Here is a 115343-nt window from a genome sequence, read left to right as displayed (position 1 = left end):
GGCCAGACAGCGCCGCTCCATGATGGACCGCATCGAACAACGCTGGCAGCGGCGCCGCGACGAGCAGGGCCAGTAGCAGGAGCAGCGGCGGCCGCCGTGGCAGCGACGGGCCGGCCGCAGCCACAGGACATCGTGAGGGGGTGTCCACCCGGACCGGGTGGACACCCCCTCACGCGTTGCCACCAGCACCCGCCTTCGGCCGAGCCCACCCACGCAGCCCGACCGGGCCCAGTCCGATCGGGCCCAGTTCGGGCAGGGCCGGAACCGACCGGGGCACGGTTGGACCGGGGCCGGAACCGACCGGGGCACGGTTGGACCGCGGCCGGAACCGACCGGAGGATGGTCCGACCGGTGGCGCGGCCCGACCGGTGGCGCGGCCCGACCGGTCGCGCGGGTCGCCCTGGCGTGCTGTGGGTGCTGCGCGCCTCGTCGTGGGCCCGGCTCGCGAAACCCGTGTGGCCCGCCCCCCCCGGCCGGGAGGTGCGGGCCACACGTGGTGTCCGGCGTGGTGACCGACGTCAGCCGTTCTGCCCCGAGGGGCGTCGCAGCAGAGTCTCCTTGCGGGCCGCCATCCGAGCCGTCACGGTCGCCCGGCGGGCCGACGCGGCCCAGGCCACCCTGATGGCTGAGCGTGGTGCGACAAGCGCGCGCAACCGGGCGATCCGGCTCGCCGGAGTGCGCAGGGCATCCGCGACCCGGCGGGCGTCCTCGGCGAGCCCCGCCGTCAGCATGGGACGCGGAGCGTAGAGAACCTGCTCCACCGCCGCCGCCACCCGGTGCACCGCCTCCGCGGCCTCACCGTCGAGATGCCCGAGCCTCACGATCCTCGCCGCCGCGTTGCGCGGCGTCCGGGACTCGTCCGGCACGATGCCGTAGTCCCACGCCGTATCGGTCACCTCCAGCCAGGCCGCCAGCGCGTACGCCGCCGCGTCCTCCTCACCACGGCCGTGCGCACCGAGCCGCAGGGACCGGACCCGCAGCCGCCACAGCATCGGCAGCAACGGCAACGCCAGCACCAGGAGCCCCAACAGGGTCAGCCCCAGGATCTGCAACCACGGTGTGCCGTCGTCCGTGGAGCCCACCGCGGCCGGCGCGGACTGGCTCGCGCACGCCTCCCGCCTCTCCTGCCGGGCCGAGCAGTTGTTGCCGGCCGACGGCGCGGTGGACGGCGCCGCGGACGTCGAGGTCGTCGGCTTCGGCAGCGCCGGATTGTCCAGGCCAGGGGTGGCCGTCTGGGTGTAGTCCGGCACCGAACCCCGGTTCGGGGTCGGCTCGAAGCGGGTCCAGCCCACCCCCTCGAAGTACAGCTCGGGCCAGGCGTGCGCGTCCCGCAGCCCCACCGACATCGAACCGTCGGCCTGCGGGCTGCCGGGCGTGAAACCCACCGCGACCCTGGCCGGTATCCCCAGCGTGCGGGCCATCGAGGCCATCGCGAAGGAGAAGTGGACGCAGAAACCCTGCTTGTCCCTCAGGAAGCGCGCGATCGCGGCCGAACCACTGCCGACCTGTACCTGGGTGTCGTAGGTGAATCCGCCGTTCACCGCGAAGTAGTCCTGGAGCTTGACCGCCTGCTCGTAGTGGTTCGCCGAGCCCGCGGTGACGTCGCGCGCGGTCCGGGCCACCACCGCGGGCAGCGACTCGGGCACCTTGGTGAACTCGCGCTTCAGGGCCTTCGGCGGCTCCGGCGCGTCCGCGAGCTGTGCCGCGGTCGGCTGGACGACCAGGCTGGTGACGTCGTACTGAACACCGCGCGTGTTCTGGCCGTGGTCGCCGACGAGCGTGCGGCCCACCGGTTCGTAGCGCCAACTGCCCTTGATGCTCACCCGGCTCGCGGGGTACGGCATCGGAAGCCAGTCCTGCGCGTACCAGTCGGCCGCCGCGATGCGGGTGCGGATCTCGCTGCGGCGGACGTCCGCCCCGAGGCCGATCGGTGTCGGGAACGTGTCGGGCACGTCCTGGATGTGCCGCTGGGCCGGCTTCCACGCCGTGCCGTCGAAGTCGTCCAGGGACACGATCCGCAGATACATGTCCTGGGTGTCTTCGGTGTTGGTGCGGTAGGACATGACCTGGCGGTCCTCGTCCACGTTCAGGCTGTCGCGGAGGGAGACCAGCGGGTTCACCGCGGAGATCGTGCCTCCGCCGCCGGAGCCCGGACCGACGCCCGCACCGGCGGCGTCCAGCAGACCACCGTCGAGCGCGGGCAGGCCGAGCGGCACCACCAGGGCGACACCCAGCGCGACCGCGCCGATGCGCCGCCCCGTGCGGACCGGTGCGGTCGCGCCCGACGAGACGTCCGGTCCCTGGGAGCGGGGCGCGCCGCCGAAGACGCGGCCCCACTGCGAGAGCCGGTCACGGCCCTCCGCCAGAAGCAGCATCAGATAGCCCCCGGCCGCGAGCAGGAACCACAGCCAGGTGGCCCCGCCGCCCGACAGCCCCGCGGCGACCGAGTACAGCGCGAGCAGCGGGAGCCCGGCGGGGGCCGCGCTGCGGAACGTCACCGCGAGCGCGTCCACCGCGAGCCCGATCACCAGGACACCGCCGACCAGCATCAGCCGGATGCCGTCGGACAGCGGTGCGGGTATCGCGTACCGCCCGACGTCGTCCGTGCCGGTCTGGAGCAGGTCGCCGAGGTGCTGGAACGCCTCCGGTCCGGGAACGAACCCGAGGAGTGCCTGCTGCCGGGCGAAGACCAGGGTCAGCAGCATCAGCGTCACCAGCGCCTGCGCCGCCACGGTCAGCGGCCGGGCCAGCGGCGCACGCCGGGTCAGCGCGCCCACCCCGGTCTGCAGCGCCAGCAGGAACGCCGCCTGGAACAGCCAGGTCACCGGATCGACCAGCGGCAGCAGGGCGCACGCCGCCATCAGCGTGGCCGCCGCCGAGCACAGTGTCAGTCGCGCCCGCCCGCTCATCGGACTCCACCCCCTGCCGTACTCCCCGTTGACGCGGCGTCCGTGCGCTGTCGGTCCGCCAGCCGCCACAGGCCCGCGAGGTCCGCGCCGCGCGGCACCGTCACGGCGGTCCAGCCCGCCTCGCGCAGCATGCGCAGTCGATCCTCGCTTCTGCCCAACGGGCCGGGGACGTCGGTGGGTTCCCGGACCCAGGCGTCGCTGTCCAGCAGGAAGGCGACGGCTCCACCGCTGCGCTGGCGCATCTTGGCGAGCACCGTCGCCTGCTCCTCGTCAAGGTCGCCGAGGAAGGCGATCAGCAGCCCTTCGTTCCCGCTGCGCAGCACGTCGTAGGCGCGGGACAGACCGGTGCCGTCCGAGTGGTCGATGACGGCGAGTGTGTCCATCATCAGCCCGGCGGCGTCCGCCGACTGCTGGCTCGCGCCCGCGAACCCGTCCGAGCCCTCACCGGGGACCGAACTGCCGTCGTCCGTCAGCAGCCTGACCGAGAAGCCCCGCTCCAGCATGTGCACCAGTGACGACGCCGTGCCCGAAACCGCCCACTCGAAGGCCGAGTCGGGGCCCGCACCCTGGTAGGCGATGCCCCGGGTGTCGAGCAGCACCGTGCAGCGGGAGCGCTGTGGCTGTTCCTCGCGACGGACCATCAGTTCGCCGTAGCGCGCAGTCAGGCGCCAGTGCACCCGGCGCAGGTCGTCGCCGTAGCGGTAGCCGCGCGGGATGATGTCGTCCTCGCCGGCCAGGGCCAGCGAGCGCTGCCGTCCCTCGCCGTACCCCTTGGCCTCGCCGGTCAGCCGCACCGGCGGCAGCGGCTCCACGCGCGGGATGACGGTCAGGGTGTCGTACGTGGAGAAGGAGCGCGTCAGCTCGCACATGCCGAAGGGGTCCGTGAGCCGCAGTTGCAGCGGTCCCAGCGGATAGCGGCCACGCAGGTCGGAGCGCACCCGGTAGGACACCTCGCGGCGACCGCCCGCCTCCACCCGGTCCAGGACGAATCGGGGCCGCGGCCCGAGGACGTACGGCACCCGGTCCTGGAGCATCAGCAGTCCGGTGGGCAGCCGGGAGACGTTGTCCATCCGCAGATGGACCCGGGCCTCGGAGCCGGCGGGTACGCGCCCGGGGGAGAGCCTGCGGCTACCCGCGACGCGGTACCGGGTGCGGTACAGCACGCTCGCGCAGACCAGGGGAAGCGCGGCGAGCAGCAGGCCGACCCGGAGCAGATCGCTCTGCCCCAGGACGTAGGCGCAGATCACGGCGGCGATTCCGGCGGCGAGGAAGGAGCGTCCGCGTGTGGTGAGACCGGCGAGCGCGGTGCGCAGTCCGCCCTTCTCGTCCTCGGCGTCGCCCGGCCCCCCGGACATCACAGCCTCCGGGGCGGCTGCTGGCCGAACGCGGGCGCGCCGCGGCCCATGGTGAAGCCCGAGCCGGCCTGCTGCTGGGGTGCTGCCGGAACGGGGGTGTGCTGAAGGATCTCCTGGACGACCTGCTCGGCCGTACGACGGTTCAGCTGCGCCTGGGCGGTGGGGAGCAGACGGTGTGCCAGGACCGCCACGGCGAGTGCCTGGATGTCGTCCGGCAGCGCGTACTCCCGGCCGCTCAGGGCGGCGGACGCCTTCGCCGCGCGCAGCAGGTGCAGCGTGGCACGCGGTGAGGCGCCGAGTCTCAGATCGGGGTGGGCGCGCGTGGCGGCGACCAGGTCGACCGCGTACCGCCGGACGCTGTCCGCGACGTGGACCGTGCGGACGGCGTCGATCAGCTTCACGATCTCGTGCGCGTGCGCCACGGGCTGGAGGTCGTCCAGCGGGTTCACGCCGCCGTGGATGTCCAGCATCTGCAGTTCGGCCTCCGCGCTGGGGTAGCCGATGGAGACACGGGCCATGAAACGGTCGCGCTGGGCCTCCGGCAGCGGGTAGGTGCCCTCCATCTCGACGGGGTTCTGCGTGGCGACCACCATGAAGGGGCTGGGCAGTTCGTAGGTCGTCCCGTCGATGGTGACCTGGCGCTCCTCCATGGACTCCAGGAGCGCGGACTGCGTCTTGGGCGAGGCGCGGTTGATCTCGTCGCCGATCACGATCTGCGCGAAGATCGCGCCCGGCTTGAACTCGAAGTCCCGGCGCTGCTGGTCCCAGATGGACACACCGGTGATGTCCGAGGGCAGCAGGTCGGGCGTGAACTGGATACGCCGCACCGAGCAGTCGATGGACCGGGCCAGCGCCTTGGCGAGCATGGTCTTGCCGACGCCCGGGACATCCTCGATCAGAAGATGCCCCTCGGCGAGCAGCACGGTCAGCGAAAGCCGTACGACCTCTGGCTTGCCCTCGATCACTCCTTCCACCGAACTGCGGACTCGCTCCACAGTGGCGGTCAGATCCGTGAGGCTCGCTCGATCGTCATAGGTCGTCACCCGGCCCTCCTCGGCCCTTTCTCGGGCCGACGCCCTGTGCGGACCGGCCCACCCCGAAAAACGGACACCACGCGCGAAGTTCCGCGTGACGCCACACCCGCATTCTTGTTGCCGTTACCGGTTCGTGTCACTCGCCTGTGGATAACTGGCTGCGATATGTCGGGTCTTACGGGCTTTTGGGCGCCGGAAGGTCGGGGTTGTTTCGTGAAGCGAGGGTCCCACGAAGGCCCCCTGCGGTTGTACGAGGGGGCCGGTGGGAGTGTTCAGGCGGGATCGATCTCGCGCAGCAGACCCGTCGTCACGTCGAAGACGAAGCCGCGCACGTCATCCGTGTGGAGCAGGAACGGAGAGGTGCGCACCCGTTGCATCGACTGTCGTACGTCCTGTTCGACGTCCCGGAAGGCCTCGACCGCCCAGGCGGGACGCTGGCCGACCTCCATCTCCAGGTCGTGCCGGAACTCCTCGGTGAGGGACTCCAGGCCGCAGCCGGTGTGGTGGATGAGCACGACGCTACGGGTGCCGAGCGCCCGCTGGCTGATCGTGAGGGAGCGGATCACGTCGTCGGTGACCACACCGCCCGCGTTGCGGATGGTGTGGCAGTCGCCGAGCTCCAGGCCGAGTGCCGCGTGCAGGTCGAGCCGGGCATCCATGCAGGCCACCACGGCCACGTGCAGCACGGGCCGGGCGTCCATCCCCGGGTCGGCGAACGCGGCGGCGTACAGCCGGTTCGCGTCGACGAGACGATCGGTCACGGTGCCGTCGGGAGAGGCGCCGCGGGCCGATATGGCGTCTTCGGGCTCTGTGGGTACGGATGCAGAAGTCGTCATAGCTATGACGTTACTGGTCACGTATGAAGTAGTCCTGCTGTGAGGGTGGACAAAGAACGTCATCGTCTCTTGTTGTGAGGTAACCCACATGGGCTCCCGGTACCGTCTGTACGGGTGATCTTTGCCGATTCATGGCGTCGCCCGGGGCTTGATCGAGGAGCGGTCCGCGACGCGCAGGCCGGTTGATTGACCGCGAGACGGCGTGGACTAAAGTGACGCGAAGCGGGAGTCGAGACTCCCTGCTGGACTGTTTTCCCCCGGAGACCCGGCGATTTTCCGGCGTCTTCCCCGCGTGCGCGGCGCGTACGTACGGCTCGGCCTCCTCCCGCTCCCGGTCGGCTGACGCCGCTCACCCGGCGGCAGCGGGCCTCCCCTTCCCGAGCGGGCGGGGACCCGGCGGTGCGTGCGACCGTGCCGGATCTGAGAGGGCCCCTTGAGCCAGAGTCGACACGTCCCGGTGATGCTCCAGCGGTGCCTGGACATGCTGGCCCCGGCCCTCGCCGAGCCGGGAGCCGTCGTCGTCGACTGCACGCTCGGACTCGGCGGCCACAGCGAGGCGCTGCTCACCCGCTTCCCCGAGGCCCGTCTGGTGGCCCTGGACCGTGACAAGGAAGCGCTGCGCCTCTCCGCGGAACGGCTCGCGCCCTTCGGTGAACGCGCCACCCTCGTGCACGCCGTCTACGACGAACTGCCGGACGTGCTCGCCCGCCTGGACGTCCCGCGTGTCCAGGGCGTCCTGTTCGACCTCGGCGTCTCCTCCATGCAACTCGACGAGGCCGACCGCGGGTTCGCGTACGCCCAGGACGCCCCGCTCGACATGCGCATGGACCAGACGACCGGGATCAGCGCGGCCGAGGTGCTCAACACCTACGCGCCGGGCGAACTGGTACGGATCCTGCGCGCCTACGGCGAGGAGAAGCAGGCCAAGCGGATCGTCTCCGCCGTGGTGCGCGAACGCGAGAAGGAGCCGTTCGGCAACAGCGCGCGGCTCGTCGAGCTGATCCGCGACTCCCTGCCGCAGGCCGCCAAGCGCACCGGCGGCAACCCGGCCAAGCGGACCTTCCAGGCGCTGCGCATCGAGGTCAACGGCGAACTGAGCGTCCTGGAGAGGGCGATCCCCGCCGCCGTGAAGGCGCTGGCTCTCGGCGGCCGGATCGCCGTGCTGTCGTACCACTCGCTGGAGGACCGGCTGGTCAAGCAGGTCTTCGCGGCCGGCGCGGCCACCACCGCGCCGCCCGGCCTGCCCGTGGTGCCCGAGCGCTACCAGCCCCGGCTCAAGCTGCTCACCCGTGGTGCCGAACTTCCCACCGAGGAAGAGGTCGCCGAGAACCGGCGAGCGGCTCCCGCGCGGCTGCGCGGGGCACAGCGCATCCGTGAGGACGCCGAGTGAGGCGCCGGGAGGGGGAGAGCGAGTGAGTGGGAAACCTGAACGCACGGCGCGGCCGAGGGCCGGCGACGCACCCCCGCGACGCGACCGCGGGTCGGGAAAGCGAACCCGCCGGGAGGGCCTGTGAGCCGGAAACCCGAACTCAAGGGCCGAGCCGCCCGGCTCGCCCGGCTTCTCCCGGCCGGCGCGGCCCACGCCGCCCGCACCCCCTTCGTCCTGCTCGTCGTGCTCCTGCTCGGCGGTGGGCTGATCGGCCTGCTCGTGCTGAACTCCGCGCTGAGCGAGGGTTCCTTCCACCTCGACGACCTCCAGAAGGGCACCAAGACCCTCACCGACGAGGAGCAGGCGCTGCAGCGGGACGTGGACGCCTACTCGGCGCCCGACGCCCTCCAGCGCCGCGCCCGTGAGCTGGGCATGATCCCGGGCGGCGACCCCGCCTTCCTCAACCCGGACGGCACCGTCAAGGGCGTCCCCGAAGCGGCCGCCCGGGATTCCTCCCTGCAGAACCCGGCGACGCGCCCGCCCGAGGTCCTCGCCTCCTCGGCTACCGCGAGCCGGACCCCGCGCACCGGCACCCCGGCCACCGGCACCTCGGCCACCCCCGCCGCCACGCCCGTCACCCCGGCCACCGGCACCCCGGCCGTCACCACCCCGGCCGCCACCCCCCGGGCCGCCGGTACCCCCAGCACCCCCGTCACCTCCCGCGCACGGTCCCTCGCTTCCGTTCCCACCCCCACCCCCACCACCCCCACGCTCACCCCGTCCACGCAGCGCTCCTCGACCCCCGGCAGGTGACGGAAGTGTCCGACAGGGAACCGCCGCGCCGCCGTGTGCCCGGCCCCGCCCGGCCCGCACGCCCCGGCGGCCAGCGCCGTCCGGGCCCCGGCGCCCGCCCCGCACGCCGCCCCGGCGCACCCAGGCCCGGCGGCTCGCCCCCCCTGCGGCTCGGCAGTCCCCGGCCCCGGCTCCGCATGGTCAGCCTCGCCCTGACGCTGGTGATGGCCGCCTTCGTCGTCCGGCTGCTCCAGGTGCAGGCCGTGGACGCGAGCGCGTACGCCGCGAAGGCCGAACAGAACCGCTACGTCGGCCGCACGCTGGCCGCCACCCGCGGTGGGATCACGGACCGCAACGGCGTCGAGCTGGCCACGAGCGTGGACGCGTACGACATCACGGCCGACCCCACGATGTTCACCCGGGCGGCGACGAAGGTGTCGGACGCGCCCGAGCAGGCCGCGGCGCTGCTCGGGCCGATCCTCGACCAGAGCACGGACACCGTCGCGAGGAAGCTGCGGACGAAGAACACCCGCTACACGCTGCTCGCCCACCGCCGGACCCCGCAGGTCTGGAAGCAGATCAAGGACCTGAAGACCACGCTCGCGGCCAAGGCGGAGACCGACAAGAGCGCGGTCAACTTCCTCGCCGGCGTCCTCGCGGTCCCGGCGAGCAAGCGCGTGTACCCGAACGGCGATCTCGCCGCCGGGATACTGGGCTGGGTCAACGCCGACGGCAAGGGCGGCGGCGGTGTCGAGCAGCAGCTGAACAAGGAGCTCTCCGGCAAGGACGGCAAGCTCCGCTACGCGCAGTCCGGCGGCCGTCAGGTGCCGACCGTGGGCTCCACCGAGACGCCCGCCGTGGCCGGCTCCGATGTCGAACTGACCATCGACCGTGACATCCAGTGGGCCGCGCAGAACGCCATCGCCGAGCAGGTGAAGAAGTCCAAGGCGGACCGCGGGTATGTGATCGTGCAGGACACCCGCACCGGCGAGGTGCTGGCGATGGCCGACTCGCCCGGCTTCGACCCGAACGACCTCTCCCAGGCCAGTGCGGCGGCCCTGGGCAACGCGGCCCTCCAGGACGCGTACGAGCCCGGCTCCACCGCCAAGGTCATGTCGATGGCCGCCGTGCTGGAGGAGAACGTCGCCACACCCGGGACGCACGTGGTCGTGCCGAACCGGCTGCACCGCGGCGACCGGCTCTTCCAGGACGACATCGACCACGCGACCTGGAACCTGACGCTCAACGGCGTGCTCGCCAAGTCCAGCAACATCGGCACCATCCTGGCCGCCGGCCAGCTCGGCAAGACGCAGAAGGAGGCCAACAAGGTCCTCTACTCGTATCTGCGCAAGTTCGGCATCGGCGGTTACACCGGGCTCGACTTCCCCGGCGAGACGAGGGGCATCCTCGCGCCCGCGGACAAGTGGTCGACGTCGCAGCAGTACACGATTCCTTTCGGCCAGGGTGTCTCCATCAACGCGATGCAGGCGGCGTCCGTCTACTCGACGATCGCCAACGGCGGTGTGCGCGTGGAACCGACGCTGGTGCGCGGCACGAAGGGGCCCGACGGCCGCTTCGCCCCGGTCGTCCAGCCGAAGAAGACCAGGGTCGTGAGCGCGAAGACGGCGAAGACCCTCGCCCAGATGCTGGAGTCCGTCGTGGACGACGAGGAGGGCACCGGCGCCAAGGCGCGCATCCCCGGCTACCGGGTCGCGGGCAAGACGGGTACGGCCAACCGCGTGGATCCGGCCACCGGCAAGTACCACGGATACACCTCGTCGTTCGCCGGATTCGCCCCCGCGGACAAGCCCAGGATCACCGTCTACTGCGCGATCCAGAACGCCACCACGGGCAGCTACTTCGGCGGCCAGATCTGCGGCCCCATCTACAAGCAGGTCATGGAGTTCGCGCTGAAGACCCTCCAGATCCCGCCCACCGGAGCCGGGGCCGCCAACCTCCCCGTCTCCTTCACCCCGTGATCCGCCCCGAGCCCGCCCCCGACCGCACGCCCTGATCAGCCCGTACGTACAACGGACCAGGAACCACCTCGTGACAACGATCACCCCGGATCCCCGCAACCAGGGCTCCCCGCGCCCCTCGCTTCGCTCCGGCGGGGGTGAGCCCGGTACGCTCACCGCCGTGCCACACGCTGATCAGTCCCAAATCACCCAGAAGGGCGTTCCTGTGACATATCCGGGGCCGCCGCGACCGGTCCAGAACTCCGCAACACCCCTCGCGGAGCTCGCCGATCAGCTGGGTGCCCACGCCCCGGCGTCGACCGCGGAGGTCACGGGCATCACCCACGACTCCCGCGCCGTGCGCCCCGGCGACCTCTACGCCGCGCTGCCCGGCGCCCGCCTGCACGGTGCCGACTACGTGACCCAGGCGGCCGGTCTCGGCGCGGTCGCCGTGCTGACCGACCCGACCGGTGCCGAGCGGGCCGAGGCCACCGGCCTGCCGGTCCTCGTGGTCGACGACCCGCGCGGACGCATGGGCGAGCTCGCGGCCACGATCTACGGCCACCCCGGGCGCGACCTGCTCCAGATCGGCATCACCGGAACCTCTGGCAAGACCACCACGGCGTACCTCGTCGAGGGCGGTCTGAAGACGGTCCGCAACACCGGCCTGATCGGCACGGTGGAGATGCGCATCGGCGACGAGCGCATCAAGTCGGAGCGCACCACCCCCGAAGCAACCGATCTCCAGGCGCTGTTCGCGGTCATGCGCGAACGCGGTGTCGACGCGGTCGCGATGGAGGTTTCCAGCCACGCGCTGGTGCTCGGCCGGGTCGACGGCTGCGTCTTCGACATCGCCGTCTTCAACAACCTCAGCCCGGAACACATGGAGTTCCACTCCGACATGGAGGACTACTTCCGGGCCAAGGCGCAGCTGTTCACTCCGGAACGCAGCAAACTCGGCGTGATCAACCTCGACGACGCCTACGGGCGCCGACTGGCCGAGGAGACCACTGTCCCCGTCGTCACCTTCTCCGCGGAGGGCCACCCGGACGCCGACTGGCGGGCCGAGGAGGTCGAGGTCGGTCCGATGGACTCGGTCTTCGTCGCGGTCGGACCCAAGGGCGAGCGGATCACCGCCAGGTCGCCGCTCGCGGGCCCCTTCAACGTGGCGAACACCCTCGCCGCGATCGTCGCCCTCGCCGCCGCCGGACTCGACCCGCAGACCGCGGCCGACGGCATCGCCGCCGTCCCGGGCGTCCCGGGCCGGCTGGAGCGCGTGGACGCGGGCCAGCCCTACCTCGCGGTGGTCGACTACGCCCACAAGACGGACGCCGTCGAGTCGGTGCTGCGCGCGCTGCGCAAGGTCACCGAGGGCCGGCTGCACGTCGTGCTCGGCTGCGGCGGTGACCGCGACATGACCAAGCGGATGCCGATGGGCGCCGCCGTGGCGCGGCTCGCCGACACCGCCGTACTGACATCGGACAACCCCCGCTCCGAGGACCCCCTGGCGATCCTCGCCACGATGCTCGCCGGCGCCGCCGAGGTACCGGCCCACGAGCGCGGCGAGGTCCAGGTCTTCGAGGACCGGGCCGCCGCCATCGCCGCAGCCGTCGCCCGGGCCCGGCCCGGCGACACCGTGCTGGTCGCGGGCAAGGGCCACGAGCAGGGCCAGGACATCGCCGGGGTGGTGCGTCCCTTCGACGACCGCCAGGTGCTTCGCGAAGCTATCCAGAAGACCCAGGGATGAACTTGTGATCGCCCTCTCTCTCGCCGAGATCGCAGCAGTCGTCGGCGGGCAGACGCACGACATACCGGATCCGGCGCTACAGGTCACCGGACCGGTCGTCAGAGACTCCCGTGAAGTGGAGCCAGGCAGCCTCTTCGTCGCCTTCGCCGGCGAGCGCGTGGACGGCCACGACTTCGCCCGCGCGGTCGTCGACGCGGGCGCGGTCGCCGTACTGGCCTCCCGGCCCGTCGGCGTGCCCGCGATCGTCGTCGAGGACGTGCAGACGGCCCTCGGCGCCCTCGCCCGCCATGTCGTCGAACGGCTCGGCACGACGCTCGTGGCCCTCACCGGCTCCGCGGGCAAGACCAGCACCAAGGACCTGATCGCCCAGGTCCTGCGGAGCAAGGCGCCGACCGTCTTCACGCCCGGTTCGCTCAACAACGAGATCGGACTGCCGCTGACCGCCCTGACCGCCACCGAGGAGACGAAGTACCTCGTGCTGGAGATGGGCGCCCGCGGCATCGGCCACATCCGTTACCTCGCGGATCTCACCCCGCCGAAAATCGGTCTCGTCCTCAACGTCGGCACCGCCCACATCGGCGAGTTCGGCGGCCGCGAACAGATTGCACAGGCGAAGGGCGAGCTCGTCGAGGGCCTCCCCGAGGACGGCGCCGCGGTCCTCAACGCCGACGACCCCCTCGTCCGCGCCATGGCGTCCCGGACGAAGGCGCGGGTGGTGCTTTTCGGAGAGTCCGGCGAAGCGGACGTACGCGCCGAGAACGTCCGTCTCACGGACCTCGGACAGCCGGCGTTCAGGCTTCACACACCCTCCGGGTGCAGTGATGTGACCATGCGCCTGTACGGTGAGCACCACGTGTCGAACGCGCTCGCCGCGGCCGCCGTCGCCCATGAGCTGGGCATGTCCGCAGACGAGATCGCCCGCGCGCTCTCCGAGGCGGGCTCCCTCTCCCGCTGGCGGATGGAGGTCACCGAGCGCCCGGACGGCGTGACGGTCGTCAACGACGCCTACAACGCGAATCCCGAGTCCATGCGAGCCGCCCTGCGCGCGCTCGTGGCGATGGGGCGGGGACGTCGTACGTGGGCGGTGCTCGGTCAGATGGCCGAGCTCGGGGACGAGGCTCTCGCCGAGCACGACGCGATCGGGCGGCTCGCCGTCCGACTCAACGTCAGCAAGCTCGTCGCGGTCGGGGGCAGGGAAGCGTCCTGGCTCCAACTGGGCGCATATAACGAGGGTTCGTGGGGTGAGGAGTCGGTGCACGTGTCCGACGCACAGGCGGCTGTCGACCTGCTGCGCAGCGAGTTGCGCCCGGGGGACGTCGTGCTCGTGAAGGCGTCCCGGTCGGTCGGTCTCGAACGGGTGGCGCAGGCGCTGCTCGCAGGCGGTGCCGAGGGTGAGGTTGCTGCCCGATGATGAAGCAGATCCTGTTCGCAGGAGTCATTGGTCTGTTCCTCACCCTGGTCGGCACGCCGCTGCTGATCAAGCTGCTGGCCCGCAAGGGCTACGGGCAGTACATCCGTGACGACGGGCCGAAGGAGCACCACAGCAAGCGCGGTACGCCGACCATGGGTGGTATCGCCTTCATCCTGGCGACGATCGCCGCGTACTTCCTGTCCAAGATCATCACGGGTTACCCGCCCACCTTCTCGGGTCTCCTGGTGCTCGGCCTCATGGCGGGCATGGGCCTGGTCGGCTTCCTGGACGACTACATCAAGATCGTCAAGCGGCGTTCGCTCGGTCTGCGGGCCAAGGCGAAGATGGCCGGACAGCTGATCGTCGGCATCTCCTTCGCGGTGCTCGCGCTCCAGTTCTCCGACAACCGCGGCAACACCCCGGCCTCCACCAAGCTCTCCTTCGTCCAGGACTTCGGCTGGACCATCGGCCCGGTGCTGTTCGTGGTCTGGGCGCTGTTCATGATCCTGGCGATGTCGAACGGCGTGAACCTGACGGACGGTCTGGACGGCCTCGCCACCGGCGCCTCCGTGCTGGTCTTCGGCGCCTACACGTTCATCGGTGTCTGGCAGTTCCAGGAGTCCTGCGCCAACACGCAGACCCTGACCAACCCGGCCGCCTGCTACGAGGTACGAGATCCACTGGACCTCGCGATCGTCGCCTCCGCGCTGATGGGCGCCTGCCTCGGCTTCCTGTGGTGGAACACCTCGCCCGCCAAGATCTTCATGGGTGACACCGGTTCGCTGGCCCTGGGCGGCGCGCTGGCCGGTCTGGCGATCTGCTCCCGCACCGAGCTGCTGCTCGCGCTGCTCGGCGGCCTCTTCGTCCTGATCACCATGTCCGTGGTCATCCAGGTCGGCTCATTCCGGCTCACCGGCAAACGTGTCTTCCGCATGGCACCGCTCCAGCACCACTTCGAACTCAAGGGCTGGTCCGAAGTCCTGGTCGTGGTCCGGTTCTGGATCATCCAGGGCATCTGCGTGATCGTCGGTCTCGGCATCTTCTACGCGGGATGGGCGGCCGAGAAGTGACCTCCCCGGAGTTCCAGGGCAAGCGCGTCACCGTCGCCGGGCTCGGGGTCTCCGGCATCCCGGCGGCGCGGGTCCTGCACGGGCTCGGCGCGGTCGTCACGGTCGTCAACGACGGCGACGACGAGCGCTCCCGCGCGCAGGCCGCGGAGCTGGAGGCGCTCGGTGTCACCGTGCGCCTCGGCGACGGCGACACCCTGCCCGGGGGCACCGAACTCATCGTCACCGCGCCCGGCTGGAAGCCGGACAAGCCGCTGTTCGCCGCGGCCGCCGAGGCGGGCGTCCCGGTCTGGGGCGACGTCGAGCTGGCCTGGCGCCTGCGGGAGCTGGACGGCAGGAAGGCCGCCCCCTGGCTCGCCGTCACGGGCACCAACGGCAAGACCACGACCGTGCAGATGCTCGCCTCGATCCTGAAGGCGGCGGGACTGCGCACGGCCGCCGTCGGCAACATCGGGGTCTCGCTGCTGGACGCGGTGCTGGGCGAGGAGACGTACGACGTCCTGGCGGTGGAGCTGTCCAGCTACCAACTGCACTGGGCGCCTTCGCTGCGCGCCGACTCCGCGGTCGTACTGAACCTGGCACCCGACCATCTCGACTGGCACGGCTCCATGGAGGCGTACGCCGCCGACAAGGGCCGTGCCTACGAGGGCAATCGGGTCGCCTGCGTCTACAACGTCGCCGACAAGGCCACCGAGGACCTGGTGCGCGAGGCGGACGTCGAGGAGGGCTGCCGGGCCGTCGGCTTCACCCTCGGCACCCCCGGACCGTCCCAACTCGGCGTGGTGGACGGCATCCTGGTCGACCGCGCCTTCGTCGAGAACCGGCAGAAGAACGCCCAGGAACTCGCCGAGGTCTCCGACGTGCGCCCGTCGGCCCCGCACAACATCGCCAACGCCCTTGCGGCGGCGGCCCTCGCACGCGCCTTCGGCGTCCCCGCCGGCGCCGTACGGGACGGCCTGCGGGCCTTCACCCCGGACGCCCACCGCATCGCGCACGTCGCCGATGTGGACGGGGTCGCGTACGTCGACGACTCCAAGGCGACCAACACCCACGCGGCGGAAGCCTCCTTGGCGGCCTACGAGTCGATCGTGTGGATCGCCGGCGGCCTCGCCAAGGGCGCGGCCTTCGACGAACTGGTCGCCAAGTCGGCCCAGCGGCTTCGGGGGGTCGTGCTGATCGGTGCCGATCGCGCGCTGATCCGCGAAGCCCTCGCGCGACACGCCCCGGAAGTACCCGTCGTCGACCTCGCCCGCACCGACACTGGGGCGATGCTCGCGGCGGTCCAGGAGGCCGCCCGGCTCTCCGGACCAGGAGACACCGTCCTGCTGGCGCCGGCCTGTGCGTCCATGGACATGTTCGCCAACTACAACAAGCGCGGTGACGCTTTCGCGGAGGCGGTTCGCGAACTCGGCACCGCGAGCGCCTGACGGCGGGACCCAGGCGCCCCGGGACCCTTGGGAGGGACGCGTGACGCCAGTGCGGTCGGGGCTTCGCAGGCGGCTTTCGGCAGGCGGAACGGGGCTGCACCGGCCCCTCCAGGCCGCTGTGCCCGTAGGGCCCGGGGGAACCGCCCCGGGAGCGCCCTTCCGCGCCCCGGCGGAGGGAGCCGGCGATGACCGGTAGCCGTACGGGCCGTCCCCCGTCCAGCGCGCCCCCGGCGCCCCGCCTCCGCGCGCCCCGCCCGCGACAACCCCGTGGGCCGCCTCGTCACGCGCGCGCGCAAGGCCTGGGACCGGCCGCTGACCGCCTACTACCTGATCCTCGGCAGCAGCCTGCTGATCACCGTGCTGGGCCTCGTGATGGTCTACTCGGCGTCGATGATCACGGCACTGCAGCTGTCGCTGCCCGGATCGTTCTTCTTCCGCAAACAGTTCCTCGCCGCCTCGATCGGCGCCGTGCTGCTCCTGGTGGCCATGCGGGTGCCGGTGAAGATGCATCGGGCGCTGGCCTATCCGATCCTGGCCGGCGCGGTCTTCATGATGGTTCTCGTGCAGGTGCCGGGGATAGGGATGTCGGTCAACGGCAACCAGAACTGGATCTCCCTGGGCGGCTCGTTCCAGATCCAGCCCAGCGAGTTCGGCAAGCTCGCGCTCGTGCTGTGGGGCGCCGACCTGCTCGCGCGCAAACAGGACAAGGCGATGCTGGCGCAGTGGAAGCACATGCTGGTGCCGCTGGTCCCGGTCGCCTTCATGCTGCTCGGGCTGATCATGCTCGGCGGCGACATGGGAACGGCGATCATCCTCACCGCCATCCTCTTCGGGCTGCTGTGGCTGGCCGGAGCGCCCACCCGGCTGTTCGCGGGCGTCCTGGCCGTCGCGCTGACGATCGGCTTCGTCCTCATCAAGACCAGCCCCAACCGCATGTCCAGGCTCGCCTGCATCGGCGCCACCGAGCCCGGCCCGAACGACACCTGCTGGCAGGCCGTGCACGGCATCTACGCCCTCGCCTCCGGCGGCCTGTTCGGATCCGGCCTCGGCGCCAGCGTGGAAAAATGGGGCCAACTGCCCGAAGCGCACACGGACTTCATCTTCGCCATCACCGGGGAGGAACTCGGCCTCGCGGGGACACTGTCGGTACTCGCCCTCTTCGCGGCTCTAGGCTATGCGGGTATCCGCGTGGCCGGACGCACGGAGGACCCCTTCGTGAGGTATGCCGCGGGAGGCGTGACCACCTGGATCACGGCCCAGGCCGTGATCAACATCGGTGCGGTGCTCGGTCTGCTGCCGATCGCCGGAGTCCCGCTCCCGCTGTTCTCCTACGGGGGTTCCGCGCTGCTGCCGACCATGTTCGCCGTCGGACTGCTGATCGCCTTCGCACGCGACGAGCCCGCCGCGCGGGCGGCGCTGGCCATGCGGCAACCCCGCTTTGGCAGAAAGCGTGCTGCGGTGAGAGGCTCCGCGGGGGCCGCGGGGCCTCGGAGATGGAACACGATGCGACGGCGCGCCGCGGCGCGTTCGTCCGGAGAGCGGTGAATTTCGGTGCATGTCGTACTCGCCGGCGGGGGGACCGCCGGCCACATCGAGCCCGCGCTCGCCCTCGCGGACGCCCTGCGCAGGCAGGACCCGACCGTGGGGATCACGGCCCTGGGCACGGAACGCGGACTCGAGACCCGGCTCGTACCGGAGCGGGGATACGAACTCGCGCTGATCCCCGCCGTCCCGCTGCCGCGCAAGCCCACCCCCGAGCTGATCACCGTCCCCGGACGGCTGCGCGGCACGATCAAGGCCGCCGAGCAGATCCTGGAGCGCACCAAGGCGGACGCGGTCGTCGGGTTCGGCGGCTACGTCGCGCTGCCCGCCTACCTCGCGGCCAAGCGCCTCGGCGTGCCGATCGTCATCCACGAGGCGAACGCCCGGCCGGGCCTCGCCAACAAGATCGGCTCGCGGTACGCGGCGCAGGTCGCCGTCTCCACCCCCGACAACAAGCTGCGCGGCGCCCGCTACATCGGCATCCCGCTGCGCCGCTCCATCGCCACCCTCGACCGGGCCGCCGTACGCCCCGAGGCCCGCGCCGCGTTCGGGCTCGACCCCAACCTGCCGACACTGCTGGTCTCCGGCGGCTCGCAGGGTGCCCGGCGGCTCAACGAGGTCGTCCAGCAGGCCGCGCCGTACCTCCAGCAGGCCGGCATCCAGATCCTGCACGCGGTCGGGCCGAAGAACGAACTGCCGCAGGTGCACCAGATGCCGGGGATGCCCCCGTACATCCCGGTACCGTACGTGGACCGGATGGACCTCGCGTACGCCGCGGCCGACATGATGCTCTGCCGCGCGGGCGCGATGACCGTCGCCGAACTCTCCGCCGTCGGGCTCCCGGCCGCCTATGTCCCGCTGCCCATCGGCAACGGCGAACAGCGGCTCAACGCCCAGCCGGTGGTCAAGGCCGGCGGCGGACTGCTCGTCGACGACGCGGAGCTGACGCCCCAGTGGGTGCAGCAGAACGTGCTGCCCGTGCTCGCCGACCCGCACCGGCTGTACGAGATGTCCCGCGCCGCCAGCGAGTTCGGGCGCCGGGACGCCGACGACCTGCTCGTCGGCATGGTGTACGAGGCGATCGCCTCACGCCACCGCTAGGCACATGTGAGGGAAGGCAGGGAGCGTGGCCGGACCGACGACCGCCGAGCGCGGTGAACGGCAGAAGCTGAAGTCCGGCCCGCCCCGGCCGCCCCGTCCGGTCCGGCTTCGCCGCCTTCGTGTGCTCATCGTCCTTTTGGTCACGACGGTGTTGGCCGGTGGCGGCGTGGTCTGGCTCCTGTACGGCTCGCAATGGCTGCGGGTCGAGAGGCTGTCGGTCTCCGGGACCCGGGTGCTGACGGCGCGGCAGGTGCGCGAAGCGGCCGAGGTGCCGGACGGAACGCCGCTCATCTCCGTCGACACCGACGCCGTGGAAGCGCGGCTGTTGCGGAGACTGCCCCGGATCGACTCGGTCGACGTCGTTCGTTCCTGGCCGCACGGAATCGGGCTGAAAGTGACCGAACGCACCCCTGTCCTGGTGGTGAAGCAGCCGGGAAAGGGGGGCAAGTACGTCGAAGTGGATGCCAAGGGCGTGCGTTTCGCGACGGTTTCGCGGGCCCCGAAGAAGGTGGCCCTGCTCGAATTGACGCCGTCCCGCTCGGCCGTCCTGCGCCGCTTCCCCGCCGACCGGCTGGTGCGCGAGGCGGTTCGGGTCGCCCGGGACATTCCGGCCTCCGTGGCCCGTGAAACCCGGACCGTCAAGGTCCGCTCGTACGACTCCATCTCGCTGGAACTGAGCGACGGCCGTGACGTCGAGTGGGGGAGCGGCGAGAAGGGCAGCGCGAAGGCGCGGACACTCACCGCTCTCATGAAAGCAGCTCCGAAGGCCCGGCACTTCGACGTGAGCGTCCCCACCGCCCCTTCGTCAGCCGGTAGTTGACGCGCATCCGCGCAGGCCAGCACCCTGGTTGGGCAGCGCTACGGCTGATCACATAGGGTGAAAAGAAAAACGGGAGGTTCGGCGTGTTCGTTGAACGTGCGCCACTTGTCGACTTAGTGTCCTGTTCGGAAGAGTCCAAGGAACAGACACACTGGTAACCCTAAACTTCAGCGTTAGGGTTCGGGTCGGCGTTCGGACCGTCCCATTCGGCATCAGTCGTCGGATCGCGAGCGTGCGAGGCGACGACACGTAACTCGAGGCGAGAGGCCTTCGACGTGGCAGCACCGCAGAACTACCTCGCAGTCATCAAAGTCATCGGTGTCGGCGGCGGTGGTGTCAATGCCATCAACCGGATGATCGAGGTCGGTCTCAAGGGCGTCGAGTTCATCGCCATCAACACGGACGCGCAAGCTCTGTTGATGAGCGACGCCGACGTCAAACTCGACGTCGGCCGCGAACTCACCCGCGGACTCGGCGCCGGAGCCAACCCGGCCGTCGGCCGGAAGGCGGCCGAGGATCACCGCGAGGAGATCGAGGAGGTCCTCAAGGGGGCCGACATGGTCTTCGTGACGGCCGGCGAAGGCGGCGGCACCGGCACCGGCGGCGCACCCGTCGTGGCCAACATCGCCCGTTCGCTGGGCGCCCTGACCATCGGCGTGGTCACCCGCCCGTTCACCTTCGAGGGACGGCGCCGGGCCAACCAGGCGGAGGACGGCATCGCCGAACTCCGCGAAGAGGTCGACACCCTCATCGTCATCCCGAACGACCGGCTGCTGTCCATCTCGGACCGCCAGGTCTCGGTCCTCGACGCGTTCAAGTCGGCGGACCAGGTCCTGCTCTCCGGTGTCCAGGGCATCACCGACCTCATCACCACGCCCGGTCTGATCAACCTCGACTTCGCCGACGTCAAGTCCGTGATGTCCGAGGCGGGTTCCGCGCTCATGGGCATCGGCTCGGCCCGCGGCGACGACCGTGCGGTGGCGGCCGCGGAGATGGCGATCTCCTCGCCGCTCCTGGAGGCCTCCATCGACGGCGCCCGCGGCGTCCTGCTCTCCATCTCCGGTGGCTCCGACCTCGGCCTGTTCGAGATCAACGAAGCCGCCCAGCTGGTCAGCGAGGCCGCGCACCCCGAGGCCAACATCATCTTCGGCGCGGTCATCGACGACGCCCTCGGCGACGAGGTGCGGGTCACCGTCATCGCCGCCGGCTTCGACGGCGGCCAGCCGCCGGCCAAGCGGGACAACGTCCTCGGCTCCACCGCGGCCAAGCAGCGCGAGGAGCCCGCGCCGGTGCGGGCCCCCGAGAGCCGTCCGTCCTTCGGCTCGCTCGGCAGCGTCACGCCGAAGGAGGCACCGGAGCCCGCTCCGGAGCCGGTCAGTGAGATCCAGGTGGCCCCGCCGGTCCCGCCGTCCCGCACCTACTCGGACAGCGCGGCCGAAGAGCTGGACGTGCCGGACTTCCTCAAGTGATAGGACAGCGCTCCGAGACGAGCACCGTGAGCGGCGCGCACTTCGCCTTCACCGACCGGTGGGGCGGGGTGAGCGCCGTTCCGTACGAGGAGCTCAACCTCGGCGGAGCGGTCGGCGACGACCCCGACGACGTACGGACCAATCGTGAACTGGCAGCCCGGTCCCTCGGGCTGGACCCGGCCCTGGTCGTCTGGATGAACCAGGTGCACGGGCCGGACGTGGCGGTCGTCGACGCACCGTGGGGCTCCTCGGAGATCCCGTCCGTCGACGCGATCGTCACCGCGCGGCGTGGGCTCGCTCTCGCCGTCCTCACCGCCGACTGCACACCGGTCCTGCTCGCCGATCCCGTCGCCGGGATCGCGGCGGCCGCCCACGCGGGGCGGCCCGGCATGGTCGCGGGGGTCGTCCCCGCCGCCGTACGGGCCATGGTGGAACTCGGCGCCGAGCCCGCGAGGATCGTCGCCCGCACCGGACCCGCGGTCTGCGGCCGGTGCTACGAAGTGCCGGACGAGATGCGCGCCGAAGTCGCCGCCGTCGAGCCGGCGGCGTACGCCGAGACCAGTTGGGGCACTCCCGCGGTCGACGTGACCGCCGGAGTGCACGCGCAACTGGAACGGCTCGGGGTGCGCGACCGGCAGCAGTCGCCGGCGTGCACGCTTGAGTCGAAGGACCATTTCTCGTACCGACGGGACCGCACCACCGGGCGGCTCGCGGGCTATGTCTGGCTGGACTGATGGGGCATGACGGACCGTAAGGCTCAACTCGCCGCGAACCTGGCGAAAGTGGAAGAGCGTATCGCGGCGGCGTGCACGGCCGCCGGGCGCAAGCGCGAAGAGGTGACCTTGATCGTGGTCACCAAGACCTACCCCGCGAGCGATGTGCGGATCCTGTCGGAGCTCGGCGTGCGCCATGTCGCCGAGAACCGGGACCAGGACGCGGCCCCCAAGGCCGCCGCCTGCTCCGATCTGCCTCTCTCCTGGCACTTCGTCGGTCAGTTGCAGACCAACAAGGTGCGTTCGGTGGTCGGTTACGCCGATGTGGTGCAGTCCGTCGACCGTTCCCGGCTCGTCACGGCCTTGTCGAAGGACGCGGTGCGGGTGGAGCGCGAGGTCGGGTGTCTCATCCAGGTCGCGCTGGACGCGGAGGAGAGCGGCCGGGGCGAGCGGGGCGGCGTGGGAGTGGGCGGGGTCGAGGAGTTGGCCGGCCTCGTCGAGCGGGCTCCGGGGCTCCGGCTCGACGGTCTGATGACCGTCGCGCCGCTCACCGGGCCGTACGCGGGGCGTCCGAGGGACGCGTTCGCGCGACTGATGGATTTGTCGACTGCTATGCGCCGCACGCATCCGGCTGCGAACATGGTGTCCGCAGGGATGAGTGCGGACCTCGAGCAGGCCGTGACGGCCGGAGCGACACATGTGCGCGTCGGTACGGCGGTACTCGGAGTCCGACCCGGGCTCGGGTAACGTCGCCAAGAAGTCGGACCACAGCAGAAAATATGGTCATTACCGCCACAGGCGGGCATAACGACCTCGTGGATCGCGGGCACTTGGCTATTCGTCAGCCGATCCACCACAGAGCGGAGGACTCAGAGCATGGCCGGCGCGATGCGCAAGATGGCGGTCTACCTCGGCCTCGTGGAGGACGATGGGTACGACGGCAGGGGATTCGACCCCGACGACGAGTTCGAGCCCGAGCTTGATCCGGAGCCCGAGCGGGACCGCCGGCGGCATGAGCCGCCGCACCAGTCACATCAGGCGCACCAGTCCCAACGGGACGAATCGGTACGAGTGGTGCAGCCTCCCGCGCAGCGCGACCCGGTGCCGCATTCCGCTTCGCTGTCTGCGGAATCAGGCCGTCCGGCGCGCATCGCGCCCGTGGCATCCATCACACAAGAACGCGCGAGCCTGGAGAAGAACGCACCGGTGATCATGCCCAAGGTCGTGTCGGAACGAGAGCCGTACCGGATCACCACACTCCACCCGCGGACGTACAACGAGGCCCGTACCATCGGGGAACACTTCCGTGAGGGCACCCCGGTGATCATGAATCTGACCGAGATGGATGACACGGACGCGAAGCGACTTGTCGACTTTGCGGCCGGTTTGGTGTTTGGTCTCCACGGCAGCATCGAGCGGGTGACGCAGAAGGTGTTCCTGTTGTCGCCTGCTAACGTCGATGTCACGGCGGAGGACAAGGCCCGCATCGCAGAGGGCGGGTTCTTCAACCAGAGCTGAGACGCTGGACCGGACAACGCAGGGAAACAGGGGAGAGGGAAGCACGGATCATGAGCGTGGTTGGGCAGGTTCTCTACATCGCGCTGATGTGTTTCCTCATCGTGCTGATCTTCCGGTTGGTCATGGACTACGTCTTCCAGTTCGCCCGCTCATGGCAGCCCGGCAAGGCGATGGTGGTCGTTCTCGAGGCCACTTACACTGTCACCGATCCACCGCTCAAGCTTCTGCGGCGGTTCATTCCGCCGCTGCGTCTCGGGGGCGTGGCGCTCGACCTGTCCTTCTTCGTACTGATGATCATCGTCTACATCCTGATCTCCGTCGTGAGCCGGCTGTGAACGATACGGTCTTGCCGAATGCCGACGACTACGTTGAGGTGAAGAGATGCCGTTGACCCCCGAGGACGTGCGGAACAAGCAGTTCACGACCGTCCGCCTCCGAGAAGGCTATGACGAGGACGAGGTCGATGCCTTCCTCGACGAGGTCGAAGCCGAACTGACGCGACTGCTCCGCGAGAACGAGGACTTGCGCGCCAAGCTGGCCGCTGCCACGCGCGCGGCCGCGCAGAACCAGCAGCAGGGCATGCGCAAGCCGCCCGAGCAGCAGGACCAGCAGCAGGGGCCGCCGCAGGGCATGCGCGGTCCGGGCGCTCCCGTACCCGCCGGCATATCGGGTCCGCCGCAGCAGCAGATGGGTGGCCCCATGGGCGGTCCGCCCCAGCTGCCGAGCGGTGCGCCGCAGCTGCCCGCGGGCCCCAGCGCCCAGGGCGGCCAGCAGGGCCAGGGCCCCATGGGTCAGGGTCCGATGGGCCAGGGCCCCATGGGTCAGGGCCAGATGGGCCAGGGCCCCATGGGTCAGGGGCCGATGGGTCAGGGTCCGATGGGCCAGGGCCCCATGGGTCAGGGTCCGATGGGTCAGGGTCCCGGTCAGCAGATGCAGCAGCAGATGCCCGGCCAGATGCAGCAGCAGATGGGTGGCCCGATGGGCGGACCCATGGGTGGCCCCATGGGCGGTCACGGCCCGCAGATGGGACAGCCCGGTCAGGGTCCCGGTGGCGACAGCGCCGCCCGGGTGCTCTCGCTGGCCCAGCAGACCGCCGACCAGGCGATCGCCGAGGCCCGTTCCGAGGCCAACAAGATCGTCGGCGAGGCCCGCAGCCGCGCCGAGGGTCTGGAGCGCGACGCCCGTGCCAAGGCCGACGCTCTGGAGCGGGACGCGCAGGAGAAGCACCGCGTCGCGATGGGCTCCCTGGAGTCCGCCCGCGCCACGCTGGAGCGCAAGGTCGAGGACCTGCGCGGCTTCGAGCGCGAGTACCGCACGCGTCTGAAGTCCTACCTGGAGTCGCAGCTGCGCCAGCTGGAGACGCAGGCGGACGACTCGCTCGCCCCGCCGCGTTCCCCGGCCGCTCCCTCCCTGCCTTCGCCCTCGGCGCCCTCGATGGCTCCGGCCGGCGCGAGCGCGCCGTCGTACGGCGGTGGCCAGGGCATGGGCGGTGCTCCGGCACCGGCGGCGCCCTCCTACGGCGGGCAGCAGCAGATGTCCCCGGCGATGACCCAGCCGATGGCTCCGGTGCGGCCCCAGGGCCCGTCGCCGATGCAGCAGGCGCCCTCGCCGATGCGCGGCTTCCTGATCGACGAGGACGACAACTGACGGCCTCCTGTACGCCTTAGGCGTCGGCCGGCGTTCAGGGCGGGGCCCCCGGATCTTCCGGGGGCCCCGCCCTTTTGCCGTGCTGTTTCGGGAGGGCGTGCGGTTTCCCTGGGGCATCTGTACGGGATACGCAACGCCGAAAGCCGGGGCCCGCCAAGATCTTTGGCGGGCCCCGGCTCTCGGTCGTTCTCGGGTTGCCGGGTGCGGGGGCCGACCGCGCGGTTCCTCGCGCCCCGGGGGGCGCTGCGCTAGGGCGTGTTGCGAAAGTCCCGTCGTCCGCCCGGAGGGCGTGCCAGGCGTCGCGAGGCAGGCGGGACTTTCGCAACACGCCCTAGTCCTCCAGCCCGTCCGGCGTTCGGGGGCGGGGCCGTTCAGGTCGACGGCCCCGCCGCCCGGTGCTACACCTTGTGCAGACGGAAGGTCAGCGACAGGGACTCGTCGGTGAACGGGGCGCCGTAGGCGTCCTCGGCCTGACCCTGCGCGAAGTCCGTGGCGAGGACCTCGTCGGCGATGAGGTCGGAGTGCTCGGACAGGGCCGCGATGACGGCCGGGTCGGTGGACGTCCAACGCAGCGCGATCCGGTCGGCCACGTCGAGGCCGCTGTTCTTGCGGGCCTCCTGGATGAGGCGGATCGCATCACGGGCGAGGCCCGCCTGGCGCAGTTCCTCGGTGATCTCCAGGTCGAGGGCGACCGTGGCGCCGGAGTCGGACGCCACCGACCAGCCCTCGCGCGGGGTTTCCGTGATGATGACCTCGTCCGGAGCCAGGGTGACCGTCTCGCCGTCGACCGGCACCGCGGCCGTGCCCTCGCGCAGGGCGAGGGACAGGGCCGCCGCGTCCGTCTCGGCGATCGCCTTCGCGACGGCCTGGACGCCCTTGCCGAAGCGCTTGCCGAGCGCGCGGAAGTTGGCCTTGGCCGTGGTGTCGACCAGCGAGCCGCCCACCTCGGAGAGCGAGGCGAGACCGCTGACGTTCAGCTCCTCCGTGATCTGCGCGTGCAGTTCGGGGTCGAGCGAGTCGAAACCGGTCGCCGCGATCAGCGCGCGGGACAGCGGCTGGCGGGTCTTGACGCCCGACTCCGCGCGGGTGGCACGGCCGAGCTCGACGAGACGGCGGACCAGCACCATCTGCCGCGACAGCCCGGGGTCGATGGCGGACAGGTCCGGCTCCGGCCACGACGACAGGTGTACGGACTCGGGGGCGTCCGGCGTGACCGGCGCGATCAGGTCCTGCCAGACCCGCTCGGTGATGAACGGGGTCAGCGGGGCCATCAGGCGCGTCACGGTCTCGACGACCTCGTGCAGGGTGCGCAGCGCGGCCTTGTCGCCCTGCCAGAAGCGGCGGCGCGAGCGGCGCACGTACCAGTTGGACAGGTCGTCGACGAACGCCGAGAGGAGCTTTCCGGCGCGCTGGGTGTCGTAGGTCTCCAGTGCCTGGGTCACCTGGTCGGTGAGGGCGTGCAGCTCGGAGAGGAGCCAGCGGTCGAGGACCGGGCGGTCGGCCGGCGCCGGGTCCGCCTCGCTGGGCGCCCAGCCGGAGGTGCGGGCGTACAGGGCCTGGAAGGCGACCGTGTTCCAGTAGGTCAGGAGGGTCTTGCGGACGACCTCCTGGATGGTGCCGTGGCCGACGCGGCGGGCCGCCCAGGGGGAGCCGCCGGCGGCCATGAACCAGCGCACCGCGTCCGCGCCGTGCTGGTCCATGAGCGGGATCGGCTGCAGGATGTTGCCCAGGTGCTTGGACATCTTGCGGCCGTCCTCGGCGAGGATGTGGCCCAGGCACACCACGTTCTCGTAGGACGACTGGTCGAAGACGAGGGTGCCGACCGCCATCATCGTGTAGAACCAGCCGCGCGTCTGGTCGATGGCCTCCGAGATGAACTGCGCCGGGTAGCGGCTCTCGAAGATCTCCTTGTTCTTGTACGGGTAGCCCCACTGCGCGAACGGCATCGAGCCCGAGTCGTACCAGGCGTCGATGACCTCGGGGACGCGGGTCGCCGTCGCCTCGCACTGCGGGCAGGTGAAGGTGACGGCGTCGATGTACGGGCGGTGCGGGTCCAGTTCCGACTGGTCGGAGCCGGTCAGCTCGGTCAGTTCCGCGCGGGAGCCGACGCAGGTGAGGTGGTCGTTCTCGCAGCGCCACAGCGGGAGCGGGGTGCCCCAGTAGCGGCTGCGGGACAGCGCCCAGTCGATGTTGTTGTTCAGCCAGTCGCCGAAGCGGCCGTGCTTGACCGACTCCGGGAACCAGTTGGTCTTCTCGTTCTCCTCGAGGAGACGGTCCTTGACGGCGGTGGTGCGGATGTACCAGGACGGCTGCGCGTAGTAGAGGAGCGCGGTGTGGCAGCGCCAGCAGTGCGGGTAGCTGTGCTCGTACGGGACGTGCTTGAAGAGCAGCCCGCGGGCCTGGAGGTCCTCGGTGAGCTTTTCGTCCGCCTTCTTGAAGAAGACGCCGCCGACGAGCGGGACGTCCTCCTCGAAGGTGCCGTTCGGGCGGACGGGGTTCACCACCGGCAGTCCGTACGCGCGGCAGACCTTGAGGTCGTCCTCGCCGAAGGCGGGGGACTGGTGGACCAGGCCCGTACCGTCCTCGGTCGTCACGTACTCCGCGTTCACCACGTAGTGGGCGGGCTCGGGGAACTCCACCAGCTCGAACGGACGCTGATACGTCCAGCGCTCCATCTCGGCGCCGGTGAAGGTCTCACCGGTGGTCTCCCAGCCCTCACCGAGCGCCTTCCCGAGGAGCGGCTCGGCGACGACGAGCTTCTCCTCGCCGTTCGTCGCGACCACGTAGGTGACGGTGGGGTGCGCGGCGACCGCGGTGTTGGAGACCAACGTCCACGGGGTCGTCGTCCACACCAGGAGCGCCGCCTCGCCGGCCAGCGGACCGGAGGTGAGCGGGAAACGGACGTACACGGACGGGTCGACGATCGTCTCGTAGCCCTGCGCCAGCTCGTGGTCCGACAGGCCCGTCTCGTCGCGGGGGCACCACGGGGCGACGCGGTAGTCCTGGACCAGCAGACCCTTGTTGAAGATCTCCTTCAGCGACCACCACACGGACTCCACGTACTCGGGGTCCATCGTGCGGTACGCGTCGTCCAGGTCGACCCAGTAGCCCATGCGGTTCGTGAGGTCGGTGAAGGCGTCGGTGTGACGGGTCACGGACTCGCGGCACCTGGCGTTGAACTCGGCGATGCCGTACGCCTCGATGTCCTGCTTGCCCGTGAAACCGAGCTCCTTCTCCACGGCGAGCTCCACCGGCAGGCCGTGGCAGTCCCAGCCGGCCTTGCGGGCCACGTGATACCCGCGCATGGTGCGGAAGCGCGGGAAGACGTCCTTGAAGACGCGCGCCTCGATGTGGTGCGCTCCCGGCATGCCGTTCGCGGTGGGCGGGCCTTCGTAGAACACCCATTCGGGGCGTCCCTCGGACCGCTCGAGGCTCTTGGCGAAGATCTTCTGCTCGCGCCAGAAATCGAGCACGGCGTGCTCGAGGGCGGGCAGGTCGACCTGGGCGGGCACCTGGCGGTACGTCGGCGTTGTCATCAGCGAGCTTCCTCCGGCGGACTTTCTGCCTTCCGTCCGGAGGGACGAGAGCCCGTGCCGCTGCCCAGTAGCTGCTGCGGACGCCGTGTGCGGCGTGCTCCCGCGGTACCACCCTCCTTGGCTCCCCGGCACGTGCTGTGCGCCGGTGAACCCCCTCATTGGGGTCGCGATGCCGGGTCTACCGGCCGCCGCCTGTCGGCCACGGCTTTCTTCCGGCGGCTCCGGGGTGATCTTCGCGTCGCGCTCGCCCCCGGGCTTCCACCGTCCCCGGGTCGCTCCTGGCCGCGTACGCCGCTACTCGTCCCCATCCACGCTTCTCGCTGCGCCCAGTGTACGGCGCCGCGCGCACGGTGGCCGACCGGTTTTCCCGACGCCTCGGCCGGTGCGGGCCGGGGTGCCTCGGCGGCTCGCGAGCTGACCCGAATGGGCAGGCGCCGAGGTCCGTGTTCCGGGACGCCGGGCCTGGCGGATTACCCGGCGGGGAGCTGGGCACAACGCATGCAGGCTCGTCAGGCGGAACCTGCGGGGCGGCCGGAAGGTGGGCGTGCCCCGTTGCCGCGGGCCGGAAGTCGATTTATCGTCCCAGAGCGATTTGCGCGCAAGATCACAATATGTGAAGGGGCCGCGGCCATGGTGGCGAAAAAGACCGCCGTACAGCAGTCGGCGTCCGGAAGATCCACGGGTCCGGCGGCCAAGGACGTGGGTGGAAAGAAGAGCGCACAGGGCGAACCGGCGGAGCACGGGAGCGGGCACGGGAGCGGCAGCGCGCCGGTGAGCACGGCCGCCGGAAAAACGGGTACCAAGAAGACCGTCGCCGAGAAGACGGCCACCAAGAGGGCGGTGGCCGAGAAGTCCGTCCTGGAGGAACCGGGACCGGCGGGCGCCACCGCGAAGGGCGGCGCCGCGAAGCGGGCCGTCCGGAGCGCGGCCGGGAAGAGCGCCGGGACGGCCAAGAAGGCCACCGGTACGGCGAAGAAGAGCACGGGCACGGCGAGGAAGAACGCGAGCAGGGCGAAGAAGACGGCCGCTTCCGCGGCCGAGGACGCGGCCCTGGCCGCGAAGACGACGGGAGCCCCGACGGTGGTTGCGAAGAAGACCCCTGGCACGGCCACGGCGGCCGGGAAGCCCACCGCGCTCCCCAAGGCGCGGATCTCCGCGGTGGAGCCCGGCGAGCTCGCGGTGCGCCCGGGTGAGGACCCCTGGACCCCCGCGGAGGTCGCGGACGCGCGCGCGGAGCTGCAGTCCGAGGCGCTGCGGCTGAGCACGGAGATCACGTCGTCGGAGGAGTCGCTCGCGGGCCTGATGCGCGACTCCGGGGACGGCGCGGGCGACGACCAGGCGGACACCGGCACGAAGAACATCACCCGCGAGTCGGAGATGGCGCTGGCGGCCAACGCGCGCGAGATGCTCGTCCAGACCGAGCGCGCCCTGGAGAAGCTCGACGCGGGCACGTACGGGCTCTGCGAGAACTGTGGCGACCCCATCGGCAAGGCCCGGATGCAGGCCTTCCCGCGCGCCACCCTGTGCGTCGAATGCAAGCAGAAGCAGGAACGCCGGTACTGAACGGCGTGGGAGGGCTCCTGCGCACGTGAATGGCGGGGGGTGTGACGTACCCTCGTCCTCAGTCAGGCACCTAGGTCGAGGGACTCACTCACGTGGCAGAGGCGGAGCGCATCATCGGTACGCCGGATTCCCCAGGAGCGGCGGGATCCGAGCCGGAGCAGTCCGACGGGAACACGACGCCGGGCGACCGCTCCGGCTCCGGCCTGTCGTCCCCGGCCGAGCGGTCCGGGACGGACGACGGCGCGGCGGCCCCGGCCCAGCCGCCGAAGGGCAAGCGCAGGATCGCCGTCCTGTTCACGGTCGCCGTGCTGGCGTACGCCCTCGACCTCGGCAGCAAGCTGCTCGTGGTCGCCAGGCTGGAGCACCACGCGCCGATCGAGATCGTCGGGGACTGGCTGAAGTTCGAGGCCATCCGCAACGCGGGCGCCGCCTTCGGATTCGGCGAGGCGTTCACGATCATCTTCACGATGATCGCCGCAGCGGTGATCATCGTGATCGCCCGGCTCGCGCGCAAGCTCTACAGCGTGCCCTGGGCGATCGCGCTCGGCCTGCTGCTGGGCGGTGCGCTGGGCAACCTCACCGACCGGATCTTCCGCTCGCCGGGCATCTTCGAGGGCGCGGTCGTCGACTTCATCGCGCCCAAGCACTTCGCCGTCTTCAACCTGGCCGACTCCGCGATCGTGTGCGGCGGCATCCTCATCGTGCTGCTGTCCTTCCGCGGGCTGGACCCGGACGGGACCGTCCACAAGGACTGACGAGGACTGACGAGCCCCGGCAAGCACCTTCAAGTACCGGCAAGCACCGGCAAGCACCGACGAGGGCTGACGAGCACCGCGAGAACCGGTGCGGACCGCCGCCGGGGCCCTCTCGGGGGCACTGGCGTTCGGCCTCTGGTCAGGGGGTGTCCGGCCCGTCCGGCATACTCGACGGGTGAGCACCGTTCCCGAGATCCGTACCCTGCCCGTGCCCGACGGCCTGGAGGGCGAGCGCGTCGACGCCGTCATCTCCCGGATGTTCGGCTTCTCCCGCACGAAGGCCGCCGAGCTCGCCGCGGCGGGGAAGGTCACGGTCGACGGTTCGGTGGTCGGCAAGTCCGAGCGGCTGCACGGCGGCGCCTGGCTGGAAGTCGAGATGCCGCAGGCTCCGGCCCCCGTGCAGATCGTCGCCGAGCCCGTCGAGGGCATGGAGATCGTGCACGACGACGACGACGTGGTCGTGATCGTCAAGCCGGTCGGCGTCGCCGCGCACCCCAGCCCCGGCTGGTCGGGACCGACCGTGATCGGCGGTCTCGCGGCCGCCGGCTACCGCATCTCCACCTCGGGCGCCTCCGAGCGCCAGGGCATCGTGCACCGTCTCGACGTGGGTACGTCAGGCCTGATGGTCGTCGCCAAGTCCGAGTACGCGTACACGTCGCTCAAGCGCCAGTTCAAGGAGCGCACGGTCGACAAGCGCTACCACGCGCTCGTGCAGGGCCACCCGGACCCGACGAGCGGCACCATCGACGCCCCCATCGGCCGGCATCCGAACCACGACTACAAGTGGGCCGTCACGGCCGAGGGCAAGCCGTCGGTCACGCACTACGACTTGATGGAGGCGTTCCGCGCGGCCTCCCTGCTCGACATCAAGCTGGAGACCGGGCGCACCCACCAGATCCGCGTCCACATGTCGGCCCACCGCCACCCCTGCGTCGGTGACCTGACCTACGGCGCCGACCCCACGCTCGCCAAGCGCCTCGGCCTCACCCGGCAGTGGCTGCACGCGGTCCGGCTCGGCTTCGAACACCCGGGGGACGGCCAGTGGGTCGAGTTCGGGTGCGACTACCCCGAGGACCTGCAGGATGCTCTCGACAAGGTGCGTGAGGAGAGCAACGCATGACCGTCCCGTACACGCTGCGGGTGGCCGAGGACACCGCCGACCGTGAGGCGTGCTTCGCGGTGCGCAAGGAGGTCTTCGTCGGCGAGCAGGGCGTCAGCGAGGACATCGAGTACGACGCCTACGACGCCGGGGCGCTGCATGTGCTGGCCGTCCGTGACGACGGCGCGCCGCTGGGTACCGGGCGGCTCCTGTCCGGCGAGGACGCCGCCGCGAAGACCGGCGGCGACCCGCGCGTCGGTTCACTGGGACGGCTCGCCGTGACCAAGGAGGCGCGCGGGCTCGGCGTGGGGGTCGCCCTCGTCGGTGCCATCGAGGACGCGGCACGCGCGCGTGGACTCACGGCGGTGGATCTGCACGCGCAGACGCATGCGCTGGGCTTCTACGAGCGGCTCGGATACGTGGCGTACGGCGAGGAGTTCCTCGACGCGGGGATCGACCACCGGGCGATGCGCAAGACCTTGTGAGAGGTGCGCCCGGCGGGGCCTGCCGGGAGGGCATTGTCGTGGCGGCGTGACAGGCTGGGGGTCCGGCCCCTCCTTGATCGCCTAGACCTCGCGGGAGCGCTGACCGTGGATCAGTTGGCCCTGTTGTTCGTGCTGTTGCTCGGGGCCGTGGTGAGCGTCCCGGTGGGGGACCGCTGGGGGCTGCCGGCGCCGGTGCTGATGACGCTTCTCGGGATCGTGCTGGCCGTACTGGACTTCGTGCCCAACGTGGACATCAGGCCGGACCTGATCCTGCCGCTCCTGTTGCCGCCGCTGCTGTACGCGTCGGTGCGGCGGACCTCGTGGAGACAGTTCACCGCCAACAAACGGCCGATCTTCCTGCTGGCCGTGGCGCTGGTGTTCCTCACCACCGCGGCGGTGGCGGTCGTCGCCAACACCATCGTGCCGGGGCTGCCGCTCGCCGCCGCCGTGGCGCTGGGCGCGCTCGTGGCGCCGCCCGACCCGGTCGCCGCGACCGCCGTCGCGGGGCAGCTCGGACTGCCCCGCCGACTGGTGTCGATCCTGGAGGGCGAGGGGCTCTTCAACGACGTGACGGCCATCGTGCTCTACCACGTCGCGATCGCCGCCGCCGTGAGCGGGTCCTTCTCGCCGTGGCGGGCCGGGCTCGACCTGGTGCTGTCCGCGGTCGTCGCGGTCGCCGCCGGGGTGGGCCTCGGGTGGGCCGCGAACAAACTGATGGACATGCTCGGCGACGCCACGCTGCAGATCGGGCTGACACTGCTGGTGCCCTACGCCGCGTACGTACTGGCGGAGGAGCTGCACGGCTCCGGGGTGCTCGCCGTGCTCACCACCGCGCTGTTCCTGGCGGAGTACGCCACCGACGCCGACGACGTCATGACACGGCTCGCCGGACACACGTTCTGGGACGTGGTGGACACGCTCGTCACCGGCGTCGCGTTCGGACTGATCGGGCTGGAGCTGCACAACGCGATCCGGACGGCGGCCGGACGGTGGGGCGAGATGCTCGGGTGGGCGGCCGCGATCGTCGCCGTCGTCGTACTCGTACGGCTGGCATGGCTGCTGCCGGCGACCTGGCTGACGAAACGGCTGCACGCGAAACGGGACTACGACGAGGAGATCCCCACGTCGTGGCGGGAGACCGTGGTGATGTGGTGGTCCGGGATGCGAGGGGTCGCCTCCGTGGCCCTCGCGCTGGCGATTCCGCTGAAGATGGACGACGGGTCGCCGTTCCCCGACCGGGACGAGATCGTGTTCATCGCCTTCGGTGTGATCATGGCGACGCTCGTGCTGCAGGGGCTCACGCTGCCGTGGCTCGTCAGACGGCTCGGGGTGCGGGCCGACGAGGATGTCGAGAAGGCCTTCGAGAAGGAGCTGGCGATCCGGGCGGCCAAGGCCGCGAAGCGGAGGCTGAAGGAGATCGAGGAGGTCGAGGAGCTGTCGGAGGAGGTGTCCGAGCAGTTGCTGCGGCGGGCCTTCGACATCGGGACGCGGATCAGTCCGGACCTGGGGGACGAGGAACGGCGCGAGGCGTACGAGCAGCGGGCGCGGCGGATCAAGCGGATCCGGCGCATCCAGGGGGAGATGATGAGCGCGGCCCGGCACGAGGTGCTGTCCGCGCGCAGTGAGCCGGGAGCCGATCCGGAGATCGTGGACCGGGTGCTGCGGCATCTGGACGTGCGCAGCCTGCGCTGACGGTGCGCCGGCCCTGGGAGTGTGTTCTCCGGCCCGCGCACCGTCGCGCGCCGTCCGCCTCCGGTCCGCCGAGTGGTGCGGGTCGCCCGCGCGGTTTCCCGCGCCCGCGGGATCTCGTGGTCGGCGGCGGCGGCGGCGGTCGGTCGGTGGGGTCAGCCGCGGCCCGGACCCGTGCGTGGCGGGCCGGAGGTGTGGGCGTGGTTGTGGCGGGTGGTCGCCGCGCCGTCGGGCTCGGTGCGGGTCGGGCCGGGGAGCTGCCCCGGTGGCGGCACCGCCTCCGCCGTGTTGACGCGCGGGAGGGCGTAGGGATGCTTCTCGGTCAGCCAGCGGATCATCTGCTCGCGCACCGTGACCCGTACCGTCCAGATGTCGTCCGCGTCCTTGGCCGTGACCAGGGCGCGCACCTGGATGGTGTTGGGCGTCGAGTCGGTGACCGCCAGACCGTAGTCACGGCCGTCCCAGGCCGGGCACTCGCGCAGGATGTCCCGCAGCTTCTCCCGCATGGCCTCCACCGGCGCGCTGTGGTCGAGGTGGAAGAAGACGATGCCGGTCATCTGCGGGGTGCCGCGCGACCAGTTCTCGAAGGGCTTCGAGGTGAAGTACGAGACCGGCATGGTGATCCGGCGCTCGTCCCAGGTCCGGACCGTCAGGAACGTCAGAGTGATCTCCTCGACCGTGCCCCACTCACCGTCCACCACGACCGTGTCACCGAGACGCACCATGTCGCCGAAGGCGATCTGCAGCCCGGCGAAGAGGTTCGCCAGCGTGGACTGGGCGGCGACACCGGCGACGATGCCGAGGATGCCGGCCGAGGCGAGCAGTGAGGCGCCGGCCGCGCGCATCGCCGGGAAGGTGAGCAGCATCGCGGCGATCGCGACGACGCCGACGACGGCGGTGACCACCCGCTGGATCAGCGCGACCTGGGTGCGCACCCGGCGCACCCGCGCCGGATCGCGGTGCGCGTTCGCGTAACGGGAGTACGAGGTGTCGACGATCGCCGTCGCGATGCTCACCACCAGCCACGCGGCGGCACCGATCAGGATCAGGGTCAGGGTCCTGCCGATACCGATCCGGTGCTCCACCAGCAGCTTCGCCTCGTCGTACGAGCCTCTGAGCAGAGCCGCGAACAGGACCAGCTGGAAGGGGATACGGCCCCGGCGGAGCAGGCCCCACAGGGAGGTCTCGCTGTGACGGTCGTCCACCCGGCGCAACAGGCGGTCCACGGACCACCCGATGAGCAGCGCGAGCACGACCGAGCCGCCGACGACGGTCATCGGGCGCAGTACGTTCTCCATGACGGAGAACGTAACCGGCCACGGGCGGTCATGAACATGTGTTCTCGCGAGGGAACGGGGTACGCCCTGCGCCCGTCACTGTCGGTGCCGGCTGGCACCATGGACTCATGAACATCATGCTCTTTCACTCGACGTACGGTTCCCGGCCCGCGGTGCGCGCGGCGGCGGACCGGCTGCGGGCCGCGGGACACGAGGTGTGGACGCCCGACCTCTTCGAGGGGCGCACCTTCGAGACCGTGGAGGAGGGCATGGCCTTCAACGAAGGCATCGGCAAGGTCGAGCTGCTCAAGCGCGCGGTCCTGGCCGCCGCGCCCTATTCGGACCGCGGTCTGGTCTACGCCGGGTTCTCCCTCGGCGCCTCCCTCGCGCAGACCCTGGCGCTCGGCGACGAGAAGGCCCGCGGACTGCTCCTGCTGCACGGCACGTCGGACATCGCGGAGAACGCGTCGGTGGACGAACTGCCGGTCCAGCTCCATGTCGCCGAGCCCGACCAGTTCGAGACGGACGACTGGCTGGGCGCCTGGTACCTGCAGATGCGCAGAGCGGGGGCCGATGTGGAGATCTACCGGTACGCGGGCGCCGGCCACCTCTACACCGACCCCGACCTGCCCGACTACGACGCCGAGGCGGCCGAGGCCACCTGGAAGGTGGCGCTCGGCTTCCTCGACGGTCTCCAGTCGTAGCCGTAGCCGTAGGCGTAGGCCGTTGCGGTAGCCGTGGTCGGGCGCCCGCGACCGGTGTCTACACCGGGTCGTAGGTCCGCTCCACCTTCTGCGATCCGTTCGGCGTGCGGTACGAACGGGTCCAGGACGAGGTGGCGTTCGGGTTCGTGCGGTCGGAGATCACGTAGTAGTCCATCTGCGCCCGGGTGGCGGTGATGTCCAGGACGCCGTATCCGTGGCGGTCGGTGTCGACCCAGTGGACGTGCCGGTTCGCCGCGCGGATGACGGGGGAGGCGATCGCCGAGACGACGCCCTCGGGGACCTTGACGATGTCGTCGAGGTTGTCGGAGGTCATGGAGGTGACCACGAACTCCGTGGCGGCGGAGGGGGACAGCGGGTAGGTGCCTGCGTCCACCGGCACGTCGTTGGCCCACGCCATGTGGATGTCACCGGTCAGGAAGACCGTGTTGCGGATGGCGTTGGAGCGCAGGTGCGCGAGGAGTTCGCGGCGGTCGTCGGTGTAGCCGTCCCACTGGTCGGTGTTGAGGGCGATGCCCTCCCCGGGCAGGCCGAGCAGCTTGGCGAGCGGCTTGAGCAGGTCGGCTGAGAGGGATCCCACCGCGAACGGCGAGATCATCACCGAGTTGCCGACCAGCCGCCAGGTGGTGTCCGAGGCCTTGAGCCCGGACTTCAGCCAGTCGAGCTGGGCGCGGCCGGTGATCGTACGGTCCGGGTCGTCGACCGAGCCGCTGGCCGTGGACGCCTGCTGGGACCGGAAGGAACGCAGGTCGAGCAGGGAGAGGTCGGCGAGCTTGCCGAAGCGCAGCCGGCGGTAGGTGGTGCCCTCGATCGCGGGGCGGACCGGCATCCACTCGAAGTAGGCCTGCTTCGCGGCGGCCTGACGGGCGGTCCAGGTGCCCTCGGCGCCCTCGGTGTGGTTGACCGCGCCGCCCGACCAGGCGTTGTCGGCGAACTCGTGGTCGTCCCAGATCGCCACGACCGGCGCCTTGTGGTGCAGGCCCTGGAGGTCCGGGTCGGTCTTGTAACGGCCGTGCCGGGTGCGGTAGTCGGCGAGGGTGAGGATCTCGCCCGCGGGGGAGTGCGGCCGTACGACCGTGCCACGGGTCCCGTACTCGCCGGACTTGTACTCGTAGATGTAGTCGCCGAGGTGCAGCCAGGCGTCCAGGTCGCCCCGGGCCGCGAGGTGGCGGTAGGCCGAGAAGTAGCCGGCCTCCCAGTTGGCGCAGGAGACCACGCCGAAGCGCAGGCCGGCCACGGAGGCGTCGGCGGCCGGTGTGGTGCGGGTGTGGGCGACGGGGGAGTCGGTGCCGCCCGCGGAGAAGCGGAACCAGTAGTCGGTGGCCGGTTCCAGGCCGCGGATGTCGGCCTTGACGGTGTGGTCGGAGGCGGCCGTCGCGGTGAGGGAGCCCTTGGCGACGATCGTGGTGAACGCCTTGTCCCTGGCGACGGTCCAGCCGACCTCGGTGTCCGGGCCGATGCCGGAGCCGGGTATCGCCGCGGAGGTGGGGGTCACCCGGGTCCACAGCAGGACACCGTCCGGGAGCGGGTCGCCGGAGGCGACGCCGTGCAGGAAAGCGGGAGCCTCGGCGGCGCGGGCCGGCAGGGCTGCCGCGAGCGGGGCGGCGAGTACGGCGCCGGCGGCCGCGGCCTTGACGACCGTACGGCGGCGCGGGGCGCGGGAGTTGACGGCGCCCGAGGGGTCGGATGAGCTCAAACGACTGGTCACGAGCGGTCAGGTTACCGACCGGTACAGACAAAGGGCGGGCGAACCGGGAAAGTTCGCCCGCTCTTCGGCTGTTGGACAATTTCGGCCCGGCTCCACCGCCGCGGGCGGTGCTCCGGAACGGCCCGAGAGGTCAGGCGGCGAGGGCCTTGCCGATCGCCGTCGTGAAGTCGGCGACGGTCATCGGCGCGTTCTTGCCGTCGGAGCCCGTCAGCGTCTTGCCGTCCATCTTCAGGGTCGGAGTGCCCTGCACGCCGCTCTTGTTGAACTTCGCGGACATGTCGAGCGCCCACTTGTCGTAGGTGCCGTCCTTCACGGCCTTCTCGAAGGCCGCGTTGCCCTTGAGGGCGGAGACCGTGTCCGCGACCTTGATCAGGTAGTCGTCGCTCTTGAACTTGTCGTCCGTCTCCTCCGGGTGGTACTTCGCCGAGTACAGCGCGGTCTTGTACTCGAGGAAGGCCTCGGGGCTCACGTTCAGTGCGGCGCCCATGGCGCTGAGGGCGTTCTTCGAGCCCTCGCCGGGGCTGCCGTTGTCGATGAACGTGGCGCCGACGTACTCGATCTTGAACTTGCCGTCGTCGTAGTCCTTCTTGACGGTGCTGCCGACGGTCTGCTCGAACTGGGCGCAGATCGGGCAGCGCGGGTCCTCGTACATCACCAGGGTCTTCTTGGCGGTGCTCTTGCCGAGCACGACGGTGGTGCCGTCGGCGCCGGTGGTGTTGGCCGGCTTGACGAGCTTGTCGTCCTTGGCGGCCTCCCAGTACCCGGGCTTGTTGTTCTGCACGACCGCGTAGCCGACGCCGCCCGCTATCGCGAGGACGGCGACGATGCCGCCGGCCACGATGACCTGGCGCTTGATCCTGTCCCGCTTGGCCTGGCGCTCGCGCTCGATACGCAGCTTCTCGCGCGCCGCCGACTTGGCCGACTGGCTGTTCCGCTTGCTCATGTTGGTGATCTCCATGGGGGCGCGTACTCGTCGTACGCGGGATACGTAAGGGGGACCGCTGGTGCTCAGGCGCTGTCGCTCAGGCGAGAGCGGCCGAGCGGGGCGGGCCACGCCGTCCCAGTGAGTGCACGAACAGGCGCGTACGGGCAGGGGCGCTCCGGCGCGCGGGGCGCGGGAGCCGGCGTACCGGGGTCAGTCGTACGGTCACCGCGGCGACCGCGATCAGCAGCGGCCGGAAGGTGGACGCGGCGACGGCGCGCAGCAGCTGGTCCAGGGCCCGTTCGCCGCGGCGCAGCCAGGCGGCGGCGAGGAGCCCGACGCCGACGTGCGCGGCGAGCAGCAGCCAGGCGGCGGCCGGGTCGGTGTGCACGAGCAGGGTGGCGGCGCGGTCGCCGCCGCCGGTCACACGGGCCAGTGGGGCGCCCACGCTGCCGCCGCACAGCACGTCGAGGCCGATGGCGCGCAGCGGGCCCGCGACCGGGCCGCCGGACCTGCCGTAACAGACGTGCTGGCCCGTGGTGAACACCGTGTCGGCGGCCAGCTCCAGCGGGATGAGCAGGGCCGCGATGCGCCCGAAGCCGCGCTCGCGGCCCGCCAGCGCGTACGCGATGACGAAGACGGCGGCGGTGATCGCGGCCACGGTGCCCAGCGGCAGCGCGACCCGGGACAGCAGCACGTGCGACGCGGCGGAGAGCGTCACGACGACAGCCGTGAACAGTGCCGCGCGCACGGCTCTGAGCTGGGTCCCGGATATGTGCATAGCGGAGCCGAGTGTCGCACGCGCTCCCGTAAGAGCCCCCTAAAGGGTTCCTATGTGTTACGGGAGCGTTGTGAGTCCGTCGTCCGGCGTGCCTACAGGCCGGGGATCCGGCCGTTGCGGAACAGGTCCACGAAGATCTGGTGGTCGCCGCGCGCGCGGGCGCCGTAGCTGTGCGCGAAGTCGACCAGCAGGGCGGGGAAGCCCTCCTCGTCGGCCGCGATCGCCGCGTCGATGGCCCGCTCGGTGGAGAACGGCACCAGCTCCGAGTGGCCGCTCTCGTCGTCGGCCGCCGCGTGCATCGCGGCCGTGGCCCGGCCGAGGTCCGCGACGACCGAGGCGATCTCCTCCGGGTCGTCGATGTCGCTCCAGTCCAGGTCCACCGCGTAGGGCGAGACCTCGGCGACGAGCTGGCCCGCGCCGTCCAGCTCGGTCCAGCCCAGCCACGGGTCGGCGTGTGCCTGCAGCGCGCGCTGGGAGATCACCGTGCGGTGGCCCTCGTGCTGGAAGTAGTCGCGGATCGAGGAGTCCGTGATGTGCCGGGAGACGGCCGGGGTCTGGGCCTGCTTGATGTAGATCACGACGTCGTTCTCCAGCGCGTCGCTGTTGCCCTCCAGCAGGATGTTGTACGAGGGCAGACCGGCCGAGCCGATGCCGATGCCGCGGCGGCCGACGACGTCCTTCACGCGGTACGAGTCCGGGCGGGCGAGCGAGGACTCGGGGAGCGTCTCCAGGTAGCCGTCGAAGGCGGCGAGCACCTTGTAGCGGGTGGCCGCGTCCAGCTCGATGGAGCCGCCGCCGGGGGCGAAGCGGCGCTCGAAGTCACGGATCTCGGTCATCGAGTCGAGCAGCCCGAAGCGGGTCAGCGAGCGGGCGTCGCGCAGCGCGTCCAGCAGCGGTCCCTCGGCGGTGTCCAGCGTGAAGGGCGGCACCTCGTCGCTCTTGGCGCCGGTGGCGAGGGAGTGGATGCGCTCGCGGTAGGCGGTCGCGTACACCGTGACCAGCTCGGTGATCTGGTCGTCACTGAGCGCCTTGGCGTAGCCGATGAGGGCCACGGAGGCGGCGAAGCGCTTGAGGTCCCAGGTGAAGGGGCCGACGTACGCCTCGTCGAAGTCGTTCACGTTGAAGATCAGGCGGCCCTGGGCGTCCATGTACGTGCCGAAGTTCTCCGCGTGCAGGTCGCCGTGGATCCACACCCGGGAGGTCCGCTCGTCCAGGTACGGGCCGCCCCGCCGGTCGGCCTCGAGGTCGTGGTAGAAGAGCCCCGCCGTGCCCCGGTAGAACGCGAAGGCGGAGGCCGCCATCTTGCGGAACTTCACGCGGAACGCGGCCGGGTCGGCGGCCAGGAGCTCGCCGAAGGCGGTGTCGAAGACGGCGAGGATCTGCTCGCCGCGTTGCTCGGCGCTGAGCTGCGGGACCGACATCGCTGGGTGCCTCCTGGTGCAGGTGGTGCGTGACATGAGGGAAGGACGACAGGGCCGTCCACCCGGGACGGACGTCTTCGTCCTCCCAACGGACGAAGGTACGCGGGAGTGCCCGCGTTCCCCGCACGAAGGTACGGCCGATCCGGCCGCGCGTCACCCGGCCACCACCGCCTCGCGGCGCCTCGCGTCGCAGTGTTCATCTCAGCTGTCGGTCGCGCGTCATAGACTTCGACGCTGTCCCCCCAGACTGTCGCCGATCGTTCTTCTTGGAGGCCGAAACCGTGTCGAAGCCGCCGTTCACGCACCTGCACGTCCACACCCAGTACTCGCTGCTGGACGGTGCCGCGCGGCTCAAGGACATGTTCGATGCCTGCAATGAGATGGGCATGACACACATCGCCATGAGCGACCACGGCAACCTGCACGGGGCGTACGACTTCTTCCACACGGCCAAGAAGGCGGGCGTCACGCCGATCATCGGCATCGAGGCGTACGTCGCCCCGGAGTCCCGGCGCAACAAGCGCAAGATCCAGTGGGGCCAGCCGCACCAGAAGCGCGACGACGTGTCCGGTTCGGGTGGTTACACCCACAAGACGATCTGGGCGGCGAACCGGACGGGACTGCACAACCTCTTCAAGCTCTCCTCGGACGCGTACGCCGAGGGCTGGCTCCAGAAGTGGCCCCGGATGGACAAGGAGACCATCTCCCAGTGGTCCGAGGGGCTCATCGCCTCCACCGGCTGCCCCTCGGGCGAGCTCCAGACCCGGCTGCGCCTCGGCCAGTTCGACGAGGCACTGAAAGCGGCCGCCGAGTACCAGGACATCTTCGGCAAGGAGCGCTACTTCCTGGAGCTGATGGACCACGGCATCGAGATCGAGCGCCGGGTCCGTGACGGCCTCCTGGAGATCGGCAAGAAGCTCGGCATCCCGCCCCTGGTGACGAACGACTCGCACTACACGTACGCGCACGAGGCGACCGCGCACGACGCCCTGCTCTGCATCCAGACCGGCAAGAACCTCTCCGACCCGGACCGCTTCCGCTTCGACGGCACCGGCTACTACCTGAAGTCGACGGACGAGATGTACGCGGTCGACTCCTCGGACGCCTGGCAGGAGGGCTGCGCCAACACCCTCCTGGTGGCCGAGCAGATCGACACCACCGGCATGTTCGTCGAGAAGAACCTCATGCCGAAGTTCGACATCCCGGACGGCTTCACCGAGGTCACCTGGTTCCAGGAGGAGGTGCGCCTCGGCATGGAGCGCCGCTTCCCCGGCGGCGTCCCCGAGGACCGCCAGAAGCAGGCCGAGTACGAGATGGACGTCATCATCCAGATGGGGTTCCCGGGGTACTTCCTCGTCGTCGCCGACTTCATCATGTGGGCCAAGAAGCAGGGCATCGCGGTGGGCCCCGGCCGTGGCTCCGCCGCCGGCTCGATCGTCGCGTACGCCATGGGCATCACCGACCTCGACCCGATCCCGCACGGTCTGATCTTCGAGCGGTTCCTCAACCCCGAGCGCGTCTCCATGCCCGACGTCGACATCGACTTCGACGAGCGTCGGCGCGTCGAGGTGATCAGGTATGTGACCGAGAAGTACGGCTCGGACAAGGTCGCCATGATCGGCACGTACGGCAAGATCAAGGCGAAGAACGCCATCAAGGACTCCGCGCGCGTGCTGGGCTACCCGTACGCCATGGGGGACCGGCTCACCAAGGCGATGCCCGCCGACGTCCTCGGCAAGGGCATCGACCTGAACGGCATCACCGACCCCTCGCACCCCCGCTACAGCGAGGCGGGCGAGATCCGGGCGATGTACGAGAACGAGCCGGACGTGAAGAAGGTCATCGACACCGCCAAGGGCGTCGAGGGCCTGGTCCGGCAGATGGGCGTGCACGCCGCCGGCGTCATCATGTCCAGCGAGCCCATCGTCGATCACGCCCCGGTCTGGGTACGGCACACGGACGGCGTGACCATCACGCAGTGGGACTACCCGCAGTGCGAGTCGCTCGGCCTGCTGAAGATGGACTTCCTCGGCCTGCGCAACCTGACGATCATGGACGACGCCGTCAAGATGGTGAAGTCCAACAAGGGCATCGACCTCGACCTGCTGGCCCTCCCGCTCGACGATCCGACGACCTTCGAACTGCTCCAGCGCGGCGACACCCTCGGCGTCTTCCAGTTCGACGGCGGCCCCATGCGCTCCCTGCTGCGCCTGATGAAGCCCGACAACTTCGAGGACATCTCCGCCGTCTCGGCGCTCTACCGTCCCGGCCCGATGGGCATGGACTCGCACACGAACTACGCGCTCCGCAAGAACAATCTCCAGGAGATCACCCCGATCCACAAGGAGCTGGAGGAGCCCCTCGAAGAGGTCCTGGCCGTCACCTACGGCCTGATCGTCTACCAGGAGCAGGTGCAGAAGGCCGCCCAGATCATCGCCGGGTACTCGCTCGGCGAAGCCGACATCCTGCGCCGCGTGATGGGCAAGAAGAAGCCCGACGAACTGGCGAAGAACTTCGTCCTCTTCCAGAAGGGCGCCCGGGACAAGGGCTTCAGCGACGAGGCGATCCAGGCCCTGTGGGACGTGCTGGTCCCCTTCGCCGGCTACGCGTTCAACAAGGCGCACTCGGCCGCGTACGGCCTGGTCTCGTACTGGACCGCCTACCTGAAGGCGAACTTCCCGGCCGAGTACATGGCCGGTCTGCTCACCTCGGTCAAGGACGACAAGGACAAGTCCGCGATCTACCTCAACGAGTGCCGGCGCATGGGCATCAAGGTGCTCCCGCCCAACGTCAACGAGTCGGAGCAGAACTTCGCCGCCCAGGGCGACGACGTGATCCTCTTCGGCCTCTCCGCCGTCCGCAACGTCGGCACGAACGTCGTCGAGTCGATCATCAAGAGCCGCAAGGCCAAGGGGAAGTACGCCTCCTTCCCCGACTACCTCGACAAGGTCGAGGCCGTCGCCTGCAACAAGCGCACCACGGAATCGCTGATCAAGGCCGGCGCGTTCGACACCATGGGGCACACCCGCAAGGGCCTCACCGCGCAGTTCGAGCCGATGATCGACAACGTGGTGCAGGTCAAGCGCAAGGAGGCCGAGGGCCAGTTCGACCTCTTCGGCGGCATGGGCGAGGAGGACACCAGCGAGCCCGGCTTCGGACTCGACGTCGAGTTCACGACCGACGAGTGGGACAAGGCCTATCTCCTCGCCCAGGAGCGGGAGATGCTCGGTCTCTACGTCTCCGACCACCCGCTGTTCGGCCTGGAGCACGTGCTGTCCGACAAGGCCGACGCGGGCATCTCCCAGCTCACCGGCGGTGAGCACGCGGACGGCGCCGTCGTCACCATCGGCGGCATCATCTCCGGCCTGCAGCGCAAGATGACCAAGCAGGGCAACGCCTGGGCGATCGCCACCGTGGAGGACCTCGCGGGCTCCATCGAGTGCATGTTCTTCCCCGCGACGTACCAGCTGGTGTCCACCCAACTCGTCGAGGACGCGGTCGTCTTCGTCAAGGGACGCCTCGACAAGCGCGAGGACGTGCCGCGCCTCGTCGCGATGGAACTGCAGGTCCCGGACCTGTCCAACGCGGGGACCAACGCGCCCGTGATCCTCACCATCCCGGCGCTGAAGGTCACTCCGCCGATGGTCAGCAGGCTCGGTGAGATCCTCAGCCACCACAAGGGCGAGAGCGAGGTGCGCATCAGGCTCCAGGGCCCGCGCAAGACCACCGTCCTGCGGCTCGACCGGCACCGGGTGAAGCCCGATCCGGCCCTCTTCGGCGACCTGAAGGTCCTGTTGGGCCCGGCCTGCCTGGCGGGCTGACACCGGCGGGGACAGAGGTACGCGAGGGGCGCATCCAAGACCGGATGCGCCCCTCGGTGTGTGTCTGGGCTTCAACAGCCCTTACGCGTGGCCTCAGTTGTGGCCGAAACGCTTCTGGTGCTTGCGGGCTACGTCCGAGGGGCTGCCCTGGGCCTGTGACATCGGCGTGTGCGCCTCCGTCGAGGACCGCTGCGCCTGCTCCTGCGCGCGTTCGGCCTGCGAGGAGCGGTCCTGCTGGCTGCCCTGCTTGCGGTTCTTGTTCTTGGCCATGGTGATTGCCTCCTGTGGGGCCCGAGGGGTCAGGGCCGGATCCAGATTCACATAGCCTGACAAGCAGTGCATTTCGGAGAATTACCGTGCGTAATAAGCCCTGTCGGAGCGTTATCCCCGGATACGCCACGCCGAAGATCGAGTTCGGGCCGTTAACCTCCGCGGCGTCGGGCAGACTCGAAGGAAGCCCGAAGCAAACCTCCCGGAAACCGGAAAGAGGGTGGACCCCGTGGACCGCTGCATCGTCCTGGTGGACGCCGGGTATCTGCTCGGTGCTGCCGCCAGCCTCCTGGCCGGAGAGCCCTCGAGATCCCGGATCACCGTCGACCACGGCGCCCTCATCCAGGGGCTGCGCGACCGTGCCGAATCCGACACGGAGCGGCCCCTGCTGCGTATCTACTGGTTCGACGGCGCCCCCGACCGCGTACCGCAGCCGGAGCACCGCAGGCTCCGGGTGATGCCGCGGGTGACGGTCCGCCTGGGCGCGCTGACCCGCAGTGACGGGCGGTGGGCGCAGAAGGGCGTCGACGCCGCCATGCACGCCGAGCTCACCGAACTCGCCCGCAACCGCGCCTGCTCGGACGTGGTCCTGGTGACCGGCGACGGTGATCTGCTGCCGGGCATGATGGCCGCCAAGGAGCACGGTGTCGCCGTACACCTGTGGGCCGTGCAGGCCGCCGACGGGGACTACAACCAGTCCGAGGACCTGGTCGCCGAGGCCGACGAGCGGCGGGTGCTGGACCGGGCCTGGATCACCAAGGCCGTACGGGCCAAGGAGATCGGCGGGATCTGCGCCCCACCTCCGGCGCCGCGTCCCGAGATCGCCGCGATCCTCTCCGCGCCGCTGCCCGACTCCTCACTCGCCGGCTCCGCCGAGCGCCCCGCCCAGGATGTGGAGCACGGCCCGGCCACCGAGTCGCAGAACGGCGCCGAGGAGCGTGTTCCCGCCCCCAAGGGCGTCCCCACCCCAAGGACCTCGCCGCACTGCGCGCGCCCGGCGTCCAGGCCGTCCAGCCCCCACCAGCGCCACCCTGCGCTGGTCCTCCGACAAGGGGTGGGTCGAGCGCCCGGGGGGCACCACGGAGTCCGCCGAGGCCGCCGCGCTGCCCACGCTCGCCCAGCTCACCTCCGCCGAGCAGCGCTGGGCCGACCGGGAGGAGGACATCACCACGGTCGGCGGCGACCCGTACGAGGTCGGACAGGTCTTCGCGCGCCGCTGGATGGGGCGGCTGACGGACCAGAGCCATCTGCAGAAGCTGTCCGCGATGTACCCGCGCGTCCCGCACCGCGTCGACGGCGAGCTGCTGCGCTACGCCGCGCGCTTCGGACTGCTCGCGCACAAGGACGACCAGATCGACGAGCACGACCGCTATGCCATCAGGGCGGGCTTCTGGCGCGAGATCGACGTGCGTACGGCCGCGGAGCACGCCCCTGCCGGGGAGTGAACCGGGGAGCCGTCGAACCCCCGCAGAGGCCGGTCGGGCCGCCGTCCGCTCCTCTTCCGCTTCCTCCGCCGCGGGTGGGCGGGAGCTGGTCACAGGGCCGCCCGAGCCCGTGAAGGAGCCTGCCGGGTCCGGCTCCGTGGAGGAGCCGGCCGAGCGCATGCCGGGCTCGAGACCCGGTCCAGCGCGGCTCGGGACCGGGCTGAGGCGAGGGCCCCGGGCGCATAACGGGGCATCGGACCCCGTAGGCTCGTCCTTCGTGAGTACGCGCACGGCACAGGCAGTCCGGAACGGACACGGGGGCGGTCTCGTGTGCGCGGTGCGCGCGCTGACCAAGACCTATCCGGCCGTCCGCGGACGCCGGGGCGCCCCCGGCACGCCCGAGGTGCGGGCCACCGACGGGGTACGGCTGGACATCCGGCGCGGCGAGATCTTCGGACTGCTCGGGCCGAACGGCGCCGGCAAGTCGACCCTCGTCCGCCAGCTCACCGGACTCATGCGGCCCGACAGCGGCAGTGTCGAGATCCTCGGGCACGACATCGTGCGCCACCCCGAGCGGGCGGCGCGGATCCTCGCCTACCTCGGACAGGAGTCCACCGCCCTCGACGAGCTGACCGTGTCGCTGGCGGCGGAGACGACCGGGCGACTGCGCGGACTGGAGCTCCGCGAGGCACGGGCCGAGCGGGACGCCGTCCTCGACGAGCTGGGTCTGACGCCGCTGGCCTCCCGCCCCCTGAAGAAGCTGTCGGGCGGACAGCGGCGGCTCGCCTGCGTCGCCGCCGCACTCGTCGGGGAGCGGCCGCTGCTGGTCCTCGACGAGCCGACCACCGGAATGGACCCCGTCGCCCGGCGGGCCGTCTGGGCCGCTGTCGACCGGCGCCGGGCCGAGCGCGGTACGACCGTGCTGCTGGTCACCCACAACGTCATCGAGGCCGAGACCGTCCTCGACCGGGTCGCCGTCCTCGACCGCGGCCGCGTCATCGCCTGCGACACCCCGGCCGGTCTGAAGGAGCGGGTCGCGGGCGAGGTCCGGGTCGAACTCGTCTGGCGCGAGAACGCCCCGCTGGACGTGCCCGAGGTCGCCGCGCTGCGCTCCCGGGCCGTCGAGTCGGGCCGCCGCTGGACCCTCCGGCTCGCGCCCGAGGAGGCCCGCGCGGCGGTCGCCACGGTCACAGGCGGCGCGGCCTTCGCCGCGCTCGACGACTTCACCCTGGCTACGCCGAGCCTGGAGGACGTGTACCTGGCGCTCGGCGGCGACACGCAGGGGCTGGTGAAGGCGTGAGCGGGAGGGGCCTGGAATCCGTAGGGGAGTCTGTACGGACGGGGAGGGGCGTCATGGGCGTGCGCAACAGGGACAGGACGGCTGCCGGAGCGAAGAGGAGCAGCTCGACGTGAGTGTCGTACCCGCCGGTGTCGTCACCGCAGAGGTGCTGCCGGGCAGCGCGCCGTCCGTGGCCGAGGAGATCGGCGACGCCGTGGAACTCGGGCCGAGGGCACGGCTGTGGCCCTCCCTCGCCGCCGTGTACCGGGCGCAGCTCTCCCGGGCACGCGTGGCGCGGATCCCGCTGCTGTTCGTGGCCACCTTCCAGTCCGTCGGGATCATGATCCTGATGCGGGGCGTGGTGGACGGCGGGGGCGAGGCACGGGCCGTGGTGGCCGGGGCGTCGGTCCTGGTGGTCGCCTTCGTCGCGCTCAACCTCCTCGCGCAGTACTTCGGGCACCTGCGGTCCAGCGGCGGCCTCGACCACTACGCGACACTGCCCGTGCCGCCGGCGGCCGTCGTGCTCGGTGCCGCGGGCGCGTACGCGTCCTTCACCGTGCCCGGGACCGTCGCCACCGCCGTCTTCGGCTGTGTGCTCTTCGGGCTGCCGATGGCCCATCTGTGGGTGCTCGTGGCGGTGATCCCGCTCGCGGGCGCGGCGCTCGCCGGACTGGGAGCGGCGCTCGGGCTGCTCGCGCCGCGGCCCGAGCTCGCGACGCTGCTGGGGCAGCTGGGCATGTCCGCGGCGCTGCTGCTGGGGGTGCTGCCGGCCGACCGGCTGCCGACGGTCGTGCAGTACGGGCGTGATCTGCTGCCTTCGACGTACGGCGTCGAGGCCTTCGCACGGACTTTCGGGGCGCATCCGGACTGGACCTTCGTCCTCGGTGACCTCGCCGTCTGCGCGGGCGTCGGGGTCGCCTCGCTGGCCGTGGCGACCTGGGCGTACCGCCGGGCGGCCGTCCGGTGACGCGGCCGACAGCCGGGCCTGGCACGATGTCAGGGTGACCGCACCGCTGACTCCGCCTCCGCCGCCGCATCATCAGCCCTCGGACAACGCCCACGGGTGGCAGGCTCCGCCCGCCGGTGGCGCCGCCGGGTACGCCGGGTACGAGAAGGATGGGCCCGGGATGAAGACGGAAGTGCGGGACGCCGCCGTCATCACGGTGGCGGTGGCGTTGGCGGGGGTGCTGCTCGGCGTGCTGTGGTGGTGGCTGGCGCCGCATGTGCCGCTGGTCGCGGACGACACGGCCGTGTATCTGAAGGACACCGAGGGGGAGCAGGCCATCGGGGTGGACGGAACGTTCACGCTGCTGGCGCTCGGGTTCGGGGTGGTCAGCGCAGCCGTGGTGTTCCTGGTGCGGCGGCGCGGGGGTGTGCCGCTGGTCGTGGGGCTCGCCGTGGGCGGTCTGCTCGGGTCGCTGCTCGCGTGGCGGCTCGGCGTCTATCTGGGGCCCACGCAGAACGTGGTCGCCCATGCCAAGGCCGTGGGCAAGGGGGTGACCTTCTCCGCGCCGTTGAAGCTGGGGGCGAAGGGGGCGTTGCTGGCCTGGTCGCTGGGGGCGTTGGTGGTGCATCTGGGGTTGACCGCGTTGTTCGGGCCGCGGGATCCGGATCCCTACGAGAGTCCGTACCCGGAGTTTCCGCCGGGGCCTCCGGCGGGCTGAGGAGTCCACCGGCCTCGGGGTGTTTCGCTCCCGCCGCCCCTGCCCGACCCGTCCTGGGGGCTGCGCCCCCTGGACCCCCGCCATCGCCCGAAGGGCTCGTCCTCAAACGCCGGACGGGCTGGAGATGCGGGCGCGGGCCGACGGTTCCGGCCGGGGTGTGTCTTTCAGGCCGAAGTGGGGGGCGGCAGCACCCAGGTACGGGCGGGCCCCCGGTTCAGTCCCGTGCGACAGGCGCGTGTACGGCCTCCGTGAGGGCCGCCAGGTCGTCGGGGGCGAGCTCCACCTCCAGGCCGCGGCGCCCCGCCGAGACACAGATCGTCTCGTGCAGCCGGGCGGACGCGTCCAGCACCGTACGGAGTTTCCTGCGCTGGCCGAGGGGTGAGATGCCGCCGCGGACGTAGCCCGTCGTGCGTTCGGCGGCCGCCGGGTCCGCCATCGCCGCCCGTTTGCCGCCCACCGCCGTGGCCAGGGCCTTCAGGTCCAGGGAGCCGGCGACCGGGACCACGGCCACGACGAGGGCGCCGTCCACGTCCGCGACCAGGGTCTTGAAGACCCGGTCGGGGGAGACGCCCATCGCCTCGGCCGCCTCCTCGCCGTAGGAGGGGTGTGCGGGGTCGTGCTCGTAGGCGTGCACCGTGTACGCGACGCCCGCCGCCGTCAGGGCGACGGTCGCGGGGGTGCCCCCGGACTGCTGCTGTTTCTTCGGCTTCTTCGCCATCGGCCTTCCCGGATGTGCGAGGGGTGTCAGTTCAGGCTCGTCGGACCGCGGGTCAGGTCCGATGCCGGCAACGACGGCAGATTACGGATGATCGCGGTCTCGGCGCGCAGGAGTTTCAGCTCCTCGCGGAGGCGGGAGGCCGTGTCGGAGGCCTGGAGCAGCTTCTGCTTCGCCGGGATGTCCAGCATCGCGGCGGCCGCCACCAGGTAGGAGACCACGGCCGGTTCGTCCGGGAGGTCGGCGCCGGTGGACAGGGAGCGCTCGCGGGCGCCGGCGAGCCGCTTCTGGTACTGGCGGAAGGCGCGCAGGACGCCTTCGGCGAGCGCGCCCGCCTCCTCGCCCGGTTCCTCCGGCAGTTCCTCCAGCTCGGCGGTGAGGAACGCGCCGGAGGCCTCCACGGACAGCAGCCGTACCCGTGTGGTTCCGGTGGCCAGCACCTCGAAGCTGCCGTCGGCACGTTCCCGGATGGTCGCCGCGTCCGCGATGCAGCCCACCTCGTGGAAGGCGAGGAAGGGGTTGTCGCCGAAGCCGGCGGCGGCCCCGCGGTCGGGCACCGCGGTCTGGTCCGGCATGCCGGGGCCGCTCGCCGCGACCTCGTGGCCGTCGCGGATGGCGACGACGGCGAACCGGCGCGGTTCATCCTCGGGGGTCTTCAGCAGGTCGCGCATCATGGCGCGATAGCGCTCCTCGAAGATGTTCAGAGGCAGCACGAGCCCGGGGAACAGTACCGAGTTCAGCGGGAAGAGGGGGAGCCGGACGGTGGTCACGACGGGCAAGCCTAATGGTCGCCGGAGGGAGCGCGTCCGCCGTGCTCACTCCGTGGATGTACGGGCATGCGGGACGCGACCTCCAGACGTACCCCGTCGCGCAGTTCCAGGAACTGGCCCAGGGGGTCGTCGGAGACCCGGTCCCAGGGGAACGACGTGGCGTAGGGACCGATCAGACGGAGCTGTTCCAGGGCGTCCGTCCAGCGCTCCAGCCTGATCAGGACGTAGGTGAGCAGGTTGCGGACCTCGGCGGGCCACGGATCGGCGGGACCGTAGGCCGCCGAGACCGCGATGGCGAGGTCGGCCGCCGCGTCGAGCCGCTCGCGCGGCACCACGGCCCCGCCGCCCTCGGTCAGGAACGCGAAGGCCGCGCGTACCGGGAGGGCCTGCACCAGGGAGCCGGGCAGCGCGTCCTGGGCGGCCCGCTCGGCGAAGTCGAAGCACTCACGGTGCGAGCCGTACCAGGCGGCCGAGAGGTACTTCAGGGCGGCGACGTGGCATCCGTAGTGGTGCGGGGAGCGGCGTACGGCCTCGCCCCACAGCTTCTCGAACTCGGTGTGCCCGGCGTTGGTCCCCCTGGCGTGGTCGAGCGCGATCCGCCAGGGCACCGGGTCGTGCGGGTCCCCCTCGGCGGCGGCCGTGATCAGCGGGCCGACCTGGCGCAGCAGTTCGGCGCGGGCGGGCGAGTCCCACCAGCGGCGCACCGCGAGTTCGGCCTTGACCAGCAGCGCGTCCGGGTCGTGCGGGGAGTCGCTCTGCCAGGTGTCGAGCCATTCGCCGCGGCTGCGCGCGAAGCCGGCGAGACGCATCGTGTAGCGGTCGCGGTTCTCCCACTCGGCGGCCTCACGGGTGGTGGCGAGCAGCTTGGCCGTGATGCCGTACTCGCCGCGGCCCGCGCCGACCAGGGCCGGCCCGAGCCGGTCGTCGGGGGCGTCCAGCAGCACCTCGTCGTCGGCGGGCAGCCCGGCGGCGAGACCTGAGGAGTTCCGGGCCATCCGGGCCGTGCGGATGAGCGCGCGCAGCAGTGCCATGGTGTCGACCATTGAAAGCCGCAGGTCGGAGCCGTGCCAGAGGGAGGCGGTGACGCTTTCGTAACCGTCGATTGGTTGTACGCCGAACAGTCAAGAAAAGGCAAAAAATGACTGTTTCTCAGCTATTGAACCCTGGTCAACAATAGCGGCCGCGCCCCCGGCCCCACCGTCGTCAGCTGCGTCGCAGCAGCCGTGTCGCTCCCGCCGCCACCGTCGTCGCCAGGATCCAGCCGAGCAGGATCACCACGGCGGCCAGCCACTGCCAGCCGCCGCGCAGCTGCCAGACGCCCACCTGTCCGAGGTCGACCACGGGCAGCAGCAGGTCCAGGGCGAACAGCGCCGCGTTCCACGGCGGATGTCCGCCGTCGTCGACCGGCGGATGGCTCGCGTGCGAGAAGGCGATCGACGTCGCCGCCCAGAGCAGCGCCATCCACAGGGCCGCACGGCCGGGCCGGTACCCGTAGCCGACCGTCCAGTCCTGCGCGTACCCCCACAGCTTGGCCGCGAGCGGCAGCGTCTCGCGGCGGCGGCGCTGCTTGGCGAGCAGCACCTCGCGCGCGTCCTCGTCCTCGCCGGAGTCGCGCAGCACGGTGGCCAGCCGCTCGTACGGCTCCGGGCTGTACTCGGCGGTCGCCGCCGCCACCCACTCCAGGCGCCGCGTCAGCGGGAACGCGCCCTGGGGCACGAGGTTCTCGTAGCTGAAGCCGCCCATGTGCAGATTGCCCGGCGGGGGCCAGCTGTCCGCGCGGTCGACCAGGTTGACGATCCGCGCCCCGGACAGCACGACCTTGCCCCGCTCGGGCCGTTCCCCGAGAAAGCGCAGTTCCGGCGTCTGCACCCGCAGCAGTGACAGCTCCTGGTCGTCGTCGAAGATGAAGCGGGCCCGCTCGAAGTCGACCGCGTCCCCGAACCGTCCGTCGTCCAGCCGTATCCCGCCCCGGCACTCGAACCGCTGCACCAGGGTGCCGCGCGCCGGGGTGGTGCCGCTCGTCAGCCAGGGCGCGCCGACGGCCGCGGGTGTCATGTAGAGCGTGCGGTTGACGGTGAGCTGGGGGGCGTTCAGGGCGAGCCGGGTGTACGGATTGCTCAGGCTGCTGCCGCGCAGGCTGAGCGAGACGCCGACGGTCGCGCCGCGCAGGCTCAGCTCGCCGTGCGACTCCAGCATCTCCGCCTGCAGGTCCTGCCCCACGGTCATGCCGTCGCCGGTGATCGAGCGGCCGCGCCGGTCCCGGTAGACCACGGCCTGGTTGAGCATCAGGTCGGTGCCGATGTGCGCGTCGGTCAGCCGTACGCCGTTGTGGAAGCGGCAGCGCGGCAGATGCAGGTCGCCCTCCGTGTGCACCCGGGCCGCCTCCAGGCGCGGCACCGAGCAGTCGACGAGGCGTACGGTCGTGAAGCGGGCCTCCGGCAGCAGGATCTCCTTCTCGAACCGGCACCCCTTCAGCTCGACGTACGGCACCACGGTGCCGCCCGCGAGGTCCAGGACGTCGGAGATCTGCACGCCGGTCAGCTTCAGGGAGGCGACCCGGCCCTGCAGGGCGGGCGGCCCGTCGAGCAGCAGCCACGCCACGATCCGCGCCCGCACACTGCGCTCGGGCCCCCAGGGGTGGCCGCCGTGCGGATCGTCCACGGCGATGTCCCCGTCGCGCAGGTCGTACACGCTGCCGTTGCGGAAGGCCTGCCACATCCCGGCCTCGGCGGCGGTCAGTTCGTCCGGCAGGTCCCCGCCGCGGATGCCGGCACCCTCGGTCACGGTGCTTCCCTTCCTCCCCAGCTACTCGCGGGTTCGTACAACCGTTCATGCCCGCTGTGTGACAGGCCGAACGCTACTGGTGACGGCGATGTGCCGGGGGAGGGGCGGGTGGCTTGTATCAGCCATTGATACAGGCGACCGGCGCCTTATCTCGGTCTGAGAGAATTGCCTACGTGATCTCCCGAATCGATCTGCGCGGCGACGCCCTCCCCGAAGGCACCGCCCTGCGCGACCTGCTGCCCCGAGCCGACTTCGACGTATCGGCCGCCCTGGAGAAGGTGCGTCCGATCTGCGAGGCCGTGCATCATCGGGGGGACGCGGCACTGATCGACTACGCGGAGAAGTTCGACGGCGTTCGGCTGGAAGCCGTGCGGGTCCCGGCCGAGGCCCTCACGGACGCCCTGGAGCGGCTCGACCCGGCCGTCCGCGCGGCCCTGGAGGAGTCCATCCGCCGGGCCCGTATGGTCCACCGCGCGCAGCGCCGCACCTCGCACACCACCCAGGTCGTGCAGGGCGGCTCGGTCACCGAGAAGTGGGTGCCGGTCGACCGCGTCGGGCTGTACGCCCCCGGTGGCCGCTCCGTGTACCCGTCGTCCGTGATCATGAACGTGGTCCCGGCGCAGGAAGCCGGCGTCGGGTCCATCGCGCTCGCCTCCCCGGCCCAGTCCGCGTTCGGCGGCCTGCCGCACCCGACGATTCTCGCGGCCTGCGCCCTCCTCGGTGTCGACGAGGTGTACGCGGCCGGCGGCGCCACGGCCGTCGCGATGTTCGCGTACGGCACCGAGTCCTGCCCGTCCGTCGACATGGTGACCGGCCCCGGCAACATCTGGGTCGCCGCCGCCAAGCGCTACTTCACCGGCCGGATCGGCATCGACGCGGAGGCCGGACCGACCGAGATCGCCGTCCTCGCCGACGAGACCGCCGACCCGGCGCACGTCGCCGCCGACCTGATCAGCCAGGCCGAGCACGACCCCCTGGCCGCGGCCGTCCTGGTCACCGACTCGCCGGCCCTCGCGGACGCCGTGGAGAAGGAACTCGAACCGCAGGTCGCGGCCAGCAAGCACATCGAGGACCGGATCGTCCCGGCCCTGAACGGCCGGCAGTCCGCGATCGTCCTCGTCGACGGCGTCGACGAAGGCCTGCGGGTCGTCGACGCCTACGGCGCCGAGCACCTGGAGATCCAGACGGCCGACGCGGCGGCGGTCGCCGACCGGGTCAGGAACGCCGGAGCGATCTTCGTCGGCCCCTGGGCCCCCGTCTCGCTCGGCGACTACGCGGCGGGCTCCAACCACGTGCTGCCCACCGGCGGCTGCGCCTGCCACTCCTCGGGCCTGTCCGTCCAGTCCTTCCTGCGCGGCATCCACATCGTCGACTACACGCGGGACGCGCTCGCCGACGTGGCGCACCACGTGGTGACGCTCGCGGAGGCGGAGGACCTGCCCGCGCACGGCGCGGCGATCAAGGCCAGGTTCGGATGGAAGGTACCCGAGGGCAAGTGACCGGCATCGACGATCTCCCCGTACGGGACGAGCTGCGCGGCAAGTCCCCCTACGGCGCGCCCCAGCTCGACGTCGCCGTACGGCTGAACACCAACGAGAACCCCTACCCGCTGCCCGAACCCCTCGTCGAGCGGATCGCCGAGCGGGTGCGTGAGGCCGCCCGCGACCTCAACCGCTACCCCGACCGGGACGCCGTGCAGCTGCGCACCGAGCTGGCCAGGTACCTGACGAGGACCGGCGGACACCGGGTCGGCGTCGAGAACGTCTGGGCGGCCAACGGCTCGAACGAGGTCATCCAGCAGCTGCTGCAGACCTTCGGCGGACCCGGCCGTACGGCGATCGGCTTCGAGCCCTCGTACTCGATGCACGCGCTGATCGCGCGCGGCACCGGCACCGGCTGGATCGCCGGCCCGCGCGACGAGGACTTCACCATCGACCCCGCCGCCGCCGAGCGGGCCGTCGCAGAGCACCGCCCCGACGTCGTCTTCCTCACCACCCCCAACAACCCCACCGGCAACGCGCTGCCGCGCGAGACGGTCGTCGCGCTGTACGAGGCCGCACAGGCGGCCAGGCCGTCGATGGTGATCGTGGACGAGGCCTACGTCGAGTTCAGCCACGGCGACTCGCTGCTGCCGCTGCTCGAAGGACGGCCGAATCTCGTCGTCTCCCGCACGATGTCGAAGGCGTTCGGCGCGGCCGGGCTGCGCCTGGGCTATCTCGCCGCGCACCCGGCGGTCGTCGACGCCGTGCAGCTCGTACGGCTGCCGTACCACCTGTCGGCCGTCACCCAGGCCACGGCCCTGGCCGCCCTGGAGCACACCGACACCCTGCTGGCCTACGTGGAGCGCCTGAAGGGCGAGCGGGACCGGCTGGTCACCGAACTGCGCGCGATCGGGTACGAGGTGACCGAGTCGGACGCCAACTTCGTGCAGTTCGGGCGATTCACGGACTCCCACGAAGCGTGGCAGAAGATCCTCGACCGGGGCGTCCTGGTCCGGGACAACGGCGTACCGGGCCGGCTGCGGGTCTCCGCGGGCACCCCGGCCGAAAACGACGCGTTCCTGGACGCGGTCCGTGAGTTGAAGAAGGAGCAGAGCGCATGAGCCGCGTCGGAAGAGTGGAGCGGACGACCAAGGAGACGTCGGTCCTCGTCGAGATCGACCTCGACGGGTCCGGCCAGGTAGAGGTGTCGACGGGCGTCGGCTTCTACGACCACATGCTCGACCAGCTCGGGCGGCACGGTCTGTTCGACCTGACCGTGAAGACCGAGGGCGACCTGCACATCGACTCGCACCACACCATCGAGGACACCGCGCTCGCCCTGGGCGCCGCCTTCAAGCAGGCGCTCGGCGACAAGGTGGGCATCTACCGCTTCGGCAACTGCACGGTCCCGCTGGACGAGTCGCTCGCCCAGGTGACCGTCGACCTCTCCGGCCGCCCCTACCTCGTGCACACCGAGCCCGAGAACATGGCGCCGATGATCGGTGAGTACGACACGACGATGACCCGGCACATCCTGGAGTCCTTCGTCGCCCAGGCCCAGATCGCGCTGCACGTGCACGTGCCCTACGGGCGCAACGCGCACCACATCGTGGAGTGCCAGTTCAAGGCCCTGGCCCGGGCGCTGCGCTACGCCTCCGAGCGCGACCCGCGCGCCGCGGGCATCCTCCCCTCCACGAAGGGCGCGCTGTGAGCGCGGCCCGAGCGGCCACCGCGCCGCACACGACGACGCCCGCCGCGCCCTGCCACGCGGGCGCAGAAGCGAACGGAAAGACACTGTGACCGGCCTGTCGAGCATCCTGATCGTCGTCGGACTCTTCCTCCTCGGCGGCATCTACTCCTTCGTCAAGCAGGAGATGCCCAGGAGCCTCATCGTGCTGCTCTCCATCGGCGCCGCGATGTGCCTGGTCGCGGGGGTCATGAGGCTGGCGGTGTGGAATTGAGCGGCTCCAGGAAGGTCGTCGTCTTCGACTACGGCTTCGGGAACGTGCGCTCCGCCGAGCGCGCCCTCGCCCGCGCCGGCGCCGACGTCGAGATCACCCGTGACTACGACACGGCCATGAACGCGGACGGGCTGCTGGTGCCGGGCGTCGGCGCCTTCGCCGCCTGCATGAAGGGCCTCAGGGACGCCCGCGGTGACTGGATCATCGGCCGCCGTCTGGCAGGCGGGCGCCCGGTGATGGGCATCTGCGTCGGCATGCAGATCCTCTTCGCCCGGGGCATCGAGCACGGCGTGGAGACCGAGGGCCTGGACGAGTGGCCGGGCTCGGTCGAGCCGCTGCAGGCCGACATCGTGCCCCACATGGGCTGGAACACGGTCGAGGCACCGGCGGACTCGCGGCTCTTCGCGGGGCTCGGCGCCGACGCGCGCTTCTACTTCGTCCACTCGTACGCCGTCCACGACTGGTCCCTGGACGTCACGAACCCGGCGATCCGCGCGCCCCTGGTCACCTGGGCGACACACGGCGAGCCCTTCGTGGCGGCCGTCGAGAACGGCGCGCTGTGGGCCACCCAGTTCCACCCCGAGAAGTCCGGCGACGCCGGAGCCCAGCTCCTCACCAACTGGATCGGAACACTGTGAGCAAGCTCGAACTCCTCCCCGCCGTCGACGTCCGCGACGGCCAGGCCGTCCGGCTCGTGCACGGCGAGTCGGGGACGGAAACTTCTTACGGCTCCCCCCTGGAGGCCGCCCTCGCCTGGCAGCGTTCGGGCGCCGAGTGGCTGCACCTGGTCGACCTGGACGCCGCCTTCGGGACCGGTGACAACCGCAAGCTGATCGCCGAGGTCGCCGGCGCCATGGACATCAAGGTCGAGCTGTCCGGCGGCATCCGCGACGACGACACGCTCGCCGCCGCCCTCGCCACCGGCTGCACCCGCGTCAACCTCGGCACCGCCGCCCTGGAGACCCCCGAATGGGTCGCCAAGGTCATCACCGAGCACGGCGACAGGATCGCGGTCGGCCTCGACGTACGCGGCACGACACTGCGCGGACGGGGCTGGACCCGCGACGGCGGCGACCTCTACGAGACGCTGGAGCGCCTCGACTCCGAGGGCTGCGCGCGCTACGTAGTCACGGACATCGCCAAGGACGGCACGCTGCAGGGCCCGAACCTGGAACTGCTCAGGAACGTCTGCGCCGCGACGGACCGCCCCGTGGTCGCCTCCGGCGGGGTCTCCTCCCTGGACGACCTGCGCGCCATCGCCGCGCTCGTGCCCCTCGGCGTCGAGGGCTCGATCGTCGGGAAGGCCCTGTACGCGGAGGCGTTCACGCTGGAAGAGGCCCTGGAGGCGGTGGCCCGGTGAGCGGCGTCCGACGCGTCACGGGCGGCGCGCCCTGGGAGGACACCTTCGGGTACTCCCGCGCCGTGGAACTTCCCAACGGTCTGGTGCTGGTCTCCGGCTGCACCTCCGTGATCGACGGCTCGATCGTCGACGGCGGCCCCTACGAGCAGGCGATCACCTCCTTCGGTGTCGCGCTCGCCGCGCTGAAAGAGCTCGGACTCGGCCGCGACGACGTCGTACGGACCCGTATGCACCTCACCCATGCCCGGGACGTGGAAGAGGTCGGACGCGCCCACAAGGAGCTCTTCGACTCCGTCCGCCCCGCCGCATCCATGATCATCGTCTCCGGCCTCGTGGACCCGCGGCTGGTCGTCGAGGTCGAGGTGGAGGCGTACCGGGAGGCGACGCAGTCATGACCCTGGCCGTACGAGTGATCCCCTGCCTGGACGTGGACAACGGCCGGGTCGTCAAGGGCGTCAACTTCCAGAACCTGCGCGACGCGGGCGACCCGGTCGAGATGGCCAAGGTGTACGACGCCGAGGGCGCCGACGAACTGACGTTCCTGGACATCACCGCGTCCTCCGGCAACCGCGAGACCACGTACGACGTGGTGCGGCGCACGGCCGAGCAGGTCTTCATCCCGCTGACCGTGGGCGGCGGGGTGCGCACCGCCGAGGACGTGGACAAGCTGCTGCGGGCGGGCGCGGACAAGGTCGGGGTCAACACGGCCGCGATCGCCCGGCCCGACCTCATCCGTGAGATCGCCGAGCGTTTCGGCCGTCAGGTCCTCGTGCTGTCGGTGGACGCCCGGCGCACGGAGAGCGGTTCCTTCGAGGTCACCACCCACGGGGGCCGCAAGGGCACCGGCATCGACGCCGTCGAGTGGGCCCACCGGGCCGCCGAGCTGGGCGCGGGCGAGATCCTGCTCAACTCGATGGACGCGGACGGCACGAAGGACGGCTACGACATCGAGATGATCGAGGCCGTCCGCAAGCACATCACCGTGCCGCTGATCGCCAGCGGTGGCGCGGGCCGGCTCGCCGACTTCCCGCCCGCCGTCGGCGCGGGCGCCGACGCGGTGCTCGCCGCGTCCGTCTTCCACTTCGGGGATCTGCGGATCGGCGAGGTGAAGGAGACGCTGCGAGGGGCGGGGCATCCCGTCCGCTGAACCCGCCGACCCCACTGAATCCGCCGACCCCGCCGACCCCGCCGAACCCGATGCCGCGATCAGCCGCCGCCGGGCCTCGGCGGCCGGGCGGTGGGGGCCGGGCGGTGACAGGGCGGGAGGGGGCCGCCCGGGGCCTGACGCCCCGGAGCCTGCCCCGCGGTCAGATCCCGAGCTGCTTCGTGTCGTGCAGCTTCGCGATCGCGTCCTCGTCGCCGGCCAGCTCCACGTCCGCCGCCTTCTGCCGCCCGAACGCGAACATCAGCAGCTCCGAGGGTTCACCGGTCACGGTCACGACCGGCGTGCCCTTGTGCGCGACCGCCGTCTGCCCGTCCGGGCGGCGCAGCACCAGTCCGGTCGGGGCGCCCCGGCCGGCCAGCCGCGCCGTGCGCTCCAGCCGGGACCACAGGGCGTCCTGGAAGACCGGGTCCAGCTCGCGCGGCGTCCAGTCGGGCCGCGCCCGCCGTACGTCCTCGGTGTGGACGTAGAACTCCACCGTGTTCGACGCCTCGTCGATCTGCTTCAGTGAGAAGGGCGAGAGCCGCGGCGGCCCCGTACGGATCAGCTGGATCAGCTCCTCGTACGGCTTCTCCGCGAACTCCGCCTGCACCCGCTCCAGGCGCGGCGCGAGCTGCTTGATCAGCAGCCCGCCCGCGGCGTCGGCACGGCGCTCGCGCACCACCACGTGCGCGGCGAGGTCACGGGTGTTCCAGCCCTCGCACAGGGTGGGGGCGTTCGGACCCGCGGTCTCCAACAGGTCGGCGAGCAGAAGTCGTTCACGCTTGGCATGGGTCGACATGCCGGTAAGCCTACGACCGCCCCGGCACTCCGCCCAGTGGAGGGAGGCGTCCTGGGGACACCGGGGGGACACGAGGTCCGGCCTGTGGACAACCGCCGGACGCGTCCCACCGGCGCGGCACAATGGTCTCCATGACCAGCACGCCCCCGCCCAGCGGGCCCAGCAGCCTCGACCCCGAGATCGCCGCGCGCCTCAAGCGCGGCGCCGACGGACTCGTCCCCGCCATCGCCCAGCAGTACGACACCGGTGAGGTGCTGATGCTCGGCTGGATGGATGACGAGGCACTGCACCGCACGCTCACCACGGGCCGCTGCACGTACTGGTCGCGCAGCCGCGGGGAGTACTGGGTGAAGGGCGACACCTCCGGCCACTTCCAGTGGGTGAAGTCCGTGGCGCTCGACTGCGACGCCGACACCCTCCTCGTCCGGGTCGACCAGGTCGGCGCCGCCTGCCACACCGGGGAGCGCACCTGCTTCGACGCCGACGTACTGCTCAAGGACGCCGTCACCGACGCGACGTCACCAGGTCAGTAAGGTCATCCGCCATGGACCTCGAGACCTTCCGCAAGCTGGCCACCGACCGCCGTGTCATCCCCGTCAGCCGCAAGCTCCTCGCGGACGGCGACACGCCGGTCGCGCTGTACCGCAAGCTGGCCGCGGAGCGTCCCGGCACCTTCCTCCTGGAGTCCGCGGAGAACGGCCGCGCCTCCTTCGCCTGGTCCCGCTACTCCTTCGTGGGCGTCCGCAGCCACGCCACCCTCACGGAGCGCGACGGGCAGGCCCACTGGCAGGGCACCCCGCCCGTCGGTGTCCCCGTCGAGGGCGATCCGCTCGCCGCCCTGCGCGCCACCATCGAGGCGCTCCACACCCCGCGCGGCGAGGGCCTGCCCCCGTTCACCGGCGGCATGGTCGGCTATCTGGGCTACGACATCGTCCGCCGCCTGGAGAAGATCGGCCCCGGCGAGCGCGACGACCTGAAGCTCCCCGAGCTGACCATGCTGCTCACCAGCGACCTCGCGGTCATGGACCACTGGGACGGCTCGGTCCAGCTGATCGCCAACGCGATCAACCACAACGACCTCGACACCGGTGTCGACGAGGCCTACGCCGACGCGATCGCGCGCCTCGACGCCATGGAGGCCGACCTCTCGCGCGCCGTCTCGCAGCCCCCCGCCGCGCTGCCGCCCTCCGAGCTGCCCGAGTACACCGCGCTGTGGGGCGGCCCCGACTTCCAGCGTGCCGTCGAGGACGTCAAGGAACGCATCAGGGCGGGCGAGGCCTTCCAGGTCGTGCCGTCCCAGCGCTTCGAGACACCGTGCACGGCCAGCGCGCTGGACGTGTACCGGGTGCTGCGGGCGACGAATCCGTCCCCGTACATGTACCTCTTCCGCTTCGACGGGTTCGACGTCGTCGGGTCGTCCCCGGAGGCCCTCGTGAAGGTCGAGGACGGGCAGGCGATGGTGCACCCCATCGCGGGCACCCGGCCGCGCGGCGCCACCGTCCAGGAGGACCAGGCCCTCGCCGACGAGCTGATCGCCGACCCCAAGGAGCGCGCCGAGCACCTGATGCTCGTCGACCTCGGACGCAACGACCTCGGACGGGTCTGCGAGCCCGGCTCGGTTGAGGTCGTCGACTTCATGTCCATCGAGCGGTACTCGCACGTCATGCACATCGTCTCCACCGTCACCGGCCGGGTCGCGGCGGGCCGCACGGCCTTCGACGTCCTCACCGCCTGCTTCCCCGCGGGCACCCTCTCCGGCGCCCCCAAGCCACGCGCGATGCAGATCATCGACGAACTGGAGCCCTCCCGGCGCGGGGTGTACGGCGGTTGCGTCGGCTACCTCGACTTCGCGGGCGACTCCGACACGGCCATCGCCATCCGTACGGCCCTGCTGCGCGACGGCACCGCGTACGTGCAGGCGGGCGCCGGAATCGTCGCGGACTCGGACCCCGTCGCCGAGGACGACGAGTGCCGCAACAAGGCGGCCGCCGTCCTGCGCGCGGTGCACACGGCCAACCGGCTCGGCCAGTAGGACAAGGCTCACGTGAACCCCGGGTGACGGTTCGCCCGGGGTTCAGGCGATAGTGGGGTACGTGACTGCCGTACCTCCCCCCCGATCCGAAGCCGCCGGCCCCGCCCGGGCCGGCCGCCGCAGCCTTGGCATCGCCCTGCTCTGCGGCGCCCTCGGCGCGGCAGTGGCCCTGCTCGCCACCCGGCAGACCTGGTCGCAGGGCACGGCGACGGTCGCCGGCGGCGCCTTCCCGCTGACCGCCAGGGGCAGCGACGTCACGGGAGTGCCCGCGGCGCTCGCCGTGGTGGGCCTCGCCGCGCTCGTCGCCGTCTTCGCCGTCCGCCGCTCCGGACGCCTGCTGGTCTCGGCGCTGCTCGCGCTCTCCGGAGCGGGCGCGGTCGTCGCGGCCGTGCTCGGCGCCGGCGACGACTCCGCGCTCGACGAGAAGGCCGCGGCCGCGTCCGGCGACACCGCCGCCACCGCGGACGCCCTCAGCCACACCGCCTGGCCTTACGTCGCCGCGGCGGGCGGTGCCCTCATCCTCATCGCCGGGCTGCTCGCCCTGCGCTACGGACGGCTGTGGCCCGCGATGTCGGGGCGCTACGAGCGGGACGGGACACCCCGGCCGCGCAAGGCCAGACCTGTCGAACCCGACCGGCCCGAGGACCTCTGGAAGGCCCTCGACCGCGGCGAGGACCCCACGGGGCCGGATCCGGCCGGGACCTAGGCCCCAGGCCCTTCGGGCTCTCCCCCAGGGCCTTCAGCGGGCCCTGGGCCCCGGACTCGGTCACGACGTGACGCATCAGACGTGTGACGAGCGACCCCCGCGCTCACGATGGACGTCCGAGTACGGGACAATGGACTGTGAGCGTCCGACTCACACACGCACACAGCAACGAGGAGCAAGACATGGCGGGCAGCAGCCACGGTCACACCCCGGCCGCCTGGACCGGTGTCATCATCGCCTTCATCGGTTTCTGCGTCTCCGGTGCCTTCATGGTGATGGCCGACCCGCTGGGCTTCTGGGCCGGCATGGTCATCGTTCTGCTCGGCGGTGTCGTCGGCATGGCGATGCGGGCGGCGGGTCTGGGCCAGCCGAAGGCCAGCACCGCGTCCGCTTCCACCCCGCCCGTCCGTGAGGCCGTCGGCGCCGAGAGCTGACCCGAGCAACTTCTCCAGAGGCGGTCCCGGTGCCGGGACCGCCTCTCGCGTGTCCGTGACGCGCGCCCCGCACGCGAGAGGGGCAGAATGCGTGACGTGAACGCCGAAACCCAGAGGGCACCGCGCACGCGCGTCCCGCTCGTACTGCGGCGCCTCGGCGTCCCGGTCGGCGTGCTCGGGGCCGTCGTGGCCGCCTTCGCGTACGTCGGGGCCGTGGACCCCAACCAGCCGGGGCACTACCCCGTCTGCCCGCTGCTGCGCTTCACGGGCGTGTACTGCCCCGGCTGCGGCGGTCTGCGCAGTGCGCACGCCTTCGTGCACGGGGACCTCGCCACGGCGCTCACGGACAACGCGCTCGCCGTCGTGGGCTATATGGCCTTCGCGGCGGTGTGGACCGTCTGGGTGGTCCGTTCGGCACGCGGCCTGCCACCGCGGACCGACCTGGGACCCGTGCAGCTGTGGAGCGTCGGCGCCTTGGCGCTGATTTTCACGGTTGTCCGGAACCTGCCCTTCGGTGGCTGGCTGCACCCTTGATCAAATGACAAATGTCCAGGTAGTGGGACCGGCGTCAACCGGATGTGAGGCATGGCTCCTCCTCCGGATACCATCGGAGTGACCCATAGGGACCGCCGGGACGGCGGTGCCGGGTCGACAGGCTCAACCGCTTCAACCGTTCACCGTCAGGGAAGGGGGCCGCTCGCGTGAGTGTGCTCGACGAGATCATCGACGGAGTCCGTGCCGACCTCGCGGAGCGGCAGGCGCGCGTCAGCCTCGACGAGCTCAAGGAGCGCGCGGCGAAGGCTCCTGCGGCCAAGGACGGCGTGGCAGCCCTGCGGGGTGACGGCGTCAAGGTCATCTGCGAAGTCAAGCGCTCCAGCCCGTCCAAGGGCGCCCTCGCCGCGATCGCCGACCCGGCCGGACTGGCCGGGGACTACGAGGCGGGCGGCGCGTCCGTCATCTCGGTCCTGACCGAGCAGCGCCGCTTCGGCGGCTCGCTGGCCGACCTGGAGGCCGTCCGCGCCAAGGTCGACATCCCCGTGCTGCGCAAGGACTTCATCGTCACGTCGTACCAGCTCTGGGAGGCCCGTGCGTACGGCGCCGACCTCGCTCTGCTGATCGTGGCCGCCCTCGACCAGTCGGCCCTGGAGTCCCTCATCGAGCGTGCCGAGTCCATCGGGCTCACGCCGCTCGTCGAGGTGCACGACGAGGACGAGGCCGAGCGGGCGGTGGACGCCGGCGCGAAGGTCATCGGCGTCAACGCGCGCAATCTGAAGACCCTCAAGGTGGACCGCTCCACCTTCGAGCGGGTCGCCCCCGAGATCCCGGCCGGCGTCGTCAAGGTCGCCGAGTCCGGCGTCCGCGGGCCGCACGACCTCATCGCGTACGCCAACGCGGGCGCCGACGCGGTCCTGGTGGGCGAGTCCCTCGTCACCGGGCGCGACCCGAGGACGGCGGTCTCCGACCTCGTCGCCGCCGGGGCCCACCCCGCGCTGCGGCACGGACGGAACTGACGGACCGATGGCCACCCCGACCCACGCCCTCGCCGTTCCCCGTCCGGGCCCGCGCCCGGACGGCGGTCCGGCGCGCGTGCGGTCGGCCGCTCCCGGCCCGGCCCACGACGTGAACGCGGACCGGCTCTGCGCGCGGTCCGCCGTGACGCTCCCGCCCGCCTCGGCGGCCCGGGACCCGTACGCCCGACTCGCCCGTGGCTGCCGTCCGCGCGGCTGCCGGGCGCCGGCCCGCCGTGTCCACGGACGCCGGGTCCGCTATGTCATCGGCGACGAACCGGGCCAGGTCAACGGCATGCGATGGCGCCTCGGCGCACGCGCACTCGCGTCGTCCCCGACCGGCTCCGTCCCGCAGACGGGCTGAGCGGGTCCAGGCCGCCGGTCCGTCCGGCGGCGGTCGACCGCCCTCGGGTGGTGACGGCTCCGGCCCGCCCGTTCCCGTAGGCGGCCGTGACCGTCCCGGCACCCGTGAGGACCGCTCAGGGAGCGTCCTGGCACCCGTGAGTCACCCCGGGGTACACCACCTCGGGGTTTCCACCGGGTTCCCCCCAGGGCCCTTCGTGGCCGAAGCGGGGAGATCCGCCGGCCGGTCCCGACGGTTCGCCGACCGTGCCGGTCCCAGGTCCGGCGGGCCTGGCGGTGACACGGTGTGTGTGCGTGCGTACATGGCTGATGTGATCCCATGTCCGACCTTCAACCGGGGCTTTCGCCCCTGCGAGGTAACCGCATGCCCAGCGAGTTCTTCATTCCCGACCCCGAGGGTCAGGTTCCCAGCGCCGAGGGGTACTTCGGCGCGTTCGGCGGCAAGTTCATCCCGGAGGCGCTGGTCGCCGCCGTGGACGAGGTCGCCGTCGAGTACGACAAGGCGAAGGCGGATCCCGAGTTCGCGCGTGAACTCGACGATCTCCTCGTCCACTACACGGGGCGCCCGAGCGCACTGACCGAGGTGTCACGGTTCGCCGAACACGCCGGTGGCGCCCGGGTGTTCCTCAAGCGCGAGGACCTCAACCACACCGGCTCCCACAAGATCAACAACGTTCTCGGCCAGGCCCTTCTCACCAGGCGGATGGGCAAGACGCGGGTCATCGCCGAGACCGGGGCGGGGCAGCACGGGGTGGCCACGGCCACCGCCTGTGCCCTGTTCGGCCTCGAGTGCACCATCTACATGGGTGAGATCGACACCCGGCGGCAGGCCCTCAACGTCGCCCGTATGCGGATGCTCGGCGCCGAGGTCATCGCCGTGAAGTCGGGCAGCCGCACCCTCAAGGACGCCATCAACGAGGCGTTCCGGGACTGGGTCGCCAACGTCGACCACACCCACTACCTCTTCGGCACCGTCGCGGGTCCGCACCCCTTCCCGGCCATGGTCCGCGACTTCCACCGGGTGATCGGGGTCGAGGCCCGGCGGCAGATCCTGGAGCGCGCCGGCCGACTTCCGGACGCCGCCATCGCGTGCGTCGGCGGCGGCTCCAACGCCATCGGGCTCTTCCACGCCTTCATCCCGGACGCCGGTGTGCGTCTCATCGGCTGCGAGCCCGCGGGCCACGGCATCGAGACCGGTGAGCACGCCGCGACCCTGACCGCCGGCGAGCCCGGCATCCTGCACGGCTCGCGGTCCTACGTCCTCCAGGACGAGGAGGGACAGATCACCGAGCCCTACTCCATCTCGGCCGGTCTGGACTACCCGGGCATCGGCCCCGAGCACGCCTACCTCAAGGACAGCGGCCGCGGCGAGTACCGCGCGGTCACCGACGACGCGGCCATGCAGGCACTGCGCCTGCTCTCCCGCACCGAGGGCATCATCCCGGCGATCGAGAGCGCCCACGCGCTCGCCGGGGCCCTGGAGGTCGGAAGGGAACTGGGCGAGGGCGGGCTGATCATCATCAACCTGTCCGGCCGCGGCGACAAGGACATGGACACGGCAGCCCGCTACTTCGGCCTGTACGACGAGGGCGCCGACGCGGCCGTCCCCGCGGACGCGGACAACGAGAACGCCGAGATCGAGGGGGACGCGAAGTGAGCGGCAACATCCGGCTGTTGAGCGACACCCTCGCCGGCGCCAGGGCCGAGGGGCGGTCCGCCCTCATCGCGTACCTGCCGGCCGGCTTCCCGACCGTCGACGGCGGCATCGCGGCGGTCAAGGCCGTCTTCGAGGGCGGTGCCGACGTCGTCGAGGTCGGTCTGCCGCACAGCGACCCGGTCCTCGACGGTCCCGTCATCCAGACCGCCGACGACATCGCCCTGCGCGGCGGAGTCAAGATCGCCGACGTCATGCGGACCGTCCGGGAGGCCTTTGAGGCCACCGGCAAGCCCGTGCTCGTGATGACGTACTGGAATCCGATCGACCGCTACGGCGTCGAGCGCTTCACCGCCGAACTGGCGGAGGCGGGCGGCGCGGGCTGCATCCTGCCCGACCTGCCCGTGCAGGAGTCGGCGCTGTGGCGGGAGCACGCCGAGAAGCACGGGCTCGCGACCGTCTTCGTCGTCGCGCCCAGCAGCAAGGACGCCCGGCTCGCCGAGATCACCGCGGCGGGCTCCGGTTTCGTCTACGCGGCCTCGCTGATGGGCGTCACCGGTACCCGGGAGTCGGTGGGGGCCCAGGCCCAGGACCTGGTGCGGCGCACCAAGGCCACCACCGGTCTGCCGGTCTGTGTCGGACTCGGTGTCTCCAACGCCGCCCAGGCCTCCGAGGTGGCCGGCTTCGCCGACGGAGTCATCGTCGGCTCGGCCTTCGTGAAGCGGATGCTGGACGCGCCGGACGAGACGGCGGGCCTGGAGGCCGTACGGGCGCTCGCGGGCGACCTGGCGAAGGGCGTACGCGGAACGCTGTGACGGCAGCGGTCCGTACACGTGACGCGGGACAGCGGTCCAGGCACGTGACGGGCAGCCGTTCAGGCACGTAGAGGGACAATCCGCTCACTCGAACGGGTGGACCTGGGACCGGGGAGGCGCGCTGCGCCTCCCCGGTTCGTTCTGCCGGATGTGAGCGAGAAGAACCGTGAGGGAAAGAGCACCGCCCGTGAGCGGCTGGCGGTCGAGCGACAGAAGCAGAAGGGCGCGGAGAAACGCCGCCGGGCGCTGATCGTGGGCGCGTCGGTGGTGTGCGTTCTCGCCCTCGCCGCGGTGGTGGGCGTGCTGGCCGCCGGCGCGGGCAAGGACAAGAAGAACACCGCGGCGGGACCGGCCGTGGCGCCCTCGGGGGCGACCGGCAAGGACGGTCTCGCGATCCCCGTCGGCAAGGACGGCGCCAAGTCGACCCTCACGGTCTGGGAGGACTTCCGCTGCCCGGCCTGCCAGTCCTTCGAGACGGTGTACCGCCCGACGATCCACCAGCTGGTGGACGCCGGTCAGCTGAAGGTCGAATACCACCTGGTCACGCTGATCGACGGGAACACGGGAGGCAGCGGCTCCCGGCACGCGGCCAACGCGGCGGCCTGCGCCCAGGACGCGGGCAAGTTCGCCGCGTACCACGACGTGCTGTACGCGAACCAGCCCAAGGAGACCGACGACACGTTCGCGGACAACGGCAAGCTCATCGACCTGGCGGGCAAGGTCGACGGTCTCGACACCCCGGGCTTTCGGGCGTGCGTCAACGACGGCAGGCACGACAGCTGGGTGACGAAGTCGAACGCGGCCTTCCAGAGCGGCAGCTTCAGCGGCACCCCGACCGTGCTGCTGGGCGGCAAGAACATCTACGCGGACCAGTCCATGACCCCCGCGAAGCTCAAGCAGCTGGTGCAGGCCGAGAACAAGCGCTGACCCCCGACCCGCGACGCCCCCGACCAGCGGCGCCCCCGGCCTGCGAAGGGTCCGGGGGCGCTGCCCGTTATGGACCCGTTGCCGGGGCACCCGCCGCGGGTCCCGTCCGGCACGGTAGCGTCGACCCTGCCATGGAAATTGCCTACATTCCCAGCCCGTCGCACGGTGTGCTGCACCTCGGCCCCATTCCGCTGCGCGGCTACGCGTTCTGCATCATCATCGGCGTCTTCGTAGCCGTCTGGCTCGGCAACAAGCGCTGGATCGCCCGGGGAGGGCGGGCCGGCACGGTGGCCGACATCGCGGTGTGGGCCGTGCCGTTCGGTCTCGTCGGCGGCCGTCTCTACCACGTGATCACGGACTACGAGCTGTACTTCAGCGAGGGCCGCGACTGGGTGGACGCCTTCAAGGTGTGGCAGGGCGGCCTCGGCATCTGGGGCGCGATCGCGCTCGGTGCGGTGGGCGCGTGGATCGGCTGCCGCCGGCGCGGCATCCCGCTGCCCGCCTGGGCCGACGCGCTCGCGCCCGGCATCGTCTTCGCGCAGGCCATCGGACGCTGGGGCAACTGGTTCAACCAGGAGCTGTACGGCAAGGCCACGGACGTGCCCTGGGCGCTGCACATCACCTCCGCCACGGACGGGCGGGTGCCGGGGTACTACCACCCGACCTTCCTGTACGAGTCGCTGTGGTGCGTCGGTGTCGGCTTCCTGGTCATCTGGGCGGACCGTCGCTTCACCCTGGGCCACGGACGGGCGTTCGCGCTGTACGTCGCCGCGTACTGCGTCGGCCGCGGCTGGATCGAGTACATGCGCGTCGACGACGCCCACCACTTCCTGGGCCTGCGTCTCAACGACTGGACCGCGATGGTGGTCTTCGTGCTCGCGGTGACCTACATCGTGGTGTCGGCGCGGCTGCGGCCCGGTCGTGAGGAGATCGTCGAGCCGGGTGCGGACGCCTCCGGCGAGGACGAGGGAGACGGTGAGGCCGGGTCCGGGGCTTCGGTCGGCCTGGACAAGAAGTCCGGCGAGAAGCCGGGCGAGAAGGCCGGGACGAAGGCTGAGAAGACGAAGGCTGAGAAGAAGACCGACGGCGAGTCGGGCGGGAAGAACGGCGTCGACGAGAAGGCCGCCGGCAAGTCGGGCGAGAAGGCCGGGGCGTCCGGCGGCGAGAAGACCGACGAGACCGACGAGACCGACGGGAAGTCCGCCGGCAAGGCTGTCGGCGACACGGACGCGGAGCCCGGTGCGGGTGCGACGTCCGGGGTCGCGGCCGACGCCGGGGCCGAGGTGTCCGCGGATTCCGCGGGTGCCGTGAAGAGCGAGGCGGAGTCGGCCAAGAAGGGCTGACGACCGGATACAAGGAGGGGGCGCCGCGTCCGACGACGCGGCGCCCCCTCCGTCATGCCGTCAGGGCGTCGCGCCGGGCCAGTGCCAGGGTGCGGCGGGCGCAGGCCACGACCGCCGCGTCCACGAAACGGCCGTCGGGCAGGGCCTGGGCCCCCGGCTCGATGCCGGCGGCCTCGACGACGGCTTCGGCGCTCTCCACCTCGGCCGGGGTCGGAAGGTAGGCGCGTTCGATCACCGGGAGCTGGCGCGGGTGGATGGCCGCGCGGCCGAGGAAACCGAGGGTGCGCCCGTGGGCGCAGGAGGCCGCAAGCCCCTCCAGGTCCCGGATGTCGGGGTGGATGGACTGCACGGGGGGTGGGAGTCCGGCGGCTCGGGCGGCGAGCACGATCCGGGCACGGGACCAGTCCAGGCCCGCGTCCTCACGTACGCCCAGGTCGGCCCGGAGATCCGCCTCGCCGAGCCCGATGCCGCGCACGGCCGGGTGGGCCGAGGCGATGGCGAAAGCGTGTTCGACGCCGAGGGCCGTTTCCAGCAGGGCGTACAGCGGGATCCCGCTGCCCTCGGCGGACACGGCGTGCTCCGCGACGTGGACGACGTCCGTGGGCGAGGCCACCTTGGGCAGCCGCAGGCCGGACAGGCCAGGGAGCGGGGAGAGCGTCTTCAGGTCGGCCTCGGCCAGGGTGCCGTCCAGCGTGTTCACCCGGACGTGGACCGGGACCGGGGGAGCGGCCGAGAGCAGTTCCGCGGTCGCGTCGCGGGCGTACTCCTTGCGGTCCGGCGCGACCGCGTCCTCCAGGTCGATCAGGACGATGTCCGCGCCCGAGGCGAGGGCCTTGACGACCACGTCCGGGCGGTCTCCGGGGGCGTACAGCCAGGTGAGCGGGAAGGCCGGGTTCGTCACAGGGCGCCTTCCGATCTGAGGGCCGTGATCTCGGTGCCGGACAGTCCGAGCTCGGTGAGGACCGCGTCCGTGTCGGCGCCGTGCGGGCGGCCCGCCCAGCGGATCGACCCGGGCGTGGAGGAGAGCCGGAACAGGACGTTCTGCATGCGCAGGGGACCGAGTTCCGGGTCGGCGACGGTGGTGATCGTGTCCAGCGCCTCGTACTGGGCGTCCTCCATGACATCGGTGACGTCCTGGATCGGGGCCACCGCGGCCTCCGCCTTCTCGAAGGCCTCCAGCACCTCCGCGCGGTCGCGGTGGGCGATCCAGGCGCCCACCGCCTCGTCGAGGACGTCCGCGTGGAGCGCCCGGTCCGCCCCGGTCGCGAACCACGGTTCGTCGATCAGGTCCGGGCGTCCGACCAGCCGCATCACCCGTTCGGCGATCGACTGCGCGGACGTCGAGACGGCGACCCACGAACCGTCCGCCGTGCGGTAGGTGTTGCGGGGCGCGTTGTTCGCGGAGCGGTTGCCGGTGCGGGGCTGGACATGGCCGAGCTGGTCGTACCAGAGCGGTTGCGGGCCCAGCACGGTGAGGATCGGTTCGATGATCGCCATGTCGACCACCTGGCCGAGGCCCGAGGTCTCGCGGGCGCGCAGGGCCGTCATCACGGCGTACGCCGTCGTCAGGCCCGCGATCGAGTCGGCCAGGCCGAAAGGGGGCAGGACCGGGGGCGTGTCCGGTTCGCCGGTGATCGCCGCGAAGCCGCTCATGGCCTCCGCGAGCGTGCCGAAGCCGGGGCGACGCGCGTAGGGGCCGAACTGGCCGAAGGCGGTGACGCGGGCGAGTACGAGCCGGGGGTTGGCGGCCGACAGTTCCTCCCAGCCCAGGTCCCATTTCTCCAGGGTGCCGGGACGGAAGTTCTCGATGATCACGTCGGCCTCCGCGGCGAGCCGCAGCAGCGTGGCGCGGCCACCGGGTTTCGACAGGTCGAGGGTGATCGTGCGCTTGTTGCGGCCGAGGAGTTTCCACCACAGGCCGATGCCGTCCTTCGACGGGCCGTGGCCCCGGGACGGGTCGGGCTTGGCCGGGTGCTCGACCTTGACGACCTCGGCGCCGAAGTCGCCGAGCAGGGTGGCGGCGAGCGGTCCGGCGAAGAGGGTGGCGAGGTCGAGGACGCGCAGGCCGGTGAGCGGGCCGGGCCCGGGACGCGCGCTCATGACGTGGACTGCGCGTGGTGTGCGTGCGACGAGGCCTCGGCGTCGATCTCGGAGCGGTACGGCATCGAGGACGTGGCCCCGATCCGCTGGACCGACAGCGCGGCGGCGGCCGACGCCCAGGCGAGGGCCTCGGGCATCGGCCGGCCCTCCGCGAGCGCGACCGCGAGGGTGCCGACGAAGGTGTCGCCCGCGCCGGTCGAGTCCACGGCGCTGACGCGGGGCGCGGGGACCGTCAGGGGGGCGGCGCCCCGGGCCGCGTACAGGCTGCCCGCGGCACCCAGGGTGACGACGACCTCCGGCACCAGGTCGAGCAGCGCGGTGGCCGCCTCGCGGGGGTCGGGGGTGCCGGTCAGCGCGGCGGCCTCGTACTCGTTGGGCACCAGCAGGTCGATGGAGGCGAGGAGCTGGGACGGCAGGGGCTGTGCGGGGGACGGGGTCAGGAGGGTGCGGACGCCGTGGCGGCGGGCCGCCTCGGCGCCCGCGACGACGGCGGCGAGCGGGATCTCCAGCTGGAGCAGGAGCGCGTCGGCGGTGGTGATGAGGCCCTCGTCACCGGGGGCGAGGTGGTCGACGGTGCCGTTGGCGCCGGGGATGACGACGATCGCGTTGCCGCCCTCGTCGTCCACCACGATGTGCGCGGTGCCGGAGGGGCCCTCGGTGGTGCGCAGGTGGTCGGTGTCCACACCGGAGTGCTCCAGGGCGGAGCGGAGCTGGGGGCCGAAGGAGTCGACGCCGACCGCGCCGATCAAGGTGACGTCGGCGCCCGCGTGGGCCGCGGCGACCGCCTGGTTGGCGCCCTTGCCGCCGGGGATCGTACGGAACTCCCGTCCCGTCACGGTCTCTCCGCGCTGCGGGGCCTTGGCGACGTACGTGACGAGGTCCATGTTCGTGCTGCCGAGCACGGCGATAAGGGTCATGGGTGACGGGTCTCCCGGTGCGTGAGCTGGGCGAGGGTGTCGAAGCCGATGCCGTTGAAGTCGGCGAGGGAGGTGGCCAGGCGGTTCTTGAGCGGGGTGGTCCAGCGCTCCGGCAGGGCGGCGGGGGCGCCGGCGAGCAGGCCCGCGACGCTGCCCGCCGTGGCGCCGTTGGAGTCGGTGTCCCAGCCGCCGGACACCGCCCGGCAGACGGATCCGCTGAAGTCGCCGTCCGCGTGGGTGAGGGCGGCCGCGATCAGGGCGGTGTTGGGGAGGGCGTGCACCCAGTGGTAGTCGCCGTAGGTGGTGTGCAGGACGTCGACGACCTTCTCGAAGTCGACGGTCGAGTGGGCGAGCCGGACGGCGTGGTGGACCGCTTTCGCCAGCCGGGAGGCGGGGGGTACGACGGTCAGGCCGGTGCGCAGGCAGGCGTGGATGTCGCTGCGGCCGGTGGCGGCCTCGGCGATGGTGGCGGCGGTGAACATGGCGGCGTACACGCCGTTCGCGGTGTGGGTGAGGGCGGCGTCGCGGTGGGCCTGTGCCGCGGCGGCGGCCGGGTCGCCGGGGTTCGTCCAGCCATGGACGTCCGCGCGGATGAGGGCGCCGATCCATTCGCGGAAGGGGTTGCGGTGGTGGGCCGTGCGCGGGGGCTCGACGCCGGCGAGGAGGTTGCGGTAGGCGACGCGTTCCGCGGTGAAGGTGCGGCCGGCGGGGAGTTCGTCCAGCCAGAGGCGGGCCACGTCCGCGGTGGTGAACCTCCGGCCGTGACGCTGGAGCAACAGGAGGTTGAGGAGGGGGTAGTTGAGGTCGTCGTCCTCGGGCATGCCGTCGATGTTCTCGGCGAGCGAGGTGGACGCGGAGCGCCTGTTCCAGGGGTACGCGTCGGCCAGCTCCGTGGGCAGGCCGCGGGCCGTGAACCAGGTGTGGAGGGGCCAGTTCCCGGTGGCCTTCGCCAGTGCGCGGATGCCGTGGAGGGGGAGTTTCTCGACGGGTTTGCCCAGCAGGCAGCCCGCGGCCCGGCCCAGCCAGGCGGCCTCCAGGCGGGGCACGGCGACGGCCGGGGAGACGCCCGGGACCTCGGTCCCGGCGGTGGGTGTGCGGTCGCCGTCGCCGACGTCCGTAGGGTCGGGCCGCCGCGCGGGCCAGTCCGGGCAGCGGGTCATGACGGAGGCCAGTTCCGTCGGCTCTTGGTCCGCCAACTCGCTCGGCAGGTCGGCGAGTTCGTCCAGCAGATCCGTCGCGAGGGCCCGCAGGTACGGTGAGGCGGGAGTGGCGGAGGCGCCGGCCCGGAGAGGGGCCCGCGGGCCGCCGGCCGCGTGCCAGCGTGCCGCGATCGGATCGGCCTCGCGGCCGTCCTGGGCGGCTTGGTGGAGTTCGTGCCCGAGCAGGTCCTCGGGCTGGACCCAGGTCAGTCGGAGCACGGGATCCCCGCAAGCGCGGCGTACGCCGCCTCGTGCGCGCGCCGGCGGTGTACGTCCCGGTCGAAGATCTCGCGGGTCACCTCCGCGAGCGCCGTCGCCGGGGCGTGCAGGTCGAGGCGGCTCGATTCCTCGACCGTCTTGGCCCAGTCGCGCGGGACCTCGGAGCCGAGCGCGCCGGCGAGGGCCCCGGCCATCGTGGCGATGGAGTCGCAGTCTCGGCCGTAGTTCACCGAGCCGAGGACCGCGTGCCGGAAGTCGCCGCCGGAGACCAGCAGCATGCCGAGCGCGACGGGGAGTTCCTCGATGGAGTGCAGCCGGGAGGGGCGGCGGGCGCCGAGCGACGGGGTGCGGTAGTCCGGTCCCACCGTGTCGTAGGGGGCCACCGCCTCCCGCAGCGGGCGCAGCGCCGATTCGAAGTCCGAATGGCGGGCGGCGACTTCGCAGACCGCGTCGATCGCGTCCCGGGTGCCGTCCTTCGCCAGGGCCAGGCAGGCCGTGACGACCGAGTCCGGGGTCGCCCCCGGCGCGCAGGCCGCGGCCACCCCCGCCGCCAGCACGCCGGCCGCCTCCCTTCCGTAGGAGGACTGGTGCGCGCCCGCGACGTCCAGCGCCTCGGTGTACGCGCCCGCCGGGTTGGCCGCGTTCACCAGTCCGACCGGTGCCATGTACATCGCGGCGCCGCAGTTGACGATGTTGCCCGCGCCCGCCTCCCGGGGGTCCACATGGCCGTAGTGGAGCCGGGCGACCAGCCACTTCTCGGCGAGGAAGATCCGCTGGAGCGGGAGCGCCTCCGCTTCCAGTTCCGGGATCCAGCGGGGGGCCGTCATCAGGTCGGGGACCAGATGCCCGGCGACGGCGTAGGCGTCGAGGTGGTCGCGGACCGTGGTGTACACGCGGATCAGCGCGTGGGTCATCAGGGTGTCGTCGGTGACGTGTCCGTCGCCCTTGTGGTACGGGGCGATGGGGCGGGCGGTGCGCCAGGCGTCGCCGTTCCAGGGGCCGACGACGCCGTGCACGCGACCGCCGTGCCGTTCGGCGATCTGTTCGGGGGTGTAGCCCTCGACGGGGCCGCCGAGCGCGTCGCCGACGGCGGCTCCGACGAGGGCTCCTGTGATCCGTTCGTCGAGTGTTCCCATTTCTGCTCTTTTGGGCTTCATGCCCGAATCATCCCTCTGGGAGGGCCAGTTCCGTCGCTTCGAGCAGATCGGCGAGTCCGACGAGATCCGTACCGGTGAGGCGGGGAAGCGCGCAGCCCGAGAGGATCCGGCAGGCGTCGCGCCAGGTGGCCGGGATCGCGGCGCCGCCGCCGAGCGCGCCGGTCAGCGCCCCCGCCAGGGCCGGGGCGGAGTCGGCGACGCGGGAGAGGCAGGCGGCGGCGGGCACCGCTTCCGCGATCCGGCCGCGCGCCGCGGTCGCGAGGGCCAGGGCGACCGGAACCGTTTCCGCCGCCGCGACGCCGTAGCTGTAGACGTGGTCGACGATCTGGTGCTCCAGGAGGGGGACCAGGGCGAAGGTGCCCTCGCTGTCGCGGGCGAGCCGCAGCGCGTGGCGCGCGTTGCGGCCGATCTCGGTCTCCTTGGGCAGTTCGGCGAGGGCGGCGTCCGCGCAGGCCTCGACGTCGGCCCCGGCGAGGGCGAGCGCGAGGGCGGCGGCCATGGCGCGGGCGCCGTGCACACCGTCACCGTCCTGGGTGTAGCGGGCGTCGAACTCGGCCAGTTCCGCGGCGAGCGTGGCATCGCCCGGGTGGGCGATGGCGAGCACACAGGCCCGGACGCAGGCCGCGTCGTCGAAGTAGTGCGGATTGTCGTGGCCGGTGGCGGGCGGCCGCAGTCCGGTGGCGAGGTTGCCGAGCCCGGCCCGTACGGAGATCCGGGCGCGCAGCGGCAGCAGCGCGGACTCGACCTCGGGGGCGCGCTCGGCGGCCGCGGCGACCTCGCTGGCGACGGCGTTCCAGGACAGGTCGATGGACGCCCGCATCCGCCGCGCCCGGCTGAGATCGCCGAGCGCGGCGGCGTCGCCGGCCCGCAGCACGGCCTCGGCGGCGAACGCCGCCCACTCGGCGTCGTCCGAGGGTCCGAGCCGCAGGGGCTCCGGCGGCTGGTTCAGGGCGATGGGCACCGGCAGGGTCGTCGTCGCGTTCTGTTCGGCGAACGTGTCCAGTTCCCTGGTCAGCCGCCGTGTCCACTCGGGCATCCGGGCGGCGCGGTGCCGGGCCGCGGGCCAGCCGGCGGCGTCGCCCGCGGCGAGGCCGAGCAGGAGGCCCTCGATACGGCGGGGGCGCGGGCCGGGCGTCGGGTCGGCGACCTCGGTGACGAGGACGTCCGGTGCCGAGGCCGCTCCCGCGCCGGCTTCGTCTCCCACGAGGCCGGGTCTCATGGGCGTACCTCCTCGTCGGCGGTGGCCGGGGCGGGGTCTGTGGTGAGGGCGAGGTCCGCGATGACGGGGTGGTCCGCGGTGAGAGCGAGGTGGGTGGCGGGGGGCTGAGCTGTGGTGAGGGTCTGGTCCGTTGTGATGACGGGGTCCATGGTGAGGACGGGGCCGGTGGCGAGGGCGCGGGAGCCGGGGGCGGCGCCCGGTTCCGGATGCGGGGCCGCTCTCGTGCGGTCCGGATCGCGTGCGGGCCGTCTCCGGTCCCGTACGGGGAGTGCGCCGTCCGGGCCCGGCTCCCGTGCGGCAACCGACCGCCACTTTCTGTCGTCCCCGGGGGTCAGCAGTTCCGCCACGTCCAGTACGTGGTGGCCCTCCATCGAGGGGAGGCAGCTGCCGCGCGCCGGGCCGATGGCAGCCGCCCAGGCGGCCGGGATCGCGCGGGCGCCCCGGGTCGCCCCGGCCAGAGCGCCCGCCACCGCCGCCGTGGTGTCGGCGTCGCGGCCCATGTTGACGGCGGTGAGGACGGACTCGGTGAAGTCGCCGTCGGCGGCGGCGTACGCTCCGAAGGCCAGGGCGACGGCCTCGGGGGCCAGGTCCGTCCAGGGGTAGCCGCCGATGACGACCGCCGAGCGCACCGCCCGTTCGCCGCGGTGCGCGACCGCGATCGCGCGGCGCAGCGAGCGGGCCGTCCAGGAGTCGTCCGGGATCACCGCGAGCGCGGAGGCGGCCACGGAGAACGTCGAGGCACCCGCCATCGCCGCCGCGACACCCGCCGCGACCGCCTGGCCGCCGTAGATGCCCTCGCCGTCATGGCTCACCGAACCGTCGATCGCCACCAGGCGCGCGGCCTCCGCGGGACGCCCCGCCGCGAACACGCCGAAGGGGGCCGCGCGCATCGCCAGGCCGTCGCTCCACGCGTGCCGGTGCTGGGCCGAGATGGGGGCCGCCAGTCCCCGGCGGAGATTCTCCAGGGTGCCCCGCTCGCTGAAGCCGGCGCCGCGGAACGGTCCCTCGTCACGGTCCGCGATCCACTCGTGCCAGGCCGACTCGACGTGCGCCACGGTGAGCGCCGAGCCGTGCCGGGCCAGCAGCAGACCGGAGAAGATCGCGTACTCCGTGTCGTCCGTGCCGGCCGGATGCTCGGCGACGTAGCCCGTGATCCGGCCCCACTTCGCACGGATCTCCGAGGGCCGCATGTTCTCGGCGGGCGCGCCCAGCGCGTCCCCCACGGCGAGTCCGAGCAGCGCGCCGCGTGCCCGTTCGCGCAGACCGGTGGCGTCCCCGGGCGCCGGGACGGAGGGGATGCAGGCGATGGAAGCCATTCGGTGCCACTCCTCTCAGGGCCCAGAGCCCTTTGGGGATGTGTCCCACCGGAGGAGGCGCGCAGAGCCTCGCACGGCCCCGTATTCACCCGGTCGACATCTGTGCGGGACCTTCCACGGATGAGCAAGAAAGGGTAAAGGTGCAGGTTAGCCGAGCCTTTCCTTGCTGGCGGGGAGGAAATTCCAGGCGTACTTTTGGGGTTGTCGAAAAGTAGAAACAGTCCAATCGCACGTTCTGGGGGACCGGTATGTCCATCATCGAGACCGAAGCCGCACTGCACGAGGCGCACCGGGACAACCACACCCACCGCGATGTGAACGGTGGCTGGCTGCGCCCGGCGGTCTTCGGCGCGATGGACGGGCTCGTCTCCAACCTCGCCCTGATGACCGGTGTCGCCGGCGGGTCCGTCTCCCACCGGACGATCGTCATCACCGGACTCGTGGGCCTGGCCGCCGGAGCCTTCTCCATGGCGGCCGGCGAGTACACCTCCGTCGCCTCGCAGCGCGAACTCGTCGAGGCCGAACTCGACGTGGAGCGCCGGGAACTGAGAAAGCACCCGAAGGACGAGGAGCGTGAGCTCGCCGCGCTCTACGAGACCCGCGGGGTCGAGCCCGCACTGGCCCGCGAGGTCGCCAGGCAGCTGTCCCGCGACCCCGAGCAGGCCCTGGAGATCCACGCGCGCGAGGAGCTGGGCATAGACCCCGGCGACCTGCCCTCGCCCGCGGTCGCCGCAGTGTCGAGCTTCGGCTCCTTCGCCCTGGGCGCCCTGCTCCCTCTGCTCCCGTATCTGCTCGGCGCGACCGTCCTGTGGCCCGCGCTGCTGCTCGCGCTGATCGGGCTCTTCGCGTGCGGCGCCGTCGTGGCCCGGGTGACGGCGCGATCCTGGTGGTACAGCGGAATCCGGCAGCTCGCACTCGGGGGTGCCGCGGCGGGTGTGACGTACGTCCTGGGCAGTCTGTTCGGTACCGCCGTAGGATGATGTATAGAGGGGCTATGCAAGGGACTGCATAAGTAGCCGGTTACTCACTGGTTTCGAATACTTAACCACTGGGCATGAGCCGTAAGCGCTGCGGGCAATGAAGCCTGCTCCGCACCGCCGCGGCGGGCGACGTTGCCTGCCGCGCTCCGGCCCCACGGACACCGATCTGTCCCCCTGGGTCCCCTTAACTCCAGTGCCGTGCGTGGTACCCCCCGCCGCGACCCCCGGTGTCCGCATGTTGGAACGCAGTATCCGGTTCCCGAGAACCGCTCCATCATGTAACCTGCACGAAATTTTGCATCCCCCCAGCAGAGGGCCAACGTCGTCCCTCGGCACACGCTCCCCCAGACGCCTTTCGAAGCGCTGGGAGGTGCCCCCAGCCACGACGACGACGGGAGAGCCGATGCGTTCGCCGCGCCAGCCGTCCCAGCACTCCACGCATGGCCAGAACTGGTCCTTCATGGATGCTCGCCCTGCTGCTCAGGGTATGTACGACCCCCGCAACGAGCACGACGCCTGCGGCGTCGGCTTCGTGGCCACCCTCACCGGTGAGGCGAGCTACGCGCTGGTCGAGCAGGCGCTCACCGTGCTGCGCAACCTGGAACACCGCGGTGCCACCGGCGCCGAGCCCGACTCGGGCGACGGCGCGGGCATCCTGTCCCAGGTCCCGGACGCGTTCCTCCGCGAGGTGGCCGGATTCGAGCTGCCCGAGGCCGGCGCCTACGCGGTCGGCATCGCCTTCCTGCCCGGCGACGGCACCGAGGACGCCGTCTCACGGATCGAGACGATCGCCGCCGACGAGGACCTGACCGTCCTCGGCTGGCGCCAGGTGCCCGTCGCCCCCGAACTTCTCGGCGCCACCGCCCGCTCCACCATGCCCGTCTTCCGGCAGATCTTCGTGACCGACGGCGCCAGCAAGGGCATCGACCTCGACCGCAAGGCGTTCGTGCTGCGCAAGCGCGCCGAACGCGAGGCCGGCGTCTACTTCCCGTCACTCTCCGCGCGCACCATCGTCTACAAGGGCATGCTGACCACCGGCCAGCTCGAACCCTTCTTCCCGGACCTGTCCGACCGCCGCTTCGCCTCCGCGATCGCGCTCGTGCACTCCCGGTTCTCCACCAACACCTTCCCGAGCTGGCCGCTCGCCCACCCGTACCGCTTCGTCGCGCACAACGGCGAGATCAACACGGTCAAGGGCAACCGCAACTGGATGAAGGCCCGCGAGTCCCAGCTGGTCTCCGACCTGTTCGGCGACAAGGGCCTGGAGCGGATCTTCCCCGTCTGCACGCCGGACGCCTCCGACTCGGCCTCCTTCGACGAGGTGCTCGAACTCCTCCACCTCGGCGGCCGCTCGCTCCCGCACTCCGTGCTGATGATGATCCCCGAGGCGTGGGAGAACCACGCCTCCATGGACGCGGCCCGGCGCGCCTTCTACCAGTTCCACTCCACGATGATGGAGCCCTGGGACGGCCCGGCCTGCGTCACCTTCACCGACGGCACCCAGGTCGGCGCGGTCCTCGACCGCAACGGTCTGCGCCCCGGCCGCTACTGGGTCACCGACGACGGCCTCGTCGTCCTCGGCTCCGAGGTCGGCGTCCTCGACATCGACCCCGCGAAGGTCGTCCGCAAGGGCCGCCTCCAGCCCGGCCGCATGTTCCTCGTCGACACCGCCGAGCACCGCATCATCGAGGACGACGAGATCAAGGCCGGCCTCGCCGCCGACCTGCCCTACGCGGAGTGGCTGGAAGCCGGCGAGATCGAGCTCTCCGACCTCCCCGAGCGCGAGCACATCGTGCACACCCACGCCTCGGTCACCCGCCGCCAGCAGACCTTCGGCTACACCGAGGAGGAGCTGCGGATCATCCTCGCGCCGATGGCCTCGGCCGGCGCCGAGCCGATCGGCTCGATGGGCACGGACACGCCGATCGCCGCCCTCTCGCAGCGCCCGCGTCTCCTCTTCGACTACTTCACCCAGCTCTTCGCGCAGGTCACCAACCCGCCGCTGGACGCGATCCGTGAGGAGCTCGTCACCTCGCTGCGCTCCTCGCTGGGCCCGCAGGGCAACCTCCTGGAGCCGACCGCGGCCTCCTGTCGCAGCGTCACCCTGCCCTTCCCGGTGATCGACAACGACGAGCTGGCCAAGCTCATCCACATCAACGCCGACGGCGACATGCCCGGCATGAAGGCCGCCACGCTCTCCGGTCTCTACCGCGTCTCCGGCGGCGGCGACTCGCTGGCCGCGCGGATCGAGGAGATCTGCTCCGAGGCCGACGCCGCCATCGACAACGGCGCCCGCCTGATCGTGCTCTCGGACCGGCACTCGGACGCCGAGCACGCCCCGATCCCCTCGCTGCTGCTGACCGCGGCCGTCCACCACCACCTCATCCGCACCAAGCAGCGCACCCAGGTGGGCCTGCTGGTCGAGGCGGGCGACGTCCGCGAGGTCCACCACGTGGCCCTCCTCATCGGCTTCGGCGCCGCGGCGGTCAACCCGTACCTGGCCATGGAGTCGGTCGAGGACCTGGTCCGCGCCGGCACCTTCCTCCAGGGCATCGAGGCCGAGCAGGCCATCCGCAACCTGATCTACGCGCTCGGCAAGGGCGTCCTCAAGGTCATGTCCAAGATGGGCATCTCCACCGTCGCCTCGTACCGCGGCGCGCAGGTCTTCGAGGCCGTCGGCCTGGACTCCGAGTTCGTCGGCAGGTACTTCAGCGGCACCGCGACGAAGATCGGCGGCGTCGGCCTCGACGTCATCGCCAAGGAGGTCGCCGCCCGGCACGCCAAGGCCTACCCGGCCTCCGGCATCGCGCCCGCGCACCGCGCCCTCGACATAGGCGGCGAGTACCAGTGGCGCCGCGAGGGCGAACCGCACCTGTTCGACCCGGAGACGGTCTTCCGCCTCCAGCACTCGACGCGCTCCGGCAACTACGACATCTTCAAGAAGTACACGGACCGGGTGAACGAGCAGTCCGAGCGCCTGATGACGCTCCGCGGCCTGTTCGGCTTCACCTCCGGCCGCCCGTCGATCCCGGTCGACGAGGTCGAGCCGGTCAGCGAGATCGTCAAGCGCTTCTCCACCGGCGCCATGTCGTACGGCTCCATCTCCAAGGAGGCGCACGAGACCCTCGCCATCGCCATGAACCAGCTGGGCGGCAAGTCCAACACCGGTGAGGGCGGCGAGGACGCGGACCGGCTGTACGACCCCGCGCGCCGCTCGTCCATCAAGCAGGTCGCCTCCGGCCGCTTCGGTGTGACCTCGGAGTACCTGGTCAACGCCGACGACATCCAGATCAAGATGGCGCAGGGCGCCAAGCCGGGCGAGGGCGGCCAGCTCCCCGGCCACAAGGTGTACCCCTGGGTCGCCAAGACCCGGCACAGCACCCCCGGCGTGGGCCTCATCTCCCCGCCGCCGCACCACGACATCTACTCCATCGAGGACCTGGCCCAGCTGATCCACGACCTCAAGAACGCCAACCCGCAGGCCCGCATCCACGTGAAGCTGGTCTCCGAGGTCGGCGTCGGCACGGTCGCGGCGGGCGTCTCCAAGGCCCACGCGGACGTGGTCCTCATCTCCGGCCACGACGGCGGCACCGGCGCCTCCCCGCTCACCTCGCTCAAGCACGCGGGCGGCCCCTGGGAGCTCGGTCTCGCCGAGACCCAGCAGACCCTGCTGCTCAACGGCCTGCGCGACCGGATCGTCGTCCAGACCGACGGCCAGCTGAAGACCGGCCGTGACGTCGTCATCGCAGCGCTGCTCGGTGCCGAGGAGTTCGGTTTCGCGACCGCGCCGCTCGTCGTCTCCGGCTGCGTCATGATGCGCGTCTGCCACCTGGACACCTGCCCGGTCGGCATCGCCACCCAGAACCCGGTGCTGCGCGACCGGTTCGCCGGCAAGGCCGAGTACATCGTGAACTTCTTCAAGTTCATCGCCGAAGAGGTCCGCGAGATCCTCGCCGAGCTGGGCTTCCGCACCATCGAGGAGGCCGTCGGCCACGCCGAGCACCTCGACGTCACCCGGGCCGTCGACCACTGGAAGGCGCAGGGCCTGGACCTGTCCCCGCTCTTCCACGTGCCCGAGCTGCCCGAGGGCGCGGTGCGCCACCGGGTCGTCGCGCAGGACCACGGCCTGGAGAAGGCCCTCGACAACGAGCTGATCAAGCTCGCCGCCGACGCCCTGGCCGCGAACTCCCAGGCCGACGCCCAACCGGTCCGCGCCCAGGTCGCGATCCGCAACATCAACCGCACGGTCGGCACCATGCTCGGCCACGAGGTGACGAAGAAGTTCGGCGGCGCGGGCCTGCCCGACGACACCATCGACATCACCTTCACGGGGTCGGCGGGCCAGTCCTTCGGCGCCTTCCTGCCGCGCGGTGTCACGCTCCGCCTGGAGGGCGACGCCAACGACTACGTCGGCAAGGGCCTCTCCGGCGGCCGGGTGATCGTCCGCCCCGACCGGAGCGCCGACCACCTCGCCGAGTACTCGACGATCGCGGGCAACACCATCGCCTACGGCGCGACGGGCGGCGAACTCTTCCTGCGCGGCCGCACCGGCGAGCGCTTCTGCGTCCGCAACTCCGGCGCGACGGTGGTCTCCGAGGGCGTGGGCGACCACGGCTGCGAGTACATGACCGGCGGACACGCCGTCGTCCTCGGCGAGACGGGACGCAACTTCGCGGCCGGCATGTCCGGCGGCATCGCGTACGTCGTCGACCTCGACCGCGACAACGTCAACGCCGGCAACGTGGGCGCCGTCGAGGAACTCGACGACACCGACAAGCAGTGGCTGCGCGCCGTGGTGCGCCGCCACCAGGAGGAGACCGGCTCGACGGTCGCCGGGAAGCTCCTGGCCGAGTGGGACACCGCGGTCGACCGCTTCAGCAAGATCATCCCCAGCACGTACAAGGCAGTGCTCGCCGCCAAGGACGCCGCCGAGCGAGCCGGACTCACCGAGTCCGAGATCACCGAGAAGATGATGGAGGCGGCGACCAATGGCTGATCCCAAGGGCTTTTTGAACCACGGCCGCGAGGTCGCCAGGACCCGCCCCGTCGAGGAACGTGTCAGGGACTGGAACGAGGTCTACGTCCCGGGCGCGCTGCTCCCGATCATCTCCAAGCAGGCCGGCCGCTGCATGGACTGCGGTATCCCGTTCTGCCACAACGGCTGTCCGCTGGGGAACCTGATCCCCGAGTGGAACGACTACGCCTACCGCGAGGACTGGGGCGCCGCGTCCGAGCGTCTGCACGCCACGAACAACTTCCCGGAGTTCACGGGCCGGCTGTGCCCCGCCCCGTGCGAGTCGGCGTGTGTGCTCGGCATCAACCAGCCCGCCGTGACCATCAAGAACGTCGAGGTCTCGATCATCGACAAGGCGTGGGACAGCGGGGACGTCGCCCCGCAGATCCCCCAGCGTCTGTCGGGCAAGACCGTCGCGGTCATCGGCTCGGGCCCGTCGGGCCTGGCCGCCGCCCAGCAGCTGACCCGGGCCGGCCACACGGTCGCCGTCTACGAGCGCGCCGACCGCGTCGGCGGCCTGCTGCGCTACGGCATCCCCGAGTTCAAGATGGAGAAGCGGCACATCAACCGCCGTATCGAGCAGATGCGCGCGGAGGGCACCCGCTTCCGCACGGGCATCGAGATCGGCCGCGACCTCAAGGCGACCGACCTGCGCAAGCGGTACGACGCGGTGGTCATCGCCGCCGGTGCCACGACCGCGCGGGACCTGCCGGTGCCCGGCCGCGAACTCAAGGGCATCCACCAGGCCATGGAGTACCTGCCGCTGGCCAACAAGGTCCAGGAGGGCGACTTCGTGGCGCCCCCGATCACGGCCGAGGGCAAGCACGTCGTGGTCATCGGCGGCGGCGACACGGGCGCGGACTGTGTGGGCACCGCCCACCGCCAGGGCGCGGCCTCGGTGACGCAGCTGGAGATCATGCCCCGGCCGGGCGAGGAGCGCAGCTCCGGCCAGCCCTGGCCGACGTTCCCCATGCTCTACAAGGTCACCTCCGCGCACGAGGAGGGCGGCGACCGTGTCTACTCGGTCTCCACCAGCCACTTCGAGGGCGACGAGGACGGCAACGTCCAGTGGCTGCACCTCTCCGAGGTCGAGTTCGTCGACGGCAGGCTGAACCAGAAGCCGGGCACGGAGCGGAAGATCCCCGCCCAGCTGGTCACCCTGGCGATGGGCTTCACCGGCACCGACGTCGAGAACGGCGTGGTCGCCCAGTTCGGCCTGGAGCTCGACGCGCGCGGCAACATCGCCCGCGACGCCGACTTCGCGACCAACGTGCCCGGCGTGTACGTTGCCGGTGACGCGGGCCGCGGTCAGTCCCTGATCGTGTGGGCCATCGCGGAGGGCCGTTCGGCCGCCCGCGGGGTCGACCGCTTCCTCACGGGCGCCAGCGACCTGCCGGCCCCGATCCGCCCCACGGACCGTTCCCTGATGGTCTGACGCTCCACCCCAACAGACGTCCCGTACAAAGGCGTACGGAACTGAACGCGGCGCCTGCCTTGTCCCCGACCGGACGGTGGTGGGCGCCGTGGTGCGTCCCGCCCCGGCCGGCTACCGAGCGACCCTGTACGTCTCCCCGTACACCTTCCACTCGAGCGGTGCGTCCAGGTCGAGGTTGCCGTCGTACAGGAACTTCCGCTGGGCCGTGTCGATGCGGGTCGTGTCGTGGTGGGCGCTCTCGGACTTCATCGCGGTGCGGCGGATGTCCAGGAAGATGTCGAGGTACGACGTCTCCGAGCCGCCCTCGGCCGGGGTGTCCGCCTGGGCCATGGCGCGTCGGCGCAGCCCGTAGAAGCCGTCGGGGCCGGTGCCGGGGCCGTGCATGACCATGGCGTCGTAGTAGACGAACTGCCCCAGCGTGCCCAGGCCGTCGAGCTTGGCGCGGCGGACCGCGGGATCGAAGTAGACGCGGTCGCGCTCGGTGTCCTGGGCCTTCCGGAAGGCGGCCACCGCGGCCTCCTTGCGCCAGGCCGCCGGGAAACCCGGGTCGAGTCCCTCGTGGGAGTCGGTGCCGTCGACCTTGCGCAGCGCGGGCAGATAGCGGGCGAGGCCGTTGCCCGGGTGGTCCTTCGTGTAGTGCTCGACCAGGACGAGCAGGTCGTGGGTGCCGGTGCAGAAGCCGATGAGGCCCGCCGTGTAACCCTGGCCGTCGCCGATGTCCTGGATGTAGCCGTACGCGCTGCGCCAGTCCAGCGTGGAGTTCTCGGCGCTCGCCACGATCTTCTGGGCCAGCTCCTTCTTGTCCGGCGCGGCGAGGCCGGCGCCTCCCGGCCGCCCGGCGCCCTGCCGGCCCGGGGACCCGGCCGCTTCGCCCGAGCCCGGGAGCCCGGGGACGACGAAGTAGAGCGCCACCGCGACCAGGGGAAGGACCGCGAGCAGAAGGAGACGTGCGCGTTTCATGCCCCCAGCGTAGAGACCGCCGGGACGGACCCGGCCCGGTGTCGCCGCGGGCGGTGTGCGTCCCGTCGCGCGAACGTCGCCCGCCGCGGCCCCGGACCGCTCCGTTCCTCAGCCCGCGCCGTTCCGCAGCGCGGAAGCCTTTCCGACGGCCAGCACCACCAGCAGCACCAACAGCCCCGCGCACACGGCGCCTTGGACGAGGGCGCGCCGGCTGTCACGGGGTGCGTACGCGTAGGCGAGGGTGACCACGCCGCCGGCCAGCAGTCCGCCGAGGTGGCCCTGCCAGGAGGTGAGCCCCGCCGAGATCAGCAGCCACAGCAGCAGGCCCGCCATGAACCGGTTGACGGCGTTCATGTCCGCGCCCAGGCGGCGGGCCATGACGTAGTACGCGGCGCCCAGTCCGAAGATCGCGCCCGATGCGCCGAGCGTGGGCTGGTCCGGCGCGATCAGCAGCACCAGGACGGAACCCCCGAGCGCCGACAGCAGATACAGGGCGAGGTAGCGGACCCGGCCCAGCTGGGACTCCACCACCCGGCCCAGGTTCCACAGCGAGACCATGTTCATCACGATGTGCAGGATCCCGAACGTGCCCTCGGTGGGCGGCAGATGGAGGAACGCGCCGGTCAGCATCCGGTACCACTCCCCGTCGACGACACCTTCCGGGCTGAAGTCCGCCGGGTGCTGTGCCTGCCAGAGGTAGTGTCCGCCGTCCGGTCCCGCGAGCCCCGCGCCCAGCATCTCGAACCGGTCCACGATCGCCGGGCGCACCAGCTCGCCCAGGTAGGCCAGCACGTTCAGCGCGATCAGGACGTACGTCACTACGGGAACCGTCGAGATCCGGCCGCCGAACGCCGTGCGGGCCTGCCGGACGGAGCGGGCGCCCTCCTTCACGCACTCCACGCACTGGTGGCCGACGGCCGCCTCACGCATGCAGGCGGGGCAGATGTAGCGGTCGCAGCGGGTGCAGCGCACGTACGACTCCACCTTGGGGTGGCGGTAGCAGGTGGTGACGGCGGGCTCGACCGGTCCGGCCGACGCGGCGGGTTCGGCTGACGCGGCGGGTTCGGTGGACTCGGTGGACTCGGATTCCACGGCCGGCTCCTTGGCGGTACGGACATGCGGGAGGGGAACGGTGAGCCGGTGGGGTCGGCGGCGAACAAAATAGCGAACACGGGTGTACGGGTGGGACGGCAGGGGGTCGTCGTGGTGACGTAATCTCGGCACTCCCGCCCAGCTCACCGCACCGCAGCCCGACGGAAGAGAGCCCGTATGCCCGGGATCAGTCTCAGCAAGGTGGCGGAGACCGCGCCCGCGCTGGTCAGTCTGTACAAGACCGCCGGTGTCTCCCTCGCCCGGCACGGGCTGGGCGGGCAGCGGGCCGCGGTGTACCTGGTGGTCGACTACTCCGGGTCGATGAAGCCGTACTACCTCGACGGCAGTGTGCAGGCGCTCGCCGACCGGGTGCTCGGCCTGTCGGCGCATCTCGACGACGACGGCACGGTTGCGGTGGTCTTCTTCTCCACGGACATCGACGCGGTCACGGACATCGCGCTCGAGGACCACCAGGGGCGGGTGGAGCGGATCGTCGCCGGGCTCGGGCACATGGGCAGGACCAGTTACCACCTGGCCATGGACGCGGTCATCGACCACTACCTCGACAGCGGATCCGAGGACCCCGCCCTCGTGGTCTTCCAGACCGACGGCGGACCGGTCGACAAGCCCGCCGCCGAACGGTACTTGTGCAAGGCGGCGAAGCTTCCGCTGTTCTGGCAGTTCATAGGGTTCGGTGACCCGGACAGCAAGCAGTTCGACTTCCTGCGCAGGCTCGACGAGCTGGCCGTCCCGCAGAAGCGGGCGGTCGACAACGCCGGTTTCTTCCACGCCGGTTCGGATCCCCTGGAGCTGGGCGACGAAGAGCTGTACGACCGGATCGTCGGCGAGTTCCCGCAGTGGCTGGCGGCGGCGCGGGCCCGGGGGATCGTGCGGTGACCGTACGGCTGCTGGCCGCCGCCGGGCGTGTGGCGGTGCGCTGGAAGAACGGCGGCGGGGTGACGCGGGAGATCGCCGCGGGGCCCGAGGGCGCCGGCATGGACGACTTCCGGTGGCGGGTGAGCCTCGCCGACGTCGGCGCCGACGGCCCGTTCTCGTCGTTCGCCGAGGTGGACCGGACCCTCACGATGGTCGAGGGCGCGGGGATGGACCTGACCGTCGGCGGCGAACACCGCCGGGTCGACACGCCCTTCGTACCTCGGTCCTTCCCCGGCGACCTGCCCACCGACTGCCGTCTGCGCGGAGGCCCGGTCGTGAACCTCAACGTCATGTGGCGCAGGGGCGAGGGGGCGCCCCCTGTCGTCACGGTCGTGCGCGGTGGTGCGGGCGTCGCCGTGCCCGCGGGCCCGGCGGTGCTGATCGTCGCGCTCGACGGGTCCGCCGAGGTGGCCGGGCTGACCCTCGGCCGGTACGACGCCGCGCTGCTGACCGGCGAGGACGCCCTGCTGTGGGCGTCCGGCCGCACCGCCGTCGTCCGGCTCGCGGGACGGGCCCCGCTTCCCGCACCGACCGACCCGTGACGCCGCGTCGGAGAGAAGTACCGGAGGAGTGCCGGGAGATCACGGGCGGGCGGCACGGCCGGCGAGGACGGCCGCCCGGCACTCGGCCGGGCCGCCCCAGGCGGCCCGCAGCGCGCGGGCCCTGGCCAGCCACAGCGACAGGTCGTACTCGGCGGTGTAGCCGATCGCGCCGTGCAGTTGGAGTGCGGCGCGCGCGGTGGTGTACGCCGCCTCGCAGGCCGTGACCTTGGCGGCGGCGACATCGGCGGGCGCCATGGTCAGGGCCGCTCCGAAGAGCAGCGGGCGCGCGAAGTCCAGGGCCGTCCTCGCGTCGGCGAGCCGGTGCTTGACGGCCTGGAAGGAGCCGACGGGGACACCGAACTGGGTGCGGCGCCCGACGTGGGCGACCGTCCGGTCGAGAAGTGCGAGACCGACGCCGAGGGCCTGGGCGGCGGTGGCGAGCCGGGCCCAGGTGAGGGCGTGCCCGACGGGAGGCGCGGCGGACAGGAGTTCACCGCCCGCCGTCAGCGGGGTGAGGCGGCGGGCGGGGTCCAGACAGCCGCGTACCGGGCCGTGGCCGGGGGCCAGACGCAGTTCGCCGGCCGTCAGGGCGAGGCGGACGGTCGCCGTGTCGCCGTCCAGCGCATACGAACCGTCGAGGGCCAGGGTCGCCGACGCCTCGCCCGAGACCAGCGCCGGAAGCAGCCGCTCGGCGGGGCCGGGGTCCGCCAGCTCCGCCAGCAGGGCGGCCGCCGCGACCGTCTCCGCCAACGGGCCCGGCACCGCGTGCCGGCCCAACTCGACGAAGCCCACGGCCAGTTCCACCGGGAGCGGACCCATTCCCGCGTAGTCGGCCGGTACCGCCAGCGCGAACACGCCCGCCTCGGCGAGACGGGACCACAGCGCACGGCCGCTGTCGTGCTCGCCCCGGCTCCAGTCCCGTACGACCGACGGCGTGTCCGCGGCCGTCAGCATCGCGTCGAGGGAATTGGCGAACGCCCGCTGTTCGGCGTCGAGGAGGAAGCGCATCAGCGGCGGCCCTTCGGCAGGCCGAGCAGGCGCTCGGCGACGATGTCGCGCTGGATCTCGTTGGTACCGGCGTAGATCGGGCCGGCCAGGGAGAACACGTACCCCTCGGACCAGTCCGTGTCCGCCGTCTCGCCCTCCTGGCCCAGGAGATCGAGCGCGGTCTCGTGCAGCGCGATGTCGTACTCGGACCAGAAGACCTTGTTCAGGCTGGCCTCCGGGCCGATGGCCTCCCCGTTGAGGAAGCGGGAGGCGAGGGCGTAGGCGAACAACTGATAGGCGCGGGCGCCGATCACCGCTTCCGCCACCCGGTCCGCGGCCCATGCCGGGCTGTCCCGGCCGCGCCACAGGGCGAACAGCCGGTCCGCGGCGGCCAGGAAACGGCCCGGGGAGCGGAGCCGCAGCCCGCGTTCGTCGCCCGCCGTCGACATGGCGATCCGCCAGCCCTCGCCGGGCTCGCCGATCACGTCCTCGTCGGGGACGAAGACCTCGTCCAGGAAGATCTCGGCGAAGGCAGGCTTCCCGTCGAGCCGGCCGATCGGCCGGACCGTGACGCCGGGGTCCCGCAGGCCGAACATCAGATAGGTCAGCCCCTGGTGGGGTTTCGGCGTGTCGGGGTCGCTGCGGAACAGCCCGAACGCGCGGTCGGCGAAGGCGGCACGCGACGACCAGGTCTTCTGGCCGCTCAGCAGCCAGCCCCCGTCGGCCCGCACCGCGCGGGAGGTGAGGGACGCCAGGTCGGACCCGGCCTCCGGCTCGGACCAGGCCTGCGCCCAGACGACCTCACCGGTGGCCATGGAGGGCAGCACCCGGGCGCGCTGCCCCGGTGTGCCGTGCTCGAAGAGGGAGGGCGCCAGCAGGTTGATGCCGTTCTGGGTGACACGGCCCGGCGCGCCCGCCGCGTAGTACTCCTCCTCGAACACCAGCCAGCGCACGATGTCCGCGTCCCGGCCGCCGTACGCCGCCGGCCAGGACACCACCGACCAGCGGTCCGCGGCCAGTTCGGCCTCCCACGCGCGGTGGGCGGCGAAACCCTCCTCGGTCTCCAGGGAGGGGAGCAGGACGCTCGGCACATGCGCGGTGAGCCAGGCCCGGGCCTCGGCGCGGAACGCCTCGTCGGCGGGGGAGTGCGTGAGATCCATCGACGGCACCTCTCGACGGCGAGCTTCCCTAACAAGTGTTTGGTAGGTTAGCTTGGGAGCATGAGCGACGTCGAGACTCCCGCCTACGAACCCGGGCACGGGCTGCTGAAGGGACGCACCGCCGTCGTCACCGCCGCCGCCGGCGCGGGCATCGGCGGGGCCACGGCGCGCAGGTTCCTCGAGGAGGGCGCGCGGGTGGTCATCAGCGACGCGCACGTCCGCCGCCTCAAGGAGAGCGAGGCGGCCCTGGCCGCCGAGTTCGGCGCCGGGAACGTCTCCGCGCTGCCCTGCGACGTGAGGGACGAAGAACAGGTGCAGGCCCTGTTCGCGCGGACGGACGAGCTCCACGGCGGCCTGGACGTCGTCGTCAACAACGCCGGTCTCGGCGGCACCTCGGCCCTGGTCGACATGACCGACGCACAGTGGTCGAAGGTCCTCGACGTGACCCTGGGCGGCACCTTCCGGTGCACCCGCGCCGCACTGCGGCACTTCAAGGAGCGGTCCGGCGGCGGCGTGATCGTGAACAACGCCTCCGTCGTCGGCTGGCGCGCCCAGGCGGGCCAGGCGCACTACGCCGCCGCCAAGGCCGGGGTCATGGCGCTCACCCGCTGCGCGGCGATCGAGGCCGCCGCCTACGGGGTCCGGGTCAACGCGGTGTCCCCGAGCCTCGCCATGCACCCACACCTCGCGAAGGTGACCACCCCCGAACTCCTGGAGGAACTGACGCGCCGTGAGGCCTTCGGCCGGTACGCGCAACCCTGGGAAGTGGCCAACGTGATCGTGTTCCTGGCGTCCGGCTACTCCTCGTACATGACCGGCGAAGTCGTCGCCGTCAGCAGCCAGCGTGCCTAGCATCACAATGGAACGGTGCCTACCAAGAAGAAGTCCCAGGTGACCGCCACCCCGGAGCGGCGCCGCGAACTCCTCGGCCTCGCCGCCGAGGTCTTCGCCGAGCAGGGCTACAACGCCACCACCGTACGCAGGATCGCGGACCAGGCCGGGATGCTCGCGGGCAGTCTCTACTACCACTTCGACTCCAAGGAATCGATGCTGGAGGAGATCCTGCGGACCTTCCTCGACGAGCTCTGGGACGGCTACGACACCGTCCTCGCCGCCGAACTCGGCCCCCGGGAAACCCTGGAGGCACTGGTCACCGAGTCCTTCCGGGAGATCGACCGGCACCGGGCCGCCGTCGCGATCTACCAGAAGGAGTCCCGGCACCTCGCCGCCCAGCAGCGCTTCGCGTTCCTCGCCGAATCACAGCGCAACTTCGAGAAGGCCTGGCTGAGCACGCTGGAGCGCGGCGTCGCCGCCGAGGCCTTCCGGTCCGACCTCGACATCCGGCTCACCTACCGGTTCGTGCGCGACACCGTCTGGGTCGCCGCGTCCTGGTACCGGCCCGGCGGACAGCACAGCCCGGAGGAGATCGCCCGGCAGTACCTGTCGATGGTGCTGGACGGGATCTCCGTACGCCCCTAGCCCCGTCTGCGGAGGAGTCGTCATGGCCGAGGCCTACATCGTCGAAGCGGTCCGCACGCCCGTCGGGCGGCGCGGGGGAGGCCTCAGCGCCGTCCACCCGGCCGACCTCGGCGCGCACGTCCTCAGGGCGCTGGTCGAGCGCTCCGGAGTGGACCCCGCCGCCGTCGAGGACGTCGTCCTCGGCTGCCTGGACACCGTGGGACCACAGGCCGGGGACATCGCCCGCACCTGCTGGCTGGCGGCCGGACTCCCCGAGGAGGTACCGGGCGTCACCGTCGACCGGCAGTGCGGTTCCTCCCAGCAGGCCGTGCACTTCGCGGCCCAGGCGGTCCTGTCCGGCACCCAGGACCTGGTGGTCGCGGGCGGCGTCCAGAACATGAGCCTGATCCCCATCGCCTTCGCCTCCCGCCGGGCCGCCGAGCCCCTCGGCCTCACCGACGGCCCCTTCGCCGGCAGCGAGGGCTGGCGGGCGCGGTACGGCGACCGGCCCGTCAACCAGTTCCACGGCGCCGAACTCATCGCCGCCAAGTGGGGCATCAGCCGCCGCGACCAGGAGGAGTTCGCGCTGCGCTCCCACGAGCGGGCCCTGCGCGCCCTCGACGAGGGCCGCTTCGTACGCGAGACCGTCCCCTACCGTGAGGTCACGGCCGACGAGGGCCCGCGCCGGGACACCTCACTGGAGAGGATGGCCGCCCTCGCACCGGTCGTCGAGGGCGGCACCATCACCGCCGCCTGCTCCTCCCAGGTCTCCGACGGCGCCGCCGCGATGCTGCTCGCCTCCGAGCGGGCGGTACGCGAACACGGTCTGACCCCGCGGGCCCGCGTCCACCACCTCTCCGCGCGGGGCGAGGACCCGATCCGTATGCTGTCGGCGCCCATCCCGGCCACCGCGTACGCCCTGAAGAAGACCGGCATGTCCCTCGGGGACATCGACCTCGTCGAGATCAACGAGGCCTTCGCCCCGGTCGTCCTGGCCTGGCTGAAGGAGACCGGCGCCGACCCTGCGAAGGTCAACGTCAACGGCGGCGCGATCGCCCTCGGCCACCCGCTCGGCGCCACCGGCGTGAAGCTGATGACGACGCTTCTGCACGAACTGGAGCGCACGGGCGGCCGGTTCGGCCTGCAGACCATGTGCGAGGGCGGCGGCCAGGCGAACGTGACGATCATCGAACGCCTCTGACCACGCCGGCGGTGCTCAGGATTTCGGCCGGCCAGGCACGGGCCTCACGGACGCTCGGCGTCCCGGTCGTCCGCCGGGCGTGCACCGGAGCGCGCACGCCCGGTGTGCGCGGAAAGACCCCGGAGGTCCCGGAGGTCCCGGTTTTCCTGGGGCCCCTGGGGCCCCTGAAGCCCCTGGAGAACCGTCTCCGCTTGCGACATCAGGCCCTCGACCAGCTCCGCGCACGACGGCAGATCCTCGATCACCCCCGCGACCTGCCCCGACGCCATCACCCCCAGATCCGTACGCCCGTCCACCATCGCCGCCTTGAGGAGCATCGGCGTGTTCGCGGCGAGCAGCACCTGGCTCCAGGTCAGGTCCCTGCCGTGCCTCATGGCGAGGCCGTCACGGACCATCCGGGGCCAGGAAAGACCGGACACCCGCCGGAAGGACGCCGCCCGGCGCACCGCCCAAACGAGCGCGCGCGCACGGCCGGCCCGCTCCAGGGAGCCGACGAACTCCGTACGCAGCATGCGGTGCGGCAGTCCGTCGACGGCTCTCGTGACCGTGACGTCCCCGACCGCCGCCGCCAGATACGCCGCTTTCACCGCGTCCGGGACGGTGGAGTCGGAGGTGAGCAGGAAGCGCGTCCCCATCGCGATGCCCGCCGCGCCATAGGCCAGCGCCGCGACCAGCCCCCGCCCGTCGTGGAAACCGCCCGCCGCCACCACCGGGATGTCCACGGCGTCCACCACCTGCGGCAGCAGCACCGTCGTCGCCACCTCGCCGGTGTGTCCGCCGCCCTCGCCGCCCTGCACGATCACCGCGTCCGCGCCCCACGCGGCCACCTTCTCCGCGTGCCGGCGCGCCCCGACGGAGGGCACGACGACCACCCCCGCCTCCTTCAGCTCGGCGATCAGCTCACGGGAGGGCGCGAGGGCGAACGACGCGACCCGCACCCCCTCCTCGACGATGATCCGCACCCGTTCGCCCGCGTCCCCCGCGTCGGCCCGCAGATTCACCCCGAACGGCGCGTCCGTACGGGACTTGACCTCCCGCACCGCGTCCCGCAGGTGGTCGAGGGTCATCGTCGCCGAGGCCAGGACGCCCAGCGCGCCCGCGTTCGCCGTGGCGGAGACCAGCCGGGGCCCCGCGACCCACCCCATGCCGGTCTGCACGACCGGGTGACGGACGCCGACGAGACGGGTGAGCGCGGTCTCCATCAGTGCCCGGCCTCCCCGGCGCGCGGGGTCGGCCCCGCGACCTCGCGGTCCCGGGCACCGCCCGGGTCGATCACCGTACGGATCAGTTCCAGCTCCAGCGGAGTCGGTTCGCGGGTGTACGGCACCTCGGCGGCCACGGACAGCTCGAAGCCCGTGGCCTCCCGCACCTCCTCCACGGTGACGCCCGGATGCAGTGAGGCCAGGCGCATGGAGTGGTCGGGCGTGGCGAAATCCAGGACGCCGAGGTCGCTCACCACACGAGGGATGCGGTGGAAGCGGGTGGCGCTCGGGCCCGCGGCGGCGGCCCGGTCGTACCCCACCCCGCACACCATGTCGACCTGCGCGACGAAGACCCGCCGGGAGTGCTTCGGGATCCAGTAACTGGTCGGGTTGTTCAGGGTGTTGACGGGCGCCCCGCGCACGCCGAGCAGCTGGCGCCGCGGCCGGGCCCAGTCCCCGACGCAGGAGATGTTCTGGTTGCCGAAGCGGTCGATCTGGCTCGCGCCCATCATCACGTGCCGGCGCCCTCCGGTCACCGTGGTGAGATGCCGGCGGTACGGCAGCCAGCCCTCAGGGGTGCCGTCGAGGCCGACCAGCAGGGCCTCGCCGTCGGTCATCAGCAGGTCGGGGGAGAAGGTGCGCCGGGCGAGGCGGGCGCCGATGGACGGGATCGTGCCCATGGGGCTGGCGAGCACCTCGCCGTTGTCCCGCCAGGCCTCGGCGCAGGCGATCACGCAGTACTCGGCGCGGGTGACCGCGGGGATCGGGCTCATCGCCGCTCCTTGTGCCAGGTCCGCACGGCGGACTGGTACGCGTCTTCGTCACCGGCGAGGAAACGCTCGGCGAACCGGTCGTACGGCGTGGTGGCGTACAGCTTCTGGAAGGGTTCGTCGCGCGGGTGATCGGGGGCGCAGGAGGTGAAGTGCGCGCCGTTCGGCGTCTCGACGACACCCGTCACGCTCGACCGGTTCAGCAGCAGCGTCTGCGGCGCGGCATCCTTGCTGAGCGCGGCGGTGCCGAGGTGGTCGACGAGCTGCTCGCAGGAGACGTACGCCGTGTCGGCCGCCTCGCAGAACAGATCGTCGAAGTACGGGTCCGGGCCCAGGTACTGGCCGTTGCCCGCGCGGTCCGCGCGGTTCATGTGGACCAGGGCCGCGTCCAGGCGGAGGGCGGGCATGGCGACGAACGTCTCCCCGTCCTCGTAGGGGGAAGTGACGGTCCGCAGGCCGGGGTTGACCCGCATCACGTCCGAGCCGATCCCCGCGCGCACCGGCAGGAAGGGGAGGCGGTTCGCGGCGGCGTGCAGGCCCCACATGAACATCGCCTCGTCGACCTCCGTCAGCTCGAAGGCGCCGCTCTCGCGCGCCGCGCGGTAGTGCGGTTCGAGCGGGATGGAGTCGAGGGTGGTGAAGGCGGTGACCAGCTTGCGGATGCGTCCGGCGGCGGCGAGCAGCCCGACGTCCGGGCCGCCGTACGACACGACGGTGAGATCGGAGATCCCGGTCCGAAGCAGCGCTCTGACCAGGGCCATCGGCTTGCGGCGTGAACCCCAGCCGCCGATGCCCAGCGTCATCCCGCTCTCAAGGCGGGCGACGGCCTCGTCCGCCGACATGGTCTTGTCACTCACTGGCAGGCCTCCTGGTCCCCGTGGCCGCCTCCGCGGCCTGTCGGCCGAACGTGTCGCGGACGCGGTCGGCCACTCCGCTGAGGTTCGCCTCGAAGGTGAAGCCCTGTTCGAAGCGGTAGCTGCGGCGCACGTCCACGGGGTCGATGCCGTTGAGGGCGGCCTTGGCGAGCCTGATCAACTCGCCGTCCTTGGCGGCTATCTCGCGTGCCAGCTCCAGGGCGGCGTCCCGGAGCTCCTCGCGCCGTACGACCTTCCACACCGAGCCGTGCGCGTGCAGCTCGGCCGCGGTCGCCGTGCGCGCGGTGTAGTACAGGGCGCGCATCAGGTGCCCCGGGACCAGACGGGCCAGGTGGGTGGCCGCGCCGAGGGCGCCGCGGTCCAGCTCGGGCAGCCCGAAGGTGGCGTCCTCGCTCGCCACGATCGCGTCCGCGTTCCCCACCAGGCCGATCCCGCCGCCCAGACAGAATCCGTGGACCGCCGCGACGACCGGCACCTCGCACTCGTAGACCGCGGCGAAGGCCTCGAAGCAGCCGCGGTTCGCCCCGACGAGTGCGTGGTGGCCCCCGGTCTCCCGGGCCTCCCGCTGCATCTCCTTGATGTCCACGCCCGCGTTGAAACCGCGCCCGGCGGCCGTCAGTACGACACACCGTGTTCCTGGGTCGCGGCCCGCGGCGCGCACGGCGTCGGCGAGGTCGAACCAGCCGCGCACCGGCAGCGCGTTCACCGGCGGGAAGTCGACCGTGACGACGGAGATCCGTTTTTCCGGGGACGAGGTGGAGACACCCATGGACGCATCAGCTACCTTCCCACCAAACGTTTGTTAGGTGCAGTGTCGAAGCTAGCAGCGAATGCATCCGCGCGGGAGGCCCTGTGGACAACGTGGACGGCACGGACGGCATGGATCTCGGCGGGCGGACCGTCGTCGTCACCGGCGGGACCCGCGGGGTCGGGGCCGGGATCGCGCGGGCCTTCGTCGAGGCGGGCGCGAAGGTGCTGGTCTGCGCGCGCAGACCCCCCGAAGTACCCGTCGCCGGGACGGAGTTCGTCCCGGTCGACCTGCGTGACCCGCCCGCCGTGCACACCTTCTTCGACGCGCTGCCCCGGCTCGACGTACTGGTCAACAACGCCGGCGGCGCCCCGTACCGCCCCCTGGCCGAAGCCGGCGCCGAGCGGCACGCGCGCGTGATCGAGCTCAACCTCGTTGCGCCGCTGACCGCCTCGCTCGCCGCGTACGCGCACCTCAGGCGGGCCGGGGGCTCGATCGTGATGATCGGCAGTGTGAGCGGGACGCGCCCGTCGCCCGGTTCGGCGGCGTACGGGGCGGCCAAGGCGGGCCTGGAGAACCTGGCCCGTTCGATGGCCGTCGAGTGGGCCCCCGACATCAGGGTCAACACCCTCGTCGTCGGCATGGTCCGCACCGAGCTGTCCCACCTCCACTACGGCGGCGAGCAGGGCGTCACCGCCGTCTCCCGGACCGTCCCGCTCGGCCGTCTCGCCGACCCGTCCGACGTCGGCGGGGCCGCCGTCTTCCTCGCGTCGGACGCCGCCGCCTACATCAGCGGGGCCTCGCTCCTCGTCCACGGGGGAGGGGAGCGGCCCGCCTTCCTCGACGCCGCGACCGTCAACAGGGCCGATCCGACCTACCAGGAGGACTGAGATGAGCGGACCGCTGTTGTGCCGGGAACGGGTCGTGATCGTCACCGGCGCGGGGCGCGGACTCGGCCGGGCGCACGCGCTCGCGTACGCCGCCGAGGGCGCGCGGATCGTCGTGAACGACCTCGGGGTCGGGCTGGACGGCTCGCCGGGTGCGGACGGCCCGGCCGCGCGGGTCGTGGCGGAGATCCGCGCGGCGGGCGGCGAAGCGGTGGCCCACGCGGGCGACGTCGCCACCACCGAGGGTGCCGCGTCCCTGGTGCGCACCGCCCTGGAGACGTACGGACGCCTCGACACCCTCGTCAACAACGCGGGCTTCCTGCGTGACCGGATGCTCGTCAACCTCGACGAGGAGGACTGGGACGCCGTCCTGCGCGTCCACCTCAAGGGCCACTTCCTGCCGCTGAAGCACGCGGCGGCGCACTGGCGGGCGGAGGCGAAGGCGGGGCGGACGCCCCGGGCCCGGGTCGTCAACACGAGCAGCGGGGCCGGGCTGCTGGGCTCGCTCGGGCAGGGCAACTACAGCGCCGCCAAGGCCGGGATCATCGGGCTGACCCTGGTCGCCGCCGCCGAGTTGGGGCGTTACGGCGTCCAGGTCAACGCGATCGCGCCCGCGGCTCGCACCCGGATGACCGAACGCGCCTTCGCCCAGGCGATGGCGGCACCGGACGCCGGTTCCTTCGACGCGATGGCGCCCGAGAACGTGTCGCCGCTGGTCGTGTGGCTGGGGGCGGACGCGAGCGCAGGCGTCACCGGACGCGTCTTCGAGACCGAAGGGGGCCGTATCACCGTCATGGAGGGCTGGCGGCCGGGGCCGGGCGCGGACGGCGGTGCCCGCCGGAGCCCCTCCGAGGCCGGTGACACGGCCCTGGAACTCCTGGCGCGCGCGCAGGAGCCCGGCGCGGTGTACGGAGCGGGCGGCGCGGCGGGGGAGTCGGCGGGAGGCCGCTGACGCCCCGGTCCCGCCGGGTCGCGCAGGCCGCGTTCGCCGGCCTGCGCGTTCGCCGGTCTCAACCCCTGGGTGGAGGCCGGAAACCCACCCGTGCTCAACCCGGTGGTTGAGGACGCGCGGCGCCGCGAACGGCAGTCTCGAGGACATGACGACGACCGACTACATCATCTCCGCGGCTCTCATCCTTCTCGTGATCCCGCAGATCCGCGGCACCCGCATGACCTTGCTCCACACGCTGTTGCCGCTGGCCGCCGTCGCCGCCGCGGCCGCGTACTACCTCAAGTCCTTCCCGACCGAGGGGCACGACGTCCGCCTCGATGCCGTCACCGTCGCCGCAGGCGCGGCCCTGGGCCTCGCCTGCGGCGCGGCCACCCGGCTAGGCCGGGCGGCCGACGGGGTCGCGATCGCCAGAGCCGGGGCGCTCGCCGCGCTCCTGTGGATCGCCGGCATGGCCGCCCGCGCCGGATTCGAGTTCTGGGCCACCCACGGCGGCGCGGGCAGTATCGCGCGGTTCAGCCGCGACAACCTGATCACCGGGGCCGACGCGTGGACCGCCGCACTGCTTCTGATGGCTCTGGCCCAGGTCGTGTGCCGGCTTGCCGTGGTGCGTGTCAGAGCGCGCCGGGTCACCGCCCCCGCAGCGATACCGGCCGGGGCCTGAGCCCGCCGGCCCCGCCGCGCGCGAGGAGGACGGGCGGTCCGTGCGCGAGGTCGGGCGGTTCGTGCGCGAGGGCCGGCGGTCGCCGGCTTCCGCAGGGCGGGCCGAGCCTCTCGTCGGATCTCCCCGCCGGTCGGTTCCGCCCGCCGGCGCGTTCTCCCTGTCGGTCAGTTCTCCCCGCGCAGCACCGTCAGCGCGTGTGCCGCCCGTGCGCGGACCTCGGTGTCGTGGTCCTCGGCCAGGGCGCGGAGTTGTTCCATGCCCTCGGTGTGGCCGGCGGCCAGCAGTCCGGCCAGCGCGTCGGCGACCGCCGCGCGCACCGCGGCCTCCGGGTGCTCCGCGTGGCGCAGGACCTCGGGGAGCGCGGCCGGGTCCGCGCGGCGGCCCAGAGCGGCGACGGCGGCTCGCGCGACCACGGGATGCCCGGTCTCGCGGGCGAGTTCGCGCAGCACCTGCCTGCTTCGAGGCGCGCGGGACCGGCCCAGCACGTCGGCCCCGAAGGCCTGCCGGAGCGGATCGGTGCCGCGGCACCACAGCACCGCCGCACGGAACGTGTCCTCGTCGCCGCGCAGGCCGAGAGCCGTCGCCGCCTCGGTCCAGTCGTCGTCGGCGGGGTCGGCGCGGCGCAGGGCGCGGGCGGCGAGTTCCGGGGCGGGGGCGGCGATGCCGAGGGATGTCTCCAGGAGGGTGGCGATGGCGGCGTGACCGGTCTGCTGGTCGTTGCCGGACACGGGGTGCCCGGCGGGGTCGAGGAGTTGCACCTCGACGGTGATACCGCCGTCCTCCGGGTAGCGGTGGACGGCCGACGGGTGGCCGGGACCGTAGGTCCGCTCCAGGCCCGCGCGGAGTGCGGCCTCCACGTCGACGGCCAGCCAGCGGTGTGCCTCGGCGAGCGCTGCGGACCGTTCCCGCGCTCCGCGCTGGAGGAGGGCGCGGACACAGCCGGGAGAGCCGCGGCGGGCCGCCGCCACGATCGGGGGCTCACGCGTCGGTCCCGGCCGGTCGGGGTCCGCGCCGGCCGCGAGCAGTTCCGTCACCACCGCGGCCCGGCCCTGCTGCACCGCCCAGGTCAGCGCCGTGAATCCGAACCCCTCCACGCGGTCGGGACTCGCGCCCGCCGCCAGCAGGGCCCGTACGACCTCCGTGTGGCCGCCGCAGGCCGCCCCGCACAGTGGGGCGTCCGTGCCCTGGCTGAGCCGGTCCGGGTCGGCGCCCGCGGCCAGCAACAGCCGTACGACGTCCGGCCGGTCGCTGACCGCGGCCAGATACAGCGCCGTCCCGCCCTCCGCGTCCGCCGACTCCGGGCTCGCGCCGGAGCGCAGCAGCCGCACCACCGCGTCCTTGTCACCCTCGTACACAGCGGTGAGGAGACGCGCCGCGGGGTCGTTGGTGCTCATCCTTCGACCCTCGCTCCTGAAGGAGGCGCGAGGCAAAGCCTTTTGGGGTGTTCTGACTCACCCCGCGGACACCGCGCGCTCCGTGCGCCGCGGCATCCCCCTACGTGTCGCACTCCAGCACCGTCCCGCACAGGGTGCAGCGCGCCCGCACCCGGCCCTGTACGGGCACCCTGATCCGCTGGTGGCAGGTCGGACAGGGGAAGGAGACGCGCAGCGGGCCGCGGCCGTCCGGGGTGAACGCGTAGGGGACTCCGGGGTGCGGGCCGGGCCCGGGGTGGTCCTGGGCGTGGCGCCGGTCCTTCGCGTAGCGGCGGCGGCCCGCCCAGCCGGCCGCGGTCAGCGGGGGCTGCTGCTCGTCGCCGCGGGCCTTCGCCATGCCCTTCGTGTACGCGGTGTAGGCCTGCGGGCTGGTGAACCAGACGGAGGGGTCCTCGCCGAAGACCAGGGCGCGTTTGGCGAGGACGTAGCCGAACTCCTCGGGGGTGAGATAGCCGAGCTTCTGCGAGGAGGCCGCGTCCTCGCGGTAGGCGTCGAGCAGCAGCCAGCCCGCCCCGAGGTACGTCGCGGCGGTGTCCGTGAGGATCTCGTTGTCGCGGGTGCCGGGGAAGGAGAGGTCGAGGCGGTGCAGATAGACATGCATCACCTCATGCGCGAGGGCGGCGCCGATGTCCCTGCGATGGGTGCGGAAGCGGTCGTTGAGTTCGACGAAGTACTCCGGGCCCGCCGTGAGTTCGACGTTCGCCGCATGGGTCATCTCACGGAAGCCGATGATCATCCGGGCGTCCGGCAGACGGTAGTGGCGCACCATCTCGCGGGCCACCCGCTGCGCTCCCAGGTACAGGTCGTCGATGTCGCCGAAGGCCACGTCGACGGGGGCCACGCTGGTCGCGAAGGTGTGGATGGTGTCGTACGAGAGCCGTCTGTAGAGCGCGGTGATCGAGGCCCGCACCGTGTCCAGGTGCGGGTAGCCGTGCTCGACGGGTCCGCCGTTCGCCACGTCCGCACCCCCTGAAGACGCCGCCGTCCGCACTCCACTCTAAGCCGGGTTCCGCCGAGCGGCCGGACGAGTGCGTGCGCTCGCGGAGATGCGACGGCGTGCGCCGGGGAGCGGCTGGCCGAAACGCGGTCCTTGCCGGGGCGCTCCGGCGTCTCAATAATGCGCAAAGGATTGGCGGGTGCATGTCATTCCCCTGGCCTGTCGTGCTGCGCGCCGTGCCGTTCACCGCACGGCTCCCGCCGCCTCGGCATGCCGCAGGACGCACGGTTCGTGCCACCGCCACCCCTCGACCCCCCACGAGAGGAAGCACGTTGAAGTCTCCGAAGAAGTTCACGGGCCTCAGAAGACTCCTCGCCCTCGGCGCCGTCGCCCTCGCCGCCGTCTCGCTCCAGCCCGTCTCCGCCCAGGCCGCGCCCGCGCCCGTCGTCGGCGGAACCCGCGCCGCGCAGGGCGAGTTCCCCTTCATGGTCCGGCTCTCCATGGGCTGCGGCGGCGCCCTCTACACCCAGCAGATCGTGCTGACCGCCGCGCACTGTGTGAACGGCTCCGGCACCAACACCTCCATCACCGCCACCGCCGGCGTCGTCGACCTGCAGAGCACCAGCGCCATCAAGGTCAAGTCGACGAAGGTACTCCAGGCGCCCGGCTACAACGGCAAGGGCAAGGACTGGGCCCTCATCAAGCTCGCCACGCCCATCCAGCAGCCCACCCTGAAGATCGCCACCACCACCGCCTACAACAACGGGAACTTCACCGTCGCCGGCTGGGGCGCCACCCGCGAGGGCGGCGCCCAGCAGCGCTACCTCCTCAAGGCCACCGTGCCCTTCGTCAGCGACGCCGCCTGCCAACAGGCGTACGGCAGCGACCTCGTGCCCGGTGACGAGATCTGCGCCGGGTTCGTCCAGCAGGGCGGGGTCGACACCTGCCAGGGCGACTCCGGCGGACCGATGTTCCGCAAGGACGACTCCGGCGCGTTCGTCCAGGTCGGGATCGTCAGCTGGGGCCAGGGCTGCGCCGAGCCCGGATACCCCGGCGTCTACAGCGAGGTCTCGACCTTCGCGGCCGCCATAGCCAGGGCGGCGTCCACCCTGTAGGGGTCCGGTCGCCGTCATGACACGGCGCGGGCGTCCGCGGCCCACTCGCGGACGCCCGCGCTGCGCTCGCGGACGCCCACCCCCCACACGGTCTAGCCCAGGCCCCGCGAACCAGGCAGAGCATCGTGCGTTCCGATCGGAACCGGAGCATCGTGCGCCCCGATCGGAGCCGGGCCGCGCAGAACCGGCGGCACCGGCCCGGCGGACTCCCCGCCCGACTCCTGGAGCTCCAGGACCCACACCTCGTTGGCCCCCTCGCGCAGCACCGGCCCGGGCACGTACAGCGACCGCTGCGGGCCCGCCGACCAGTAGCGGCCGAGATTGAACCCGTTGATCCACACGAACCCCCGCGTCCAGCCCGGAAGATCGAGAAAGGCGTCCCCGGCGCCGCGCACCTCCACCGTGCCGCGGTACAGACCCCGGGCACCCCCCGCCGGCAGCCCCGCGAAGGGCACCCCGCCGACGCCGTCGTCGAACGCGTCGAGACGCAGTCCCCGAGCCCGCACCCCGTGCAGATACTGCCGCTCGTGCAGCACACCCCCGGTGATGCCCTTCGGCTCGCCCGAACGCGGCCCGTAGTTGACCCTGCCCAGCGACTCCACCCACATCTCCACCCGCGCGTTCCCCGCGACGGGCTCGCTGAGCCGGCAGTCGTCCTCGGTCAGTACCCCGGCCGCCGCTCCGTCGACGTACACCACCGCCAGATCCCGCAGCCCGCGCAGCAGCAGCGGATACGGACCCCGAGGCCCCGGCACGGTCAGCTCGTACCGGACCAGGCCCCGGTCCACGTCCACTTCCTCGAAGGTGGGAGGCACGGCGTACTCGGCCTCCACACCGCCCAGCGCCTCCAGCACCGCATCCGGCGGAGCCCACTCCCGCAGATCCACGACCGCGGGCGCGCCCAGCGGCGCCGGGGCCGGCGGCACGTCCGGCAGCGGCCCTTCCGCGTACCCGGCCAAAATCTCCCGGAAGCGCCAGAACTTCTCGGTGGGCCGCCCGAGTTCGTCGAGGGGAGCGTCGTAGTCGTACGAGGTGACGTCCGGCTCCAGCGGGCCCTCGTGGAGCGCTCCACCGCCCCGGTTCGCACCCGCCCAGCCCGCGAAGTTCGTCCCCCCGTGCGCCATGTAGAGATTGACCGACGCCCCGCACTTTAGGATCTCGCGCAGCGCGTCCGCCGCGTCCCCAGGATCCCGTACGACGTGCTCACCGCCCCAGTGGTCGAACCAGCCGCACCAGAACTCCATGCACATCAGCGGGCCTTCGGACCGGTGCCGGCGCAGCACCTCGAACGCCTCACGCGCGCGGGAGCCGAAATTGACCGTCGCGAGGACACCGGGAACCGAGCCGCCACTGAGCATGTGGTCCTCGGGACCGTCCGAGGTGAACAGCGGGACGCTCACCCCCTCGGCACGCAGCACGTCGGCCAGCCGCCGCAGATACACCTGGTCGGATCCGTAACTGCCGTACTCGTTCTCGACCTGCACCATCAGCACGGGGCCACCCCGGTCGATCTGCCGGGGCACGATCTCGTGCGTCAGATGGTGGAACCAGCGCTCCACGTCCCGCAGGTACTCCTCGTCCCTGGTGCGCGGCCGCCCCGTCAGCCAGTGCGGCAGCCCGCCGTTCTCCCACTCCGCACAGATGTAGGGGCCGGGCCGCACGATCGCCCACAGACCCGCCTCCCGCGCCGCGTCCAGGAACCGGCCCAGCGCCTGCACGTCACGGAACACGCCCGGCCGCGGCTCGTGCAGATTCCACGGGACGTACGTTTCCACACAGTTGAGCCCCATCGCCCGCAGCATCCCGAGCCGGTGCCCCCACTGCTCCTCACGCACTCGGAAGTAGTGCAGCGCGCCCGACAGCAGCCGCACCGGCCGCCCGTCCAGCAGAAAATCCGTGTCCCCCACCGCGAACTCGCTCATGGGCCCACCCTCACCCCCTGGCGGCGACCACGTCCATGGACAAAGATCACCTCTGGTTGGACCGAAGTCTCACCGGATGCGGACCGAATGCGGACCGAAGTCGCATCGACGTCGGACCGAAGCCGCACCGACGTCGGACCGAAGCCGCACCGACGTCGGACCGAAGTCGCATCGACGTCGGACCGAAGCCGCACCGAAGCGCACCGAGGAACGGCACCGGCCGCACCGGCGGGAGGACAGCGGATGCACCACACCTGGATGCGGTACCTCACCCCCGCCCCCGTCCACCACCGGCTCGGCCTCACCTGCCTCGGCGTCGGCCTCCAGCACGGCGAACTGCCCCCGTCGGGCCACGCACCCTCGACCACCACGTCGCCGTCGTCGTCAGCCGCATGGCGGCTGGCTCCAGGACCCCCACGGACACCGCCACACCATCACCGCGCCCGCCCTGCTCTGGCTCACCCCCGGCGTGCCCCACCACTACGGACCCGCCCCCAGCTGGGACGAGTGCTTCGTCGACTTCACCGGCCCCGCGACCACCGCCTACACCGAACTCGGCTACATCGAACCGGACCGCCCCGTCGTCCCCCTCTCCGACGCGACCGGAGCCCGCGCCACCGTCGCCCGCATCGCCCGCGCCGCCCGCAGCGGCAACCCCCTCCTGGAGGTCGAGACCGGCGCCGCCGTCCACGAACTCCTCGTCGCGCTGCGCCGCGCCCGCGCCGACCTCACCCCCGACGGCGACCCCGTACTGCACGCCCTCGCCCGGGACGCCTTCCAGCCACTGACCGTCGCCGAACACGCGGCCCGGCACGGCATGACCCCCGCCGAACTGCGCGGCGCCGTCCGCCGCGCCGCCGTACTGCAGCCCCAAGGACTACCTCCTCACCATCCGCCTCGGCCGCGCCAAGGAACTCCTCGCCGCCACCGAACTCCCCGTCGCCGCCGTGGCCAGACGCGTCGGCTACGACGACCCCGCCTACTTCTCCCGCCTCTTCACCCGCCGCGTCGGCACGGCTCCCGTCCGCTTCCGCGCACAACAGGGCCGCACCCCGCCCGGCACCCGCGACGACCGCGCCCCCGACCCCCACGATCCGGCCACGACCGAGCGCCCGCACGCCACGTAGGCTGGTCGACCATGACCACCAGCAACACCGGCGACGCGACCGACCCCACCGGCAACGCGACTGACGACAGCGGCAACCCGACCAGCGACACCGGCGACGCGACCGACAGCCCCGGCACGGACGCCGACGCGACGGTGCGCGCCGAACTCGCCCGGCTGCGCGACAGCATCGACAACATCGACGCCGCCGTCGTCCACATGCTCGCCGAGCGCTTCAAATGCACCCAGCAGGTCGGCCACCTCAAAGCAGCCCACCAACTGCCGCCCGCCGACCCCTCCCGCGAGGCCCAGCAGATCGCCCGGCTGCGCCGGCTCGCGGAGAACGCCAAGCTGGATCCGGCCTTCGCGGAAAAACTGCTGAACTTCATCATCGCCGAGGTCATCCGCCACCACGAGAGCATCGCGGACGGCACGGGACAGGCCGCCGGGGCCACGGGGGAGTGACACCGGGTGCCCCCGCCGGGCATCCCGCACGAAGCGCACACCCACCACCAGGCCCGACAGCAGGAACCGCACACCGGGACCGACGCCGCCGACCTCACACCGGAACAGGGCCGCACCCTCCGACCGGACCGGACATAAGCCACATGACGGGCCACCCCTGTGCCCTGTCGAACCCATCAGGCAGCATGTCCCCATGTCCGTACTGACGCGCGACGAAGCGCAGACCCGTGCCAAGCTCCTCGACGTCCACCACTACGGGATCGAACTCGACCTGACCCGCGGGGACGAGACCTTCGACTCCCGGACCGTCATCCGGTTCACCGCCCGCGCCGACGCGGACACCTTCGTGGAGCTGAAGCCCGCCGAGCTGCGCTCCGTCACCCTCGACGGACAGCCCCTCGACCCCGAAACCCTCGACGGGAACAGGCTGCCCCTCAAAGGCCTGACCGAGGGCGAACACGAACTACGCCTCGACACCGGCATGCACTACTCCCGCACCGGCGAGGGCATGCACCGCTTCACCGACCCCACCGACGGCGAGACCTACCTCTACACCCAGCTGTTCATGGAAGACGTCCAGCGCGTCTTCGCCGCCTTCGACCAGCCCGACCTGAAGGCCGTCTTCGACCTCTCCGTCACCGCGCCCGACGGCTGGACCGTCCTCGCCAACGGCGTCACCGAACACCTGGGAGAGGGCCGCTGGCAGGCCGCCCCCACCCCACCGATCTCCACCTACCTCGTCGCCGTCGCCGCAGGCCCCTGGCACTCCGTCCGCACCGAGCACCGCGGCCTCCCCTTCGGCATCCACTGCCGCCGCTCACTCGCCCCCTACCTGGACACCGACGCCGACGAGATCCTCGACATCACCCGCGCCTGCTACGACCGCTACCACGAGAAGTTCGACGAGCCCTACCCCTTCGACTCCTACGACCAGGCGTTCGTCCCCGAATTCAACGCCGGCGCCATGGAGAACCCCGGCCTCGTCACCTTCCGCGACGAGTTCGTCTACCGCTCCGCCGTCACCGACACCGAACGCCAGACCCGCGCCATGGTCATCGCCCACGAAATGGCCCACATGTGGTTCGGTGACCTCGTCACCCTGCGCTGGTGGGACGACATCTGGCTCAACGAGTCCTTCGCCGAGTACATGGGCTACCAGACCCTCACCGAAGCCACCCGCTTCACCGACACCTGGACCGACTTCGGCGTCACCCGCAAACCCTGGGGCTACGACGCCGACCAGCGCCCCTCCACCCACCCCGTCGCCCCCGACCCGGACGCCGTCCCCGACACCGCGTCCGCCATGCTCAACTTCGACGGCATCTCCTACGCCAAGGGCGCCTCCGCCCTGCGCCAACTCGTCACCTGGCTCGGCGAGAAGGACTTCCTGGCCGGCATCAACACCCACTTCACCCGCCACAAGTTCGCCAACGCCACCCTCGCCGACTTCATCGACTCCCTCGCCGCCGCCACCGAACGCGACGTCCAGGCCTGGGCCGCCTCCTGGCTGCGCACCACCGGCGTCGACACCCTCCGTCCCGCGCTCACCGAGACCCAGGGCACCTGGCACCTCACCGTCGAACACCACGGCAGCCGCCCCCACCGCATCGCCGTCGGCGCCTACGACACCGTCCCGGGCGAGGACAGGCGACTCGTCCCACGGGACCGCTTCGAGACCGACGTACCCCAGGACGCCCCCGTCGAACTCGGCCCCGGCCGCCGCCCCGCCCTGCTCCTCCTCAACGACGGCGACCTCACCTACGCCAAGATCCGCTTCGACACCGACTCCTTCCAGACCATCAGCGCCGCCCTCTCCGGCCTCCCCGAACCCCTCACCCGCGCCGTCGTCTGGAACGCCCTGCGCGACGCCGTCCGCGACGGCGAACTGCCCGCCATGGCCTACGTGGACGCCGCCCGCACCCACCTCCCGCACGAGACCGACCTCGCCCTCGTCCAAGGCGTCCTGACGTTCGCCGCCACCCAGGTCGCCGACCGCCTGCTGCCCGCCGAGGACCGCCCGACCGCCCTCGCCACCCTCGCCGACCTCTGCCGCGACCTCCTGCGCCGCACCGAGGACGGCGACAACCCGGGGCTGCGCCTCACCGCTGTACGCCACTACATCGCCGTCGCCGCGCACCCCGACACCATCAGCGCCTGGTTCTCCGAGGGCACCGTCCCCGGCGGCCCGGAACTCGACCCCGAACTGCGCTGGCGCGTCCTCGGCCGCCTCGCCGTCCTCGGCGCCATCGACGACGCCGTCATCGAGGCCGAACTCGTCCAGGACCCCAGTGCCACCGGCCAGGAAGGCGCCGCCCGCTGCCGCGCCGCACTGCCCGACCCCGAGGCCAAACGACGCGCCTGGGAGGAGATGTTCGGCTCCGACCACCTCTCCAACTACCTGTTCACCGCGACCGCCCAGGGCTTCTGGCAGCCCGAACAGGCCGACCTCGTACGGGAGTACGTCGAGCGCTACTGGCCCGACGCCGTGGCCCTCGCCGCCCGCCGCGGCCCCGCCATCGCCGAGGCCGCCGGCCGCTACGCCTTCCCCGCCCACGCCGTCACACCCGAGACCCTCGCCCTCGGCGAGGCCTGCCTGCGCGACGCCGACCCCATCCCCGCGCTGCGCCGCAAGCTCGTCGACCAACTCGACGACCTGGCAAGGGCACTGAAGGTACGGGAGGCAAGCGGGAACTAGATCCACCGGGGCCCGGGATGCACCGGGCCCCTGGATCCACCGGGCCTGGGTGCACCGGACGGGGGTGCGCCGGCCCTGGATGCACCGGCCCGGGATCCACGGGCCTGGACACACTGGGCTCCCGGATGCACCGGGCCTGGATGCACCGGACGGGGGTGCGCCGGCCCGGGATCCACCGGGCCTGGACACACCGGGCTCCCGGATGCACCGGGCTTGGACACACCAGGCTCCCGGATCCACTGGGCCTGGACACAGCGGCCCGGGATCCACCAGGGTCCCGGATCCACCGGGCCTGGATCCACCGGGCCTGGATACACCGGCCCTGGATGCACCGGCCCGGGATCCACCGGGCCTGGACACAACAGGCGGCCGGACCCACCGGATCCGGATCCACCGGACCCGGCTCCAGCAGAGCCGGATTCAGCCGGGCCTCGTCCGGCAGGGCCGGGTCCGGCAGGGAAGGTCCCGCTCCTCCTCACCGACCACACGGCAGGTCGATCGTCCCTCCCGGACACAGCGGGGACGATCGCCCTGCCCTCGCCGACCGCCCAGCCGCGGCACGCCCCGCACGACACTCCCCGGCGTGTGCCCGGCGGCCGCCTCGCCCCCGCGGACGACGGCACCGGCACGACACTCACGACACGCCCCGCGCACGACGGCACCGGCACGACACTCACGACACGCCCCGCGCACGACGGCACCGGCACGACACTCACGACACGCCCCGCGCACGACCTGCCCTTGTGCGGAGCGCCCCCGCACGACCCCACCCTGCGCGGAGCGCCCTCGCACGACCTCACCCCGCGGGGTGTGCCCCTATACAAACCTCACCCCGCGCGGAGCGCCCCCACACACCCCCCGTCACCCCCGCCCCTCCACTCACCTTTCCTCCCCACGGCAGTACCCCCATTCGGGTCAGATCGTTGTGCTCTGTGGGCGCGCCGCCCCATCCCGTACACGCTTGGAACCCCCTGCCGCGCGCCCACCGGAGGACACCCATGAGCACGCCGCCCCTCGCCTCAGGTCCCGAAGGCCCCGGCGCACTGCGGCCACTGCTCGACACCGTGCTCGACGCCCTGCGCACCGGCAGCACCGCACGCGGCGGACCCCTGCCCGCCGGGGGACCCGAGAACGTGGCCCGACGCCTACGGGACGCGGCTTAAGCGACATCCTTCCCCGGCACGGAACCGCCGACGCCCTGCGCACCCTCGTCCACGCCCTCGCCGAAGGCTCCGCCGACCCCGCCGACCCCCTGTGCGCCGCACACCTGCACTGCCCGCCCCTCGCCGTCGCCACCGCCGCCGACCTCGCCGCCTCCGCCCTCAACCCGTCCCTGGACTCCTGGGACCAGGCACCGGCCGCCTCGGAACTCGAATCCCTCGTGACCACCGCCCTCGCCGCCGAGGTCTACGGAAAGGCGAACGAGCCGCACACCGCCACCGCCCTCGTCACCACCGGCGGCACCGAATCCAACCAACTCGCCGTACTCCTCGCCCGAGAAGCGCACAACGGCGTCCAACTCGTCCACGGCGCCAACGCCCACCACTCACTGCCCCGCGCCGCCTGGCTGCTCGGCCTGCCCGACCCCGTCGTCATCCCCGCCCCCGCTTAAGCACCATGGACCCCGTAGCCCTCGACGAAGCCCTCACCACGCTCCGGGGCCCCCGCGGCTCCCTCCTCGTCGCCGCCACCGCCGGCACCACCGACGCCGGACTCATCGACCCCCTGCCCGACCTCGCCGACGTCTGCGCCACCCACGGCGCCCGCCTCCACATCGACGCCGCCTACGGCGGAGGCCTCCTCTTCAGCGACCACCGCAGAGCCACACTCGACGGACTCGACCGCGCCCACACCGTCACCCTCGACCTGCACAAACTCGGCTGGCAGCCCATCGCCGCCGGCCTCCTCGCCGTACGGGACCCCCACGACCTCACCGCACTGCGACACCAGGCCGACTACCTCAACGCCGACGACGACACCGAAGCCGGACTCCCCGACCTGCTCGGCCGCTCCCTGCGCACCACCCGACGCCCCGACATCCTCAAGATCGCCGTCACCCTCAAAACCCTCGGCCGCACAGGCCTCGGCGCACTCGTCGACCACGTCTGCGACCGAGCCACCGACCTCGCCGACCTCATCGCCTCCCGCCCCGGCCTGGAACTCCACGCCCCACCCACCCTCAGCACCGTCCTGTTCCGGCCCGCCGGAGCCTCCGACGAAACCGTCGCCGCCGTACGCCGCACCCTCCTCCACGACGGCCGCGCCGTCCTCGGCCGCGCCCGGCTCGACGACCGCCTCTGGCTGAAAGCCACCCTCCTCAACCCCCACACCCGGCCCGACGACCTGGCCGCGCTCCTGAAACTGGTGGAAGGACACACCCCCGATGAGCCCGACGCCCCACCCCCCACTCCACGAACCCGAAGCACCCCGCGACCTCGTGGGCATCGGCATCGGCCCGTTCAACCTCTCCCTCGCCGCCCTCGCCCAGCCCCTCCCCGAACTCGACACCGTCTTCTACGAACAGCGCCCCGGCTTCGACTGGCACCCCGGCCTCCTCATCGACGGCGCCACCCTCCAAGTCCCCTTCCTCGCCGACCTCGTCACCCTCGCCGACCCCGCCAGCGCCTGGTCCTTCCTCAACCACCTCAAGGACCGCGACCGCCTCTTCCCCTTCTACTTCGCCGAGCGCTTCCACATCCAGCGCGCCGAATACGACGCCTACTGCCGCTGGGTCGCCGACCGCCTCCCCGGACTCCACTTCGGACACCAGGTCGACGCCGTCCGCTGGAACCCCGAACGCGCCCTCTTCGAAGTCGACTTCACCCAACTCGACCCCGACGGAGAAGCCGAAGCCCTCGGCCGCACCCACACCCGCAACATCGTCCTCGGCGTCGGCACCGCCCCCACATCCCCGACGCCCTCCAACCCCTCGTGGAAGCCCCCGGCGTCCCCGTCATCCACGCCGCCGACTACCTCGCCCACCGCGACCGCTTCCTCACCGCCGAACACATCACCGTCATCGGCGCCGGACAGTCGGGCGCCGAAGTCTTCCTCGACCTCCTCAGGAACCGTCCCCCCGGACGCGAGAAGATCCACTGGCTCGCCCGCACCGAGGCCTTCGCCCCCATGGAGTACTCCAAACTCGGCCTCGAACACTTCACCCCCGACTACACCCGCTACTTCCACGCCCTCACCGAACCCGTACGCGACCGCCTCGTCGCCGCCCAGTGGCAACTCCACAAAGGCATCGACGCCGACACCATCGCCGCCATCCACGACGAGCTCTACCGCCGCACCCTGCACGGCGACTGGCCCGACGCCGTCCTCACCCCCGCCGTCACCGTCCGCACCGCAGGACGCGTCGCCACCACCAAAGTCGAACTCCACCTCGAACACGGCCAACAGGGCACCCGCACCCGCCTCACCACCGACGCCGTCGTCCTCGCGACCGGCTACCGCGAACGCCCCCTCGACCGCATCCTCGCCGGACTCGACCCCTACCTACGCCGAGACAGCTCCGAACGCCCCCGCATCGACGACCAGTTCCGCCTCCACCTCGACCCCTCCGTCACCGGCCGCGTCTACGTCCAGAACGCCGAACTCCACACCCACGGCGTCGGCGCCCCCGACCTCGGCCTCGCCGCCTGGCGCAGCGCAACCATCCTCAACTCCCTCACCGGCAAAGACCCCTACCCACTCCCACGACGAACGGCCTTCACCACCTTCGGACTGGAACCCCACCCACAGGTCCCGGCCACCCGGCACACCCCGATCCTCACCCCCCTCGTCGACGGACGATAGGACCGGCCGACCCCCGACCCCCGACCCCCGACCCCCGACCCCCGACCCCCGACCTCCGACCTCCGACCTCCGACCTCCGACCTCCGACCCTCGGCCCCCGCGAGACCGCCCCGCACACGGGCCCGCATGCCAAACGGCGCCGGCCCCCCAAAAAAGGGATCACCGACGCCGTTCACGCCACCGCGCGGACCTAGAAGACCGGCGTGCCCTCCCGCGTGAGCCTCCAGTCCACCGACGCGAACTCCTTCGGGTCGAGGCTGCCCTTCGCCGTCACCCACTCGGCGATCCGCGTACGAATCTCCGTCGACTCCGACCACACCTCCTTGGCCGACGCCACATGCGGGAACGCGCCACCACCGTTCGCCCGGTAGTTGTTCACCGCGAACACGAACTGCTGCGCGTCATCCAACGCCACACCACCGAACGTCAGATTCCTGATCCGCGCACCCTCCGCCTGCGAGATGTCGATGTCGTACCGCAACCCCGACACATAGTCGTAGTTGTAGTCCGGACGGTCGTTCGCGTTCGTCAGCTTCTCCACGTCCACCACCGCACCCACCGCGGTCCGCACGAAATAGTTCGCCGAATACTCCAGGTACGCCCGCACCTGCGCACCCGTCAGCACCTTCGCCACCAACGTGTTGTCATACACGTACAGGCTCGACAGATCCCGGATCGTCACCTCACCCGCCGGAATCTCCGACGTCCGCGAGAACGGCGACGCCTGCGCGATCACCGGCAGCGACGCGTACTCCGTCCCGACCAGCGCCGCCCTGACCACGTCCTCCTGCACCTTCGTGATCAGATCGATGATCGGAGCGTCCTTGTACCGCGCCTCGACCGTCGTCAACGTCTCCGTCGCCGTACCGACCACCTGATTGACGTACTCCACCACCAACGCGTGCTCGTCCTTCAGCAGCCGGGTGATCCTCGGGTCGTCAGCCACCGAGTTCGAGTTGCGGACCGACGCCGCCACCGACTCGACCTGCCACCGCCCCTTCTCGAAAACCAACTCGAAGTCGAACACCGACAGACGCTCCGCGAACGCCAACGGCTCCGAAAGAACCACCGTCCGCCCCGACTTCGCGTTGGTGACCCTCAACTCCGGAATCTCCACATGCGCGTGCCCGACCAGAATCGCGTCGATCCCCGGCACCTGCTGCGCCACCAACGCCGCCGAGTTCTCGACATACGGCAACTGGTCACCGTACGACGACGTGCCCGACGCACCCGAGTGCGCCGACACCACGACCACGTCCGCACCCATCGAACGCAGCTTCGGCACCCACTTCGCCGCCTGCTCCTCAAGCCCCGGGAACACCAACTTGCCCTGCACGTAAGCCTTGTCCCAGATCGCGATACCCGGGTTCGTCAGACCCAGGACCGCCACCTTCACCGCCGGCGCGCCCGGAACCCGGAACGTCTTCATGAGATACGGAGGGAACGCCGGCTTCAGCGTCTTCGCGTCCAGCGCGTTCGCACCCAGCAGCGGGAAGTCGCACTGCGACTCGAACTTCCGCAGCGTCTCGATTCCGTAGTTGAACTCGTGGTTCCCCAGCGCCACCGCGTCGTACCCGATCGCGTTCATCGCCTGCGCCATCGGATGCACCGGACCGTGCTTGGCCGTGATCGGGTCCACCTTCGCGAAGTAGTACGTCAGCGGAGTGCCCTGGATCGTGTCACCCGCGTCCAGGAGCAGGGTGTTGCAACGCCCCTTCTCCTTGCGGACCGCGTTCACCAGCGTCGAGATCCGCGACAGCCCCTGCGCGTTGCCCGCCCCGTCCTGGTACTCCGCGTTCTTGAAGTAGTCCCAGTTGAAGACATGCCCGTGCAGGTCCGTCGTGCCCATCACCGTCAGCGAGTACCGCTTCACGGGCTTCTTCCCACCCCCGCCACCGACTCCGTCGCGGCCTGCGCGGACGGAGCCGCGACCGCACCCGCGAGCGCCACCCCCGC

Annotated in this window: 92 protein-coding genes and 7 pseudogenes (2 of these 99 cut by a window edge); 64 read left to right on the top strand and 35 right to left on the bottom strand. The window is 71.7% G+C overall.

Features of this window, described 5'->3' with window-relative positions:
- Nucleotides 1-76 carry the end of a DUF3040 domain-containing protein gene (locus HEP85_RS11550; RefSeq protein WP_153291062.1) on the top strand. The gene continues 320 nt to the left of window position 1, outside the view, so 76 of the gene's 396 nt are visible here — the last part of the coding sequence; its start codon lies off the left edge, out of view; its stop codon occupies nucleotides 74-76.
- Nucleotides 77-518: 442 nt separating this feature from the next.
- On the opposite strand, the gene HEP85_RS11545 is transcribed toward HEP85_RS11550, so the two are convergent.
- The 4 genes from HEP85_RS11545 to HEP85_RS11530 all read right to left on the bottom strand — a co-directional run bounded on the left by HEP85_RS11545 (nucleotide 519) and on the right by HEP85_RS11530 (nucleotide 6134).
- On the bottom strand, nucleotides 519-2909 hold the full coding sequence (locus tag HEP85_RS11545) for a DUF3488 and transglutaminase-like domain-containing protein (protein WP_168527707.1): 2391 nt from the start codon (nucleotides 2907-2909) through the stop codon (nucleotides 519-521).
- Nucleotides 2906-4264, bottom strand: coding sequence for a DUF58 domain-containing protein (locus HEP85_RS11540; protein WP_329526156.1), 1359 nt, complete (start codon nucleotides 4262-4264; stop codon nucleotides 2906-2908). Before HEP85_RS11540 ends, HEP85_RS11545 begins: the two co-directional genes overlap by 4 nt.
- Complete coding sequence (locus tag HEP85_RS11535; RefSeq protein ID WP_168527706.1) at nucleotides 4264-5307, bottom strand: MoxR family ATPase; 1044 nt, start codon at nucleotides 5305-5307, stop codon at nucleotides 4264-4266. Before HEP85_RS11535 ends, HEP85_RS11540 begins: the two co-directional genes overlap by 1 nt.
- 263 nt (nucleotides 5308-5570) lie before the next feature.
- Nucleotides 5571-6134 carry a carbonic anhydrase gene (locus HEP85_RS11530; RefSeq protein WP_168527705.1) on the bottom strand — a complete coding sequence of 188 codons (564 nt, stop codon included), beginning with the start codon at nucleotides 6132-6134 and terminating at the stop codon, nucleotides 5571-5573.
- 433 nt (nucleotides 6135-6567) lie between these two features.
- On the opposite strand from HEP85_RS11530, the gene rsmH reads away from it, so the two are divergent.
- The 16 genes and pseudogenes from rsmH (at nucleotide 6568) to HEP85_RS11450 (ending at nucleotide 24715) form a co-directional block, all read left to right on the top strand.
- Nucleotides 6568-7524, top strand: a complete 957-nt coding sequence (rsmH, locus tag HEP85_RS11525) for a 16S rRNA (cytosine(1402)-N(4))-methyltransferase RsmH (protein WP_168527704.1) — start codon at nucleotides 6568-6570, stop codon at nucleotides 7522-7524.
- A gap of 120 nt (nucleotides 7525-7644) precedes the next feature.
- Nucleotides 7645-8316 carry a septum formation initiator family protein gene (locus HEP85_RS11520; RefSeq protein ID WP_369657686.1) on the top strand — a complete coding sequence of 224 codons (672 nt, stop codon included), beginning with the start codon at nucleotides 7645-7647 and terminating at the stop codon, nucleotides 8314-8316.
- A gap of 5 nt (nucleotides 8317-8321) precedes the next feature.
- Nucleotides 8322-10274: a penicillin-binding protein 2 gene (locus HEP85_RS11515; RefSeq protein WP_282189842.1), complete on the top strand. Its 1953-nt coding sequence runs from the start codon at nucleotides 8322-8324 to the stop codon at nucleotides 10272-10274.
- A 205-nt stretch (nucleotides 10275-10479) separates the two neighbouring features.
- Nucleotides 10480-12000 (top strand): UDP-N-acetylmuramoyl-L-alanyl-D-glutamate--2,6-diaminopimelate ligase, encoded by a 1521-nt coding sequence (locus HEP85_RS11510; RefSeq protein ID WP_168527702.1) that lies wholly within the window; start codon nucleotides 10480-10482, stop codon nucleotides 11998-12000.
- Between the two features lie 4 nt (nucleotides 12001-12004).
- Nucleotides 12005-13411, top strand: coding sequence for a UDP-N-acetylmuramoyl-tripeptide--D-alanyl-D-alanine ligase (gene murF / locus HEP85_RS11505; RefSeq protein ID WP_168527701.1), 1407 nt, complete (start codon nucleotides 12005-12007; stop codon nucleotides 13409-13411).
- A complete protein-coding gene (mraY, locus tag HEP85_RS11500) occupies nucleotides 13408-14481 on the top strand; it encodes a phospho-N-acetylmuramoyl-pentapeptide-transferase (RefSeq protein ID WP_153291070.1) in 1074 nt (357 codons plus the stop codon). Before murF ends, mraY begins: the two co-directional genes overlap by 4 nt.
- Nucleotides 14463-15905: a UDP-N-acetylmuramoyl-L-alanine--D-glutamate ligase gene (murD, locus tag HEP85_RS11495; RefSeq protein ID WP_168527700.1), complete on the top strand. Its 1443-nt coding sequence runs from the start codon at nucleotides 14463-14465 to the stop codon at nucleotides 15903-15905. Before mraY ends, murD begins: the two co-directional genes overlap by 19 nt.
- Nucleotides 15906-16090: 185 nt before the next feature.
- Nucleotides 16091-17450, top strand: a pseudogene (ftsW, locus tag HEP85_RS11490) (putative lipid II flippase FtsW).
- Nucleotides 17451-17456: 6 nt separating this feature from the next.
- Complete coding sequence (murG, locus tag HEP85_RS11485) at nucleotides 17457-18548, top strand: undecaprenyldiphospho-muramoylpentapeptide beta-N-acetylglucosaminyltransferase (RefSeq protein WP_168527698.1); 1092 nt, start codon at nucleotides 17457-17459, stop codon at nucleotides 18546-18548.
- A gap of 25 nt (nucleotides 18549-18573) precedes the next feature.
- Complete coding sequence (locus tag HEP85_RS11480) at nucleotides 18574-19368, top strand: cell division protein FtsQ/DivIB (RefSeq protein ID WP_168527697.1); 795 nt, start codon at nucleotides 18574-18576, stop codon at nucleotides 19366-19368.
- A 275-nt stretch (nucleotides 19369-19643) separates the two neighbouring features.
- Nucleotides 19644-20837 carry a cell division protein FtsZ gene (gene ftsZ / locus HEP85_RS11475; protein WP_168527696.1) on the top strand — a complete coding sequence of 398 codons (1194 nt, stop codon included), beginning with the start codon at nucleotides 19644-19646 and terminating at the stop codon, nucleotides 20835-20837.
- A complete protein-coding gene (gene pgeF, locus HEP85_RS11470) occupies nucleotides 20834-21571 on the top strand; it encodes a peptidoglycan editing factor PgeF (protein ID WP_168527695.1) in 738 nt (245 codons plus the stop codon). The genes ftsZ and pgeF overlap by 4 nt, the downstream gene beginning before the upstream one ends.
- A 6-nt stretch (nucleotides 21572-21577) precedes the next feature.
- Nucleotides 21578-22297, top strand: coding sequence for a YggS family pyridoxal phosphate-dependent enzyme (locus HEP85_RS11465; protein WP_168527694.1), 720 nt, complete (start codon nucleotides 21578-21580; stop codon nucleotides 22295-22297).
- Nucleotides 22298-22426: 129 nt separating this feature from the next.
- Nucleotides 22427-23068, top strand: coding sequence for a cell division protein SepF (locus HEP85_RS11460; RefSeq protein ID WP_153291078.1), 642 nt, complete (start codon nucleotides 22427-22429; stop codon nucleotides 23066-23068).
- Nucleotides 23069-23118: 50 nt separating this feature from the next.
- A complete protein-coding gene (locus HEP85_RS11455) occupies nucleotides 23119-23403 on the top strand; it encodes a YggT family protein (protein ID WP_028803186.1) in 285 nt (94 codons plus the stop codon).
- A gap of 46 nt (nucleotides 23404-23449) precedes the next feature.
- Nucleotides 23450-24715: a DivIVA domain-containing protein gene (locus tag HEP85_RS11450; RefSeq protein ID WP_168527693.1), complete on the top strand. Its 1266-nt coding sequence runs from the start codon at nucleotides 23450-23452 to the stop codon at nucleotides 24713-24715.
- A gap of 398 nt (nucleotides 24716-25113) precedes the next feature.
- Here HEP85_RS11450 and ileS read toward each other — a convergent pair whose 3' ends face one another.
- Entirely contained in the window at nucleotides 25114-28251 is a 3138-nt protein-coding gene (ileS, locus tag HEP85_RS11445) for an isoleucine--tRNA ligase (protein WP_168527692.1), read from the bottom strand.
- A gap of 630 nt (nucleotides 28252-28881) precedes the next feature.
- Here ileS and HEP85_RS11440 point away from each other — a divergent pair.
- From HEP85_RS11440 to HEP85_RS11420, 5 genes are all read left to right on the top strand, one after another.
- On the top strand, nucleotides 28882-29814 hold the full coding sequence (locus HEP85_RS11440) for a TraR/DksA C4-type zinc finger protein (protein ID WP_369657685.1): 933 nt from the start codon (nucleotides 28882-28884) through the stop codon (nucleotides 29812-29814).
- A 92-nt stretch (nucleotides 29815-29906) separates the two neighbouring features.
- A complete protein-coding gene (gene lspA, locus HEP85_RS11435; RefSeq protein ID WP_168527691.1) occupies nucleotides 29907-30569 on the top strand; it encodes a signal peptidase II in 663 nt (220 codons plus the stop codon).
- 175 nt (nucleotides 30570-30744) lie between these two features.
- Nucleotides 30745-31689, top strand: a complete 945-nt coding sequence (locus HEP85_RS11430; RefSeq protein ID WP_168527690.1) for an RluA family pseudouridine synthase — start codon at nucleotides 30745-30747, stop codon at nucleotides 31687-31689.
- A complete protein-coding gene (locus HEP85_RS11425) occupies nucleotides 31686-32153 on the top strand; it encodes a GNAT family N-acetyltransferase (protein WP_168527689.1) in 468 nt (155 codons plus the stop codon). Before HEP85_RS11430 ends, HEP85_RS11425 begins: the two co-directional genes overlap by 4 nt.
- A gap of 105 nt (nucleotides 32154-32258) precedes the next feature.
- Nucleotides 32259-33845, top strand: a complete 1587-nt coding sequence (locus HEP85_RS11420; protein ID WP_168527688.1) for a Na+/H+ antiporter — start codon at nucleotides 32259-32261, stop codon at nucleotides 33843-33845.
- A 152-nt stretch (nucleotides 33846-33997) separates the two neighbouring features.
- Here HEP85_RS11420 and HEP85_RS11415 read toward each other — a convergent pair whose 3' ends face one another.
- On the bottom strand, nucleotides 33998-35140 hold the full coding sequence (locus tag HEP85_RS11415; protein ID WP_168527687.1) for a mechanosensitive ion channel family protein: 1143 nt from the start codon (nucleotides 35138-35140) through the stop codon (nucleotides 33998-34000).
- 107 nt (nucleotides 35141-35247) lie between these two features.
- Here HEP85_RS11415 and HEP85_RS11410 point away from each other — a divergent pair, with 107 nt between their 5' ends.
- Entirely contained in the window at nucleotides 35248-35823 is a 576-nt protein-coding gene (locus HEP85_RS11410; protein WP_168527686.1) for a dienelactone hydrolase family protein, read from the top strand.
- Between the two features lie 58 nt (nucleotides 35824-35881).
- On the opposite strand, the gene HEP85_RS11405 is transcribed toward HEP85_RS11410, so the two are convergent.
- From HEP85_RS11405 to HEP85_RS11390, 4 genes are all read right to left on the bottom strand, one after another.
- Complete coding sequence (locus HEP85_RS11405) at nucleotides 35882-37549, bottom strand: alkaline phosphatase (protein WP_168527685.1); 1668 nt, start codon at nucleotides 37547-37549, stop codon at nucleotides 35882-35884.
- Between the two features lie 130 nt (nucleotides 37550-37679).
- Nucleotides 37680-38492, bottom strand: coding sequence for a DsbA family protein (locus HEP85_RS11400; RefSeq protein ID WP_168527684.1), 813 nt, complete (start codon nucleotides 38490-38492; stop codon nucleotides 37680-37682).
- A gap of 79 nt (nucleotides 38493-38571) precedes the next feature.
- A complete protein-coding gene (locus HEP85_RS11395) occupies nucleotides 38572-39252 on the bottom strand; it encodes a hypothetical protein (RefSeq protein WP_168527683.1) in 681 nt (226 codons plus the stop codon).
- 92 nt (nucleotides 39253-39344) lie between these two features.
- Complete coding sequence (locus tag HEP85_RS11390; RefSeq protein WP_168527682.1) at nucleotides 39345-40673, bottom strand: DUF2252 domain-containing protein; 1329 nt, start codon at nucleotides 40671-40673, stop codon at nucleotides 39345-39347.
- A gap of 281 nt (nucleotides 40674-40954) precedes the next feature.
- On the opposite strand from HEP85_RS11390, the gene dnaE reads away from it, so the two are divergent.
- On the top strand, nucleotides 40955-44494 hold the full coding sequence (dnaE, locus tag HEP85_RS11385) for a DNA polymerase III subunit alpha (protein WP_168527681.1): 3540 nt from the start codon (nucleotides 40955-40957) through the stop codon (nucleotides 44492-44494).
- Between the two features lie 93 nt (nucleotides 44495-44587).
- Here the strand turns inward: dnaE and HEP85_RS11380 are convergent, their stop codons facing one another.
- Nucleotides 44588-44764 carry a hypothetical protein gene (locus tag HEP85_RS11380; RefSeq protein WP_168527680.1) on the bottom strand — a complete coding sequence of 59 codons (177 nt, stop codon included), beginning with the start codon at nucleotides 44762-44764 and terminating at the stop codon, nucleotides 44588-44590.
- Between the two features lie 229 nt (nucleotides 44765-44993).
- Here HEP85_RS11380 and HEP85_RS11375 point away from each other — a divergent pair.
- From HEP85_RS11375 to HEP85_RS11360, 4 genes and pseudogenes are all read left to right on the top strand, one after another.
- Nucleotides 44994-46209, top strand: a pseudogene (locus HEP85_RS11375) (NYN domain-containing protein).
- A gap of 307 nt (nucleotides 46210-46516) precedes the next feature.
- Nucleotides 46517-47488 carry an ABC transporter ATP-binding protein gene (locus tag HEP85_RS11370; protein WP_168533531.1) on the top strand — a complete coding sequence of 324 codons (972 nt, stop codon included), beginning with the start codon at nucleotides 46517-46519 and terminating at the stop codon, nucleotides 47486-47488.
- 109 nt (nucleotides 47489-47597) lie between these two features.
- Complete coding sequence (locus HEP85_RS11365) at nucleotides 47598-48434, top strand: ABC transporter permease (RefSeq protein WP_329287243.1); 837 nt, start codon at nucleotides 47598-47600, stop codon at nucleotides 48432-48434.
- A 34-nt stretch (nucleotides 48435-48468) separates the two neighbouring features.
- Nucleotides 48469-49131 carry an AAA family ATPase gene (locus HEP85_RS11360; RefSeq protein WP_168527678.1) on the top strand — a complete coding sequence of 221 codons (663 nt, stop codon included), beginning with the start codon at nucleotides 48469-48471 and terminating at the stop codon, nucleotides 49129-49131.
- A 214-nt stretch (nucleotides 49132-49345) separates the two neighbouring features.
- Here the strand turns inward: HEP85_RS11360 and ybaK are convergent, their stop codons facing one another.
- The 4 genes from ybaK to HEP85_RS11340 all read right to left on the bottom strand — a co-directional run bounded on the left by ybaK (nucleotide 49346) and on the right by HEP85_RS11340 (nucleotide 53400).
- The gene (ybaK, locus tag HEP85_RS11355; RefSeq protein ID WP_168527677.1) at nucleotides 49346-49849 is read right to left on the bottom strand and encodes a Cys-tRNA(Pro) deacylase; all 504 of its coding nucleotides are present in this window, start codon (nucleotides 49847-49849) and stop codon (nucleotides 49346-49348) included.
- Between the two features lie 26 nt (nucleotides 49850-49875).
- A complete protein-coding gene (locus tag HEP85_RS11350; protein WP_168527676.1) occupies nucleotides 49876-50616 on the bottom strand; it encodes an LON peptidase substrate-binding domain-containing protein in 741 nt (246 codons plus the stop codon).
- Nucleotides 50617-50627: 11 nt separating this feature from the next.
- Nucleotides 50628-51647, bottom strand: a complete 1020-nt coding sequence (locus HEP85_RS11345) for a hypothetical protein (protein ID WP_168527675.1) — start codon at nucleotides 51645-51647, stop codon at nucleotides 50628-50630.
- A 172-nt stretch (nucleotides 51648-51819) separates the two neighbouring features.
- Nucleotides 51820-53400: an oxidoreductase gene (locus HEP85_RS11340; protein ID WP_168527674.1), complete on the bottom strand. Its 1581-nt coding sequence runs from the start codon at nucleotides 53398-53400 to the stop codon at nucleotides 51820-51822.
- 173 nt (nucleotides 53401-53573) lie between these two features.
- On the opposite strand from HEP85_RS11340, the gene hisD reads away from it, so the two are divergent.
- The 8 genes from hisD to hisF all read left to right on the top strand — a co-directional run bounded on the left by hisD (nucleotide 53574) and on the right by hisF (nucleotide 59349).
- Nucleotides 53574-54899: a histidinol dehydrogenase gene (gene hisD / locus HEP85_RS11335; RefSeq protein WP_168527673.1), complete on the top strand. Its 1326-nt coding sequence runs from the start codon at nucleotides 53574-53576 to the stop codon at nucleotides 54897-54899.
- Nucleotides 54896-56002: a histidinol-phosphate transaminase gene (locus HEP85_RS11330; protein ID WP_248001892.1), complete on the top strand. Its 1107-nt coding sequence runs from the start codon at nucleotides 54896-54898 to the stop codon at nucleotides 56000-56002. Before hisD ends, HEP85_RS11330 begins: the two co-directional genes overlap by 4 nt.
- Nucleotides 55999-56592 carry an imidazoleglycerol-phosphate dehydratase HisB gene (gene hisB / locus HEP85_RS11325; RefSeq protein WP_153291100.1) on the top strand — a complete coding sequence of 198 codons (594 nt, stop codon included), beginning with the start codon at nucleotides 55999-56001 and terminating at the stop codon, nucleotides 56590-56592. Before HEP85_RS11330 ends, hisB begins: the two co-directional genes overlap by 4 nt.
- Before the next feature lie 85 nt (nucleotides 56593-56677).
- The gene (locus HEP85_RS11320) at nucleotides 56678-56842 is read left to right on the top strand and encodes a hypothetical protein (protein WP_168527671.1); all 165 of its coding nucleotides are present in this window, start codon (nucleotides 56678-56680) and stop codon (nucleotides 56840-56842) included.
- Nucleotides 56833-57480, top strand: a complete 648-nt coding sequence (hisH, locus tag HEP85_RS11315) for an imidazole glycerol phosphate synthase subunit HisH (protein ID WP_211117913.1) — start codon at nucleotides 56833-56835, stop codon at nucleotides 57478-57480. Before HEP85_RS11320 ends, hisH begins: the two co-directional genes overlap by 10 nt.
- On the top strand, nucleotides 57477-58202 hold the full coding sequence (priA, locus tag HEP85_RS11310) for a bifunctional 1-(5-phosphoribosyl)-5-((5-phosphoribosylamino)methylideneamino)imidazole-4-carboxamide isomerase/phosphoribosylanthranilate isomerase PriA (RefSeq protein WP_168527669.1): 726 nt from the start codon (nucleotides 57477-57479) through the stop codon (nucleotides 58200-58202). Before hisH ends, priA begins: the two co-directional genes overlap by 4 nt.
- Nucleotides 58199-58597, top strand: a complete 399-nt coding sequence (locus HEP85_RS11305) for a RidA family protein (protein ID WP_168527668.1) — start codon at nucleotides 58199-58201, stop codon at nucleotides 58595-58597. The genes priA and HEP85_RS11305 overlap by 4 nt, the downstream gene beginning before the upstream one ends.
- Complete coding sequence (hisF, locus tag HEP85_RS11300; RefSeq protein ID WP_168527667.1) at nucleotides 58594-59349, top strand: imidazole glycerol phosphate synthase subunit HisF; 756 nt, start codon at nucleotides 58594-58596, stop codon at nucleotides 59347-59349. The genes HEP85_RS11305 and hisF overlap by 4 nt, the downstream gene beginning before the upstream one ends.
- Before the next feature lie 160 nt (nucleotides 59350-59509).
- Here hisF and HEP85_RS11295 read toward each other — a convergent pair whose 3' ends face one another.
- Nucleotides 59510-60145: a TIGR03085 family metal-binding protein gene (locus HEP85_RS11295; protein ID WP_329287225.1), complete on the bottom strand. Its 636-nt coding sequence runs from the start codon at nucleotides 60143-60145 to the stop codon at nucleotides 59510-59512.
- A gap of 131 nt (nucleotides 60146-60276) precedes the next feature.
- Between HEP85_RS11295 and hisI the strand changes: the two genes are divergently transcribed.
- The 11 genes and pseudogenes from hisI to lgt form a co-directional block, all read left to right on the top strand.
- Entirely contained in the window at nucleotides 60277-60678 is a 402-nt protein-coding gene (gene hisI, locus HEP85_RS11290; RefSeq protein WP_168527666.1) for a phosphoribosyl-AMP cyclohydrolase, read from the top strand.
- Nucleotides 60679-60689: 11 nt separating this feature from the next.
- A complete protein-coding gene (locus HEP85_RS11285) occupies nucleotides 60690-62177 on the top strand; it encodes an anthranilate synthase component I (protein WP_168527665.1) in 1488 nt (495 codons plus the stop codon).
- Between the two features lie 52 nt (nucleotides 62178-62229).
- Nucleotides 62230-62883: a TIGR02234 family membrane protein gene (locus HEP85_RS11280; protein ID WP_369657684.1), complete on the top strand. Its 654-nt coding sequence runs from the start codon at nucleotides 62230-62232 to the stop codon at nucleotides 62881-62883.
- A 182-nt stretch (nucleotides 62884-63065) separates the two neighbouring features.
- Nucleotides 63066-63317 (top strand): HGxxPAAW family protein, encoded by a 252-nt coding sequence (locus tag HEP85_RS11275; protein WP_168527664.1) that lies wholly within the window; start codon nucleotides 63066-63068, stop codon nucleotides 63315-63317.
- Nucleotides 63318-63404: 87 nt separating this feature from the next.
- A complete protein-coding gene (locus tag HEP85_RS11270; protein ID WP_168527663.1) occupies nucleotides 63405-63851 on the top strand; it encodes a DUF2752 domain-containing protein in 447 nt (148 codons plus the stop codon).
- 167 nt (nucleotides 63852-64018) lie between these two features.
- A complete protein-coding gene (trpC, locus tag HEP85_RS11265; RefSeq protein WP_168527662.1) occupies nucleotides 64019-64828 on the top strand; it encodes an indole-3-glycerol phosphate synthase TrpC in 810 nt (269 codons plus the stop codon).
- Nucleotides 64829-64970: 142 nt separating this feature from the next.
- Entirely contained in the window at nucleotides 64971-65189 is a 219-nt protein-coding gene (gene trpM, locus HEP85_RS11260) for a tryptophan biosynthesis modulator TrpM (RefSeq protein WP_369658116.1), read from the top strand.
- Nucleotides 65190-65552: 363 nt separating this feature from the next.
- The gene (gene trpB, locus HEP85_RS11255) at nucleotides 65553-66845 is read left to right on the top strand and encodes a tryptophan synthase subunit beta (protein ID WP_168527661.1); all 1293 of its coding nucleotides are present in this window, start codon (nucleotides 65553-65555) and stop codon (nucleotides 66843-66845) included.
- On the top strand, nucleotides 66842-67657 hold the full coding sequence (gene trpA / locus HEP85_RS11250) for a tryptophan synthase subunit alpha (RefSeq protein ID WP_168527660.1): 816 nt from the start codon (nucleotides 66842-66844) through the stop codon (nucleotides 67655-67657). Before trpB ends, trpA begins: the two co-directional genes overlap by 4 nt.
- A gap of 150 nt (nucleotides 67658-67807) precedes the next feature.
- Nucleotides 67808-68584, top strand: coding sequence for a thioredoxin domain-containing protein (locus HEP85_RS11245; RefSeq protein ID WP_168527659.1), 777 nt, complete (start codon nucleotides 67808-67810; stop codon nucleotides 68582-68584).
- Nucleotides 68585-68715: 131 nt separating this feature from the next.
- Nucleotides 68716-69534: pseudogene (gene lgt / locus HEP85_RS11240) on the top strand (prolipoprotein diacylglyceryl transferase); the annotation flags it as partial.
- A gap of 445 nt (nucleotides 69535-69979) precedes the next feature.
- Here the strand turns inward: lgt and HEP85_RS11235 are convergent.
- The 7 genes from HEP85_RS11235 to HEP85_RS11205 are packed head-to-tail and all read right to left on the bottom strand — an operon-like array spanning nucleotide 69980 to nucleotide 78054.
- Complete coding sequence (locus tag HEP85_RS11235) at nucleotides 69980-70828, bottom strand: CoA ester lyase (protein ID WP_168527658.1); 849 nt, start codon at nucleotides 70826-70828, stop codon at nucleotides 69980-69982.
- On the bottom strand, nucleotides 70825-72027 hold the full coding sequence (locus HEP85_RS11230; protein WP_168527657.1) for a CaiB/BaiF CoA-transferase family protein: 1203 nt from the start codon (nucleotides 72025-72027) through the stop codon (nucleotides 70825-70827). Before HEP85_RS11230 ends, HEP85_RS11235 begins: the two co-directional genes overlap by 4 nt.
- Nucleotides 72024-72944, bottom strand: coding sequence for a ribokinase (gene rbsK, locus HEP85_RS11225; RefSeq protein ID WP_356011457.1), 921 nt, complete (start codon nucleotides 72942-72944; stop codon nucleotides 72024-72026). The genes HEP85_RS11230 and rbsK overlap by 4 nt, the downstream gene beginning before the upstream one ends.
- Nucleotides 72941-74362, bottom strand: a complete 1422-nt coding sequence (locus tag HEP85_RS11220; protein ID WP_369657683.1) for an ADP-ribosylglycohydrolase family protein — start codon at nucleotides 74360-74362, stop codon at nucleotides 72941-72943. Before HEP85_RS11220 ends, rbsK begins: the two co-directional genes overlap by 4 nt.
- The gene (locus HEP85_RS11215) at nucleotides 74350-75498 is read right to left on the bottom strand and encodes an ADP-ribosylglycohydrolase family protein (protein ID WP_248001890.1); all 1149 of its coding nucleotides are present in this window, start codon (nucleotides 75496-75498) and stop codon (nucleotides 74350-74352) included. The genes HEP85_RS11220 and HEP85_RS11215 overlap by 13 nt, the downstream gene beginning before the upstream one ends.
- A gap of 28 nt (nucleotides 75499-75526) precedes the next feature.
- Complete coding sequence (locus HEP85_RS11210) at nucleotides 75527-76738, bottom strand: ADP-ribosylglycohydrolase family protein (RefSeq protein WP_329287203.1); 1212 nt, start codon at nucleotides 76736-76738, stop codon at nucleotides 75527-75529.
- The gene (locus tag HEP85_RS11205) at nucleotides 76735-78054 is read right to left on the bottom strand and encodes an ADP-ribosylglycohydrolase family protein (protein WP_248001889.1); all 1320 of its coding nucleotides are present in this window, start codon (nucleotides 78052-78054) and stop codon (nucleotides 76735-76737) included. The genes HEP85_RS11210 and HEP85_RS11205 overlap by 4 nt, the downstream gene beginning before the upstream one ends.
- Before the next feature lie 248 nt (nucleotides 78055-78302).
- On the opposite strand from HEP85_RS11205, the gene HEP85_RS11200 reads away from it, so the two are divergent.
- The 3 genes from HEP85_RS11200 (at nucleotide 78303) to HEP85_RS11190 (ending at nucleotide 85483) form a co-directional block, all read left to right on the top strand.
- Nucleotides 78303-79034 (top strand): VIT1/CCC1 transporter family protein, encoded by a 732-nt coding sequence (locus HEP85_RS11200; RefSeq protein ID WP_168527655.1) that lies wholly within the window; start codon nucleotides 78303-78305, stop codon nucleotides 79032-79034.
- 403 nt (nucleotides 79035-79437) lie between these two features.
- Nucleotides 79438-84030: a glutamate synthase large subunit gene (gene gltB / locus HEP85_RS11195; protein WP_168527654.1), complete on the top strand. Its 4593-nt coding sequence runs from the start codon at nucleotides 79438-79440 to the stop codon at nucleotides 84028-84030.
- Nucleotides 84023-85483 carry a glutamate synthase subunit beta gene (locus HEP85_RS11190; protein ID WP_168527653.1) on the top strand — a complete coding sequence of 487 codons (1461 nt, stop codon included), beginning with the start codon at nucleotides 84023-84025 and terminating at the stop codon, nucleotides 85481-85483. The genes gltB and HEP85_RS11190 overlap by 8 nt, the downstream gene beginning before the upstream one ends.
- Nucleotides 85484-85594: 111 nt before the next feature.
- Here HEP85_RS11190 and HEP85_RS11185 read toward each other — a convergent pair whose 3' ends face one another.
- Together HEP85_RS11185 and HEP85_RS11180 are read right to left on the bottom strand one after the other, a co-directional pair.
- Nucleotides 85595-86443: a chitosanase gene (locus HEP85_RS11185; RefSeq protein ID WP_168527652.1), complete on the bottom strand. Its 849-nt coding sequence runs from the start codon at nucleotides 86441-86443 to the stop codon at nucleotides 85595-85597.
- Between the two features lie 108 nt (nucleotides 86444-86551).
- Nucleotides 86552-87427 carry a rhomboid family intramembrane serine protease gene (locus tag HEP85_RS11180; RefSeq protein WP_248002469.1) on the bottom strand — a complete coding sequence of 292 codons (876 nt, stop codon included), beginning with the start codon at nucleotides 87425-87427 and terminating at the stop codon, nucleotides 86552-86554.
- A gap of 285 nt (nucleotides 87428-87712) precedes the next feature.
- On the opposite strand from HEP85_RS11180, the gene HEP85_RS11175 reads away from it, so the two are divergent.
- On the top strand, nucleotides 87713-88432 hold the full coding sequence (locus HEP85_RS11175) for a VWA domain-containing protein (protein ID WP_168527650.1): 720 nt from the start codon (nucleotides 87713-87715) through the stop codon (nucleotides 88430-88432).
- The gene (locus tag HEP85_RS11170) at nucleotides 88429-89013 is read left to right on the top strand and encodes a HutD family protein (RefSeq protein ID WP_168527649.1); all 585 of its coding nucleotides are present in this window, start codon (nucleotides 88429-88431) and stop codon (nucleotides 89011-89013) included. Before HEP85_RS11175 ends, HEP85_RS11170 begins: the two co-directional genes overlap by 4 nt.
- Nucleotides 89014-89052: 39 nt before the next feature.
- On the opposite strand, the gene HEP85_RS11165 is transcribed toward HEP85_RS11170, so the two are convergent.
- The gene (locus HEP85_RS11165; protein ID WP_369657682.1) at nucleotides 89053-90021 is read right to left on the bottom strand and encodes an acyl-CoA dehydrogenase family protein; all 969 of its coding nucleotides are present in this window, start codon (nucleotides 90019-90021) and stop codon (nucleotides 89053-89055) included.
- A complete protein-coding gene (locus HEP85_RS11160) occupies nucleotides 90021-91160 on the bottom strand; it encodes an acyl-CoA dehydrogenase family protein (RefSeq protein ID WP_168527648.1) in 1140 nt (379 codons plus the stop codon). The genes HEP85_RS11165 and HEP85_RS11160 overlap by 1 nt, the downstream gene beginning before the upstream one ends.
- A gap of 60 nt (nucleotides 91161-91220) precedes the next feature.
- On the opposite strand from HEP85_RS11160, the gene HEP85_RS11155 reads away from it, so the two are divergent.
- The 3 genes from HEP85_RS11155 to HEP85_RS11145 are packed head-to-tail and all read left to right on the top strand — an operon-like array spanning nucleotide 91221 to nucleotide 93819.
- On the top strand, nucleotides 91221-92012 hold the full coding sequence (locus HEP85_RS11155; protein ID WP_369657681.1) for an SDR family oxidoreductase: 792 nt from the start codon (nucleotides 91221-91223) through the stop codon (nucleotides 92010-92012).
- A gap of 15 nt (nucleotides 92013-92027) precedes the next feature.
- On the top strand, nucleotides 92028-92639 hold the full coding sequence (locus HEP85_RS11150; RefSeq protein WP_168527646.1) for a TetR/AcrR family transcriptional regulator: 612 nt from the start codon (nucleotides 92028-92030) through the stop codon (nucleotides 92637-92639).
- A 22-nt stretch (nucleotides 92640-92661) separates the two neighbouring features.
- Nucleotides 92662-93819, top strand: a complete 1158-nt coding sequence (locus HEP85_RS11145) for an acetyl-CoA C-acetyltransferase (protein WP_168527645.1) — start codon at nucleotides 92662-92664, stop codon at nucleotides 93817-93819.
- Between the two features lie 44 nt (nucleotides 93820-93863).
- Here the strand turns inward: HEP85_RS11145 and HEP85_RS11140 are convergent, their stop codons facing one another.
- The 4 genes from HEP85_RS11140 to HEP85_RS11125 are packed head-to-tail and all read right to left on the bottom strand — an operon-like array spanning nucleotide 93864 to nucleotide 97435.
- Complete coding sequence (locus HEP85_RS11140; RefSeq protein WP_168527644.1) at nucleotides 93864-95021, bottom strand: nitronate monooxygenase family protein; 1158 nt, start codon at nucleotides 95019-95021, stop codon at nucleotides 93864-93866.
- Nucleotides 95021-95794, bottom strand: coding sequence for a CoA-transferase subunit beta (locus tag HEP85_RS11135; protein WP_168527643.1), 774 nt, complete (start codon nucleotides 95792-95794; stop codon nucleotides 95021-95023). Before HEP85_RS11135 ends, HEP85_RS11140 begins: the two co-directional genes overlap by 1 nt.
- Nucleotides 95791-96648, bottom strand: a complete 858-nt coding sequence (locus HEP85_RS11130; protein WP_168527642.1) for a CoA transferase subunit A — start codon at nucleotides 96646-96648, stop codon at nucleotides 95791-95793. Before HEP85_RS11130 ends, HEP85_RS11135 begins: the two co-directional genes overlap by 4 nt.
- Nucleotides 96641-97435, bottom strand: coding sequence for an enoyl-CoA hydratase family protein (locus HEP85_RS11125; RefSeq protein WP_168527641.1), 795 nt, complete (start codon nucleotides 97433-97435; stop codon nucleotides 96641-96643). Before HEP85_RS11125 ends, HEP85_RS11130 begins: the two co-directional genes overlap by 8 nt.
- A gap of 110 nt (nucleotides 97436-97545) precedes the next feature.
- Here HEP85_RS11125 and HEP85_RS11120 point away from each other — a divergent pair, with 110 nt between their 5' ends.
- From HEP85_RS11120 to HEP85_RS11110, 3 genes are all read left to right on the top strand, one after another.
- Nucleotides 97546-98304 (top strand): SDR family oxidoreductase, encoded by a 759-nt coding sequence (locus HEP85_RS11120; RefSeq protein ID WP_168533527.1) that lies wholly within the window; start codon nucleotides 97546-97548, stop codon nucleotides 98302-98304.
- Between the two features lies 1 nt (nucleotide 98305).
- Nucleotides 98306-99253 carry an SDR family oxidoreductase gene (locus HEP85_RS11115; protein ID WP_168527640.1) on the top strand — a complete coding sequence of 316 codons (948 nt, stop codon included), beginning with the start codon at nucleotides 98306-98308 and terminating at the stop codon, nucleotides 99251-99253.
- Between the two features lie 145 nt (nucleotides 99254-99398).
- Entirely contained in the window at nucleotides 99399-99914 is a 516-nt protein-coding gene (locus tag HEP85_RS11110) for a hypothetical protein (protein WP_329287173.1), read from the top strand.
- A gap of 164 nt (nucleotides 99915-100078) precedes the next feature.
- Here HEP85_RS11110 and HEP85_RS11105 read toward each other — a convergent pair whose 3' ends face one another.
- Both HEP85_RS11105 and HEP85_RS11100 read right to left on the bottom strand, forming a co-directional pair.
- Nucleotides 100079-101308, bottom strand: coding sequence for an ankyrin repeat domain-containing protein (locus HEP85_RS11105; RefSeq protein WP_369657680.1), 1230 nt, complete (start codon nucleotides 101306-101308; stop codon nucleotides 100079-100081).
- A gap of 100 nt (nucleotides 101309-101408) precedes the next feature.
- Nucleotides 101409-102305 (bottom strand): hypothetical protein, encoded by an 897-nt coding sequence (locus HEP85_RS11100; RefSeq protein WP_168527639.1) that lies wholly within the window; start codon nucleotides 102303-102305, stop codon nucleotides 101409-101411.
- A 311-nt stretch (nucleotides 102306-102616) separates the two neighbouring features.
- On the opposite strand from HEP85_RS11100, the gene HEP85_RS11095 reads away from it, so the two are divergent.
- On the top strand, nucleotides 102617-103399 hold the full coding sequence (locus HEP85_RS11095) for a serine protease (RefSeq protein ID WP_248001887.1): 783 nt from the start codon (nucleotides 102617-102619) through the stop codon (nucleotides 103397-103399).
- Nucleotides 103400-103491: 92 nt separating this feature from the next.
- On the opposite strand, the gene HEP85_RS11090 is transcribed toward HEP85_RS11095, so the two are convergent.
- Nucleotides 103492-105321: a beta-galactosidase family protein gene (locus tag HEP85_RS11090; protein WP_168527637.1), complete on the bottom strand. Its 1830-nt coding sequence runs from the start codon at nucleotides 105319-105321 to the stop codon at nucleotides 103492-103494.
- Nucleotides 105322-105564: 243 nt separating this feature from the next.
- Between HEP85_RS11090 and HEP85_RS11085 the strand changes: the two are divergent.
- The 5 genes and pseudogenes from HEP85_RS11085 (at nucleotide 105565) to HEP85_RS11065 (ending at nucleotide 113387) form a co-directional block, all read left to right on the top strand.
- Nucleotides 105565-106448, top strand: a pseudogene (locus tag HEP85_RS11085) (helix-turn-helix transcriptional regulator).
- Nucleotides 106449-106459: 11 nt separating this feature from the next.
- Complete coding sequence (locus HEP85_RS11080; protein WP_248001886.1) at nucleotides 106460-106891, top strand: chorismate mutase; 432 nt, start codon at nucleotides 106460-106462, stop codon at nucleotides 106889-106891.
- A gap of 193 nt (nucleotides 106892-107084) precedes the next feature.
- Nucleotides 107085-109586, top strand: a complete 2502-nt coding sequence (gene pepN / locus HEP85_RS11075) for an aminopeptidase N (RefSeq protein ID WP_168527635.1) — start codon at nucleotides 107085-107087, stop codon at nucleotides 109584-109586.
- Between the two features lie 998 nt (nucleotides 109587-110584).
- Nucleotides 110585-111968, top strand: a pseudogene (locus HEP85_RS11070) (aspartate aminotransferase family protein); the annotation flags it as partial.
- 1 nt (nucleotide 111969) lies between these two features.
- A pseudogene (locus HEP85_RS11065) lies at nucleotides 111970-113387 on the top strand (lysine N(6)-hydroxylase/L-ornithine N(5)-oxygenase family protein).
- Between the two features lie 190 nt (nucleotides 113388-113577).
- Here the strand turns inward: HEP85_RS11065 and HEP85_RS11060 are convergent.
- Nucleotides 113578-115343 (bottom strand): annotated as a pseudogene (locus HEP85_RS11060) (bifunctional UDP-sugar hydrolase/5'-nucleotidase) (it continues 48 nt past the right edge of the window).

It is taken from the genome of Streptomyces sp. RPA4-2 (assembly GCF_012273515.2).
Lineage (GTDB): Bacteria > Actinomycetota > Actinomycetes > Streptomycetales > Streptomycetaceae > Streptomyces > Streptomyces kaempferi.
This window is presented reverse-complemented; position numbering and strand designations above follow the sequence as displayed.

What these genes read in the sequence shown, in the direction of transcription:
- HEP85_RS11410 (WP_168527686.1), top strand. Translation starts at nt 35,248, where the DNA reads ATGAACATCATGCTCTTTCACTCGACGTACGGTTCCCGGCCCGCGGTG.
- HEP85_RS11080 (WP_248001886.1), top strand. Translation starts at nt 106,460, where the DNA reads ATGACCACCAGCAACACCGGCGACGCGACCGACCCCACCGGCAACGCG.
- HEP85_RS11205 (WP_248001889.1), bottom strand. Translation starts at nt 78,054, where the DNA reads ATGGCTTCCATCGCCTGCATCCCCTCCGTCCCGGCGCCCGGGGACGCC.
- HEP85_RS11295 (WP_329287225.1), bottom strand. Translation starts at nt 60,145, where the DNA reads ATGTCGACCCATGCCAAGCGTGAACGACTTCTGCTCGCCGACCTGTTG.
- HEP85_RS11425 (WP_168527689.1), top strand. Translation starts at nt 31,686, where the DNA reads ATGACCGTCCCGTACACGCTGCGGGTGGCCGAGGACACCGCCGACCGT.
- HEP85_RS11090 (WP_168527637.1), bottom strand. Translation starts at nt 105,321, where the DNA reads ATGAGCGAGTTCGCGGTGGGGGACACGGATTTTCTGCTGGACGGGCGG.
- HEP85_RS11190 (WP_168527653.1), top strand. Translation starts at nt 84,023, where the DNA reads ATGGCTGATCCCAAGGGCTTTTTGAACCACGGCCGCGAGGTCGCCAGG.
- HEP85_RS11230 (WP_168527657.1), bottom strand. Translation starts at nt 72,027, where the DNA reads ATGAGCGCGCGTCCCGGGCCCGGCCCGCTCACCGGCCTGCGCGTCCTC.
- HEP85_RS11275 (WP_168527664.1), top strand. Translation starts at nt 63,066, where the DNA reads ATGGCGGGCAGCAGCCACGGTCACACCCCGGCCGCCTGGACCGGTGTC.
- HEP85_RS11120 (WP_168533527.1), top strand. Translation starts at nt 97,546, where the DNA reads ATGGATCTCGGCGGGCGGACCGTCGTCGTCACCGGCGGGACCCGCGGG.
- HEP85_RS11545 (WP_168527707.1), bottom strand. Translation starts at nt 2,909, where the DNA reads ATGAGCGGGCGGGCGCGACTGACACTGTGCTCGGCGGCGGCCACGCTG.
- hisB (WP_153291100.1), top strand. Translation starts at nt 55,999, where the DNA reads ATGAGCCGCGTCGGAAGAGTGGAGCGGACGACCAAGGAGACGTCGGTC.
- HEP85_RS11145 (WP_168527645.1), top strand. Translation starts at nt 92,662, where the DNA reads ATGGCCGAGGCCTACATCGTCGAAGCGGTCCGCACGCCCGTCGGGCGG.
- HEP85_RS11440 (WP_369657685.1), top strand. Translation starts at nt 28,882, where the DNA reads ATGGTGGCGAAAAAGACCGCCGTACAGCAGTCGGCGTCCGGAAGATCC.
- HEP85_RS11160 (WP_168527648.1), bottom strand. Translation starts at nt 91,160, where the DNA reads ATGGATCTCACGCACTCCCCCGCCGACGAGGCGTTCCGCGCCGAGGCC.
- hisI (WP_168527666.1), top strand. Translation starts at nt 60,277, where the DNA reads ATGACCAGCACGCCCCCGCCCAGCGGGCCCAGCAGCCTCGACCCCGAG.
- HEP85_RS11450 (WP_168527693.1), top strand. Translation starts at nt 23,450, where the DNA reads ATGCCGTTGACCCCCGAGGACGTGCGGAACAAGCAGTTCACGACCGTC.
- HEP85_RS11380 (WP_168527680.1), bottom strand. Translation starts at nt 44,764, where the DNA reads ATGGCCAAGAACAAGAACCGCAAGCAGGGCAGCCAGCAGGACCGCTCC.
- HEP85_RS11530 (WP_168527705.1), bottom strand. Translation starts at nt 6,134, where the DNA reads ATGACGACTTCTGCATCCGTACCCACAGAGCCCGAAGACGCCATATCG.
- HEP85_RS11140 (WP_168527644.1), bottom strand. Translation starts at nt 95,021, where the DNA reads ATGGAGACCGCGCTCACCCGTCTCGTCGGCGTCCGTCACCCGGTCGTG.
- HEP85_RS11200 (WP_168527655.1), top strand. Translation starts at nt 78,303, where the DNA reads ATGTCCATCATCGAGACCGAAGCCGCACTGCACGAGGCGCACCGGGAC.
- HEP85_RS11540 (WP_329526156.1), bottom strand. Translation starts at nt 4,264, where the DNA reads ATGTCCGGGGGGCCGGGCGACGCCGAGGACGAGAAGGGCGGACTGCGC.
- pepN (WP_168527635.1), top strand. Translation starts at nt 107,085, where the DNA reads ATGTCCGTACTGACGCGCGACGAAGCGCAGACCCGTGCCAAGCTCCTC.
- HEP85_RS11155 (WP_369657681.1), top strand. Translation starts at nt 91,221, where the DNA reads ATGAGCGACGTCGAGACTCCCGCCTACGAACCCGGGCACGGGCTGCTG.
- HEP85_RS11210 (WP_329287203.1), bottom strand. Translation starts at nt 76,738, where the DNA reads ATGAGACCCGGCCTCGTGGGAGACGAAGCCGGCGCGGGAGCGGCCTCG.
- HEP85_RS11400 (WP_168527684.1), bottom strand. Translation starts at nt 38,492, where the DNA reads ATGAGCAAGCGGAACAGCCAGTCGGCCAAGTCGGCGGCGCGCGAGAAG.
- HEP85_RS11110 (WP_329287173.1), top strand. Translation starts at nt 99,399, where the DNA reads ATGACGACGACCGACTACATCATCTCCGCGGCTCTCATCCTTCTCGTG.
- HEP85_RS11215 (WP_248001890.1), bottom strand. Translation starts at nt 75,498, where the DNA reads ATGGGAACACTCGACGAACGGATCACAGGAGCCCTCGTCGGAGCCGCC.
- trpB (WP_168527661.1), top strand. Translation starts at nt 65,553, where the DNA reads ATGCCCAGCGAGTTCTTCATTCCCGACCCCGAGGGTCAGGTTCCCAGC.
- HEP85_RS11455 (WP_028803186.1), top strand. Translation starts at nt 23,119, where the DNA reads ATGAGCGTGGTTGGGCAGGTTCTCTACATCGCGCTGATGTGTTTCCTC.
- HEP85_RS11115 (WP_168527640.1), top strand. Translation starts at nt 98,306, where the DNA reads ATGAGCGGACCGCTGTTGTGCCGGGAACGGGTCGTGATCGTCACCGGC.
- HEP85_RS11465 (WP_168527694.1), top strand. Translation starts at nt 21,578, where the DNA reads ATGACGGACCGTAAGGCTCAACTCGCCGCGAACCTGGCGAAAGTGGAA.
- HEP85_RS11390 (WP_168527682.1), bottom strand. Translation starts at nt 40,673, where the DNA reads ATGTCGGTCCCGCAGCTCAGCGCCGAGCAACGCGGCGAGCAGATCCTC.
- HEP85_RS11285 (WP_168527665.1), top strand. Translation starts at nt 60,690, where the DNA reads ATGGACCTCGAGACCTTCCGCAAGCTGGCCACCGACCGCCGTGTCATC.
- HEP85_RS11415 (WP_168527687.1), bottom strand. Translation starts at nt 35,140, where the DNA reads ATGGAGAACGTACTGCGCCCGATGACCGTCGTCGGCGGCTCGGTCGTG.
- HEP85_RS11105 (WP_369657680.1), bottom strand. Translation starts at nt 101,308, where the DNA reads ATGAGCACCAACGACCCCGCGGCGCGTCTCCTCACCGCTGTGTACGAG.
- HEP85_RS11135 (WP_168527643.1), bottom strand. Translation starts at nt 95,794, where the DNA reads ATGAGCCCGATCCCCGCGGTCACCCGCGCCGAGTACTGCGTGATCGCC.
- HEP85_RS11345 (WP_168527675.1), bottom strand. Translation starts at nt 51,647, where the DNA reads ATGGCACTGCTGCGCGCGCTCATCCGCACGGCCCGGATGGCCCGGAAC.
- gltB (WP_168527654.1), top strand. Translation starts at nt 79,438, where the DNA reads ATGCGTTCGCCGCGCCAGCCGTCCCAGCACTCCACGCATGGCCAGAAC.
- HEP85_RS11185 (WP_168527652.1), bottom strand. Translation starts at nt 86,443, where the DNA reads ATGAAACGCGCACGTCTCCTTCTGCTCGCGGTCCTTCCCCTGGTCGCG.
- HEP85_RS11395 (WP_168527683.1), bottom strand. Translation starts at nt 39,252, where the DNA reads ATGCACATATCCGGGACCCAGCTCAGAGCCGTGCGCGCGGCACTGTTC.
- ybaK (WP_168527677.1), bottom strand. Translation starts at nt 49,849, where the DNA reads ATGGCGAAGAAGCCGAAGAAACAGCAGCAGTCCGGGGGCACCCCCGCG.
- HEP85_RS11270 (WP_168527663.1), top strand. Translation starts at nt 63,405, where the DNA reads ATGCGTGACGTGAACGCCGAAACCCAGAGGGCACCGCGCACGCGCGTC.
- HEP85_RS11175 (WP_168527650.1), top strand. Translation starts at nt 87,713, where the DNA reads ATGCCCGGGATCAGTCTCAGCAAGGTGGCGGAGACCGCGCCCGCGCTG.
- hisF (WP_168527667.1), top strand. Translation starts at nt 58,594, where the DNA reads ATGACCCTGGCCGTACGAGTGATCCCCTGCCTGGACGTGGACAACGGC.
- rbsK (WP_356011457.1), bottom strand. Translation starts at nt 72,944, where the DNA reads ATGACCCTTATCGCCGTGCTCGGCAGCACGAACATGGACCTCGTCACG.
- mraY (WP_153291070.1), top strand. Translation starts at nt 13,408, where the DNA reads ATGATGAAGCAGATCCTGTTCGCAGGAGTCATTGGTCTGTTCCTCACC.
- HEP85_RS11125 (WP_168527641.1), bottom strand. Translation starts at nt 97,435, where the DNA reads ATGGGTGTCTCCACCTCGTCCCCGGAAAAACGGATCTCCGTCGTCACG.
- murD (WP_168527700.1), top strand. Translation starts at nt 14,463, where the DNA reads ATGGGCGGCCGAGAAGTGACCTCCCCGGAGTTCCAGGGCAAGCGCGTC.
- ileS (WP_168527692.1), bottom strand. Translation starts at nt 28,251, where the DNA reads ATGACAACGCCGACGTACCGCCAGGTGCCCGCCCAGGTCGACCTGCCC.
- HEP85_RS11460 (WP_153291078.1), top strand. Translation starts at nt 22,427, where the DNA reads ATGGCCGGCGCGATGCGCAAGATGGCGGTCTACCTCGGCCTCGTGGAG.
- HEP85_RS11165 (WP_369657682.1), bottom strand. Translation starts at nt 90,021, where the DNA reads ATGCGCTTCCTCCTCGACGCCGAACAGCGGGCGTTCGCCAATTCCCTC.